At 34.8% G+C, this 115,343-nt stretch carries 120 protein-coding genes, 7 pseudogenes and 1 riboswitch (2 of these 128 cut by a window edge); of the genes and pseudogenes, 46 read left to right on the top strand and 81 right to left on the bottom strand.

Features of this window, described 5'->3' with window-relative positions:
- Together ecsB and ecsA are read right to left on the bottom strand one after the other, a co-directional pair.
- Positions 1 to 273 carry the 5' end (the start) of an ABC transporter permease EcsB gene (ecsB, locus tag VF726_RS22155; RefSeq protein WP_440172152.1) on the bottom strand. The gene continues 939 nt to the left of window position 1, outside the view, so only the first 273 of its 1,212 coding nucleotides appear in the window; it begins with the start codon at positions 271 to 273; the stop codon falls past the left edge of the window.
- The gene (gene ecsA / locus VF726_RS22160; protein ID WP_001292603.1) at positions 266 to 1,009 is read right to left on the bottom strand and encodes an ABC transporter ATP-binding protein EcsA; all 744 of its coding nucleotides are present in this window, start codon (positions 1,007 to 1,009) and stop codon (positions 266 to 268) included. The genes ecsB and ecsA overlap by 8 nt, the downstream gene beginning before the upstream one ends.
- A gap of 559 nt (positions 1,010 to 1,568) precedes the next feature.
- Here ecsA and VF726_RS22165 point away from each other — a divergent pair.
- The 3 genes from VF726_RS22165 to VF726_RS22175 all read left to right on the top strand — a co-directional run bounded on the left by VF726_RS22165 (position 1,569) and on the right by VF726_RS22175 (position 3,407).
- Positions 1,569 to 2,003, top strand: a complete 435-nt coding sequence (locus tag VF726_RS22165) for an HIT family protein (protein ID WP_001016840.1) — start codon at positions 1,569 to 1,571, stop codon at positions 2,001 to 2,003.
- Between the two features lie 185 nt (positions 2,004 to 2,188).
- Positions 2,189 to 2,551, top strand: coding sequence for a YtxH domain-containing protein (locus VF726_RS22170; protein WP_440172155.1), 363 nt, complete (start codon positions 2,189 to 2,191; stop codon positions 2,549 to 2,551).
- A gap of 298 nt (positions 2,552 to 2,849) precedes the next feature.
- On the top strand, positions 2,850 to 3,407 hold the full coding sequence (locus VF726_RS22175) for an HTH-type transcriptional regulator Hpr (protein WP_000834923.1): 558 nt from the start codon (positions 2,850 to 2,852) through the stop codon (positions 3,405 to 3,407).
- A 5-nt stretch (positions 3,408 to 3,412) separates the two neighbouring features.
- Here the strand turns inward: VF726_RS22175 and VF726_RS22180 are convergent, their stop codons facing one another.
- Positions 3,413 to 3,748, bottom strand: a complete 336-nt coding sequence (locus tag VF726_RS22180; RefSeq protein WP_000383646.1) for a DUF1878 family protein — start codon at positions 3,746 to 3,748, stop codon at positions 3,413 to 3,415.
- Between the two features lie 118 nt (positions 3,749 to 3,866).
- On the opposite strand from VF726_RS22180, the gene VF726_RS22185 reads away from it, so the two are divergent.
- The 4 genes from VF726_RS22185 to VF726_RS22200 all read left to right on the top strand — a co-directional run bounded on the left by VF726_RS22185 (position 3,867) and on the right by VF726_RS22200 (position 8,895).
- Positions 3,867 to 4,061, top strand: coding sequence for a hypothetical protein (locus VF726_RS22185; protein WP_000172690.1), 195 nt, complete (start codon positions 3,867 to 3,869; stop codon positions 4,059 to 4,061).
- A gap of 424 nt (positions 4,062 to 4,485) precedes the next feature.
- Positions 4,486 to 5,349: a peptidylprolyl isomerase PrsA gene (gene prsA, locus VF726_RS22190; RefSeq protein WP_440172161.1), complete on the top strand. Its 864-nt coding sequence runs from the start codon at positions 4,486 to 4,488 to the stop codon at positions 5,347 to 5,349.
- Positions 5,350 to 5,914: 565 nt separating this feature from the next.
- Complete coding sequence (helD, locus tag VF726_RS22195; RefSeq protein WP_440172163.1) at positions 5,915 to 8,245, top strand: RNA polymerase recycling motor HelD; 2,331 nt, start codon at positions 5,915 to 5,917, stop codon at positions 8,243 to 8,245.
- Positions 8,246 to 8,331: 86 nt separating this feature from the next.
- On the top strand, positions 8,332 to 8,895 hold the full coding sequence (locus tag VF726_RS22200; RefSeq protein WP_440172166.1) for a hypothetical protein: 564 nt from the start codon (positions 8,332 to 8,334) through the stop codon (positions 8,893 to 8,895).
- Between the two features lie 168 nt (positions 8,896 to 9,063).
- Here the strand turns inward: VF726_RS22200 and VF726_RS22205 are convergent, their stop codons facing one another.
- From VF726_RS22205 to VF726_RS22215, 3 genes are all read right to left on the bottom strand, one after another.
- Positions 9,064 to 10,512 (bottom strand): MDR family MFS transporter, encoded by a 1,449-nt coding sequence (locus VF726_RS22205; protein ID WP_440172169.1) that lies wholly within the window; start codon positions 10,510 to 10,512, stop codon positions 9,064 to 9,066.
- Between the two features lie 22 nt (positions 10,513 to 10,534).
- Positions 10,535 to 11,926 (bottom strand): MFS transporter, encoded by a 1,392-nt coding sequence (locus tag VF726_RS22210; RefSeq protein ID WP_440172172.1) that lies wholly within the window; start codon positions 11,924 to 11,926, stop codon positions 10,535 to 10,537.
- A 161-nt stretch (positions 11,927 to 12,087) separates the two neighbouring features.
- Complete coding sequence (locus VF726_RS22215) at positions 12,088 to 12,453, bottom strand: DoxX family protein (protein WP_440172174.1); 366 nt, start codon at positions 12,451 to 12,453, stop codon at positions 12,088 to 12,090.
- Between the two features lie 271 nt (positions 12,454 to 12,724).
- Here VF726_RS22215 and VF726_RS22220 point away from each other — a divergent pair, with 271 nt between their 5' ends.
- A complete protein-coding gene (locus VF726_RS22220; protein WP_395592145.1) occupies positions 12,725 to 13,210 on the top strand; it encodes a MarR family winged helix-turn-helix transcriptional regulator in 486 nt (161 codons plus the stop codon).
- Positions 13,211 to 13,276: 66 nt separating this feature from the next.
- Here the strand turns inward: VF726_RS22220 and VF726_RS22225 are convergent, their stop codons facing one another.
- The 17 genes and pseudogenes from VF726_RS22225 to VF726_RS22305 form a co-directional block, all read right to left on the bottom strand.
- Positions 13,277 to 14,536, bottom strand: coding sequence for an FtsW/RodA/SpoVE family cell cycle protein (locus tag VF726_RS22225; protein WP_440172177.1), 1,260 nt, complete (start codon positions 14,534 to 14,536; stop codon positions 13,277 to 13,279).
- Between the two features lie 6 nt (positions 14,537 to 14,542).
- On the bottom strand, positions 14,543 to 14,950 hold the full coding sequence (locus VF726_RS22230; RefSeq protein WP_440172180.1) for a PadR family transcriptional regulator: 408 nt from the start codon (positions 14,948 to 14,950) through the stop codon (positions 14,543 to 14,545).
- 4 nt (positions 14,951 to 14,954) lie between these two features.
- A complete protein-coding gene (locus VF726_RS22235) occupies positions 14,955 to 15,488 on the bottom strand; it encodes a sigma-70 family RNA polymerase sigma factor (protein ID WP_440172182.1) in 534 nt (177 codons plus the stop codon).
- A 254-nt stretch (positions 15,489 to 15,742) separates the two neighbouring features.
- Positions 15,743 to 16,153, bottom strand: coding sequence for a DUF2283 domain-containing protein (locus VF726_RS22240; RefSeq protein WP_440172184.1), 411 nt, complete (start codon positions 16,151 to 16,153; stop codon positions 15,743 to 15,745).
- A gap of 158 nt (positions 16,154 to 16,311) precedes the next feature.
- The gene (gene glpD / locus VF726_RS22245) at positions 16,312 to 17,994 is read right to left on the bottom strand and encodes an aerobic glycerol-3-phosphate dehydrogenase (RefSeq protein ID WP_440172186.1); all 1,683 of its coding nucleotides are present in this window, start codon (positions 17,992 to 17,994) and stop codon (positions 16,312 to 16,314) included.
- Between the two features lie 133 nt (positions 17,995 to 18,127).
- A complete protein-coding gene (gene glpK / locus VF726_RS22250) occupies positions 18,128 to 19,618 on the bottom strand; it encodes a glycerol kinase GlpK (protein WP_440172188.1) in 1,491 nt (496 codons plus the stop codon).
- A 12-nt stretch (positions 19,619 to 19,630) separates the two neighbouring features.
- Positions 19,631 to 20,452 (bottom strand): glycerol uptake facilitator protein GlpF, encoded by an 822-nt coding sequence (glpF, locus tag VF726_RS22255; protein WP_060629826.1) that lies wholly within the window; start codon positions 20,450 to 20,452, stop codon positions 19,631 to 19,633.
- Between the two features lie 228 nt (positions 20,453 to 20,680).
- Positions 20,681 to 21,241 carry a glycerol uptake operon antiterminator GlpP gene (gene glpP / locus VF726_RS22260; RefSeq protein WP_061686224.1) on the bottom strand — a complete coding sequence of 187 codons (561 nt, stop codon included), beginning with the start codon at positions 21,239 to 21,241 and terminating at the stop codon, positions 20,681 to 20,683.
- Between the two features lie 84 nt (positions 21,242 to 21,325).
- Entirely contained in the window at positions 21,326 to 21,778 is a 453-nt protein-coding gene (locus VF726_RS22265) for a helix-turn-helix domain-containing protein (protein ID WP_440172191.1), read from the bottom strand.
- Positions 21,779 to 22,060: 282 nt separating this feature from the next.
- Positions 22,061 to 23,133, bottom strand: a pseudogene (locus VF726_RS22270) (DUF3994 domain-containing protein).
- A gap of 28 nt (positions 23,134 to 23,161) precedes the next feature.
- On the bottom strand, positions 23,162 to 23,818 hold the full coding sequence (locus tag VF726_RS22275; protein WP_440172193.1) for a DUF7018 domain-containing (lipo)protein: 657 nt from the start codon (positions 23,816 to 23,818) through the stop codon (positions 23,162 to 23,164).
- Between the two features lie 292 nt (positions 23,819 to 24,110).
- A complete protein-coding gene (locus VF726_RS22280) occupies positions 24,111 to 24,962 on the bottom strand; it encodes a DUF2935 domain-containing protein (RefSeq protein WP_087985653.1) in 852 nt (283 codons plus the stop codon).
- Positions 24,963 to 25,134: 172 nt separating this feature from the next.
- Positions 25,135 to 25,335 (bottom strand): sporulation YhaL family protein, encoded by a 201-nt coding sequence (locus VF726_RS22285; protein WP_000449230.1) that lies wholly within the window; start codon positions 25,333 to 25,335, stop codon positions 25,135 to 25,137.
- 215 nt (positions 25,336 to 25,550) lie between these two features.
- Entirely contained in the window at positions 25,551 to 26,423 is an 873-nt protein-coding gene (locus VF726_RS22290) for an alpha/beta fold hydrolase (protein WP_440172196.1), read from the bottom strand.
- Positions 26,424 to 26,637: 214 nt separating this feature from the next.
- The gene (locus VF726_RS22295) at positions 26,638 to 27,165 is read right to left on the bottom strand and encodes a DUF2199 domain-containing protein (protein ID WP_440172199.1); all 528 of its coding nucleotides are present in this window, start codon (positions 27,163 to 27,165) and stop codon (positions 26,638 to 26,640) included.
- 121 nt (positions 27,166 to 27,286) lie between these two features.
- Positions 27,287 to 28,264: a ring-cleaving dioxygenase gene (locus tag VF726_RS22300; protein WP_098423498.1), complete on the bottom strand. Its 978-nt coding sequence runs from the start codon at positions 28,262 to 28,264 to the stop codon at positions 27,287 to 27,289.
- Positions 28,265 to 28,323: 59 nt separating this feature from the next.
- Positions 28,324 to 29,268 (bottom strand): ring-cleaving dioxygenase, encoded by a 945-nt coding sequence (locus VF726_RS22305; protein ID WP_440172202.1) that lies wholly within the window; start codon positions 29,266 to 29,268, stop codon positions 28,324 to 28,326.
- 610 nt (positions 29,269 to 29,878) lie between these two features.
- Here VF726_RS22305 and VF726_RS22310 point away from each other — a divergent pair.
- Positions 29,879 to 30,058, top strand: a complete 180-nt coding sequence (locus VF726_RS22310) for a DUF4177 domain-containing protein (protein WP_000272495.1) — start codon at positions 29,879 to 29,881, stop codon at positions 30,056 to 30,058.
- A 501-nt stretch (positions 30,059 to 30,559) separates the two neighbouring features.
- Here VF726_RS22310 and VF726_RS22315 read toward each other — a convergent pair.
- From VF726_RS22315 to VF726_RS22340, 6 genes and pseudogenes are all read right to left on the bottom strand, one after another.
- A complete protein-coding gene (locus VF726_RS22315; protein WP_440172205.1) occupies positions 30,560 to 31,987 on the bottom strand; it encodes a serine hydrolase domain-containing protein in 1,428 nt (475 codons plus the stop codon).
- 292 nt (positions 31,988 to 32,279) lie between these two features.
- On the bottom strand, positions 32,280 to 33,224 hold the full coding sequence (gene yhaM, locus VF726_RS22320; protein ID WP_440172208.1) for a 3'-5' exoribonuclease YhaM: 945 nt from the start codon (positions 33,222 to 33,224) through the stop codon (positions 32,280 to 32,282).
- Positions 33,225 to 33,265: 41 nt separating this feature from the next.
- Positions 33,266 to 35,593, bottom strand: a pseudogene (locus tag VF726_RS22325) (DNA double-strand break repair Rad50 ATPase); the annotation flags it as partial.
- Positions 35,594 to 35,736: 143 nt separating this feature from the next.
- Positions 35,737 to 36,868 (bottom strand): annotated as a pseudogene (locus VF726_RS22330) (RNA-guided endonuclease InsQ/TnpB family protein).
- 641 nt (positions 36,869 to 37,509) lie between these two features.
- Positions 37,510 to 38,106, bottom strand: a pseudogene (locus tag VF726_RS22335) (AAA family ATPase); the annotation flags it as partial.
- Positions 38,103 to 39,344, bottom strand: coding sequence for a metallophosphoesterase family protein (locus VF726_RS22340; protein WP_440172525.1), 1,242 nt, complete (start codon positions 39,342 to 39,344; stop codon positions 38,103 to 38,105). The pseudogene VF726_RS22335 and the gene VF726_RS22340, both read right to left, overlap by 4 nt.
- Before the next feature lie 294 nt (positions 39,345 to 39,638).
- Between VF726_RS22340 and VF726_RS22345 the strand changes: the two genes are divergently transcribed.
- A complete protein-coding gene (locus VF726_RS22345; RefSeq protein WP_000539551.1) occupies positions 39,639 to 39,824 on the top strand; it encodes a YhzD family protein in 186 nt (61 codons plus the stop codon).
- Positions 39,825 to 39,850: 26 nt separating this feature from the next.
- Here VF726_RS22345 and VF726_RS22350 read toward each other — a convergent pair whose 3' ends face one another.
- On the bottom strand, positions 39,851 to 40,213 hold the full coding sequence (locus VF726_RS22350) for a hypothetical protein (RefSeq protein WP_000582799.1): 363 nt from the start codon (positions 40,211 to 40,213) through the stop codon (positions 39,851 to 39,853).
- 154 nt (positions 40,214 to 40,367) lie between these two features.
- Between VF726_RS22350 and VF726_RS22355 the strand changes: the two genes are divergently transcribed.
- The 3 genes from VF726_RS22355 (at position 40,368) to VF726_RS22365 (ending at position 42,053) form a co-directional block, all read left to right on the top strand.
- The gene (locus VF726_RS22355; protein ID WP_000273536.1) at positions 40,368 to 40,508 is read left to right on the top strand and encodes a YflJ family protein; all 141 of its coding nucleotides are present in this window, start codon (positions 40,368 to 40,370) and stop codon (positions 40,506 to 40,508) included.
- A gap of 129 nt (positions 40,509 to 40,637) precedes the next feature.
- Positions 40,638 to 41,630, top strand: coding sequence for a zinc-dependent alcohol dehydrogenase family protein (locus tag VF726_RS22360; protein ID WP_440172213.1), 993 nt, complete (start codon positions 40,638 to 40,640; stop codon positions 41,628 to 41,630).
- A gap of 117 nt (positions 41,631 to 41,747) precedes the next feature.
- Entirely contained in the window at positions 41,748 to 42,053 is a 306-nt protein-coding gene (locus VF726_RS22365; RefSeq protein ID WP_193655563.1) for a hypothetical protein, read from the top strand.
- Between the two features lie 742 nt (positions 42,054 to 42,795).
- On the opposite strand, the gene VF726_RS22370 is transcribed toward VF726_RS22365, so the two are convergent.
- The 4 genes from VF726_RS22370 to VF726_RS22385 all read right to left on the bottom strand — a co-directional run bounded on the left by VF726_RS22370 (position 42,796) and on the right by VF726_RS22385 (position 44,312).
- Complete coding sequence (locus VF726_RS22370) at positions 42,796 to 43,107, bottom strand: YbjQ family protein (protein ID WP_000637511.1); 312 nt, start codon at positions 43,105 to 43,107, stop codon at positions 42,796 to 42,798.
- Positions 43,108 to 43,249: 142 nt separating this feature from the next.
- Positions 43,250 to 43,531, bottom strand: coding sequence for a DUF4028 family protein (locus VF726_RS22375; RefSeq protein WP_440172217.1), 282 nt, complete (start codon positions 43,529 to 43,531; stop codon positions 43,250 to 43,252).
- 73 nt (positions 43,532 to 43,604) lie between these two features.
- Positions 43,605 to 44,135, bottom strand: a complete 531-nt coding sequence (locus tag VF726_RS22380; RefSeq protein ID WP_440172219.1) for a general stress protein — start codon at positions 44,133 to 44,135, stop codon at positions 43,605 to 43,607.
- A 39-nt stretch (positions 44,136 to 44,174) separates the two neighbouring features.
- Positions 44,175 to 44,312 (bottom strand): hypothetical protein, encoded by a 138-nt coding sequence (locus VF726_RS22385; protein WP_000359813.1) that lies wholly within the window; start codon positions 44,310 to 44,312, stop codon positions 44,175 to 44,177.
- Positions 44,313 to 44,520: 208 nt separating this feature from the next.
- Between VF726_RS22385 and VF726_RS22390 the strand changes: the two genes are divergently transcribed.
- The 3 genes from VF726_RS22390 to VF726_RS22400 all read left to right on the top strand — a co-directional run bounded on the left by VF726_RS22390 (position 44,521) and on the right by VF726_RS22400 (position 48,541).
- The gene (locus tag VF726_RS22390) at positions 44,521 to 44,772 is read left to right on the top strand and encodes a hypothetical protein (protein ID WP_440172221.1); all 252 of its coding nucleotides are present in this window, start codon (positions 44,521 to 44,523) and stop codon (positions 44,770 to 44,772) included.
- Between the two features lie 204 nt (positions 44,773 to 44,976).
- Entirely contained in the window at positions 44,977 to 47,667 is a 2,691-nt protein-coding gene (locus tag VF726_RS22395) for an ATP-binding protein (protein ID WP_440172223.1), read from the top strand.
- A 16-nt stretch (positions 47,668 to 47,683) separates the two neighbouring features.
- Positions 47,684 to 48,541 carry a CheR family methyltransferase gene (locus tag VF726_RS22400; RefSeq protein ID WP_440172225.1) on the top strand — a complete coding sequence of 286 codons (858 nt, stop codon included), beginning with the start codon at positions 47,684 to 47,686 and terminating at the stop codon, positions 48,539 to 48,541.
- A gap of 38 nt (positions 48,542 to 48,579) precedes the next feature.
- Here the strand turns inward: VF726_RS22400 and VF726_RS22405 are convergent, their stop codons facing one another.
- From VF726_RS22405 to VF726_RS22425, 5 genes are all read right to left on the bottom strand, one after another.
- Positions 48,580 to 49,722 carry a SpoIIE family protein phosphatase gene (locus tag VF726_RS22405; RefSeq protein WP_440172227.1) on the bottom strand — a complete coding sequence of 381 codons (1,143 nt, stop codon included), beginning with the start codon at positions 49,720 to 49,722 and terminating at the stop codon, positions 48,580 to 48,582.
- Between the two features lie 175 nt (positions 49,723 to 49,897).
- Positions 49,898 to 50,338, bottom strand: coding sequence for a ferritin-like domain-containing protein (locus VF726_RS22410; protein WP_060629808.1), 441 nt, complete (start codon positions 50,336 to 50,338; stop codon positions 49,898 to 49,900).
- Positions 50,339 to 50,407: 69 nt separating this feature from the next.
- Positions 50,408 to 51,184: an RNA polymerase sigma factor SigB gene (gene sigB, locus VF726_RS22415; protein ID WP_440172229.1), complete on the bottom strand. Its 777-nt coding sequence runs from the start codon at positions 51,182 to 51,184 to the stop codon at positions 50,408 to 50,410.
- Positions 51,147 to 51,629, bottom strand: a complete 483-nt coding sequence (gene rsbW, locus VF726_RS22420; RefSeq protein WP_000970576.1) for an anti-sigma B factor RsbW — start codon at positions 51,627 to 51,629, stop codon at positions 51,147 to 51,149. Before rsbW ends, sigB begins: the two co-directional genes overlap by 38 nt.
- 6 nt (positions 51,630 to 51,635) lie before the next feature.
- The gene (locus VF726_RS22425; protein ID WP_440172232.1) at positions 51,636 to 51,974 is read right to left on the bottom strand and encodes an STAS domain-containing protein; all 339 of its coding nucleotides are present in this window, start codon (positions 51,972 to 51,974) and stop codon (positions 51,636 to 51,638) included.
- A gap of 350 nt (positions 51,975 to 52,324) precedes the next feature.
- On the opposite strand from VF726_RS22425, the gene VF726_RS22430 reads away from it, so the two are divergent.
- Positions 52,325 to 52,525, top strand: a complete 201-nt coding sequence (locus tag VF726_RS22430) for a methyltransferase (RefSeq protein ID WP_440172234.1) — start codon at positions 52,325 to 52,327, stop codon at positions 52,523 to 52,525.
- Between the two features lie 181 nt (positions 52,526 to 52,706).
- Here the strand turns inward: VF726_RS22430 and VF726_RS22435 are convergent, their stop codons facing one another.
- The 3 genes from VF726_RS22435 to VF726_RS22445 form a co-directional block, all read right to left on the bottom strand.
- Positions 52,707 to 52,958, bottom strand: a complete 252-nt coding sequence (locus VF726_RS22435; RefSeq protein WP_000522902.1) for a GlsB/YeaQ/YmgE family stress response membrane protein — start codon at positions 52,956 to 52,958, stop codon at positions 52,707 to 52,709.
- A gap of 74 nt (positions 52,959 to 53,032) precedes the next feature.
- A complete protein-coding gene (locus tag VF726_RS22440) occupies positions 53,033 to 53,233 on the bottom strand; it encodes a CsbD family protein (RefSeq protein ID WP_016089046.1) in 201 nt (66 codons plus the stop codon).
- 50 nt (positions 53,234 to 53,283) lie between these two features.
- Positions 53,284 to 53,673, bottom strand: coding sequence for a general stress protein (locus tag VF726_RS22445; protein WP_440172237.1), 390 nt, complete (start codon positions 53,671 to 53,673; stop codon positions 53,284 to 53,286).
- Between the two features lie 212 nt (positions 53,674 to 53,885).
- Between VF726_RS22445 and VF726_RS22450 the strand changes: the two genes are divergently transcribed.
- Positions 53,886 to 54,347 carry a hypothetical protein gene (locus tag VF726_RS22450; RefSeq protein ID WP_440172240.1) on the top strand — a complete coding sequence of 154 codons (462 nt, stop codon included), beginning with the start codon at positions 53,886 to 53,888 and terminating at the stop codon, positions 54,345 to 54,347.
- Positions 54,348 to 54,590: 243 nt separating this feature from the next.
- Complete coding sequence (locus tag VF726_RS22455) at positions 54,591 to 54,830, top strand: DUF2798 domain-containing protein (RefSeq protein ID WP_440172243.1); 240 nt, start codon at positions 54,591 to 54,593, stop codon at positions 54,828 to 54,830.
- Positions 54,831 to 55,094: 264 nt separating this feature from the next.
- On the opposite strand, the gene VF726_RS22460 is transcribed toward VF726_RS22455, so the two are convergent.
- Positions 55,095 to 56,003 carry an alpha/beta fold hydrolase gene (locus tag VF726_RS22460; protein WP_440172245.1) on the bottom strand — a complete coding sequence of 303 codons (909 nt, stop codon included), beginning with the start codon at positions 56,001 to 56,003 and terminating at the stop codon, positions 55,095 to 55,097.
- A 359-nt stretch (positions 56,004 to 56,362) separates the two neighbouring features.
- Between VF726_RS22460 and VF726_RS22465 the strand changes: the two genes are divergently transcribed.
- Together VF726_RS22465 and VF726_RS22470 are read left to right on the top strand one after the other, a co-directional pair.
- Entirely contained in the window at positions 56,363 to 56,893 is a 531-nt protein-coding gene (locus tag VF726_RS22465) for an RNA polymerase sigma factor SigX (protein ID WP_088114766.1), read from the top strand.
- Positions 56,894 to 56,896: 3 nt separating this feature from the next.
- Positions 56,897 to 57,874, top strand: a complete 978-nt coding sequence (locus VF726_RS22470) for a DUF4179 domain-containing protein (RefSeq protein WP_440172247.1) — start codon at positions 56,897 to 56,899, stop codon at positions 57,872 to 57,874.
- Positions 57,875 to 58,246: 372 nt separating this feature from the next.
- Here the strand turns inward: VF726_RS22470 and VF726_RS22475 are convergent, their stop codons facing one another.
- The 4 genes from VF726_RS22475 to VF726_RS22490 all read right to left on the bottom strand — a co-directional run bounded on the left by VF726_RS22475 (position 58,247) and on the right by VF726_RS22490 (position 61,623).
- Positions 58,247 to 58,417 (bottom strand): hypothetical protein, encoded by a 171-nt coding sequence (locus tag VF726_RS22475; protein ID WP_440172249.1) that lies wholly within the window; start codon positions 58,415 to 58,417, stop codon positions 58,247 to 58,249.
- Positions 58,418 to 58,808: 391 nt separating this feature from the next.
- Positions 58,809 to 59,420, bottom strand: coding sequence for a DUF2812 domain-containing protein (locus VF726_RS22480; protein ID WP_440172251.1), 612 nt, complete (start codon positions 59,418 to 59,420; stop codon positions 58,809 to 58,811).
- Between the two features lie 13 nt (positions 59,421 to 59,433).
- Positions 59,434 to 59,748: a PadR family transcriptional regulator gene (locus VF726_RS22485; protein WP_001078063.1), complete on the bottom strand. Its 315-nt coding sequence runs from the start codon at positions 59,746 to 59,748 to the stop codon at positions 59,434 to 59,436.
- Positions 59,749 to 59,886: 138 nt separating this feature from the next.
- A complete protein-coding gene (locus VF726_RS22490; RefSeq protein ID WP_440172253.1) occupies positions 59,887 to 61,623 on the bottom strand; it encodes an S-layer homology domain-containing protein in 1,737 nt (578 codons plus the stop codon).
- A gap of 785 nt (positions 61,624 to 62,408) precedes the next feature.
- On the opposite strand from VF726_RS22490, the gene VF726_RS22495 reads away from it, so the two are divergent.
- Both VF726_RS22495 and VF726_RS22500 read left to right on the top strand, forming a co-directional pair.
- Positions 62,409 to 62,963 (top strand): hypothetical protein, encoded by a 555-nt coding sequence (locus VF726_RS22495; RefSeq protein WP_048551433.1) that lies wholly within the window; start codon positions 62,409 to 62,411, stop codon positions 62,961 to 62,963.
- 3 nt (positions 62,964 to 62,966) lie between these two features.
- Entirely contained in the window at positions 62,967 to 63,302 is a 336-nt protein-coding gene (locus VF726_RS22500; RefSeq protein ID WP_048551436.1) for a DUF3969 family protein, read from the top strand.
- A 286-nt stretch (positions 63,303 to 63,588) separates the two neighbouring features.
- Here VF726_RS22500 and VF726_RS22505 read toward each other — a convergent pair.
- From VF726_RS22505 to VF726_RS22515, 3 genes and pseudogenes are all read right to left on the bottom strand, one after another.
- A pseudogene (locus VF726_RS22505) lies at positions 63,589 to 63,879 on the bottom strand (DAK2 domain-containing protein); the annotation flags it as partial.
- A 61-nt stretch (positions 63,880 to 63,940) separates the two neighbouring features.
- Complete coding sequence (locus VF726_RS22510) at positions 63,941 to 64,897, bottom strand: ATP-grasp domain-containing protein (RefSeq protein WP_440172255.1); 957 nt, start codon at positions 64,895 to 64,897, stop codon at positions 63,941 to 63,943.
- Positions 64,890 to 65,948, bottom strand: a complete 1,059-nt coding sequence (locus VF726_RS22515; protein WP_440172257.1) for an LLM class flavin-dependent oxidoreductase — start codon at positions 65,946 to 65,948, stop codon at positions 64,890 to 64,892. Before VF726_RS22515 ends, VF726_RS22510 begins: the two co-directional genes overlap by 8 nt.
- Positions 65,949 to 66,030: 82 nt before the next feature.
- Positions 66,031 to 66,137: riboswitch (SAM riboswitch) on the bottom strand.
- Between the two features lie 267 nt (positions 66,138 to 66,404).
- On the opposite strand from VF726_RS22515, the gene VF726_RS22520 reads away from it, so the two are divergent.
- Complete coding sequence (locus VF726_RS22520) at positions 66,405 to 66,482, top strand: YjcZ family sporulation protein (protein WP_440172527.1); 78 nt, start codon at positions 66,405 to 66,407, stop codon at positions 66,480 to 66,482.
- Positions 66,483 to 66,536: 54 nt separating this feature from the next.
- On the opposite strand, the gene VF726_RS22525 is transcribed toward VF726_RS22520, so the two are convergent.
- Entirely contained in the window at positions 66,537 to 66,818 is a 282-nt protein-coding gene (locus VF726_RS22525; protein WP_048551443.1) for a hypothetical protein, read from the bottom strand.
- A gap of 289 nt (positions 66,819 to 67,107) precedes the next feature.
- Complete coding sequence (locus VF726_RS22530; RefSeq protein WP_144649924.1) at positions 67,108 to 67,497, bottom strand: hypothetical protein; 390 nt, start codon at positions 67,495 to 67,497, stop codon at positions 67,108 to 67,110.
- Between the two features lie 292 nt (positions 67,498 to 67,789).
- On the opposite strand from VF726_RS22530, the gene VF726_RS22535 reads away from it, so the two are divergent.
- The gene (locus tag VF726_RS22535) at positions 67,790 to 68,341 is read left to right on the top strand and encodes a DUF4352 domain-containing protein (protein ID WP_440172261.1); all 552 of its coding nucleotides are present in this window, start codon (positions 67,790 to 67,792) and stop codon (positions 68,339 to 68,341) included.
- A gap of 196 nt (positions 68,342 to 68,537) precedes the next feature.
- Here VF726_RS22535 and VF726_RS22540 read toward each other — a convergent pair whose 3' ends face one another.
- From VF726_RS22540 to VF726_RS22550, 3 genes are all read right to left on the bottom strand, one after another.
- Complete coding sequence (locus VF726_RS22540) at positions 68,538 to 68,888, bottom strand: SH3 domain-containing protein (RefSeq protein WP_000946187.1); 351 nt, start codon at positions 68,886 to 68,888, stop codon at positions 68,538 to 68,540.
- 183 nt (positions 68,889 to 69,071) lie between these two features.
- Positions 69,072 to 69,284 carry a DAK2 domain-containing protein gene (locus VF726_RS22545; protein WP_440172263.1) on the bottom strand — a complete coding sequence of 71 codons (213 nt, stop codon included), beginning with the start codon at positions 69,282 to 69,284 and terminating at the stop codon, positions 69,072 to 69,074.
- Between the two features lie 179 nt (positions 69,285 to 69,463).
- The gene (locus VF726_RS22550) at positions 69,464 to 69,976 is read right to left on the bottom strand and encodes an RrF2 family transcriptional regulator (RefSeq protein WP_440172265.1); all 513 of its coding nucleotides are present in this window, start codon (positions 69,974 to 69,976) and stop codon (positions 69,464 to 69,466) included.
- Positions 69,977 to 70,338: 362 nt separating this feature from the next.
- On the opposite strand from VF726_RS22550, the gene VF726_RS22555 reads away from it, so the two are divergent.
- Positions 70,339 to 70,980, top strand: a complete 642-nt coding sequence (locus VF726_RS22555; protein ID WP_440172268.1) for an FMN-dependent NADH-azoreductase — start codon at positions 70,339 to 70,341, stop codon at positions 70,978 to 70,980.
- Between the two features lie 73 nt (positions 70,981 to 71,053).
- Here the strand turns inward: VF726_RS22555 and dhaK are convergent, their stop codons facing one another.
- The gene (gene dhaK / locus VF726_RS22560) at positions 71,054 to 72,805 is read right to left on the bottom strand and encodes a dihydroxyacetone kinase subunit DhaK (protein ID WP_440172270.1); all 1,752 of its coding nucleotides are present in this window, start codon (positions 72,803 to 72,805) and stop codon (positions 71,054 to 71,056) included.
- A gap of 178 nt (positions 72,806 to 72,983) precedes the next feature.
- On the opposite strand from dhaK, the gene dhaS reads away from it, so the two are divergent.
- Positions 72,984 to 73,550 carry a dihydroxyacetone kinase transcriptional activator DhaS gene (gene dhaS, locus VF726_RS22565; protein ID WP_000204220.1) on the top strand — a complete coding sequence of 189 codons (567 nt, stop codon included), beginning with the start codon at positions 72,984 to 72,986 and terminating at the stop codon, positions 73,548 to 73,550.
- Positions 73,551 to 73,569: 19 nt separating this feature from the next.
- Positions 73,570 to 74,568 (top strand): DhaKLM operon coactivator DhaQ, encoded by a 999-nt coding sequence (gene dhaQ / locus VF726_RS22570; RefSeq protein ID WP_440172273.1) that lies wholly within the window; start codon positions 73,570 to 73,572, stop codon positions 74,566 to 74,568.
- Positions 74,569 to 74,778: 210 nt separating this feature from the next.
- Here the strand turns inward: dhaQ and VF726_RS22575 are convergent, their stop codons facing one another.
- Entirely contained in the window at positions 74,779 to 75,525 is a 747-nt protein-coding gene (locus tag VF726_RS22575) for a YiiX/YebB-like N1pC/P60 family cysteine hydrolase (protein WP_440172275.1), read from the bottom strand.
- A 102-nt stretch (positions 75,526 to 75,627) separates the two neighbouring features.
- Here VF726_RS22575 and VF726_RS22580 point away from each other — a divergent pair, with 102 nt between their 5' ends.
- Entirely contained in the window at positions 75,628 to 75,975 is a 348-nt protein-coding gene (locus tag VF726_RS22580) for a DUF3139 domain-containing protein (RefSeq protein WP_440172278.1), read from the top strand.
- Positions 75,976 to 76,086: 111 nt separating this feature from the next.
- On the opposite strand, the gene VF726_RS22585 is transcribed toward VF726_RS22580, so the two are convergent.
- On the bottom strand, positions 76,087 to 76,317 hold the full coding sequence (locus VF726_RS22585; RefSeq protein ID WP_440172535.1) for a hypothetical protein: 231 nt from the start codon (positions 76,315 to 76,317) through the stop codon (positions 76,087 to 76,089).
- A gap of 106 nt (positions 76,318 to 76,423) precedes the next feature.
- Here VF726_RS22585 and VF726_RS22590 point away from each other — a divergent pair, with 106 nt between their 5' ends.
- Positions 76,424 to 76,864 carry a hypothetical protein gene (locus tag VF726_RS22590; protein ID WP_440172280.1) on the top strand — a complete coding sequence of 147 codons (441 nt, stop codon included), beginning with the start codon at positions 76,424 to 76,426 and terminating at the stop codon, positions 76,862 to 76,864.
- 161 nt (positions 76,865 to 77,025) lie between these two features.
- Here the strand turns inward: VF726_RS22590 and VF726_RS22595 are convergent, their stop codons facing one another.
- Positions 77,026 to 77,661, bottom strand: a complete 636-nt coding sequence (locus VF726_RS22595; RefSeq protein ID WP_440172282.1) for a hypothetical protein — start codon at positions 77,659 to 77,661, stop codon at positions 77,026 to 77,028.
- Between the two features lie 140 nt (positions 77,662 to 77,801).
- Positions 77,802 to 78,452: a VanZ family protein gene (locus VF726_RS22600; protein ID WP_440172285.1), complete on the bottom strand. Its 651-nt coding sequence runs from the start codon at positions 78,450 to 78,452 to the stop codon at positions 77,802 to 77,804.
- A gap of 292 nt (positions 78,453 to 78,744) precedes the next feature.
- Here VF726_RS22600 and VF726_RS22605 point away from each other — a divergent pair, with 292 nt between their 5' ends.
- The 3 genes and pseudogenes from VF726_RS22605 (at position 78,745) to VF726_RS22615 (ending at position 80,504) form a co-directional block, all read left to right on the top strand.
- Positions 78,745 to 79,185 (top strand): hypothetical protein, encoded by a 441-nt coding sequence (locus VF726_RS22605; protein WP_440172287.1) that lies wholly within the window; start codon positions 78,745 to 78,747, stop codon positions 79,183 to 79,185.
- A gap of 39 nt (positions 79,186 to 79,224) precedes the next feature.
- A pseudogene (locus VF726_RS22610) lies at positions 79,225 to 79,557 on the top strand (dihydroxyacetone kinase subunit DhaK); the annotation flags it as partial.
- A 512-nt stretch (positions 79,558 to 80,069) separates the two neighbouring features.
- Positions 80,070 to 80,504 carry a hypothetical protein gene (locus VF726_RS22615; protein ID WP_440172289.1) on the top strand — a complete coding sequence of 145 codons (435 nt, stop codon included), beginning with the start codon at positions 80,070 to 80,072 and terminating at the stop codon, positions 80,502 to 80,504.
- A gap of 143 nt (positions 80,505 to 80,647) precedes the next feature.
- On the opposite strand, the gene VF726_RS22620 is transcribed toward VF726_RS22615, so the two are convergent.
- The 6 genes from VF726_RS22620 to licT all read right to left on the bottom strand — a co-directional run bounded on the left by VF726_RS22620 (position 80,648) and on the right by licT (position 86,649).
- Positions 80,648 to 81,019 (bottom strand): ATP synthase subunit I, encoded by a 372-nt coding sequence (locus VF726_RS22620; RefSeq protein ID WP_440172291.1) that lies wholly within the window; start codon positions 81,017 to 81,019, stop codon positions 80,648 to 80,650.
- 22 nt (positions 81,020 to 81,041) lie between these two features.
- Complete coding sequence (gene pssA, locus VF726_RS22625) at positions 81,042 to 81,626, bottom strand: CDP-diacylglycerol--serine O-phosphatidyltransferase (RefSeq protein WP_440172293.1); 585 nt, start codon at positions 81,624 to 81,626, stop codon at positions 81,042 to 81,044.
- Positions 81,619 to 82,077 carry a MarR family winged helix-turn-helix transcriptional regulator gene (locus VF726_RS22630; RefSeq protein ID WP_098296770.1) on the bottom strand — a complete coding sequence of 153 codons (459 nt, stop codon included), beginning with the start codon at positions 82,075 to 82,077 and terminating at the stop codon, positions 81,619 to 81,621. The genes pssA and VF726_RS22630 overlap by 8 nt, the downstream gene beginning before the upstream one ends.
- A gap of 156 nt (positions 82,078 to 82,233) precedes the next feature.
- Complete coding sequence (locus tag VF726_RS22635) at positions 82,234 to 83,673, bottom strand: 6-phospho-beta-glucosidase (protein WP_440172295.1); 1,440 nt, start codon at positions 83,671 to 83,673, stop codon at positions 82,234 to 82,236.
- A gap of 95 nt (positions 83,674 to 83,768) precedes the next feature.
- The gene (locus VF726_RS22640; protein WP_440172297.1) at positions 83,769 to 85,661 is read right to left on the bottom strand and encodes a beta-glucoside-specific PTS transporter subunit IIABC; all 1,893 of its coding nucleotides are present in this window, start codon (positions 85,659 to 85,661) and stop codon (positions 83,769 to 83,771) included.
- A 139-nt stretch (positions 85,662 to 85,800) separates the two neighbouring features.
- A complete protein-coding gene (gene licT, locus VF726_RS22645; protein ID WP_440172299.1) occupies positions 85,801 to 86,649 on the bottom strand; it encodes a BglG family transcription antiterminator LicT in 849 nt (282 codons plus the stop codon).
- 565 nt (positions 86,650 to 87,214) lie between these two features.
- On the opposite strand from licT, the gene VF726_RS22650 reads away from it, so the two are divergent.
- Positions 87,215 to 87,481, top strand: coding sequence for a YmzC family protein (locus VF726_RS22650; protein ID WP_440172301.1), 267 nt, complete (start codon positions 87,215 to 87,217; stop codon positions 87,479 to 87,481).
- A gap of 152 nt (positions 87,482 to 87,633) precedes the next feature.
- Entirely contained in the window at positions 87,634 to 87,744 is a 111-nt protein-coding gene (locus VF726_RS22655) for a YjcZ family sporulation protein (RefSeq protein ID WP_000505679.1), read from the top strand.
- Positions 87,745 to 87,863: 119 nt separating this feature from the next.
- Here the strand turns inward: VF726_RS22655 and VF726_RS22660 are convergent, their stop codons facing one another.
- From VF726_RS22660 to VF726_RS22670, 3 genes are all read right to left on the bottom strand, one after another.
- A complete protein-coding gene (locus VF726_RS22660; RefSeq protein ID WP_440172303.1) occupies positions 87,864 to 88,418 on the bottom strand; it encodes an HPP family protein in 555 nt (184 codons plus the stop codon).
- 116 nt (positions 88,419 to 88,534) lie between these two features.
- On the bottom strand, positions 88,535 to 89,119 hold the full coding sequence (locus tag VF726_RS22665; protein WP_440172305.1) for a CGNR zinc finger domain-containing protein: 585 nt from the start codon (positions 89,117 to 89,119) through the stop codon (positions 88,535 to 88,537).
- A gap of 625 nt (positions 89,120 to 89,744) precedes the next feature.
- Entirely contained in the window at positions 89,745 to 89,990 is a 246-nt protein-coding gene (locus VF726_RS22670; RefSeq protein WP_440172307.1) for a hypothetical protein, read from the bottom strand.
- 199 nt (positions 89,991 to 90,189) lie between these two features.
- Here VF726_RS22670 and VF726_RS22675 point away from each other — a divergent pair, with 199 nt between their 5' ends.
- The 4 genes from VF726_RS22675 to VF726_RS22690 all read left to right on the top strand — a co-directional run bounded on the left by VF726_RS22675 (position 90,190) and on the right by VF726_RS22690 (position 91,820).
- Positions 90,190 to 90,315 (top strand): YjcZ family sporulation protein, encoded by a 126-nt coding sequence (locus VF726_RS22675; protein ID WP_000540385.1) that lies wholly within the window; start codon positions 90,190 to 90,192, stop codon positions 90,313 to 90,315.
- Between the two features lie 164 nt (positions 90,316 to 90,479).
- Entirely contained in the window at positions 90,480 to 90,821 is a 342-nt protein-coding gene (locus VF726_RS22680) for a PadR family transcriptional regulator (protein ID WP_138322393.1), read from the top strand.
- Positions 90,814 to 91,296, top strand: a complete 483-nt coding sequence (locus VF726_RS22685) for a hypothetical protein (protein WP_440172312.1) — start codon at positions 90,814 to 90,816, stop codon at positions 91,294 to 91,296. The genes VF726_RS22680 and VF726_RS22685 overlap by 8 nt, the downstream gene beginning before the upstream one ends.
- Positions 91,293 to 91,820: a permease gene (locus tag VF726_RS22690; RefSeq protein ID WP_440172313.1), complete on the top strand. Its 528-nt coding sequence runs from the start codon at positions 91,293 to 91,295 to the stop codon at positions 91,818 to 91,820. The genes VF726_RS22685 and VF726_RS22690 overlap by 4 nt, the downstream gene beginning before the upstream one ends.
- A 42-nt stretch (positions 91,821 to 91,862) precedes the next feature.
- Here the strand turns inward: VF726_RS22690 and VF726_RS22695 are convergent, their stop codons facing one another.
- Complete coding sequence (locus VF726_RS22695; protein WP_440172315.1) at positions 91,863 to 93,338, bottom strand: MDR family MFS transporter; 1,476 nt, start codon at positions 93,336 to 93,338, stop codon at positions 91,863 to 91,865.
- 142 nt (positions 93,339 to 93,480) lie between these two features.
- Here VF726_RS22695 and VF726_RS22700 point away from each other — a divergent pair, with 142 nt between their 5' ends.
- Complete coding sequence (locus VF726_RS22700; protein WP_440172317.1) at positions 93,481 to 94,056, top strand: TetR/AcrR family transcriptional regulator; 576 nt, start codon at positions 93,481 to 93,483, stop codon at positions 94,054 to 94,056.
- Between the two features lie 114 nt (positions 94,057 to 94,170).
- Positions 94,171 to 94,325 (top strand): annotated as a pseudogene (locus VF726_RS22705) (EamA/RhaT family transporter); the annotation flags it as partial.
- A 186-nt stretch (positions 94,326 to 94,511) separates the two neighbouring features.
- Here VF726_RS22705 and VF726_RS22710 read toward each other — a convergent pair.
- Entirely contained in the window at positions 94,512 to 95,279 is a 768-nt protein-coding gene (locus VF726_RS22710) for a TSUP family transporter (protein WP_440172319.1), read from the bottom strand.
- A 109-nt stretch (positions 95,280 to 95,388) separates the two neighbouring features.
- On the opposite strand from VF726_RS22710, the gene VF726_RS22715 reads away from it, so the two are divergent.
- The 3 genes from VF726_RS22715 to VF726_RS22725 all read left to right on the top strand — a co-directional run bounded on the left by VF726_RS22715 (position 95,389) and on the right by VF726_RS22725 (position 97,301).
- Positions 95,389 to 96,174: a TrmB family transcriptional regulator gene (locus VF726_RS22715; protein WP_440172321.1), complete on the top strand. Its 786-nt coding sequence runs from the start codon at positions 95,389 to 95,391 to the stop codon at positions 96,172 to 96,174.
- 249 nt (positions 96,175 to 96,423) lie between these two features.
- Positions 96,424 to 96,954 (top strand): deaminase domain-containing protein, encoded by a 531-nt coding sequence (locus VF726_RS22720; RefSeq protein WP_440172529.1) that lies wholly within the window; start codon positions 96,424 to 96,426, stop codon positions 96,952 to 96,954.
- Positions 96,955 to 96,977: 23 nt separating this feature from the next.
- Positions 96,978 to 97,301, top strand: a complete 324-nt coding sequence (locus VF726_RS22725; protein WP_440172323.1) for a hypothetical protein — start codon at positions 96,978 to 96,980, stop codon at positions 97,299 to 97,301.
- A 40-nt stretch (positions 97,302 to 97,341) separates the two neighbouring features.
- Here the strand turns inward: VF726_RS22725 and VF726_RS22730 are convergent, their stop codons facing one another.
- From VF726_RS22730 to VF726_RS22770, 9 genes are all read right to left on the bottom strand, one after another.
- Positions 97,342 to 97,686 carry a DUF4064 domain-containing protein gene (locus VF726_RS22730; protein ID WP_440172325.1) on the bottom strand — a complete coding sequence of 115 codons (345 nt, stop codon included), beginning with the start codon at positions 97,684 to 97,686 and terminating at the stop codon, positions 97,342 to 97,344.
- A gap of 21 nt (positions 97,687 to 97,707) precedes the next feature.
- Positions 97,708 to 98,124 carry a DUF3862 domain-containing protein gene (locus VF726_RS22735; RefSeq protein WP_000914235.1) on the bottom strand — a complete coding sequence of 139 codons (417 nt, stop codon included), beginning with the start codon at positions 98,122 to 98,124 and terminating at the stop codon, positions 97,708 to 97,710.
- 140 nt (positions 98,125 to 98,264) lie between these two features.
- Positions 98,265 to 99,587 carry a replicative DNA helicase gene (dnaB, locus tag VF726_RS22740; RefSeq protein WP_440172328.1) on the bottom strand — a complete coding sequence of 441 codons (1,323 nt, stop codon included), beginning with the start codon at positions 99,585 to 99,587 and terminating at the stop codon, positions 98,265 to 98,267.
- Entirely contained in the window at positions 99,584 to 100,447 is an 864-nt protein-coding gene (locus VF726_RS22745) for a DnaD domain-containing protein (RefSeq protein WP_440172331.1), read from the bottom strand. The genes dnaB and VF726_RS22745 overlap by 4 nt, the downstream gene beginning before the upstream one ends.
- Before the next feature lie 193 nt (positions 100,448 to 100,640).
- The gene (locus VF726_RS22750) at positions 100,641 to 100,967 is read right to left on the bottom strand and encodes a nucleoside triphosphate pyrophosphohydrolase (protein WP_440172333.1); all 327 of its coding nucleotides are present in this window, start codon (positions 100,965 to 100,967) and stop codon (positions 100,641 to 100,643) included.
- A 402-nt stretch (positions 100,968 to 101,369) separates the two neighbouring features.
- The gene (locus VF726_RS22755) at positions 101,370 to 103,346 is read right to left on the bottom strand and encodes a DUF262 domain-containing protein (RefSeq protein WP_440172335.1); all 1,977 of its coding nucleotides are present in this window, start codon (positions 103,344 to 103,346) and stop codon (positions 101,370 to 101,372) included.
- Positions 103,347 to 103,659: 313 nt separating this feature from the next.
- On the bottom strand, positions 103,660 to 105,381 hold the full coding sequence (locus VF726_RS22760; protein WP_440172337.1) for a hypothetical protein: 1,722 nt from the start codon (positions 105,379 to 105,381) through the stop codon (positions 103,660 to 103,662).
- A 428-nt stretch (positions 105,382 to 105,809) separates the two neighbouring features.
- Positions 105,810 to 107,687 (bottom strand): DUF262 domain-containing protein, encoded by a 1,878-nt coding sequence (locus VF726_RS22765; RefSeq protein ID WP_440172339.1) that lies wholly within the window; start codon positions 107,685 to 107,687, stop codon positions 105,810 to 105,812.
- A gap of 251 nt (positions 107,688 to 107,938) precedes the next feature.
- Positions 107,939 to 109,525 (bottom strand): EVE domain-containing protein, encoded by a 1,587-nt coding sequence (locus VF726_RS22770; RefSeq protein WP_440172341.1) that lies wholly within the window; start codon positions 109,523 to 109,525, stop codon positions 107,939 to 107,941.
- A 246-nt stretch (positions 109,526 to 109,771) separates the two neighbouring features.
- On the opposite strand from VF726_RS22770, the gene VF726_RS22775 reads away from it, so the two are divergent.
- Together VF726_RS22775 and VF726_RS22780 are read left to right on the top strand one after the other, a co-directional pair.
- The gene (locus tag VF726_RS22775) at positions 109,772 to 111,505 is read left to right on the top strand and encodes a hypothetical protein (RefSeq protein WP_440172343.1); all 1,734 of its coding nucleotides are present in this window, start codon (positions 109,772 to 109,774) and stop codon (positions 111,503 to 111,505) included.
- 287 nt (positions 111,506 to 111,792) lie between these two features.
- The gene (locus VF726_RS22780; protein WP_440172345.1) at positions 111,793 to 113,079 is read left to right on the top strand and encodes a DNA cytosine methyltransferase; all 1,287 of its coding nucleotides are present in this window, start codon (positions 111,793 to 111,795) and stop codon (positions 113,077 to 113,079) included.
- Between the two features lie 1,121 nt (positions 113,080 to 114,200).
- Here the strand turns inward: VF726_RS22780 and VF726_RS22785 are convergent.
- On the bottom strand, positions 114,201 to 115,343 hold the 3' end of the coding sequence (locus VF726_RS22785; RefSeq protein WP_440172347.1) for a DEAD/DEAH box helicase. 2,073 nt of this gene lie beyond the right edge of the window; 1,143 of the gene's 3,216 nt are visible here — the last part of the coding sequence; its start codon lies beyond the right edge, outside the window; it ends in the stop codon at positions 114,201 to 114,203.

The raw sequence follows: 115,343 nt of genomic DNA on the forward strand, positions 1-115,343 counted from the left end.
TTCAACTGGCAGTAAGTACACGAGGTCTGCTTCTTTCAATAACGTTTGAATCGATCCAGCCGTTAAAACGAGTCCAATTAATACTGCCATCACGAGTGCAGTTTGGAACGAAGGTGTTAACGTTTGTAACCATTGCTGGTAATAATACGCTCCTGCGCCGATGATGAATACGAAAATAAATTTTAAATGATCATTAAATACGTATTTACTATATGTACGAACTTCTTTTAGAAAGTGACGAAATCGTTCTTTCCATAATGCTGTGCTATTCATAATCTTCTTCCTTCGTTAATGCAATATAAATATCGTCTAGCGTTGCACCTGGCATATTAAACTGTGATTGCAGTTCAGATAATGTTCCCTTCGCTCTTACCTCACCTTGATGCAGAATAATGAATGAATCACAATAACGCTCTGCTGTCGCTAAAATATGTGTACTCATTAAAATACCTGCACCGCTCTTTTTCATTTGATCCATCATTTGAAGGAGTGATTGAATTGCTAACGGATCAAGCCCAACGAAAGGTTCGTCCACAATGTAAAGAGATGGCTCCACTAAAAACGCACTCATAATCATTACCTTTTGTTTCATCCCTTTTGAGAAATGAGACGGAAACCATTTTAAACGATTTTTCATACGAAATTCTTGTAATAGTTGTCCTACGCGTTCTTCATATTGTTTTTCATCTACACCGTACGCCATCGCTGTTAACTTCAAATGTTCTTCTAGCGTTAGCTCATCATATAATACTGGTGTTTCTGGGATGAACGAAAAACTAGAACGGTACGCTGTCATGTCGTCACGAATTGTTTTCCCATTAATTGTGACAGTTCCTTTTTTCGGTTCCATTAAACCGATAATATGTTTAATCGTCGTACTTTTACCCGCTCCATTTAAACCGATTAAGCCGACAAGTTCGCCTTTATTAACAGAGAACGAAACATCTTTTAGTACAGGTCGTTTCGTATATCCTCCTGTAACATTTTCTACACGCAATAACTCGCTCATACGACACCACTTTCTTCATTAGTATTCATTCTATATTCATCTTACCAAAAATAGCGCTGTACTACATAGTATCGATGCCTTCAAAAAAAATTTAAATTTGTTCGCATATATTTTTACGAAAGCGGACATCATAATTAGTGAAGAAGGAACACATTGAAAAAGCAACCACCAATTGATGAGTACAACAACATAGTGAAGTCATCATGAAATGGGGTGTCCATGTTGGACAAAGAAATTTACACATAACCAGATCATTTGTTTCATTTTAGAAACGGGGTGTCTCCGAAAGAGCATATACTGTTTTAAAAAATAAACAATTTCCCTTTATAAAGATTGCAATTCATTTCACTTGAAAATGGGGTGTCTACGGCAGAAACTTTAGCCGATTTACCGTGCATTTCTTAAATAAATGAGGTGTCTGCGAAACGTAAATTACGATAATGCTTTTTCAATCCCTCTTCAGAAAACAGGAAGCTGAGTCAGCTTCCTGTTTTTCGTGTTTGTTCTCTTATGTAATTATGGTAAAATACGGCTAAGGATATTCGAAAGGATGAGATCAATGAATCATACAGCGGACAATTGTATTTTTTGTAAAATTATTGACGGGCAAATCCCTTGCTCAAAAGTTTACGAAGATGAACATGTGCTTGCATTTTTAGATATTAGTCAAGTAACAAAAGGACATACTCTTGTTATTCCAAAAGTTCACAAACAAGACATTTTTGCGTTAACGCCAGAAATCGCATCACACATTTTTTCTGTCGTTCCAAAAATCGCAAATGCGATTAAAGCAGAGTTTAATCCAGTTGGCTTTAACCTACTTAACAATAACGGTGAAAAAGCTGGACAAACTGTGTTCCACTTCCACCTTCATTTAATTCCACGCTACGGTGAAAACGATGGTTTCGGTGCTGTTTGGAAATCACATCAAAATGAATACACAATGGAAAATTTACAAAACATCGCAAGTACAATTGCAAATAGTGTGAAATAGTGACACTATAATAAGAAGTAATACATAACAAGCCACTTTCCTAAAGTGATTAAATATTGCACGGCTTGTTTCTTCACTCAAGATGCCAGGGACTGTGCACTGCACACTTTTCTTTCCCTTGTCTTAAAGATATGCATATTTTTTCACATCATGAATACGAACAAAAAATAAGGAGGTTTCCTTTTATGTCAAAAGCTAAATCCTTTATTACAGGTGTCATTTGCGGCGGAGCAGTTGCTGGACTAGCTGTTCTTTTCTCTACTCCTTCTTCAGGTAAAACTATGCGTGGTAAGCTGAAAGAAAAAGGAACTGATATTAAAAAGACTTTAGCTGATATTACAGCTGATACAAAATTATTAAAACGTCAAATCGTTGAAACTGCTTCAGAAGGTAAAGAAGTGTTTCAAGAATTAAAAGACGATATGCAAGATACGCTTTCAAACTGGAAGCAAGACATTTCTCAAAACAAACGACACATTGAACAAGAGATTTTGGATATTCAAAAATCAATTGAGAAACTACAAGAAGCTGTTCCGGAAAAAGCGTAAACAAATTCCTGCTTAGTTTTTTGCATATAACAAATATTTTTTATATAAATTGACCTTAACACGGCATATCACACAGATATGCCGTGTTTTTATGCATTTACAATATATGTTATCACTTAACATGTATGGACAACGCATGTCTTCGCGACTCATAAAACGCTTCCATAGTTATGCATGATTTGTATAGAATGTCATTTTTCCAAAAAATTTTCACAATTCTCACAAAAAGACTTTATTAATTTTTATTTTACTGGCATAATAGATAGTAATGAAAAAGAATGTTAAAGTGGGTGAGTAAATGAAAAGTGGAGAAAAAGATTACTCGGTAAAAGAAGCGATGATTTTCAGCCAACGCATTGCTCAATTATCGAAAGCGTTATGGAAATGTGTAGAGAAAGATTGGCAACAGTGGATCAAGCCTTACGATTTAAACATTAATGAGCATCACATTCTATCAATCGCTTATCATTTAAAAGGGGCTTCTATTTCTGAGATTGCTAAGTTTGGAGTTATGCACGTATCAACGGCGTTTAACTTCTCGAAAAAGCTGGAAGAACGCGGCTATCTTGTATTCTCGAAAAAAGAAGATGATAAACGAAATACGTACATTGAAATTACAGACAAAGGGGAAGAATTACTACTTCGCTTAATGGAGGAGTATAATCCCGAAAATAATTCCGTGTTTAATGGGGCTCTTGCACTTCGTAATTTTTACGGGAAATTCCCAGAAAATATCGAACTGATTGCAATCCTGCGTAATATTTACGGACAAGAATTTATCGATATTTTTGAGAAATCATTAGAAGATATTGATGAGAACTTTATGGAATCCGATCAGAAGTTAGTTAAGAAGTAATCTATTTATTTTTTCGCAATCATGCTTAGGAATTCATTCATAAGCGGCTTAAATAAACCTTGTTTTGCTAGCGCTTCCGCAGTTTCGTGTACTTCGAGCTGATGTGGAAGCGCTTTTTCAAATTGATCTAACAGCGCATCGAACAGAAGAAGCCCTTCTGCTTTCTCCACTACATATTGCTCGTTCAGTATTTCACAAAGATGTAGTATACGTTCAATATCTTTTTTACGAGCTTTTTTCTTTATGATTAAAGAATAAAATGGACACTTTTCTTCATCAATCATTTTAAATAGTAGGTCTACGTAGTATTCAGCTTGTTCTAATCTTCTAACAACGTCCATTTTCTCCCTCTCTTTCTAACACAAAGTCTTCTATTTCTGAATTTTATAACACGAACAAAATATCGTATGATACAATATATAAAGTATATGTATTTTAGCCAAAAGGAGGTCTCGCCTCATGACACTTATAACAGTTGTTTTTGTCGCATTCGCACTTCTTGTTATATTTTACACGAATTTCATGACACATACACTGTGTGAACGAAAACAAATAGCTGCGAGCCGCCAACCCGGTGTCTTTCGGGTTATTAATGTATGTATAACAATTTTATTAATTTCTAGTTATATAGAAATTATATTTCATGGAAAGTGAGGAAGGAAACCCCCTTCCTCACTTTTTTCCTCTATAAGCAAATTATACCTACTATAACCAATAAAATAAACAGTACAAGCAATAAAATAAGTTGAGAATTCATCCCCATCCCCTCCTCTATTCTGTATATGCGGCATATGCCCAATATGGCACACGTTCAAAATCTGACACGATATGGTTAATTTTTCTTTATCAATATGAAATCGAGTCGAAATATGATATATTAAATTTTGTACATATTGCTTATACTATGAAATAAATGACACGCATCTTAACTTTATCCTAAAGCCTCGGTAAGCCCTGTTAAGCGCGCTTTACCAACGTAAAAAGCAAAAGTATCAGTGAGACTTAATCGGGCTCTGATGAACTAAAATTCATTAGGTAGGATAAATTAAAAATACATAATAGTAGGAGTGTTTATCGAATGAAGAAAGCTATGCTTGCCTTAGCCGCAACAAGTGTAATCGCATTATCAGCATGTGGAACATCATCATCAGACAAAATTGTTACATCTAAAGCTGGTGACATTACAAAAGACGAGTTCTACGAGCAAATGAAGACACAAGCTGGTAAACAAGTACTAAACAACATGGTTATGGAAAAAGTACTTATTAAAAACTACAAAGTTGAAGACAAAGAAGTAGACAAAAAGTTCGATGAAATGAAAAAACAATACGGTGATCAATTCGATACACTATTAAAACAACAAGGCATTAAAGAAGAAACGTTAAAAACTGGTGTGCGTGCTCAATTAGCGCAAGAAAAAGCTATCGAGAAAACAATCACTGATAAAGAATTAAAAGATAACTACAAGCCTGAAATTAAAGCAAGCCACATTCTTGTAAAAGATGAAGCGACTGCTAAAAAGGTGAAAGAAGAACTTGGACAAGGTAAATCTTTCGAAGAGTTAGCGAAACAATACTCTGAAGATACTGGTTCAAAAGAAAAAGGTGGCGACTTAGGATTCTTCGGAGCTGGTAAAATGGTTAAAGAATTCGAAGATGCTGCTTATAAACTGAAAAAAGATGAAGTAAGCGAGCCTGTGAAATCACAATTCGGTTACCACATCATTAAAGTAACAGACATTAAAGAACCAGAAAAATCTTTCGAACAATCTAAAGATGACATCAAAAAAGAAATCGTTGCGAAGAAATCACAAGACGGCGAATTCATGAACGATCTTATGATGAAAGAAATCAAAAAAGCTGACGTAAAAGTTGACGATAAAGATTTAAAAGATCTTTTCAAAGAGCAAAAAGCTGATGAAAAGAAAGACGAAAAGAAATAATGAAGTGAATAAAAAGCTTGGGCTTAGCCCGAGCTTTTTTGTATGCCCTCTTTTTGCGGTACATTACGTCTAGATTCGGTAAATGAAATTATATGATTGGTCCTCCGAATAAATTAACCGGGGTTCTAAATTATATCAGCGGTTTTTCAATTATATCGATCGCAACTCTAATTATATCGGCGATTTTTAAAATATATCGACCGCAACTCCAATTATAACAGCGATTTTTAAAATATATCGACCGCAACTCCAATTATAACAGCGATTTTTAAAATATATCGACCGCAACTCCAATTATATCAGCGATTTTCATAATATATCGACTAACCGACAGAAACTGACAATAACTGCACCCCCTCTTAAAACACAAAAAAACCTCGATCCACGCCATGCGGAACCAAGGTTTATCTTATTATCATTGATTAAATGAAAAAACTATGTTAAATTAGTACAGAAACACGTTTCAAAAAAAATACAAAGAACGTATTTATCCGTATCTTAATTGTACACCAAAACATATCTTCAGTCAACCTCTATTTTTCACTTTTAAAGGAGTGCTTACCGTATGAACAAAAAACTTGATTTAGAGCAAAAACGATTGGATACCGTAATCGAAACGATTACGCAGCAAATTGATAAACTGGAAAACGAAACTGGCAGACGCCGGGTAGAAGTAATCAATATTCGTAAACACTTTTGGGATGATGTGAAAGTGAACACGGATACTTTTGATGATTATCTTGAAACAGTTATCAACTTAAGACAACAAGCTCAGTCATTAGCTGTCACACAAATTACCCATAAGCACACCTTTAATCGACTTGCCGCATTAAGACGTATGCATAAAGCACCTTACTTCGGAAGAATTGATTTCAAAGAAGAAGGAGAATCTGCTGCGGAACAAATTTATATTGGCGTTGCTACACTTACTGATGCTAGCGGAGAAAACTTTCTTATATATGACTGGCGCGCACCCATTTCGAGTGTGTACTACGATTATCCACCAGGGCCAGCTGAATACAGTACACCAGGCGGCGTAATTCACGGTAACGTGGAGAAAAAATTACAATACATTATTCAAAATGGCGAGATTGATTCTATGTTCGATACGAGCCTTACAATTGGCGATGAAATCTTGCAACAAGCGCTCGGAAAAGGTACGAACAAACATATGCAAAGTATCGTTGCTACGATTCAGCGCGAGCAAAATGAAATTATTCGTCACGATGAAGGCCGACTCCTTATCGTACAAGGAGCTGCTGGTAGTGGTAAAACGTCAGCTGCCCTGCAACGAATCGCCTACTTACTATATAAATATCGCGAATGGCTAAAAGCGGATCAAATTATTCTCTTCTCCCCTAACTCTATGTTCAACAGCTACGTTTCTAACGTACTACCTGAACTCGGTGAAGAAAATATGCAGCAAGTTACATTCCAAGAATATTTAAACCATAGATTAAGTAAATCATTTGACGTGGAAGACCCTTATGAACAATTAGAATATATGTTAACTGAAACGAATAACCCTATCTATAAAACGAGAAATGCGAGCATTCGCTTTAAAGCATCTACTCAATTTTTCGAGATGATTAGAACGTACAGACAATCTCTTGAATCATCAGGCATGCTATTTAGAGGAATGAAATTTAGAGGAAAACTGATTGTCTCTGCGAAAGAAATTACAGAGCAGTTTTACAATACCGATTCCTCCCTCCGCTTTCATAATCGAATTGAAAAGTTAACAGATTGGCTTAATAAACAAATAGATGCAATCGAAAAAACAGAACTGAAAAAACCTTGGGTAGAAGAGGAAATTGAATTACTTAGTAAAGATGAATACCAAAAGGCTTATAAATATTTACAGAAAAAAGGCGAGTTTGACGACAACTCCTTTCAAGATTTTGAGAAAGAAACAAGAGTACTTGGGCGTATGATTGTCCGTAAAAAATTGAAGCCGCTTCGTAAAGGCGTTCAAACATTGCGTTTCATCAACTTCACAGGCATATATAAACAACTTTTCACAGATGCATCATGGGTTGCTGGGGAAAAACCGAAAGAGTGGGATGACATTTGCTCATTAACAGTAAACATGCTCGATGAAGGAAAGCTATATTATGAGGATGCGACTCCATTTTTACTTTTAAAAGAGTTAATTGAAGGCTTCCAAACGAATAGATCGATTAAACACGTACTCGTAGACGAAGCGCAAGATTATTCGCCGTTTCAGTTCGAATTTTTAAAACGTCTCTTCCCTGCTGCAAGAATGACTGTACTTGGAGACTTTAACCAAGCGATATTTGCCCATGCGAGTGAAGCAGTGAACTTCAATACACTTACTAGCTTATACGGACCAGACGAAACAAACGGCATCAACTTAACTCGTAGCTATCGCTCAACAAAACCGATTATTGAATTTACACGTGCTCTCGTACCGGAAGGAAAGAACATTCACGCCTTTGAACGTGATGGTGAGAAACCTACAGTGACAAAAGTATCGAATGACAGCGAACTGCACGAACGTATTACTGCCAAAATTGCTGCACTACAAAAAGAGCAGCACAATACGATCGCAATTATATGTAAATCTGCAGCTGAAAGCGCCGCTGCCTACGAGGCACTTCGTCATATCGAGAATATTAAACTCGTGAAAAGTAACTCAGCCGAGTATGAGCAAGGCATTGTCGTAATCCCTGCTTACTTAGCGAAAGGTATCGAATTTGACGCTGTTATTATTTACAATGCGTCTAAAGATGTATACAAAGATGAGAGCGTTCGTAGATTGTTCTATACTGCTTGTACGCGCGCGATGCATGAGTTGCAACTTTATAGCGTTGGCGAGATTAGTCCTTTTATACTTGGGGCTAATTCGGAAAGTTTTGAGCTTATTACACCTTGATACTAATCAAGGTGTTTCTTTTTTATGCAGGATTTACACCTTAAAAGTAGAATATATCATTTTAGAAAAAGCTAAGGAGTGAAAAGATGAACCATTACTTTATCGCTATTTATGACGGCCTGTTTCCTACCGACAAATTACATAACATTTTACAATCTAATCCTACTTTTACTGACCTAAACGTCCGCCCTCTCGAAATCTCATCACCAAGACCTTTCACATTATTAGTTGGCGCAGAACACGATGCACTTACAACTGGACTTACAGACAAATACCACTTATTCACGAAAGAGTTGCAAACACTTGAGCAGCAAGAAAAGTACTACTATGTATACGATTATAAAATTAGAAAGACCATCGAGAATCCTACCCAAAAATGCTTTCCATTAGCACAAATCAATATAAGTGTTACGAAATTCCATCAGATGATTCAAAAAGTAAAAGACTTAAAACGACCTGTATTTGCAGGTTATAACATCGTCTCTCATGATTCAAGTTTACTTACGATTGATGTGCTCCTTTCTTCACCTTTCTTGGATCCTAACACTTCTGAAAAAGACGCGGAAGAATATGATTATTTACAGCAGCTAGCTGAATCAATCTCTCGTTCTGAATTATGTACATCTATTAAAGCGAGTTCACTTATTTAAACATAAAATGAAACTTTATCGCTAAGTTAGAGCTGTTCCATTATAAATTTAAAAAGGTGTGCTATCCGAAAAATACTATTTTAATAAGACGGAACCCAAATCAAATTACTATGTAGGAACAAAATAATAAAGAGGGTAGCCCTCGGCATACCCTCTTTACTTCGTCCCTTAACTTTCTGAAGTCTGCGAGCGTTTTATAAACAAAGCTACAACGACTGCAAGTAACGCCAAACCAAATCCAATCGTAAAAGCATTATGCACGCCCGAAACCATCGCTTCCGTCAATTGAGCTGGGTCAGTTGGATTTGAAGATGCATCCAAATATTTCTTTTGTCCGGAAGTCATAACGCTAATAAAGAAAGCAACTCCTACCGCACCCGCTACTTGTGATAGAGTATTTAAAATTGCTGTTCCGTGAGGATAAAATCGCTTCGGAAGTTGGTTCAAACCGTTCGTTTGCGCTGGCATCATAATCATTGAAATAGATACCATCATAGTGACATGTAATAGGATGAAAGTTATTTTAGACGTATCTGCCGTTACTTGTGTAAAGAACCACATCACACCTGCTAATAATATCGTACCAGGAATAATAAGCGCTCTTGGACCAAATTTGTCAAAGAGCTTCCCTGAAATTGGAGAAAGCAGACCATTCAATAAGCTACCTGGAAGCATGATAAGACCAGTTGCATAGACAGTTAAGCCTAAAGCACCTTGGAATAGAAATAGTAGTAACGTCATTGTTGAGAACATCGTCATCATCATAATCGTCAATAAAATTGTCGTTAGCGTAAACATCGGATATTTAAATGCACTAAGATCTAGTAATGGCTCTTTCAATTTCAATTGACGTAATACGAAGAATAGAATTGCTACAAGACCAATTAGGATTATGCCATATACTTGGAAACTATCCCAACCTTCACCTGAGCTACTAAATCCATAAACAATCCCGCCAAATCCAATTGTAGATAAAAGAATAGATAATACATCTACCTTTGGTTTAGTAGGCTCTGAGACATTTTTTAAATAAATAAACGCGAAAACGATAGAAAAAATTGCGAATGGAAGAACGATATAAAATAGCCATCTCCAGTTCCATGTTTCCAAAATGATACCTGAAAGTGTCGGTCCAATAGCAGGAGCGAACATGATCACAAGCCCAATACTCCCCATTGCCGCTCCTCTCTTTTCAGGAGGATATAGAAGGAGAATCGTATTCATTAATACGGGCATCATTAATCCCGTACCTGCCGCTTGTAACAAGCGACCCACCAATAGTATAGAAAATCCAGGTGCAATTGCACTTACAAATGTACCGAAAGTAAAGACTACCATCGCACCTATGAATACTTGTCTTGTTGTAAACCATTGTACTAATAAAGCAGAAGCTGGAATTAGTACAGCAACTACAAGCATGTACCCTGTTGAAAGCCATTGAAGAGTTGATGGTGTTACATTCAACTCAATCATCAATTGCGGAAAAGCAACGTTCAATAATGTTTCATTCAAAATGGTAAAAAACGCCCCAATGATCATCGATATTAAAATTGGGAGTCTTTTCACATTGTCAAAATCCTTTGACTGCGAAGAAACAGATGCAGTTTGAGCATTCATACATAAACCTCCTCGTATTCTTTTATAAACTTTTATTACCTTTGCTAGTCATATTTAACGTAGAAGCACCCATACCAAATTGAAAACGATACAGCACAACTACAAGTAGGATCAACAATGACATCACGCCGAAGATATTACTATACATATTTGCAGCTTCATTTGCAACAAAAGGATTGAGTTGTAGCGAAGTAGAACCATTATCAAGCAATTTCCCTACTACACTCATAGCCATCGCGCCAGATATGAAATTAATCATCGACAGTAAACCCATTCCAACACCTGTCTCTCCCTTTGACAATGTTTGCGAAATTGTATTAGACATTGAAATCTGCATAAAGGTCTGTCCTACATTTCCGAAAATTAAAATCAAGGCAATGATAAACGCTGAGACCCCGATGAAAGTAGATAATAATGAGAAAGCAAGAAATATGAATATCGAGGCAATAAAAACGAGTGCAAAGTTGCCCCGAGTATCAGCTAACCTTCCTCCTTTTCTTCCCATAATTGCCGAGGCAATCGCAGCTGGAACTAAAACAAAACCAATATTCGAAGGAGTCAATCCATTTACTGCCGATAGAAATTGCGGCGTCATAAATGTCATACTAAAACTCATCGCTGTCGTCATAAAAGCAAGGAGTAACCCAATCGAAAAATGCTTATTTTTAAACAGAGTCGGTTTAAGAAAAGGTTCTTTAGCTTTTTTAATCCGCAGAATGAAGAATGCTAACATAACAAATCCCCCAAGGAATAACAGCACTTGCATCTGCGTAATGGCAAGCAAGAAGAACGCGACTGATATAGCTAATAGCCCTCCGCCAAGAACATCAATACGACCCGCCTTCCCTTTTGCATTGTCTAAATACTTTCTAAAGAAAGGTAGCGTCAGAAGCGGTAGTAAAGAAAGAACAAACATGAGCCTCCAGCTTCCAAAACTCGTGATTAATCCTGCTGCAACGGGGCCTAAAGCATTACCAAGCGCTAAACCAACTGCTGAAGTTCCAAGTGCACGCCCCCTTTTCTCTGGTGCAAAGTACCTGACTGGAATGATCATCGCCGTCGCTGGAAGAACAGAAGCTCCCGCTGCTTGAATGACACGCCCAAAAATAATAACCCAATACTCAGTAGCAAGTAAACCAAGCAAGGAACCTAAAGCGAAAATAAGTAGTCCATACGTTAACAAATCTTTTAGCCGATATTTATCCGCCAGTTTTCCCATCACGATGGAACCAACAGCGTAAACAACCATATAACTAGTCATAATCCAACTAACCTCTGACGGAACAAGGTTGAATTCTTTCCCTATCTCAGGAAGAGCTACATTAAACATCGTACCGTTCATAACCGAGAATATTAGCGTAACGACTAAAACTCCTAGCAATTTATCCGCGTTTTGTGATGATTTATCTACCATCGTGTAGACCTCCTTCTCTTTTTCCGGTAATCTATTCAGATTTAAATGAGTATCAACATAATGAATATCCTCACTAATTTATTATAATGAGGATATCCTTTTTACCGTACGTGCTCAGTTTCTACTTCTCTTCAATCGAACCTACTAATCTACAATTTACTCTACAGAAGTTCTGTTACTGCTGAAGAATGAACGAACGCAAGAATTAACGCTACAATCATAAGTACTGCTGCCGGCATCATTTTACCAACTGAATCTTTAACACGAATATGGAACAATACAGCTCCTAACATAATACAAGCAATCCATAGTGCCGCTAAAACGAGTATTACCTCATTCCAAAAACCAAAAATCAGTCCTACCACTCCTGCTAAAGCGATCCAACCTGTCGCAATTCTGAACCATTGAGGTAAACCTAAATGAGTGAAAGCCTCTACTTGCATCTTTGCTCCCGCAATTTTACTCACACTCGAAAAGAAAAATGCAAAAATTAATAAACATTGAAGTACTAGTGCTACAATAGTCATGTACAATCCTCCTTTATATGTGTTTTTAAAGTATTGCTATTGAATCATGAAACGACTTACATAAATACACCTCGCTCTATTATCGTTTTCTATAGACCCCTGCATCAGTTATAATAGTAATTATCCCGATATTACACATTATGAGCATATGATATAATGAGGTTACTCACTAACTATTTATAATATAGAGAGGATACTCACTAATAATATACAATATATTTATGAAACGTGCAAAAATGAACTACAAAATAATGAGGAGGTCATCCCATTCATGAAATCAAATTATCCAGCTGCAATAGATATCATCCATATATTAATGCAATCGACCAACTATGTTCAAAGAGAATTTCAATCTCAATTGTCAGCTCTTGACACACCTTATCATCTAACAGGGCCAAGGCTACGCGTTCTATCTACCGTTTCTGAAAATGGCCCCATTCGAATGAATGCATTAGCTGCTAAATTAGGCGTCAAAGCACGTACAGTTACCGATTTTGTCGATGCACTCGAACAAGACAAGCTCCTAATTCGTATACCAGATCCAACTGATCGCCGAGCTACATTAATTCAACTTACTGAACGCGCGCAATCTAATATGGAGCAGGCGCTCGCATTCCAAGACAAGGTCGCAAACGATATTTTGCAAAATCTCACATTAGAGCAGCGTGAGCAGTTTTTTGAACTTCTATTACAATTAATAAAAGATAAGCAAATTCCTGATTCATGCGGAGAAGTTGAAAACGGAAAAACTTGCTAGGTGTACTCATGCAAAAAATAAAACCACCTAAGTCCTAAAGAATATAGGGAACGGGTGGTTTGTTTTTTAAGCTGACTTTCTCATTGGAATATCTTTACGCCTGTATACACTTAGTACGATTCCCATTAAAAGTGCATGAAATAAAGTTGGTGTTAATCCATAACTAATAAAAGGTAGTGATATAGCAGTAATCGGTAATAAACCTAAAACCATACCAACGTTATAAAGGAATTGAACTACGAAAAGGGTCATTCCCCCAATGAGAAGCAATTTACCATACCGGTCATTTACCTTATAAGATATAACCATTATCCTTACTACAAAAAGAGAAAGAATTAAGACAAGAATCAACGCTAGCACATATCCATAATAGTAAGTCAAACTCGCAAATACAAAATCAGTATGGGCAGCAGGGATTGGCTTTATATTTTCAGATGCGCCTAACCAGCCTGTTGACGAAATTACCTCTTTTAAACGTATATATATAAATCCTGCTCCACCTGCATCTTTTTCTGGATTTAAATACCCTAAAATTCTATCCAAGTGATATCCCGAGGACCAGGAAAAGGATACACTGATAATACATAAGCAAATTGGTACAACTGTAATAATCCATGCCGTTTTCTTTCCTAGCTTACTCCACCAAAGCATCATGAATACCATCGTGATATAGATAAAAATTGGTGAAAGAGTTGATACAGTTAAAAATAAATACAAAGAAAATAAATATAACATCAGAAGGTGCCTAACCTTTAGCCTACTGTTATTGAAAAAAGAAGCCCATGCTAACAGAAAAAATGGTACAGCCATTAAACATTCCATTGCAATTGGACCAATATTTATTAACGGTTCTCCATTCATTGAAGCGTTTGAAAAACTCCTTATCATTAACAGGATGAGTACTCCGATCGTATAAAACACCCACCCCATTCTCTCTAATTTCCGATAGTCAATCAGCATCATCCCCAAAGCCGTTACAACACCAAGAATAACAAATACCACTTTATTCATTAGTAAATCATTCGTATGCCCAAGAGCTACTATTGGCAAAAATCCTAATCCCATCGCAGCCACTAATAAACCAATTAAGAACCAATCAACCTTTGGCTTATGTAGTTTGTTAAGCTCTTGCCCAAGTTTGATCGGACTTCCCATTTGTTCAACAGCCTTATCTTCAGCAATTTCCTCACTTAACCCTTTTTCTATCCACATATTCTTCGCCTGTTTTAAGTGAAAGTCTAGTTCCGTTGCTACCAAGTCCTTCGCTTCTTTTGATTTAATATGGTTCGTAACTTCTTTTAAAAACTGCTCCCCTTTTTTGTTCAATTTTTTTCACTCCTGTACTAATCCTTTTAATATAATTCGTGCCTTCGTAGCATTCTTATCTGCCTTTCGTAGCATCTTGTTTCCTTTATCATTTAATTGATAATATTTAGCTCCCGCGTGGTCCCAGCTAGATTGGATAAAGCGATTCTGTTCTAGACGATGTAATAAAGTGTATAGAGACCCTTCATCACCTTCAAATTTTTGAATCCCTCTCCCACGCAGTAACTGAATCAATTCATAACCTGTTTTTTCATTCATAAGAAGTTGCAACACTGCTAAAAGGATATCCTCTTCCTTTTCGGACGATTGATTGATTTTTTCACGTACCCGCTTCCGGTGCTGATCAGAAAAACTCAAATGTTTAAACGTTGTATTCTCCATTGATTTTCGCAGGCCTTTTAATCGATCTTCCATTTGATTATTCCTCCAATCCTTTCTTCAAAAGCTCCTTCGCTTTTTTCAGTCTCGTTTTTATCGTATTTTCCTTCACTTCTATTACCGTAGCAATCTCTTTAATTGATAGCTCTTCATAATAAAATAGATAAATGACTTCTCGGTATTTTATCGGTAAACTCATGACTGCAGAAGCCAGTTCACGATCCTCTGCATTTTGAATGACAGTTTGTTCCACACTTTCTTTTTGACTCTCCATATACGTAAAGTCATCCTCTGTAACGATAACTTTTTTGTTATACCAACTTTTTAAATAGTCCTTACAATGATTAATCGCGATTCTCCACAGCCACGTTTTCACATTCGAATTCCCTTTATATGTATGAAGAGATTTATAGCATTTCACAAATATATCCTGCGTTAAATCCTCCGCAACCTCTTTATTATTCACATATGAATACACAAGCTGTAAGACTTCTTGTCCATACTTGTTCATTATTTCGTCGATAAGGTCCTCCTTATCTTCTATTTCAAACACTTCTATCGTTAATTCATCCACATAATTTCCTCCTTCCCATATATTAGACGATGCACTGTATGGAAAAGTTTTATAAATTTATAAAAAATAAGGACGGCAATAACGCTTTTTATAAAACACTGCCGCAGCAACTTACATATAATAAACCGAATAGTCGTTACAATACATTCACCTAAAGAGCGTCTTTCTCCCACGGCGCTCTTTAATTTTGAAATCCTCCTTCAAGAACCGCTAAATAAAAAAAGAACCCATTTAACCTGGGGTCCCCCTTCTGCCTAATACTCACTTAAAGAGTCTAATATGTCATAACCATACAAAGATGGATTCATAATATCAAAACCAATAAATTCTTCATACTGATTATCTGCAAAATAAAATACAACATGATGAAATACTACTTTTTGCAAAGGATTGTCTTGAGAAACCCGAAATGAGTATATGCATTCCTTATCGTTTGAAGTTTTCTTTTTATATATTTTACTCCTATTTGTTAATCCTTTTAATTTACTTGCATTTTCTCCAAAAAACTCAATCCCCACTATGCGATCAAATTGATCTATATCTACATTCAGTTTTGGATTTTCTTCCAATTCTTCAGTCGATTCAATCTCAATTTCTGAAGTAAATGGAATTACATACAGATATGCCATCTGGCTTTCGGGATCATACGTAATTATATTTTTCATGTTACACCTCATATTGGTATCTTATTTTTTTATTACATTTATCTCGATAACCTAAATATTAGGTTTTTAGGTTATAAAATACAAGTGTAGCATTTAAAATTCTATACATAACGTACAAAAAAACCACCTAAAGGCTCTCCTTCAGGTGGTTTTCTGTTTTATGCTAACGCAGCTGCCTGCTCTTGTTGATCTACAGGAATAACAGCGTCTGTTAATGCTTTTTCTAGTTCTGCTGTGTATTTCATTTGCTCTTCTTTGCTCCAGCCTAGTTTCGCAGCCATGTAGTTGATTACTGCTTCTTTCCACTCGTATACCCAGTGGATGTTGAAGAATACAGCGCCTCTGCGGCGTACGAAGAAGTCAACTGGTTTTGCTGTCATTTCGTAATCCATTGCGTATACAAGCGGGATTAGAACGTCAAGCGGCATGTTGTATTCTTTCGCTTCGTCTTTATGTTTTTTCGCTAAATCGAATAGTACGTCTACGTTAGAACCGTAGAATTTCGCGAATTCTTCTGCTTGTGCTGTCGTTAAACCGTATTTCGTACCTTCGCCTGCTTTTTTCGCAACGAATGCTGGGAATCCTTGTGAACCACTTACATGTCCACCAGAGATTGGCATATGTTTCGTGTCGCTCTTCGCATATGCACTATGACCTTCTTTTTGTAGTAAGTTCGTTACATAGTCTACTACCATTTCAGCCATTTTGCGGTATCCTGTTAATTTACCACCTGCGATTGTAATTAAACCAGATTCAGAAGTCCAAATTTCGTCTTTACGAGAAATTTCAGATGCACTCTTACCTTCTTCGTAAATTAACGGACGAACACCAGCCCAGCTTGATTCTACATCTTTTTCTGTAATTTTCACGCTTGGGAACATATAGTTAATCGCATTAATGATGTATGTGCGATCTTCTGTTGTCATTTGTGGTACAGCTGCGTCTTTATCGTAGAACGTATCTGTTGTACCTACATAAGTTTTTCCGCCGCGAGGAATCGCGAACACCATACGTTTATCTGGTGTATCGAAGTAAATCGCTTGGCCTAATGGGAAACGTTTTTGGTCAATTACTAAGTGAACACCTTTAGATAACTGAAGTACTTTTCCTTTTTTCGAGTTATCTTTTTCACGAAGTGTATCTACCCAAGGACCAGCTGCATTTACAATTTTCTTACCGTACACTTCATATACTTCACCGTCTAGTAAATCGATTACACGTACACCACATACTTTTCCATCTTTATATAAGAAACCGTCTACTTTTGCGTAGTTAACAGCTTTTGCACCGTGTTCAATTGCTTCTTTCATTACTTCAATTGTAAGACGCGCATCGTCTGTACGATATTCTACGTAGTAACCGCCGCCTTTTAATCCTTCTTTTTTTACAAGAGGCTCTTTGTTTAATGTTTCTTCACGGTTAAACATTTTTCTGCGCTCGCTTCGTTTTACGCCTGCTAAGAAGTCGTATACACGAAGACCAATTGATGTACTAAATGATCCGAACGTACCGCCTGTATGGAACGGAAGTAACATCCACTCTGGTGTTGTTACATGGGGACCGTTCTCATATACGATCGCACGCTCTTTACCCACCTCTGCTACCATTTTCACTTCAAGTTGTTTTAAATAACGTAGACCACCGTGTACAAGTTTCGTTGAACGACTTGATGTACCTGCTGCAAAGTCCTGCATTTCAAACACAATTGTTGATAACCCGCGTGTTGCTCCATCTAATGCAATACCAGAACCAGTAATACCTCCACCAATTACGATCACATCTAACTCTTGTTTATTTACTCCGTTTAATACGTCTTTACGTTGTTTACTTGAAAATTTCATGGTAATTCCTCCCTTTGATAACGAAAAAAGAGACCACAAACTCCGCTATAGATTTCGCCTCTATAGCGCGTTGTGGTCTCTCCAAATCTCCTACCGAATTATTAACTTGTCACCATTATAACACTGTTTATGATTATTTGAAAGCTTTTGTTGCTTCAATTGCTTTTTTCCATCCAGCATATAGCTCTTCGCTTGTTTCCGCTTCCATCGTTGGTTCAAAGCGTTTGTCCATATGCCACTGTTCTTTAATTTCATCTTGGTTTTTCCAATAGCCAACCGCAAGACCAGCTAAATATGCTGCCCCTAAAGCAGTCGTTTCATTGATCACTGGACGCTCTACAGGAACATCTAAAATATCACTTTGGAACTTCATTAAGAAGTTATTTTTAACTGCTCCGCCATCAACGCGTAATGTTTTTAGTTCAATACCTGAATCTGCTTCCATTGCGCATAATACGTCTTTCGTTTGGTACGCTAAAGATTCTAGCGTTGCACGGATGAAATGCTCTTTCGTCGTACCGCGCGTTACACCAAACATAGCGCCGCGTACTTCACTATCCCAATACGGTGTGCCTAAACCTACGAATGCTGGTACAACGTATACACCTTCAGTTGATGCAACGCGTGATGCGTACACTTCACTCTCACTTGCATCTTTAAACATGCGCATTCCGTCACGTAACCACTGAATTGCAGAACCTGCTACGAAAATACTTCCTTCTAATGCATAGTTTACTTTACCATCTATTCCCCATGCAATTGTTGTTAATAGGCCATGCTCAGAAGCTACCGCTTTTTCACCTGTGTTCATTAACATGAAGCAACCAGTTCCGTAAGTATTTTTCGCCATACCTTCACCGAAGCAAGCTTGTCCAAATAATGCCGCTTGTTGGTCACCAGCTACACCTGCAATCGGTACATTTTGACCGAAGAAGTGATAGTCAATTGTTTCTCCATAAATTTCAGATGATGGACGTACTTCTGGAAGCATGCTCTTTGGCACTGTTAACATATCTAGAAGCTCATCATCCCACTGTAAGTCGTGAATGTTAAACATTAATGTGCGTGATGCATTTGAGTAATCTGTTACGTGCGCTTTACCGCCAGATAATTTCCATACAAGCCACGTATCAATTGTTCCGAATAATAGATCGCCATTTTCTGCTTTTTCTCTTGCACCTTCAACGTTATCTAAAATCCATTTTACTTTCGTACCAGAGAAGTATGCGTCGATTAAAAGACCTGTTTTTTCGCGAACCGTTTCGCTATATCCTTTTTCTTTTAACTCATCACAAATTTCAACTGTTTGACGAGATTGCCATACGATTGCGTTGTAAATTGGTTTTCCAGTCGTTTTATCCCAAACAACTGCTGTTTCACGTTGGTTCGTAATACCGATACCAGCGATTTGTTCTGGTTTTACATCTGCTTCGCTTAAGCAAGTTGCGATAACTGCTAAAATAGATCCCCAAATTTCTTGTGCATTATGCTCTACCCAACCTGGCTTTGGAAAATGTTGTGTAAACTCTTTTTGAGCTGAATGAACAATTTCACCTTTTTTATTGAAAAGAATTGCGCGTGAGCTAGTTGTTCCTTGGTCTAAAGAAAGAATATATTTTTTCATATCGGTTTCCCCCTATGCTACTTTTCTACTATTTGTATTGCTTTCACTTTTTTTACTTGTCATATAAGAGATTGCTAGTACAATCACAGTTGCAATAATCACATAAATAAGTGCTGCATTTTGTTTTCCTTCAAATACAACTTGATGGAATAATCCTGCAAGTGATCCACCTAAAATTGGACCAACTACTGGAATCCATGCATACTTCCAGTTTGAACCGCCTTTTCCTGCAATCGGAAGGAAGAAGTGTGCGATACGCGGACCTAAATCACGAGCCGGGTTAATCGCGTATCCTGTTGTTCCACCTAATGATAAACCAATACTTACGATTAAGAAACCTACGATAAATGGATTTAAACCATCTGCAAATTTATTTGCTCCAATTGCTAATATACCAAATACTAAAACGAATGTTCCAATCATTTCACTTAAAAGGTTTGTAAATGTGTTCGGAATTGCTGGACCTGTTGCAAATACACCTAACTTTGTTCCTGGATCTTCTGTTTCTTTCCAGTGTGGTAAGTAATGTAAATATACAAGAACTGCCCCGATAATTGCCCCAATCATTTGTGCTGCGATATAACCTGGTACGTCACTCCATGGGAACGCTCCCTTAAACGCTAGTCCTATCGTTAAAGCCGGATTCAAATGTGCCCCACTAATTGATCCAACCGCATACGCTGCAACCGCTACCGCTAAGCCCCAGCCCATTGTAATAACAATCCAACCAGAATCTTTCGCAAACGATTTCTTTAAACTTACACCAGCACAAACGCCGCCACCAAGTAAGATTAACAACGCAGTCCCTACTAACTCTCCTAAAAATGCTGACATAGTATCCCTCCACAATCAATTTAAACGCTTCCAAATGTGATAGAGGTAAAATGAATGGCCATTCGTTTTTGTCAAAAGAAAAAGACCCACAGCTTTGCACGCTTCTATATAAGTTTATATAGAAACAATGAAATGTGGATCTCTACTTTTCTCCGTCACGTTTATTAACTTGTCTATAATGTTAACCTCTCATGAAAGCGGTGTCAACAGAATTTTTTCACATTTTCGTCACTTTTTTTGGTAATGTTTCCATAGTTCGCGTTTTGATGTCGTAATTGCTGTCGCACCAGCATGTAACGCTTTCTCCACATCATCAACTGTACGAATAAAACCACCCGCCAAAATCGGTACACCAGTGCGCTCTTTCACTTCAGCGATAATGTCCGTCATTGCCCCTGGAAGCACCTCAATATAATCCGGCTTCGTCTTTTCTAACAGATTGCAACTCTTCTCCATTGCACTAGAGTCGATTAAAAAGATACGCTGAATTGCCACAACGCCCTTTTGCTTCGCCTTCATAATGACGCTCGCCTTTGTTGAAAGTAACCCGTACGGTCTAAACTCTTGGCATAAATACTCCGTCGCATGCCCATCACTCTGCAAACCATGAATTAAATCCACATGTAAAAACACCTTTTTACAATATTGCTTCGCAAGTGATATAACACTCCTCAATTGACCGACATGAATATCCAAAATAACGATATACTCATACGAACTATGTAACAACTTCTCCAAATCTTTAATTTGCCTCACTGCCGGCAAAATCTTCTGTTCATGAAATTCCATTCTAAATGTCCCCTTCTTTATGTCATCCTATCCTTTATAGTACACAATTTAAGTGAAAAGAACAGCTAGTGTAGGGGATTTCTTTCACTCTCTATATATTTTTTTCAACTTATCAGAAGCTGTTCCACATATAACCATTAATATGAGCGGTAAAAAATTCATTACATATGGTGCATCTGCTATAATTGTAATATTTGCTCCAGCAAACTTATTTAGTAGCCACACAACAATTTTTGTAATAAATAAAAATACTCCCATCATGAATAGACTATCGAAAAACACCTTCCATTTTGGATATGCCAATTGCTTACTATCTTCGATTACTTTCTGCGTCAACTCTTCATCGCTCCTTAACAACTCATCAATCGTAATACCGAACAGATCGCTTAAATGAATAATAATTTCAATGCTCGGATAGTTCTTTCCCGTCTCCCACTTCGAAACAGACTGCCTACTTACATGAATTTTTTCAGCCAAATCATGTTGCGACCAATTTCGTTTTTCTCGTTCTTGTTTTAATCGTTCACTAAAAATCATACTGTGTTTATCACCTCTCTACGTCTAGTATGGGCAAATAACTGGTGAAGAGTAAAGCGAGTTGTCGTTGCATAGCCTGTGCAACTTGTGCGTTACAGGTTGTAATTGCGCTATGTATTGTGTCAATTCCATATACTTTTCTTCTATAATAATTTCCCGAACAATAATACAAAGAACGGATACACCACTATTATGGATAGCGCCAGGGAAATTAATGAAGAAATACAATTAGAACGAACAAAAAACCCTGTAAAATTTCTTACAGAGTTTTTTGCCAAGTATTTATTGTTTTGCATAACGAATACGAACATTATCGTCCATATGATAAATTTGTAATGGTTTCCATCATAGTTTTGTAATTTATACATCATACTATCATTTGTTAACTTTACTTCTTGACCGTCTTTAACTGCTTTGGTTACTTTTAAGGATAGCTGGAATGACGGAACATCTACCGCATATGTTCCTGTTAGGTAGTTATCTTTATTCGGATAAGAACCATTCGCATAGGACTCAAATGTTTTATCACCTTTTAGTACTAACGTAGTTTTTACGCCACTACCGTAATCAATACCCCAATTCCCAATAATCTCAGTACCATCTTTGATGTTCTTCTCCATGTTTCCATAATTAATTCCCAACTCTTCACTTGTACCAACTGTACCTACAAATACTCCCGTTTTAGCTTGGCTTTTATCTGTTTGAGCCTGACTACCAGTAGTTGGGTTTGTCGGTGTAGGACTACTTGTTGTACTAGTTGATTTTTCTGTGGCTGTATCACCTTTTATTTCGGATCTTAACTTATCGAATGTAGGTTTCCAAATACGTTTTGCTTCCTCTAGTTTTGTATTTGCTTTATTTAAGATTTCCTTATCAGTCTCTAAGCTGAAGCCTTTCTCGTTGAATAACTTCTCTATTTCACTGAATGTTTCTCTTAGTTTACCTGTCGCTCTTTCAATCTCTTTTTGGTCTTCTTTATGTTTTGGCGGTGCGTAAATCTTCTCTATCTTATCAAATACTTTATAGATGTCTTTAATACTATCTAATACCTCAGCTTTTGATTTATTTCCATTTCTCAAATCCCTTACAGAAGCATCATAGTAATCAAATCGTCTTAACATATCCTGTTCAATGTCTAATAAATACTGTGCATAATCTTCATCTAAAACTCGAACCTTTTGAACATCTTTACTTTCTTCTTTCGAATTAGTTGATTTTTCTTTCGTTTCAGCAGCCTTAGATTTACTTGTTTCTTCTGTCTTTTCCTCTTTATTTGCCGAATCTTTTACTGTAACACAACCACTTAATAATATGGCAACTGGAACTGCAGCAGCTATTAGTTTTTTTACTTTCATACCTCATACCCCTTTAAGTCATTTGTTCTTAGTTGGTTTTACTACCGATACTCTTCGCTGCTTCTTCAAACAGTTTTGAACCTTCTTGTGCTTTACTTAATGATTGATGCATTTTACTCTCATCTTCTTGGTCTAATGCATCAAAGAGAAGTTGGAAACAATCCGCATACAGTTCCATTGATTGCTTTATCTTCGCTTGTTCTCCCTGTAATTCAGGAGGCGCTTGTAAATTCTTCAGTTTCTTCGTTGTTGCCTTTGCTCCACCTAAACTCAGTTGTACTTCACTTTTCTTTTGTTTGTATGATTTTACGTCTGAATCTGCTATTCCTTCAATTAATTTCATTGTATCTTCAATTTGAGTAGCACTGTTTATGATATCTGCCTTGTACCTTTCAACATCTGAACCCGTTACCTTACCAGTTGAAGAATTAGAAGCAGTTGAATTATTACCTTGTTGACTACTTGATGAACTACTATTTGTACCTTCACCTTTCGCTACAGATAAGCTATCCTCTTTCTTGCTATCAGTTGACTTACTCTCTTTGTCAGCAGACTTACTCTCTTTCTCTACCTTTTGCGTTTCTTCTTTCTTTGGTTCAGCTTTCTTACCATCAGTTTCAATTGTAATACAACCGCTCAATAACATAACTGGTAACGCTAAACTTACTAATTTCTTTGCTTTCATGATTACTAATACCCCTTTATTTGTAAAATGTAGTGCAAACAAGTTAACATACTTAACTAAGAAATTCCCCCCGAATAATTTCTTAGCATCTACTATCCATAGATTTCCTGTATATTCATAATCTTTCCATATATCATTTTACAGAGAATTACATATTTGGTCAAAGAGATTTATGTAATCTTTAAAGAGACATTTACTAAAAGAAAAGGAATTTTAATCACAAAGAAAAGAAGCTAACAATAAATTGTTAACTTCTCAGCTGAAAATAAAATATTATCTTTCCTGATCTTTTCTAATATCTAGGTTGTGATTGAATATTTGTAAGGTGAACATCATACATATCAATGATCTCAAGAAATCTATCAGCTTCACGGAAAACATGGTCTGCTAATAACGGATGAATGATACTCTTTATTTTACATTGCTCAATTAAATCACGTGCTGTTTTCTTAAAATCCCGAAGAGATGCAACCGACACACGATTTTGATCTAAAAATTGATCTAAAAGAGGGACTGTTTGGGATTGTGGTTTCATAGATTCTAAGTCAATTGCTTGATACATCAGTTCATCAAAATCATTGCTGAAATTCCTTGCTGTATCTACAAGCTTTCGTTCCGATGGATCAAGAAGATGACCAATAAATTTAGCATGGTCTGCCATAATCCTTAGAAAGAAAACATTTTCTTTAATAATAGCATCAGGAAGAGCATCTAATTTACCTTCATTTAATTGTATTAAACGTTTTCTAAAATAATCAGCTTCCCTACTCGTATGGTCAACTAACAGCGGAAAGTTATTTTGTCCTGGCAATTTACATGTGAGAATCAATCCTAAAATTTTTCGTTTAAACCCCCAAATATTAGTTGCGGCTTGTTGTACTTCTGCATTAAATCTTTTTATTTGCTCAGGATCTGTTTCATTTGTATAGGAATGCGCTATTTGTTCAATATGTTCAAACAATCGATAAAATTGATTCGCCTCTTCAATTAGTTGCGTATCCTCGCATCTAAATCCAAGGCGAAGAAAAAAAGAATGCTCTTTCATGATTCTAGACCAGAAACGAATTTCATTTAATGAACGCTCAACAAACATTACAGATGTAACACCTGTATCAGGATGTAATGATGTTTCATCCCTATGCATTGTTAATCCCCCCCAGTAAATAACACGCTAGTTCCATTCTTATGAGTAGAAATATATATAAATACCATCAATAAAAGTTCATGATGAATTTCGTATACATGCTCCCCAAAAAGAAAAAAGGCTACCACCTAGATGTAAACTCTTACTAGTTGGTAGCTATTCAAAATTTCTATTAAAGCAACACCGAATCCTTATCACTACTCTGATTACGTTTCTCGCGCTCTTCTTCTAAACGCTTCATATACACTTCGCCTTCTTTTTCAATAAACTCATTATCCATCTCTTGCTCTTTTTTCGAAGTATATAAAACCATGTAGCCACTTAATACGATCCCAACGATTACAAGATACACCCACCATGGTAAAGTTTCCACTGTACTTCATTCCTTTCCTTAGACAAGCCTTATTAGTTTCACTGTATGAGGAAAGAAGTGGATTTATGCTTAAAATTTATCCCGCTTTAATGGGCAGTAAGACCCCCACCTCAAAATTCAGCGAAGCAAAGAAGTTAGGCGTGGGATCAACTGCCCATAAAAGTCCGATTGGTTCAACTAATAATCAGTGAACCCCCACTGATTAAAGTTTCACTTTATTGCGGATTCTTCGCGAAGAACGCTTGTACATATTCCATAAATTCGACTGGTTCCTGGCGAAACGGTGCGTGGTACCCTTTTTCAATGATATGGAACGTACTATTCGCAAATAGCTCATGATACAGTTCACCATTTTTCCAAGGAACGCTCTTATCGTGTCGTCCCCATATAATTAAAGTCGGAACCTTAATTTTATCGGCTTCCATCGTGATGCGGCGCTCTCTCATTTTCGTAAGCTGATCATAATGCTCTTTATCGTCGCGACTATTTTTTACCGCATTTTTATTGTAATCTGCAATCTCTGTTACAGTTTGTAAGTCTGTCGATAATGGCGGCACTTCATAACTTTCTTTTTGCTGGAAAGACTCTATTCCTGTAGAATCTGCTAACACGAGATGCGTGACTGCATCCGGATATAAATACGCTAAATTTAGAGACATCTCTCCGCCCATCGAATGACCAAGTACTGCGAATTGATTGTATCCGAGTTTCTTCATTAGTTTATAATATAAATTCACCTGCGCAGGAAACGAATACTGAAAATCAACCGGCTTCGAAGAACGTCCAAACCCTAAAATATCAACTGCTATAATTGTGTGGTCCTTTACAAGTTCCGGATAAATATCACTAAATCCATCAGATGAACCACCAAACCCGTGAAGCATAAGTAAAGGTGGTTTCCCCTCGCCAATTTGCTTAAAATAAATCGTCTGCCCATCAATCTGTGCCATACTCTCTTTCGTATGCAGCTTCATCATAACAGTATCTTTCACTTCTCCAACCTTCGCAATCGGCTTATCAACAAAGTTACATACGATAAGCAAAACGAGCACAATACCGCTAACTAAATAAAACTTAAACCGTTTCAACATTCCCGTCTCCTTTCTCTTGTTGCTATTTAAAGTTTTTACATTTTTTGGTTGTTTTATGATTAATTTTAATTGTAACTACAACAGTTACAATTATATTAAAAAAATATTACTCACTGCCATTAGTAATAGTTGTTTTGTAACCATTATAGTTACGAACGAAAAGTAAGTCAATTATTTTATTCCATATAATAAAAAAAGCGCTGAACAAATATCAGCACTCTTCCTCATCATCCTCGTTATTTACACACAGTTGTTCCGCTATTTCTTGTACCCGTTCCATCGTTATTCCTTCTCTAAACTCCACTGCTAGAGGATGGTCTGTCGGCTCCAGTTCAATATAAGGACGAATGCCATCCGCTCTCGGATGAACCATCGTTTTTAAACTGACTGTTTCCAGCTCATATGGTAAATCCGTCGAAAGCCAACCAAACATCGGCTCTAATAATTGTTGTTTATCCCAGAATTCATTCACCTTATCAAAATTCGCTTCACTTAATGAAACCCATACACCCCATATGAAATGCTCATCTGTACCAATGATAGGAATTTCAATACTCCCTCGAATGAAGAAATGTTCGCCATCCATCACGCATAAATCATCGTTCATTTCAAATCTATCTTCTCGCTCTTCAGGTTCGGCATCATAATAATAAACAGGAGCTGATGATCCATAGCTCGTTGGAATTTCTTCATGATATGTATCGCAGCATCTACAAGTATACCCACTAATTTTCGTCATTCTATTCCTCCATCAGTTTTACATACATTTTAGCAGAATACTTATAAAGCGAAAATAAAAAAAGCAAGCAATTCTAGCGATTCGCTAAAACTACTTGCTCTCCTACTTACTATCTCTATTGTTACTCTTTAATAAATTCCTTCGTGCTTCTCACTGTATCAATTGGACGAACTAATTTTTCAATTTCTTCACGTTTTGGCTCTAAGAACGGAGGTAATGATAATTTTTCGCCAAGTGTTTCGTATGGCTCATCTCCCATAAATCCTGGGCCGTCTGTTGCGAATTCAAATAAAATTTGTGGTGCAACTCTTGCGTATAATGACTCGAAGAAGTGACGGTCTACATAACCAGATGAAGGAAGCCCTACGCTACTGATTCTCTCGATCCATTCTTCTAATACAGCGCGATCTTCTACGCGGAATGCAGCATGATGCACTGTACCAAAACCTTGTCTTGCTTCTGGAAGAACCGTATTATGTTCTACGATGACAGATGCACCGTTTCCACCTTCGTTCACTTCAAATAAATAGAATTCTCCTTCTTGCGCAATCTCTTTAAATAATAGAACTTTCTCTAACACTTCTTTGAAGAAGCTAAAGTTCGCAATGCGGATAAATACAGGTCCTAAACCAGTAATTGCATATTCTAATGGAACTGGACCGTTTTGCCACGGTGTACCTGATTCTATCCCGTTATCTAATTCATCAGAGATTAATTGATAGTGTTGGTCATCAAAGTCAACGAAAGAAAGAGTTTTCTTACCAAATTGCTCTTTAATTCCTGTATGTTCCACTTCCAGACGGTCAAAGCGTTTTACCCAATACGCTAATGCTGCATCAGTTGGAACACGGAATGAAGTTTTTGAAATTTCATTTGTACCGTGTACTCCTTTTGGAATACCTGGGAAGTCAAAGAATGTCATATCTGTTCCTGCACTACCTTTATCATCTGCAAAGAATAAATGGTAAGTTTGAATGTCATCTTGGTTTACTGTTTTTTTAACTAAACGCATTCCTAAAACGTGAGTGAAAAACTCATAGTTCTTTTCTGCACTACTTGTAATTGCTGTAACGTGGTGAATTCCTTTTAATTGATTCATTTTATATTCCTCCAATGGTTTTAAATTTTATTTTATTTTATCTTTTCTCTTCTCTTCTATTACTTCTCTTCAATAGGTGCTAAATTCGCTTCAATCTCTGCACGCTGATCTTCTAGGAACGGTGGTAAATCAAGTTTTTCTCCTAAATGTTCCACATCTCCATCAACTGTAAATCCTGGTCCATCTGTCGCAATTTCAAATAGGATTCCGTTTGATTCGCGGAAATATAAGCTTTTAAAATAGAAACGGTCGATGATTCCTGAAGACTGGAAGCCTCTTTTTATTACCTGTTCTTCCCAATAAGCAAGCTCTGCATCATTTTTCACACGAATTGCTAAATGGTGAATGCTACCGCGGCCCGGTTTTTCAGTAGGACCATCTAAATATTTCACAACGATTTCTCCAAAAGCCTCGCCTTTAATGGATTGAAAAATCGCTTCCTCTTCGCTGCGGCTAACCTCTGTATAACCAAACATCTCTGTAAGTGTACTCGCCATTTTATCAAGTCTACGAACTGTCATTTCCACAGAACCCATTCCTTGAATTTGATGCTCTGCAGGAACTTCTGATTTCTCCCAAGTTTCCCAGTGCTCCACTTTTTCTCCGTTTGAAACGAGTAGTACTAAGCGAAGACCTTCAGCATCCTCAAATTGCAAAGCAGAACGATTTGCATATGTTGTCATTTCACTATGTTTCACACCAAATTTCTCAAATCGTTCTTTCCAGTAATGCAAGCTTTCCTCTGAAGGAACGAGTAATCCAATTCGAGTGATCGCATTCGTACCGCGGTACGTTTTCCCTACTAAAGGCATTTCAAAAAATGATAATTCTGTACCCGGACTTCCTGTTTTATCTCCGTAAAATAAGTGATACATAGACGGATCATCTTGGTTTACTGTCATTTTCACACGGCGTAAACCAAGCACGTTTTTATAAAAATGGTTATTCTCACTTCCGTTTTTTGTAACCATTGAAATGTGATGGTGCCCTTTAATTTCATACATTGATAATTCCTCCGTTTCATTTTACTAGTCAAGTGATACCTAAAAAATAATATGCTTCTTAGCTTTTTAATTTATTCTCATTATGTTTTTGTAAATTCATCTTAGTTTTTACTGAATACGTTACTTTTTTTAATCGAAAGCAACTGAGTGTATGTTTTCCATATGACTCAATCGCTTTCGTTACTATCACTTTACAACTCAAGTGATTAAAAAGCAAGAGATTTATCTCAAATTCGAGATATTTTTTTATTGCATAAAATTTCGGACTAAAAACACAAGAAATTTTTGGTTTGGAGACATTATAAAATTCATAAGTTGATGGATGTAGGATATCGCCAGCATTAAAAAAACACGCTAAGAGTATGCAAGGTTTTATACAGTTTTTCAGCTAATCCAGTAACAAACAGAAATCTTAAAATCCCCTTCAGGATAGGAATGTATAGATCCATAGAACGTAAAAAGGAGGTTCACTTGTGAGAACAGGGTTCCTCCTTGTCCTTGCTACCGATAATGTTACGTTATATTAACTGAATGCGAATACCATATACATCTAAAAATCATAACAAATCGATTCTTCGAAATGGTACAATTAGGAAAAGGGGGAAAGGATATGTACGATTACAAATTCGTGAAAGTCGAAGTTAATAACTGGAAAGGGGAACCTAAAGAAGATTATAAGCGTATTATTGCCGAACATGCTGAAGACGGTTGGAAATTTGTTCAAATCTTTGCACCATCAATCGCAGGATACGCGCAATATTTTGAGATTATCTTCGAACGAATCAAATAACCCCTTTCGAGAACGAGAGGGATTTACTTTGAATAACATACAAAAAGAACTGAAATATTTGAGAATCTAATTGTTCTAAATTTAACTTATAAGACAAATAAGCTAATATTAATAAACTTCCAATAACGAGAATTATATAAATAAGCTGCCCATATGGACAGCTTATTGTATTTTTTCTGAAATGCTGGCGTTACTCAACTAAAAAGTTGATACGCTCCCATTCTAGTGGCAAGATATGTTTTATTTGTTCTTCGTTACACCCATGCGTACTTCTTAACTATTTTATTTCATTTTTAATAAAGTGAAACTTTAATCAGTGGGGGTTTTCTTCATCCCCCACTGATTATTAGCCCTCACCAATCGGACGTTTACGGACAGCCCGACTCCCACCTAACTTCTTTGCTTTCGCTGAATTTGGAGATGTGGTCTTACTGCTCATTAAAGCGGGATAAATCGAAATTTAATTACTTAACATTATGCTTATCTTGGGAGCTAGGTATTTTATCGGTGAGTGTATACAAACCATGTAATGCTTGCTGTTAATAATGTTGACGAAATCAAAGCTGTAAGAACACTATATGTTTGCCAAATAAGTATTGTTGACCAATCGAAAGCACAGCACAGTATACCCAGGGCAATCGTAGCGGTCAGGAAAATAACTGTTACGGTTATTCTCTTTTTTGTCATTGGCTGCTGATTATTCGTTTTCCTTCTGCGTAATCCTAAGAGAAATAGCAAAACGGCCAATAGGCAAAGAATAATTGTGATAGACGACAAAATGATATCCAAAAGCTGTGTGCCACTTATTTCATATGACTGAGTTAGATTGCCTTCTAATATATCTTTAACTTTTAGTACCATATTTATATTTGTATTTGTGCCGTTGCTCAGCAAGGAGACGGCTGTTCGTTCATTTAGCAGTATGACTACTTCGGTTCTGAAATTTGGATTGCCCCCAGTGTGTTCTATAATCGTTTGTTCGGCGTTTACGGACCAGCCTGCCGCATAATACATACCGTTGACAGCCGAAACAGACATATCACCCCTATGTGATTTTTCGATAACCGTGTGAAATATTTCGGGTATGTCCTGCACGATACCCATCTGTATGCCCATCCAACGCGCCATATCTTTTGTATTAGAAATGATGTAGCCTGCGGGTTTATTCCCAGCATAATCCGGGGCTTTAAATGGAGTTGTCATAAAAAAGGAAGAACGGTAGCCCTGTGCCAACTGTCCAGTGGCTTGAGCATCTTCTTTATAAACATACGTCTGGTGAAGACCTAACGGCTGAAATACCTGCTCCTTCATAAAGTCTTCATAGCTTTGTCGCGACACAATCTCAATAACCAAACCCAATACGTCATAATTAACGGTTCCATAGTTATACTGTTCACCGGGAGGGAACGCCAATTCAGCATCCACGAGCATTTCCACAGTCTTTTGCAACATATCCGGTGTATTGCCTTGTGGAATATTTTGAAGATGCCTAATATTTGTTAGACCACTGGTATGGTGAAGAAAGTTATTTAGTGTAAGACTTTGCATATCAACAGGTTTCCCTTGATACTTTAATGTAAACCAAGGTAAATATTTTTGGACAGGGTCAGTCATTGAGAGCAGCCCTTGCTCTTCCAATAGCATAATACCAATACCGGTAAAGGCTTTACTGACCGAGGCTAACTCATAGAGTGTATTTTCACTTGCAGACAACCCCTTTTCACGGTCTGCATACCCTGAAGAAAAGTAGAACACTTCATCATCAGCAAGTATCGAGATTGACATTCCCGGCACACCTGATATACGACAGGCATCATCTAGCAACGCTTGTATTGCCGCAGATTGCGAATCTGACAACGCATAACTTTGTGTTGCGAATCCTGAGAATAATATAAATATCGTTAATACAAAAACAATAATCTTTTTCATAAACTCTCCTTTTGGGAAAATTATAAGAGAATAATATAAATAACCTCCTTTTACAACTACGAAACTAAATTTTAATTTATCTTTCTATTCACCTATATAATATCAAATAATTGCGAATAGTTACATTTGAACGAACAGATGGATGTAATTTGAAACAACTTTAAAGAGCCTTACTACGTAGAATGTAGTAAGGCTCTTAGCTTTTAATAATCAAAATTCAATAACTTTATTATCATTATACAATAGCCCCACTAAGCTTTTAACACTTAATGAGGCCATTTGATTCACATTATTAATTATGGAATGTCGGTTTATAGAACGAACGATTATCAAGTGCAAAGACACGCTCTGTGTATTCGCCTGGTTTCGTGCGTCCTAATGCACGGTCCATCATGTTCATTTTTGCATCTAAGTTATCGATGTAGTGCAGAATTTCTGCTTCTTTTACTAATGGAGGTTTTGGGCTACCCCATTCTGCTTTTCCGTGGTGAGACAGAACGATGTGTTGAAGAATTAATACTTCTTCTGCATCAATTTTCAGCTCGTCTGCTGCTTTACCAATTTCGTTCACCATAATAGAAATGTGGCCTAATAAATTTCCTTCTAACGTATACGTTGTAGAAATTGGGCCAGATAGTTCGATTACTTTACCAAGGTCATGTAAAATAACGCCCGCATATAGTAAGTCTTTATCTAATGATGGGTATAGATTTGAAATAGCTTTCGCTAAATCAAGCATCGATACGACGTGATAAGCTAGTCCAGATACGAACTCGTGATGATTCTTTGTCGCTGCTGGATAGTCTAAAAATTCGTTTTGATGCTTATTTAATAAATGTCTCGTTAGACGTTGAATGTTTGGGTTTCTCATTTCGAATATGTATTGCGTAATTTTCTCTACCATATCTTCTTTTTTCACTGGTGCTTTTTCTACGAAGTCTGAGATATCCGTTACTTCATTTTCATTCGCAACTCGAATTTGTTTCACACGTAATTGAATACGTCCTTTGTAGTTTAGAATGTCACCAGCTACTTTGACGATTGTTTCCGCTACATATTGTTTCTCAACTTCTGGTGATACGTCCCATAGCTTCGCTTCAATATCTCCACTTGGATCTTGTAAGATTACTGTTAAAAACGGCTTTCCATTGCTTGCTAGACCTTTTGTCGCTGTTTTAATTAACAAGAAAACATCGACTTGTTCACCAACTTCATATTCTGCAATTTTCTTTTTCATTCGAATTCCTCCACCATATCAGTTACTTTTAGTATAGCACACTACAACTCATTTTCTTTACGCTTACGCACTAATTTTATAATCTGTTTTTCTGTAAAATACGTTAGTAAATGCGCATGACATGTAAAGAAGATGACTTGTCTATCTTGCGCAATTTCCTTTATGAGTTCAATTGTGCGATTCGTCCTTACCGCATCAAAATGCACGAAACTATCATCAATAATAAATGGATAATCATGCTCAAATGTTTTCGCTAACGCAAATCTCAGCGATAAATATAACTGTTCCGCTGTCGCTTGGCTTAGTTCATGACTGTAAAAACGCATACCGTCGTTACGCTCAACGATAAACGGCTCTGCCTCTGACGGGGAAAAGATTTTACTATATCGTCCGCCTGTTAAATAAACGAAATACTCTTCTGATTTTTGTAAAATACGAGGAAGATGTACTTCGTGATAATATTGCTTCGTTTTCGTTAACACTGTTTTTGCCGCCGCATACGCAGCCCACTTCTTCACTTGTTCACGCACTTGCGCTTTTTTCATTTCCCACTCATGCAGTAAATCGCCGTACGTACTACCTTCTTCTAAATTCGCAATTTCCATACGATGTTTCGCAATACGCTCTGTCAGTTCTTTTTCCTTTGTAAGACAGTTTTGCGCAGTTGTCATTTCTTGCTTTAATTTCTCATCATAGCCGTCAGCTTCATAATGTTCAGCTAATGATAAACTCGTTAAACGCTGTTCTAATAGATCAATTTGCGGTAATAAACGCCCGACTTGCTTCTCAGCATCTTCACGTTTTTCCGCCAGTTTACCTGCTTCTAAAAACATCTCTTCATCTGTAGCATGTGCGATATGCCATAAACTATCTCGTTCTACTAACAGTTGTTTTACTTGCTCTTGCATGAACGCATATTCTTCTTGCCATTCAGCAAGCTTCTCTTTTAGCTGCTTACAAGTTTGGCGCTTTTCTTTCTCATTTTGCATACGGCTTTGCGCCTCGTGCAGCTTACTATACTCCGCACTACCGATAACAGTTTCTAGTTTATGTTCAAATTGCGAAATCATTTCATATAATGAAGATTTGCGAGCGCCTTGTTTCTCTAACTCACGATATAATTGCTGCATTTTTTCCGTGCGCTCAAACGCCGGCAATATGTGCGCATACGTATAAAATTCAGGGAACATATAGCGCATTTTATACACATTTACTTGTTCGCTCATGCGGAACGTTTCTCGCTCCCATTCCTCATACGATGAAACGACTTTATCATACGCTCGCTCCATTTGCTGCAATTTATATGACTCACGCTCAAATAGCTTCCGAATCTCTTCATCTTTTTCTAGCTCATAGCGCACAGACATCGCTTCTTCACTTTGTCTCCCGCCAGCACTTTGCTGAAGAGTAAGAAGCTCTTCTTGTAGCCCACTTGACGGATCTTTATATAAAACAAGGGCAAGAACAATCGCTACAAAAATAATGACACTAATAAATAACAGCGGGCGGTTGTCTATAAATAAGCTTGTAAATAAAACGACTGTGTTAATAAGAAGTAACAGAAGACAAATTCTTTGCCACTGTTTTTTCTTTTGCATAGCCGCGCCCGCTTTTTCCTCATACTTGCGCTTCATTCTCTCTGCGCCCATACCGATAAACGCCGCATCTTGGAACGACTTCTCTTTCTCAGCTAACGCATTTCGCTCTTCATCCGCTAACATTTGTTGCTTAATCTGCCTTATATTTTCTTCTTGTTCTTCTAACTGCTCCTGCGCTACTTTAAAACGATCATCAAGCTGTGCTTTTTGCGTTTCTAATTCACGCGCCTTTTGCACTGCTTGCGTAATTAACTCTTTCGTTGCCAAACTCATATCAAACGAAAGAACTGTTTCTTTTTCAAAAGTAGCACCGATTTGTTGCTCTAGTTCTGTCAGTTCTTCTTTTATATTCGTAATAATCCCTGTCAGATCACGCATTTCTTGTCGTGCATTTTCGTAAGACATATGCTGCATACGAAGTTCTTCTACATAACTTTCTTTTTGTAAAAACTCTTCATCTACTTGAATCGATTCCATTTCCGATTGCACATTCTCAATTTTTTTATGGAGTGAATCCACTTGCAACTGAAGCGGCTCCATTTTCGCCTTAATCGCTTCATAACGCGCCATTCCGTTTACCGGAAACTGCCCGCTCTCGTTTTCTAACACTTTCTCGTGCGCACGCTTTTCAATAACGAGAGGCTCTAGCGCTGCTAATATTTCATAATCTTGCTTTCGTTTTTCTGCACTCTCTTTTTCTGCGCGAACAGAAGCAAGCTTCTCTTCACTTTCTTTTAACTGTTCGACCTGTTTTTCATACGTGCCAATTTTCCGATACGATAAACTTAACTAAATCTATACAATTCAATCAAATTTACACAAGTTAGTGCTTCAAAGTGTTCTCGCAGCCCCGAAGGGACGAGGGGTATAACACTCCACACGAGGCAGTATCGTTACCTCCTATTATCAAGCATTTATTTTACCCATCTTGATAAATTTATCGAAGCATTCAAATCCCTATCGTGATGGCTATTGCATGGAACACAACGCCACTCACGTATTTTTAAACTCCACTGTCCTTCTGGTTGAACGGAATGGTCGTATTTCACGCCGCAACATGAGCAAATCTTGCTTGAGGCGAACCATTTATCAGCTTTTACATACGCAATGCCATACTTCTCGCACTTGTATGATAAACATTGAAAGAAGAAGTTTAATTTTTGAAATAAAAATGCTTTCGATAGTTTTTTGTTTTTTAACAGGTTTGAGATAGATAAGTCTTCCACAACAATCCTCATTGGTTTGGTTTTCACCAATTTAGCTGTTGCTTGATGGATATGGTTATTTCGGATATTCTTAATTTTCCTAGATAACCGCAGGTGCTCAGCTTTCGCTTTTTCATATCCGGCAGATTGAGTTTTTACACCTTTTTTAAATCTCCTAGACATATCTCTTTGCGCTGACTTTTTCCTTTTCAAAAGTTTTTTAACCTTGGCATCTTTGTTTATATTTCGTTCTTTCGTACCATTAGAAGCTACAAACAGCTCTTTTAAACCAACATCCACACCAATCGACTCATTTCGTTAGTTCTTGTGATTCAAAGGATTCTTGGAATCCTACACTAATCCACCAGTGACGACCATCAAAGGTAACTCTTGGATTGAATGGTTTTTTGTTTCTTGGTAGTTGTTGGCTTGTTTTCACTTCTCCAATAGACTGAATATGAACGACTTTCTTTCCTATAATCAGTCTTTCATAATTGGCATAAAATCCTTGGATTAAATCTTTTTTTGATTTATAAGAAGTGTGATACCCATTTTTGTACTTTTTGAACGAATGTTTTCTCGCCTTATCAAAATCTTTTGAAGCCTGTTTGGGAACTTGTGCGTTGATGTCATTTAACCACTCATATCTCTTTCGCTTCTTGATCTTTGTAAATCGTTTCTGTAAAGCTAACTGTGAAACAGATTTTCCAAATAGCTTATAGTATCTATCACTCATTCTTTTACAATAGTTATAAGCGAATCTTGCAGCACCGGCATGGTTTCTAAGCACTTGTTCTTGTTCAGGCGTTGGAATCAGTCTAACTTTCTTCGCCAATATCATTAGAATGTAACTCCTTTAATGAAAGATTTGTTCTTCTGAATAGTAGCGTGTTCCACCAGCATTCTCCTGAGAGCACTCGGATGCAAACCTGTTAATTCTGATACTTGACTAACTCGTGAAAATTTCATTATTATTCTTACCTCATTGAAACCGCCATAGCACATACATTCTATATATTCAATGAGGTTTGATAGATTTAATTAAATGTATCTCGTTCAACTAAGGGCGCAATTCCTTAGCCAGTTCTCTTATGAACTTCTCATGTTTTCACATGAGCGCAGACTATATGTTTATCTCTTTAGAGATAGAGGATTTTTCCACCACCATAGGCTTGTGATGTACTCTCGTCAGTTATACGAGATAGTCGTTGAACGTTCATCTTATCACTTTTGACTTAGATGATTCGAGGCGGAAGACCCATTGTTCTAGTGTTTAGGATTTAACCTTGCACCATCTGATTGATTTTTTCTGCTTTCGCGACATTCACGCTCGCCATTTCTAGCCACGTTGTAGTTCAATCAGCTTTAGGGATTGCCCGCAGTTAACCCTCACTACTAGCCAATCACTTGACTAGCAGGGCTTACTGATATATTTAATTAACTTTGGTTATAATTGGTTAAATAAATTGTAACAGTTAGTTACCCTTGCCACTCTTTCATCTTCTCTTCAAGCTTCTTCATTTCTTGCAGTGACACGTTAATTTCAGGTTTACGCCCGCTCGGCTTAAAGCGCTGATCCATTTCTTTTTCTAACTTTTTATCTAGCAATAATAATGCATCACTTCCGACTGCGCTTGCTGAAAATAAATAATTGCCGATATCTGCTTCCCCTAGCTGATGAATGTTTTGAAGACCGTGCATATCAAATGAAAAGACAGATTCAAATAAACTTTCATTCATCCCGCTTAATATGTCGTGTAAAATTTCTTCGCCGCCCGTTTTCCCGTCTTCAAAATAAACGGTCACCTCGCCTGCTGCCGTCTTTGGTAACCGTTCAATTTTCAAACGACCGTACTTCTCTGTTTCCACAGTCATCGCACCGCCATACTTGCCGCCTTCTTTCGGCTCATAACGTCGCTGTCCTCTCGTCGGAAAACCAAATAAAATACTTTTCATAAATGAGCGAATTGTCGATTTCCCCGCTTCATTTTCACCGTATAAAACAGTCAGCATTGACAGATCCATTTCCACATTTTCTAATTTTCCGTACCCATAAATATGGAGTTTTTCGATTCTCATTTCTTATCCCTCTCTTGCTGGAATAATTGCTCTAAAATAATATTTTCCGCTTCCTTTTGAATCTCTTTCTTCTCTTCTTCAGTAAAAGATTCAATACTATTACGCGCTACAGGAGATGTCCAAATCGTGCGCAACACGCCGTCCATATTAGTGAAAGCTTCTAACTCTTTTAGCACACTACCGACGAAATGATTTTCTTCTTTCAAACGCTCGATTTCCGCAAACGAAACCGTCTCATTTTTCCACTTCATCGCATATACAAAATCTTTTCGCTCTTCTCCAGCTGCTAAAATATGAAAAATCTCTTCTACGCGCTTTTCATCACGTAAATATGGAGATAGTGATCCCTGTCCTGTAAATATGACAGTTAAAAGCGTCCCTTCTTCTTCTCTTCGGAACTCATTCATCGCACTTGATATCACAGTCATAAGTTCATCGACAGTTTCAAGTCCATCAATACTCACTTCCATCTCATCCCACACAACATCTGCCGTATGGAAAAATGAACATTGAGACACTTGTTTCGTAAGTTCAATCAGGTATGCACCCTTTTCCCCTGTTTCCTTACGATGACGTCCTTGTATATTCCCTGGATAAATCATGTATGGCTCTTCTGATAAAATTTCACGTTTATGTATATGGCCAAGAGCCCAATAATCAAACTGCTTTTCTTTTAGTTCACGAATTTGAAACGGTGCATAGCGATTATGCTCTGCATCTCCTTCCACACTTCCGTGAAGCATGCCAATATGAAAAGGCGCATCACTCATTTTCGTATACTGCGCTGTCATATTATCCGTTACCGCTTGCTGCAAATAACTAAACCCGTAAATAGAAGCTACTAGCTCACCATTTTTATAAAACGATTTCTCTTCTACATAAGGCTCTGTAAACACATGAACATTTTCCGGAAACTCAATTGCTGCCCAGCTTCCGCCTAAATGATCGTGGTTACCGTGAATAATAAAAACAGGGATATCGTACTGCGACAGTCTCTCCATTTGCTCGCGCACAAACACTTGCGCTCTCAAACTTCTCGTCTCCGCATCATACAAATCCCCAGCTAGCAATACGAAATCAACGCGCTCTTGAATCGCTTTATCAACAATACGTTCGAACGATTCAAACGTACTCTGCTTCATTCTCTCCCAAACAGACTGCGGTACATTCATCTCCATCCCTTTAAACGGACTATCCAAATGCAAATCAGCCGCATGTATAAACTTCACTTGTTTCACAAATAACGATCCTTTCCTTTTCCGTACTTTACTACGAATAGTAAATCTAGTGCTCATAAAACTTCCACTTTACCCCGTATTAACGGGCAGTAGACAAAGAAGCTAATCTGAAAGTTAACTGCCCATAAATACCCGATTGGTGAAAGCTAATAATCGTCGAGGATGAAAAGACTCCCCGACGATTAAAGTTTCACTTTATTTTACCACGCAATGTCATATATTTCTTTGCATATTCTAGTGATTTATGCCAAAATAGTTATAAGATTCTGATTTTTATTATTGGAGGGAATTTTCATGGGAGTATACGTTCTAACAGTCTTTGAAAAAGATGGTTCAAAAGCATTGGACGAATCATTCGAGGCGGCAACTGAAAAAGAAGCGAAAGCAAAAGGTGAATCTATTTTACAAGAAAAAGGATTGTATGAAAAAACGCATCGCTGCACATCTTCTGCAGGTAAGCTCGTTTTATTCCAGCGCTAAAAAAAGAAGCGTCATCCGCTTCTTTTTCACTCTACTATATCTTCGTCACACCACGTAAACACCACATCTAGAATACGATTACCGATACGTACGCGCTTATTCCATTTTCCTGTTTGGATCTGATGTTGCAATTCTGCTTTCATCTTTTCCGTCCAGTCGTGAATCGTTTCACTACCGTCGTACGGATATACGCTTGGAAACTCTTTCTGCAGTAGATGCAAGCTCTCTGCATCAAAATGAAAATGGAAGAAGTAGTTTGCTGTAAGCGATGGTTCTTGCAATCGTAAAAAATGATCATCAACTTGCTTTCTATTTCTATAGAAAGTAAAGATATTCACTTTACCGCTCGTAATTTGGTCAATTTGAATTTCGTGCTTCTCTATAATCACGTCTTGTCCACCTCGTTATATACTACCTTTAGTATATATGTCTTTTGCAACAAAGTTAACCATTTTCGCGCGAAATTCATTTCCTTCATTATATTACCTGTACCTCCATATGCAATCAGAACAAATAAAAACAAAGTTGAAGGGGAGCGATTATATGTATTTCGGAAGCAAAGGTTGGTATGTAAAAGAACTTAAAAAATTAGGTATTCGTACTTATGAAGGTAAAAAACTAGAATCGTATCGTACGCATGTGTTATCTAGTTTACTTGAGAGAATGAAGAAAGCTTCGGCTTAATTGATGTAGGAAGCAACTACGGTTGCTTCCTTTTTATTTTGCACATATCCCCTCCTACATGTAAATGAAACAAGCAATTGAACTACAGGTGTTATAATAAATCCAACTACACTAAGGGGGAACATTACTTTGCACGGAAAACACATTCAATTTCACAAGTTTGGTAACCCAAAAGATGTATTACAAGTTGAATATAAAAATATAGAACCATTAAAAGAGAATGAAGTTTTCGTTCGTATGTTAGTTAGGCCAATTAATCCATCTGACTTAATTCCCATAACCGGAGCGTACGCTCATAGAATCCCTTTACCTAACATACCTGGTTATGAAGGTGTTGGTATTGTAGAAGATGTAGGCGCGGGCGTTACGAGGGAGCTTATCGGTAAACGTGTTTTACCGTTACGCGGAGAAGGTACTTGGCAGGAGTATGTGAAGACATCAGCTGATTTTGTAGTCCCTATTCCGGATTCCATTGATAATTTTACAGCGGCACAAATGTATATTAATCCTCTTACGGCGTGGGTTACTTGTACAGAAACGTTGAACTTACAGAGTAATGACGTTTTATTAGTGAATGCTTGCGGATCCGCTATTGGACATCTTTTTGCGCAGTTATCACAAATTTTGAATTTCCGATTAATTGCTGTTACAAGAAATAATAAACATACAGAAGAATTACTGCGCCTTGGTGCTGCATATGTAATTGATACTTCCACTACCTCGCTTTATGAAACTGTTATGGAGTTAACAAACGGGCTCGGTGCGGATGCTGCAATTGATTCTATCGGGGGACCGGATGGAAATGAATTAGCTTTCTCCCTACGTCCAAACGGGCACTTTTTAACGATCGGTCTTCTATCAGGTGTACAAGTTAACTGGGCAGAGATTGTCACGAAAGCAAAAGTGCACGCGAACATATTTCATTTACGACATTGGAATAAAGAAGTATCACCATATAAATGGCAAGAAACGTTTCGTCACTTAATTCGCTTAGTTGAAAATAAGCAATTACGTTTTATGAAAGTACATTCTACGTATGATTTAGCGGATGTGAAAACGGCGGTTGATATTGTGCAGTCTGCTGAGAGAACGAAAGGAAAAGTGTTTTTGACGAGTTATTAACTACAATTGAAAGAGTCTTTTTGATTGGCCTTTTAAATAGACTAGGTAGTACGTTTAGGAATACCTAATTGTAAGTATCTGGTATAATTAGGTTAAACGGTGAAAGGAGACTCTAACATGTGGTTACTTACGGCAATTGCGCCTGTTGTAATAATTGGAGGAATTGTATTATATGTAATAAAACGAATGGAACGTAAATATAACGAAGGAACATTAGGTAAGAAAAAATCAAAAGAAGCTCAAAATTTATTAGATAGTTTAATACCTATAGGAATGCTTGTTGGCTGTATAATTGGTTTGATTTTCGGCATGTTTTTCCCAGACTTCTCCCTGCTTTCAGTTAGTTTAGGAGCTGGAATAGGTTATTTATTTGGTTATTTCGCCTATGAAATTTATAGTAAGACAGGAAACAATTTTTCCTAATCCAAAAAGAATAAGCAGGACAGTACATAGTAGTGATATAAAATATATACTGTCCTTTATTTTTGCATCAACACTATCACCTTACCTTCCACATCCTATACACCTTTTTGATTGATTTTCCTCTCCTCCCTCTTTTGTATATTCGCTTTTTTGTTTTCATTGGATCTATACCCATAGTAAAGTAGCGCACATGTAATAACTGAACCTACGATATAGCCTAAAAAACATCCTAACCAAAACATAATGTACTCGCCTCCATTCATTATAAATTTTATGTAATATAACGCTTTACATGCTCAATCATTTATTTCTATAAACTATACACTCTCTAAACCTATTCATACCATTATTTCTCTCCTTACCTCAAATAACAATTTTATTATTTGTCACAATGTTAACACCTTCGTTAAACATATATAAAGATTGCTGTATTTTTTACTTTTCTCTTTGAAAACAATATATACTACATTTGAGATAAGCAAGTGTGTCAGTTTATTTCCAAATTCCCATACAATACCCCTCACGAAATGCTAGGCGCAATCCTAGCATTTTTTACAATAATGTTTTGCTCATTTTACAAATATGTACAGTATAGTTTTTTCAACTTATAGCTCGCCGCCATTATCTTATTTTTTCCCACTTATAACACTCCATCAGCTCTTCTTCATGTTAATTTTAGTCATGAAACAAAAAAATCCCCTCAAAGCATAAACTTCAAGGGGTGAGCCTGTTTTTCATTTACTTATATACGTACAGCTGTACCACTTACAGCAACCATTAACATTCCATCACGAACAACTTCATAATCTACGTCGACGCCAACGATAGCGTTCGCACCTTTTTGTTTTGCAAGTTCTTTCATTTCATCCATTGCGATATCACGAGCTTCTTTTAACTTGCTTTCGTAAGAACCAGCACGACCACCGACAACATCACGAACAGAAGCGAATAAATCGCGGACAATATTTGCACCCATAATAGCTTCACCATTTACAATATCGATATACTCAATAATTTCTTTACCTTGAATTCCAGACGTTGTTGTTACAATCATGACTGACACGCTCCTAATAAGTTGTAGTTTTAATTAGCTTTCTTATGTCTTTATTATGACATGGAATAAGTAACGAATCTATTGAATTACCTTACAGGAATGTGACAGTTTTGTAAGAATAAACCGCGCATTATGTTTCATTTTAATAAAGCGCTTTAACATTAGGATACATAAACGATTCCCTATTTTCTTTCCAGTCGCGTTCTACTTCTTTAAAAGTTGGTCTTCCTAATTCTTCATTGTTTTTCTGTTTGCGAAACCATTTCTTCACATACTTCTCTCCATTTTTATTTTGGACTGTGCAAAGGAAGCTATTACTACTATCCTTTAATATTTTTACAATCACAAATAGACACCACTTTCCTTTTAAATAATAGAATAGAACTTGATCTTTTACTATAAGCCCTTCCTCTCTTATAGTCATACGACTCCTCGGCCGCGCCAAAGTTGTAAGATCAAAAAACGATATTCACTATATTTAATATACGAAGTACATATTATTTATAGAAATCAGAGTTATACGCATTGTGCTTATCAAATATTTTATAAATTTCTAACTTATCATCTAATGTTGCATCTACTAAAATTAATATATTTCCATCGTGAATGTATTCTTCATATTTCTTAGCATGTTCCTCAGGAATGCCTAATCCGATAAATGCTCCTATTAAACTTCCAGCTCCTCCGCCAATACCGGCTCCCCCAATAGCTGCTGCGATAGGTCCCGCTGCTACGATTGGACCCATTCCAGATACGGCAAGTACACCAAGACCTGTTAATAAACCACCGAGTCCGCCTGCTACTCCTCCTGCTACGAGTCCTGTCGCTGAAAAGATATCCGCTTTATGTGCAGTTTCATGATTCACTTTTTCACCCGATTTTTCTTCCAGATGTTCAATTTCCTTTTGATCCTTCGCAATAGCTGAAATGTTATCAGCTGCATATCCTTTATCTTTTAATTCATTAATGACGAGTGCTGCATCATCAATTGTTCTAAAAACACCTACTATTTTTCTATCCACATTCATAACTAGCAACCTCCTAAAGTTTTATATCATCTATCTTTATTACTCTTCGTTTTTATATACACTAATTTTTTTATTCACATAACCATTTACGAAAAACGCCAATAATAAAAGAATTACAAGAGAACTACTTAACAAGTAAATGAAATCAAATGTAATGTCCGTTATCATTTTATCCATATGTAACAGTCTCCTTTTTATTTAAAGTAAAAGTATAAAACCTTACAATTCATCTTCGTTCAATCTCGTTATAGTACATGTATACCCTTTCCAACTCTTTCTAAACGTAAAAAACTATAATTATATTTTTTAAATTTTATATGTTTAACATTTTTTAAAACGGGTATGTTTATATTGTTATGCTTACTATATGGAAAGGAATATTTCGATGAATGCAATTCACTCTACTACTATTTTTTATAATGAAACACCTACAATAACGCAGATTCATCATTTTTATGCTTTAATGACAACATTTCAAACGAATGTATTTATAAGTAAACACGGAACACTTACTTCTATTAAAAACTTAAGCACATTAGTATCCTTTTTCCTTACTATCAAAAAAAGAGAACTTGTATTATTTATCTTTGAAGGAATAGATGCAAAAAAAGCTTTAAGAACACTCTTTCCTGCTTAAAAGTTTTATGATCCCCCTATTCCCTCGATTGTTACTTTTCATATATAGTTTTATATTTCAAAATGATTTCCTCTATGAAAAACGAACCCCCTAATACAATAGGGGGATTTCTAGTTTGGCCTTACGAAAACTGATATAATATATATTACGTTTTCATTCTTTACAATCGAAAACTTTTAATAATCTTGAAGGTAGGAATTTTTAATGGACTCGAAAGCAAAATTTAGTATTCGTTACAAAATTATGGCTGGTTATTTAGTTATCATTTTGTTCTTACTTATTTCTTTCATTATGTTAAACAATGAGATTTCCAATTTACAAAAATCTCGTAATTTTATTATTGATCACGATTTTAAAGTTCTTAATTTAACGAATCAAGTGGAGAAAGATTTACTAACAATTGAAAATAAAGCGAAAGGATTTATCACTTCTAATGATGCAAGTTACGTTCAATCCCTTAACGCTGCGGAAAAGGATTACGAAAAACATTATCAAGATCTTCTTGCTCTATTAGAGGATAACCCCTCTCAGCAAGAAAAATTAAAACAGATTAATGAAAACATTATTAATTGGATTAATAAAGAGATTCATCCACTAGTTACAAATAGCAATAGTAATAACGTACAAGCAATCGACACGACTCAAATTCAGTCATTACAATCGCAGCTAACGAACTTCCGTAGTGTAGAGGAACAACTAACGAAAAAAAGAGCTGCACAATTAGATACTGAAAATAATAAATTAGAGATTTGGTTATACAGCTTATTGTTCTTACTTTCTTGTATTTCTATTATCATTTCACTTTATATTTCGAATTCCATTACAAAAACGATTAAAAATGTAATTCAAGCTATTAAATCCATTTCTTCGAAAGAAAAAATTACGGAAAGAATTCATGTAAACACCCATGATGAAATAAAAGATCTTGCGCATACAACGAACCATCTACTAGACGAAATATCGAAAAGAGAGTGGCTACAAACCGAGCTTGCAGAGTTAATTTTAATGTATCAAGGTGTATCTTCTATTGAGATGCTAGGTAACAAAATTTTGAGTGGCATTATACAAAAAACGCAAACTTCTTGCGGTGCATTTTATGTACGTGAAGAAATTGAAGAAACTGTCTACTATGTAAAGAAAGCTTCTTTCGCAGATCAAAGTTCTGATGTTGGAAAACAATCCATTAAAATGGGTGAAGGTTTCATTGGACAGTCTGCTTTAGAAAAGAAAAGCTTTATTCTCAGGGACATACCTGGAGAGTTTCGTTACGTTACTACTGGATTGTTAGAAATACGCCCTCAAAACCTATTAGTCATCCCTATCTTATTTGAGGATGAAGTAATCGCGGTCATGGAGTTAGTAAGTGTAACTGAGATTTCAGACTTACATCAAGATTTAATTCAACAAACCGTTGATAACCTTGGTTTAACAATCCATAGTATTATGGGACGTATGCGAATTCAAACCCTTTTACATGAATCACAAGCAATGACAGAAGAGCTGCAAGTTCAATCAGAAGAATTGCAAACGCAAGCGGAAGAACTACAAATGCAAGCCGAAGAATTACGAACAACGAATGAACAATTAGAGTCTAGAACGGAAGATGCGGAGCAGAAGACAACTGACTTACAAATCGCTAAATCAGAATTAGAAGAAAAAGCAAGTGAGTTATTACGTAGCTCAAAATACAAATCAGAATTTCTAGCAAATATGTCACATGAATTACGCACACCGTTAAATAGTATTTTACTATTATCTGAAATGTTAAAAGAAAATCATGATAATCATTTATCCGATGATGAAATTGAATTAGCAACCGTTATTCATTCATCAGGGAAAGATTTACTTACTTTAATTAATGACATACTAGATTTATCGAAAGTAGAAGCCGGGAAACTAGATGTGATTTTTGAAGCAACAAATATAAGTGACATGGCAGCAAGTATGCATCAAAACTTTTTACATATAGCTGCACAAAAAAATGTTAAATTTACGATTGAAGACAGTGATACGATTCCTGATCTGTTTTATACAGATGCAAAGCGGATTGAACAAATTATTAAAAACTTATTATCCAATGCATTTAAATTCACGGAAAAAGGATCTGTCTCTTTACATTTCGATTCAATAGAAGCAACTAATTTGAGTCATGATATGCAGTCTATAAGTAATGATTGGATGACAATTTCGGTAAAAGATACTGGTATTGGTATCGCTAAAGAACAGCATCAGCTTATTTTCGAAGCCTTCCAACAGGCAGACGGCGCAACGATTCGGAAATATGGTGGTACAGGCTTAGGATTATCTATTTGTAAAGAGTTTGCTAGATTGTTAGGTGGTTGGATTACGTTAGAGAGCAATGTAGGAGAAGGCAGTACTTTCACCGTATATATCCCTAACCTTCCAAATGGATTAACTGATATGCAAGTATCCAACTTAGAAGTCGCAGCAACGGTAGATGAAGTTATCCCTGCTGAAGTTGTTGAGGAAACTATCGTTCTTCCAGAAACAAATAACGTCTTCCAAGAGAAAACCATTTTAATTGTCGATGATGATCATCGAAATATATTTGCATTACAAAATGCATTAAAAAAACAACATGCCAACATCATTACTGCACAAAACGGCATAGAGTGTTTAGAAATACTAAAAAACAATACAAATATCGACCTTATCTTAATGGATATTATGATGCCAAATATGGACGGTTATGAAACGATGGAACATATCCGAATGAACTTAGGGTTACATGAAATACCTATTATCGCATTAACTGCTAAAGCAATGCCAAATGATAAAGAAAAATGTTTATCTGCTGGCGCTTCAGATTATATAAGTAAACCATTAAATTTACATCAACTCTATTCCGTAATGAGTGTATGGTTAATAAAATAAGTGAGGTTTAGTTTCAGTGGAAAATAAGTATTATAATTTTGATCCATCTGTAGATACGGATAAGCGCACAAACTTAGAAATTGAATTACTATTGGAAGCGGTATTTAAACTATCAGGATTTGATTTTCGTCAATATGCTCGCACATCTATTTATAGAAGAATTTGTAATCGAATGCAGCTCTCTAATACCCCTACCATTTCAAAATTAATTGAAAAGGTAATTCATGAGGAAGGTTTTTTAGAACAGGTATTAAATGATTTCTCCATTAATGTAACTGAAATGTTCCGTAACCCTAGCTTTTTTAAAGCGCTAAGAGAGCATGTCATTCCTGAATTAAAAAAGCATCCTGAAATTAGAATTTGGCATGCTGGATGCGCAACTGGTGAAGAAGTATTATCCATGTCCATCTTACTTCATGAAGAAGGATTAAGTGAAAAAGCTGTTATTTACGCAACAGATATGAATACAAATGTGTTAGAGAAAGCAAAACAGGGTATCCTCCCGTTAAATAAAATGCAAACTTATACGAAAAACTATTTACAAGCTGGCGGTACACAAGCATTTTCTAACTATTATTCAACAGATAATCGTTTTGCTTATTTTAATCCGTCCCTTTTACAAAACATTATTTTTGCGCAACATAATTTAGTAACTGATCAATCTTTTAATGAATTTCATATTATACTGTGCCGTAACGTTTTAATTTACTTTACGAGTAAACTTCAAAACCAAGTACAGCAACTATTTTATGAAAGTTTAGGTCACAACGGATTCCTATGTTTAGGAAATAAAGAAACTCTACGTTTTTCAAATATAATGCCGCATTATATTCAATTTAATCCGAACGAACAAATCTATCAAAAAATACAATAAAAGCGTATGAAATCCTCTGTTTGGATTTCATACGCTTTTTATTTCGCATTCGTTTGTATCATAATGAGGCACATATCATCTGATTGTGCTTTCTTCTGTTCTTCCTTATAAAACCCTTCTATCTCTTCTTCTAAATCTCCCCATTTTCTTTCTGTAAAAGCACGTAATTTCTCTTCAGACTCAAATTCGTCATTTGCAATTGCTTCAAGAACACCATCTGTAAACAATACGATTTGAGCGTTTTTCTCAAAAGGTATAACTGTCTTTTCAACTTTTATTTCATCAAAAAATCCTACTGCACAACTTCCTCGATCTAGTGCAACTACATTCTTTTCATCAACTAAAACGTATCCAGCAGGATGTCCTGCATTTACATATTCAATTGTTCTCTTTTCTGTATCAACTACTAAGTATATCGCTGTAAAATAATATGGAATATTGTCATTTTCATTATGTAAAAGAGTCATATATTTATTTAAGTCTTTAATGACAAGTTCTGGATCAATTAAACATTTAATCGTTTCACGCAATACAGACGAAATAAACATACAAACTAATGAAGCAGATATACCATGTCCCATCACATCTAATAATATAATACCGTAGCGGTTTTCATCGATTTTATACCAATAATACATATCTCCAGCTAGTTTGAATGAAGGTAAGTAACTTGCTTCAATTTTTATATGCTCTTCTCTTAATGGGCTACTTAATAAGTTTCTTTGTACTTGTGTAGCTAAATCTAATTCATTACGAAGATTTTCTTCTTGTTCTTTATGCCAATTTAATTCGGATTTCAAGCGTAATGCTACACGCATACGCGCTAACAATTCAACTTTATTTATCGGTTTCGTAATATAATCCATTGCCCCCATATCAAGCGCTTCAGCTAATTTATTCGCATCTTCTAAAGCTGTTACAAAAATAATAGGAATATCTTTAAACTTCTCTTCTTTTTGTAATCGCCTACAAACTTCAAGTCCATCAATTTCAGGCATCATAATATCTAATAGTATTAAATCTATTTCATTATGCCTGGAAGAATCTTTTCCAAAATGGATATATTCGAAAAGCTCTTGTGCAGAATTCAGCGATACAAGGTCCTGATATCCGGCCTGTTTTAAAATTTTTTCAATTACAAAGATGTTAACCGGATTATCATCGACAATTAAAATGGACACAAGTTATTTCCCCTTTTCTTATTTAAAATGTAAATCTATTATCATTTTCTATTTTTCTAGTATTGCATACTCAGATTCAAAATGAAAATTTCGTACTCAAACATATTTTTTATATAGCAAAAGAACAAACCCCCAGAAATGAGAGTTTGTTCTTTCACTCTATAATTTTCCACTTTTAATTTAGCACCATTGCTTTGTCATTTAAAAGACGATCCAATTCTTCCATATGATTTGTTTCATCTGCAATCATATCTTCTAACTTTACAACTAACTCTGTCATATTTAATTTCGCTGCCTGTTCTTTTCTCGTTTCATAACGCTTAATTGTTTCATATTCTGATTGTCTAGCGTATTCTAACATTTCTCTAACATCTTCTACTTGTTTCACTCGTAAAGGGATTGTAGTAGGTGTACCACCTAGCGTCTTAATTTTCTCCGCTAAATATAGGGCATGTCCTTGTTCATCACTAATTTCAGATTCAAAGAAAGGTTTTAACACTTGTCTATATATACCAGAAACCGTAGCTGCATTATGGTTATACATAATAATTGCCGAGTATTCTCCTGCTAAATCTTCATTCAATCCTTCGATTAGTTCTTTCACATCGTGTGACATTTTTGTATCTCCTCCTATACTTAATAAGTACCCCTTTTCTCATGTTTTAAACATCATTATTTAAATTTTTTATGTATCTAAAAATGCGGCTTGTTTCAATTTACTTATTGCTTGTCTTTTAATACGAGAAACGTGCATTTGTGAAATACCTAACCGTTCCCCTGTATCTTTTTGATTTAAATTTTCTCCAAATATATAATGAATAACACTCTTTTCCGTATCATTTAATACGTTAAAAATATCCTTTAAAACGAGACGCCTTTCTGTCTCTTCATATCCTTGTTCTACTTCACCTACAGATTCAATTCTCGCTACCGAACTGCCATCAGATGCATTTTCAACTACATCATCTAAGGAAGATACGCGATAATTATTTTTCGCATCCATAATTTCTAGTACTTCCTCTTCGGACAGTCCTAAATGATCCGCAATCTCGATAATTTTCGGTGAACGTTGCAAATGATCTGTTAGCTCCTCTATCGCAAGTTTAATCTTCCCGCCTAAATCTTTAATTCGCCTTGGAACATGGATACCCCAAGTTTTATCACGTAAATACTTCTTTATTTCCCCTACTATCGTAGGTATTGCGAACGGCTCAAAAGCATTCCCTATCGAATAATCATATCTTCTTATTGCGCCTAAGAGCCCTAACATCCCTACTTGTATAATATCCTCATGCATCGGTCCACCTTTTGAATAACGATATGCAATGGAAGATACGAGATTTTTGTAGTGATTAACTAATCTTTCTTGCGCTTCATCACATTGGGTTTGTTGGAAGTCTGCAATTAGTTTAATAACGTCTTCTTTAGTAAGATTCGTAGGTTGAGATTGGATTTCCATCATTCTCCACCTGCTCTCTTTGTATATATTTTGTCATTAAAACTGTCATGCCCTCATCATGCATGATTTGTATATCATCCATTAACGTATTGATTAAATATAAACCTAAACCATTTTCCGGCAAATGTTCTACTGGTTTACTAATATCATACGGACCAACTTTCCTTTTTAAGTTATTAAAATCAAAGCTAACCCCATTATCAGCAACCATAATTTCTAATCGATTTTCATATAGCCCAAAGACAATTGCAATTTCTCCAACGTCTTCTTTGTATGCATGTTGTACAATATTTGTACATGCTTCACTAATCGCAATTTTCATATCTTCTATATCGTCATAAGCAAAGCCCATTCGATTCGCAACACCAGCCATTGTTAAACGAATAATAGCCACATATTCTGCCTTTGCAGGAATTTTCATTTCTATCTTTTCAAATCTCTCCATCATCCCTAGTCACCTTCTTTCTACTTTTTCAAAATCGGAATTCAAATTTAATATTTCTGTTAACCCTGTAATATCAAATAATCTTTTTAACCTTTTAGATACACCAATAAACTCTAGTTTTCCATCATTTTTCTTAATCGCTTTTAATAAAGCTATAAATACGCCTAAACCTGTACTATCCATATACTCTACCTCAGTAAAATCTACTACAATATAAACCTCTTTCTCGCTTGCAATAGGCATTACCTTATTTTTTAAATCTGATGCCGTATACGCATCAATTTCACCATTAAGTTGCACCGTATAACCTAAATCATTTTGCAAAATATTTACTGCCAAATTCATCATTTCCGCCCCCTTATCTCAAACTACTACTATGTTAATTACCCATAAAAATTAATTTTAAACATATTTTTTTATTTTTATTATAAATAAAGTGAAACTTTAATCAGTAGGGGTTTTGTTCATCCCCCACTGATTATTAGCCTTCACCAATCGGACTTTTACGGACAGTTGATCCCCCACCTAACTTCTTTGCTTCCGCTGAATTTTGAGGTGGGGGTCTTACTGCCCGTTAAAGCGGGATAAATTTTCTACACCTTTCTCAGCTTAACACTTAAAAAATATTATCAAATGTTTAAACTTTATAAATTTGTGTATGTATTATGTATAAACATTATTTTTAGGGGGATCTATCTATGGAAGAGCACAGCTTTAAAAAAGGAGATTTCGTTCAATTTTCTTATCGACACGACCATGCTACAAAATTAATTGGTTCCATTATTAACATACTAACGAATACAATTGTAGTGGATATAGGTAATAGCGAGGACTTATATCATATAGAACCAAGGCAGGTCGTAAGAATAAATAATTGTAAAAAAGTAACGATGGTTTAATACATAATAGAAATTGTAATTTGAATGAGTGGGGGTTCTTCATCCTCCACTCATTCCTATGCAGATTACATAAAAAAAGCATCCAAATTAGCTTAATTGGATGCTTTTTTATGTATATTTATCAGTTCATTCACTTTATAGCTATATATAATAAACTTAAGATTACTATTCATTATCATACTTACGCCTTCCGTAGCATTCTAGAAAAGAATGTAACGATTAAAATAAAGACGATTGCACCTAATAAAGCTGGAAGAATAAAGATGCCTCCCCATTCAGGACCCCAATGACCAAATAATGCACTACCTACCCAAGATCCGATTAATCCGGCAATCACATTACCAACTATACCTAAAGGAAAGTCTTTTCCCGTAATCATTCCAGCTAATGCACCAATAAGTCCACCTACAATACACGTAATAATAAGTCCCACAATTAGACCTCCTATATATTTTTATATTGGGTTTATCAAGCTTTGGTATGTAACCAAAGCTTGATAAACATGTATTATTCTTTATGATCCAACTCATCACTTATCTTTTGTTTCACTTTTCCGACTTTTTCTTTTATCGTTCCCTTCGTCTTCTCCCACTTCCCTTCATTTTTCAACTCTCTATCTTCTGTAACTTCACCAATTCCTTCTTTTACTTGCCCCTTTTTCTTTTCAACTTTACCCGTAATTTGTTCTTTTAGCCCGCTCTCACTCATATTTCCAATCTCCTTTTCGTAATAGATTTATAGATATAAAGGATACAAATTTAAATAGAATACATGCATCTTCTTTCTTGTAACCATTCACCAACTCTTTCTAAATCTTTAACGAATAACAAGATCTTCCCTTCATCTAGCTTTTCTTCGTAGAAGTTCGCTTCTTCCTCATTAAGCCCTAACTCCTGCATTTTATTTCTTAACTGATCTCCCGTTTTTTGAAAGACGTTAATAATACTTGTCCCAAGTCCCTCCTCTTTTATTCCAATTGTATTCACGTCTGCATTATCTGCGATTCTATCTGTCCTTTCTTTCTCATGTGTTAATACGTAAATATCTTTTTGGTCTATCCCTTTCTTCACTAGATCATTCACCGCATTCATGACCTCTTTCTCCGTAATAAATTCATATACAAAAGGTTTACTATACTTCGTTTCCATCTTTACCTTCCTCCTCTAAAATGAATTATTTGTTATATTATATGTAGTACACCCATTTTCGAAATGTTAAACATAAAATATGAAAAAAGTTATGTGAATTTTGATTTTAATAGAGAATAAACAACATAATTTACCACTTTAAAACATTTCCTCTTACAATAACCACCTAAATTAACAGAAAATTGTTATAATTAAAAGTGAGGAGGGATATCATGAAAAAAATCATATCTATATGCGCTCTAACCGCTCTATCTTTCACTTTAATAGGCTGTGCAAGCACCTCAGCTACAGACAAAGCTCCACAAGCTAAGCAAGAACATACACAAAATACCTTTCAATTAAACTCCGCAAATATTACAGACATTGAAATACTTAGCACAATAAATAACAACATTTCAAAATCTCAAACAGACAACGAAGAAATGATAAATTCTATCATTTCAGCAGTTCAAAAAGGCACTCCTAAAACAATTACACTTGATCAAAAAAAGCGAGAATCTGCGCATTCTACTATTACCGTTACATATAAAGATGACGCAAAAGAAGAGTTTCTTGTGTGGGTTGATAATAAGGAACAAATTACGATTGTTAAAGATGAGAAGAAAGATAAGGTTGAAGCTGTGACAGTGAATATTAAAGATGCGAAAATGATGAAAGATTTTTTTAAAATGTAAAAAGGATCTCCTTTAAGGGGATCCTTTCTCTCTTCATACAGCCTATTGAATTCTGCTCCTTATCATCCAAAGCAGAAATATTAATGATATATTATGAAGACGTTTATTTACTCTATAGTTATATACCTATTGTTGCTATTGCAGAAAAGTACAACAAGCTGGACAACCTAGATTTCAAACTGTAAGATTAGATGTTGGTAAAATTAAAGACAGCAAAGCATATATAGAAAATAGGTGTTAATTTTGAAAATCAATAAAAAATTTGAACCAATGATTTTTAATCTCTTTATGATTTTAGGTATATCTAGTATTATCTCTTTCGTCATGGTTTCAATGAACGTTGGGTATACAGCTTTATTTCTCAAATCATGGCTGAAAACATGGGGAATTGCTTTCGTGCTTGCATTTTTAGCTTCTAAATTACTACCCTTTGTAGTGAAAAGGATAATGAAAATATTCATATTTGTTGAGAAGGATGCTTAAAAATAAAGTGATGCACTACTCTAGTTCCTTTAAATGAAAAGAGATAATCATCACAAAGATTAACCTAGTAAAATATTTTAATTCGAAGAAAGGTACTTGCAAAGTTATCTTTTCCTTATATGTTAAAAAAGCTCGCCTATTTCCGTAGGCGGGCTTTATCTTTATTACACAATAAGAAAGTATACTCTCTTTTCCTCTGAAATTTTATGTAATTGTACATATTCATGAAAATAGATAAAGTTGTTATTACAACATATTTTCCACTTAGTTATCAGTAGAATGTTTTTCTATAAAATCAAGGATCCTCGCATTCACTTCGTTAGAGAACTCACCATTAATTGCGTGAGATGCATTTTTCCAGTTCACTATATCTATATCTTTAACGTATTTTTTCCCAGTTTCAACTGCTTTTACTGAATTATGCATTGTACTTTTTTCAGCCATTAAGGCAAGCACTGGAACATTGATATTTTTTAAATCTTCTTTACTAAATAAATCAGGTGCTGGCGTTTTCAATTTATAATTACGCATACCCGACTCGATTAATTTAGCAATAGGTTCATCGTCATTTATTTCTGCTCCCCCAGAAACATAACTTAACATCTTTTCTCTTATAAACTTAGGCACAATAGGAACGGAAGCTGGAATAGATGCTAGAATCATCTTTATGGATATTTGCGCAAATACAAAGACTGGGTCCAGTAAACTAGCCGTAGCAATATGCTCAGGGTTATATCTAGCCAAGTTCATTGCTGTCCAACCTCCAATGGAGACACCGACGATATGCACTTTTTCTAAACCTAATCCTTCAATTACTTCATTTAACCATTCTGCTTGTTGTTTTTGGTTTTCAATCACCTTCGTTTGCACACTCATCCCAGGTTCACCGAGTAAATCGATTGTGTAAGCAGGCCTTTTCTCCCTTACCCCTTCTAAATTCGGTACCCACATTGGAGTAGATGCACCACGTCCATGGAGTAAAAGCATTGGTTCCTTATGTTTATTTTCCTCTTTAGTAAAGTAATACGTACGAATTATGCCATATGTAGTTTTTATATCTTTCGTATCGTTAGGTGCTGGAAGAAGTGCCATTGATTCATCGTAGGCAATTTGAAAATCTTTTTTTCCTTTTTCAGATGTAAAATGACCAATCTTATTACCCTCTCTCTTCATTTGAATCCCTCCTTTCTACAAATATATGGATGAACTTTATCTATATACTCATGGTAGTAATCCATTGAAAATTTATCTTCTTTCAAGCAAAACTCTCATTTAGCAAAAAGAAAATTGTACGTTTAGATACAATTTGGCAACAAACTAACTGTTTTCTTGTACGCTAATAGACAACTACTGCAAGAGTTATAGTTTTTATGTTTTTATTTCCCTTTTTTGCATGTATCTTTTAATCAGATCAATACTTTTTAGTACATCATAAAAAAGATAAAAAAATAACTAGAAAAACTGTCACAAAATCCGTTTTTCTGGTTTCTCTATAATACAGGTATCAAATTGAAAGTGAGGTTTAAACTAATATGTTAACCATAGAAAACGAAGAAAGTCATGCTTCTAATATGACCTTTGAATATTTATTTAAGCAGTACTATGCTTATGCTGTGAAACAGATTATATGGATTGTTAAAGATCAATCTATCGCTGAAGAGTTAGCACAAGAAGTATTTTTACAATTATATCGTAGCGATTGGAAAGGAATTGAAAACATACCTGGATGGTTGATTAAATCTTCTACTTATGTTGCTTATAACCATTTTCGCTCTGAAAAAAGGCAGCAAGCGAAGATTGATAAAGAAATACAATACCATGAAGTACAAAATGTTTCATCATTAGACGATGATTGGATAAGAAAAGAAGAAATTACAAAGGTCCAAACGATACTAAATAAAATGAATGATCGCGAACGAACCCTTTTACTAATGAAATTCTCTGGTTTTCAATATAAAGAAATTGCAGAAATACTTCAAATTGAAATATCTTCTATTGGAACATTATTGGTCCGAGCCAAAATGAAATTTCGTAAGATTTATAAACAAATGGAGGAGGCATAACAAATGAAATGTTATGATATCGGATTTATTCAAACATATATTGATGGCGAACTTTCTCATGATATAAGAAAAGAATTCACAAAGCACCTAGATACATGTGAAACATGCCAAGATTTATTAGTAGAAATCAGCAAATTAAATCAATGGGAAAACGTAATGCTAGATGAAGAATGTGCAATCTCACCACAAGAAATCAAAATTGATATAGAACAAGCATGGAAAACATTTGAAAGTCGTTCCAAGTTAGACAATGTTTCTAATATAAAACAGAAAAAACCACAAAAGAAGGGGATGTTTACAAACATGAGTAAAAAATCAAAACGTTTTATGTATACAGCAGTAGCTGCAGCAGCACTTTTCACAACAGCAATGATTCCACAAGTACAAGTAGCGGCTACAAATGTTGCTTCATATTTTTCTGATGCAATTACAAATGATAAAGTTGTAAATGAAGGAATAAAAGATGAAAATGGTATCACACAAGATATGATGAAGAATGGTAAATATATTCCTATTGATGAAAAAATTACAGATCAAGGTATTACCGTACATCTCAAAGAATTATTTATCGCAGATTCACGTATATCAGTTCATTATAGAATGGAAAAAGCTGATGGAAGTTTAGTACCATTTGAATTTAATACATCAGGATTAGATCTCGAAAGTGATGGTAAAGTGAATGGGCAGCAAGAGGAAAACCCTGAGATTAAAAATGATGGGAGGCTATCATTTATCCATGATGCAGATGATCGTCTTCCTTTTGAACTTATAGCAGCAGGTAAAAAATTAGATAAAATAGGCATTCGTGATAATGATAGACCCGAAGGTGTTTCTACATTTGTTATAACTACTGAAAAAAAAGACGTTTTTAAACAGCCTCTTACTTTAGACGTAAATATAACTAGAATTGGAAAAGTAATTGGATCTTGGAAAGCTCAAATTCCAATTGATACTTCACATTTGAAAAAGAATACGAATTAACATGAAAAAAAGAATAGAACAATATGTATCTAATTCTCAGTTTATATGTTTTCTTGTTTTCGTGACATTTATTTCTTATATAGTTTTTACTCTATCTTTTATTTATGATTTAAGTGGATAACCTTAAATTAATCATTTAAGATCATTACAAGAAAAAGCTCCCCAAAAACAACCGATTTCTTAACGTATAAGAAATCGGTTATTTTGTATCTAAAAAACGTTTTAAAGTGCAATTTCCTAAAAAAGAAAAGACACCCTAAGGTGCCTTCCTCCGACTTGAACCATCTTAATTTTAATAATATGTATTGGACTCCCATCCAATTATTATTTTACCATGTTAAGTTGTTTTTGTTTATTGAGAAATACAATAATTTACTTGTGCTGGTTGTCTGTATGAGGTCTTTTTGTAGTCCATGCAGCGATTAACAAAAGAACAATAGCCGCGATAACACCTAAAAGTCCTTGCTTGAGCCACATAGATAATGCGGCATTTGAGCCAAAAGCTAGAAACATAAGCATGACTGTGTATTTATTAAATCTCATGATAAGCAATCTCCTAATGGGACTACGCATAGGTAGAAAAGTAAATATATATACTTCTCTCCCCATCTTAATGTTACTTGATCAGTACTTGTTTTCATTATATATACAAAGAAATGAAACCGGCTATAACAACCAATGGCAGGATTACTGCGAGTTTATTTTTTAGAGGGACACGTTTGTCTGGGACACCGGGGTGGATAACAAATGCAAGTAAAACAATTGCTCCAATAATACCTAAAATTGTCTGAATGATCATCATCCTCCTAAGGAATATTATTATCAAAATTATATCACATTCAAACGCTCACAAAGTAAATATCTTACAATTAAACCCGGATGTCGAAATCCAAAAAAGCCCCTCAAAGCATCAGCTTTAAGGGGATTCATCCTATCATCTTCTCTCTTCATACAATCGATTTGCTTTATACGAACAAACTAAATACATAACAATTGCAGTAGGGATAAACAACCATGCAAAGCCTCTCATCAATGCTAATGGTGTTTCAAATAAGAATGACCATAGAAATGATACACCTTGCTTATCCCATAGTCCTGGCGTAAAATATAGTTCTTTCGGATTTGCAAGTGCTCCTAAATGAATCGTGTCATTAAACATAAATAGGATTAATATCGGAATAGAGCACATAGCTAATTCTAAAAATGTTTTAGATAGACGCTTATACTTCCCCGCTCGTGACATTTGATCTGAAAAAATGTCATCTTCGCTTTCCTCATTTACCTTTTTAAAATAGTACGTACCTGACCACCGATTACCTGCTATATGCTCCCAGCCGCTATCTTCAAATAGTGTGCAGTAATTCATAAATTCACTTTTTCTACTAAATACTCTATGGTCTATTCTAATCGTCGCATCTTCCGGCTCTGTATATCTAAATGTATAACCAAATGTAGTGCTTTCTAGTTGATAACCTTTCCAAGCCATCTCTTCTAACCATTTTTCCTCTTTCTCAAAGTCTAAAAAGAATTTCAATCTCCACATCATCGTTTCCCCCTAACTATACGTGTAATAAACTCTTTGTAACCGCAATAATGTGCTGCATTCTCATAAAGTCTAAGTGCAATACTTCTTTCCCGCGTTCCGTAATGACATACACTTTTCTTCGTTTATCTTCACTTTTTACCGATTCAATTAACCCTTGTTTTAATAAATTTTCAACCGCACCATACAATGTACCCGCTGCGATTTTCACTTGATGATTACTCAGTTCCTCCACCTTTTGCATAATTAAATATCCATGAGCTGGCTCTAATAACGCTAAAAGAACGTAATACGTTGTTTCCGTTAATGGTAAATTTTTATCTCTATTCATAAAGACCTCCAATGTAACGATAACTATATAGCTAAACTATATAGTTAAACTGTATAGTTTTATTTTATACAGTTGGACTGTATATGTCAAATTAAGTTAAAAAAATAACCTAGATCCCATAGGATCTAGGTTATTTTTTTACATAAACGTAATCGTCACTAAAGAATATCCTTCTTTCGCATTATACGGCTCCGCTTTATAAGAAACACGGTTTGCCCCTTGCGGATAACCGATTTCTCCAATTACTTTTTTCACATCTTGCAATGCACCATCCATTGATTGTTTATAAAGAATTTCAATCTTTGGCAACTTTTCGTTATAACGCTGCTGCATTTTATTTTTGAATTCATTATAGTTATTTGCAATGTATTCATTTCCTAAATAATTTAACTTTGTATCTTTTAAAATCTGTTGGTATGCAGCTGTTTTAGCATTACCCCCTGCGATTTTACTTGTCAATGTATCATAATAATTTGTTGTAGCTTGCGGATAGTCACTTCTATTCCATTCATGATTTCTTGCAATTTGCTCATCAGATAAGTTGAAATAAGAATACGTTGTGCGGCCTTGTTCATCTGGCACAGGATCGTCGAATGTTGTATCAAGGTGATACCATTTGTTTTCGATTTTCACTAAATTCCAAGCATGAGGCTGACCGTCTCCAGTTCCTACTACAAAATGATTCTCAACTCCAGCTTCTTTTAATAATTGATAGGTTAATAGTGCGTAACCTTGGCAAACCGCAGAACGATTTACGAGTGCTTCATATGCGGTGTAAGCTTTATAAGACGTATCATAAGAAACGTGTTTTACGACATAATCATGAATCGCCTTCACTTTTTCGTGATCATCCATTCCAACTTGCGTAATCGAAGAAACGATTGCCTTCGCTTGCTTCATTACATATTCCGTTTGTTCTTTCGTTTCACGGTATGTAATCTTTAACGTAAACGTATAATTTCCAGGTGATCCAGAAAGTCCATATGAAACATTCGATCTATTATAATTCGTATACTCATTTTTACTTGCCACTTCTTTATAGGCATTAAAAAGTGTATTCATCACTTCTTTTGTATTACTATTTTTCGTTTTATACGAAAGTGTAATATTCGTCTCATACGCATTAATACGCTTTTGCACCTCATCTTTGAATGCTGCTAATAATGCCGCATCCCCTGTATCTTGCACCGCAACCGCAGGCTTTTTATATTGCAAAGCATTATATAAAAACTGTGCATACTGTTCACGCGTTACCGTTTTAGCAGGTTCAAATTTCCCGTCGCCTGTACCAGATGCAATCCCGTTTGACTGCACTGCACTAATCGCCCCTTCTGCCCAAAAACCATTCGGAACATCATTAAATGTATGCTTTTGCTTAGCCGAAACTTGAAAAGCATTTTTAATAATTTGCGCCATTTCTGCACGGCTAACAAAATCTTTCGGCCTAAAACCTCCGTTTGCATCACCTTTAAAAATCCCTAATTTCGTTAACGTTAAAACCTCTTCAGGAAACAATGTTGCACCTGAGCGAATATCTCGATACGGATTGTTTAAAGTTGATCCATCTTGTAATACGTAACGAGCACCATCATTACTAAACGTACCACCTTGCTTATTTGGTACCAGCGCACGATAAATTAAAGCTGCAACTTGCTCTCTCGTCGCAACATCACCGAAACCAAATTTCCCATTTCCATAGCCTGAAATAATATTTTTACCCGCCAAATCTTTAATTGCCGGATACGACCAATGCGATGTAGGCACATCAGAAAAAATACCCGCCTCAGCAGCTCTCACATCACTGCCATTTGTAGACAATAAAGCACCACCAATAAGTGTTAATGATGTAATTGATTTTAATAGTTTTGTGTACATAATTCCTTCTCCCAATTCGTTCTCTATTTATGTTTTTTTGTCGAAAAATCTAAAATAATATGACAAAACATATTATACTATTAAAACTTTTTGAAGGATATATTAAGTTTTGAAATATGCAAAAACTCATATTGTTATAGGAATTCATAGTGATATTATGTTGTTTTACTTGGGAATATATAAATAAAAGAGAAATACAACATACAAACAGCCCAAGTTCATCGTGCAAAACTTTCTGCGTTTAATCTAGGAAGCATTGTATTTTCTATAGTTGGAATTATTGTACATATTTGTTACTACTTTAAATACTTTTTATAGAGGTTTATCAGTTCTTTTGTAAATTTTAAAAATGCAGTAACAACTTAAATTCATAGGACAACCCATTCAAACGAAAACCACTATTCGGATTAAAGGTTCTGGTGCAAATAAAGGATACATTCCAAAAAACAATGAGGATTCTACCGGAATCGTTCTTTATGCTGTTAATCCAAATAATTGATGAATGAATTGTTTTTGATTTTGAACAGACTGATCACACACCCTTTTGTAGAGTAATAGTATCAGTATGTCCAAGATTTACAGATTCATTGCACAAGTGTTATATTTTTTGCACCAGAACCGAATAAAATGTACAATAAATGCAACACCTTACATTTATTAACAAAGTTTACAATTAGGTTGATAAATTTTAAAATTAGCTTAAAAAAACACTTTTTCTATTTATTTGGATTTTCATCTATGTGATAGTGAATGAGTACATAATAAAGGTGAAAGGGTGTTTTTCTTTGAACAAATTTTTCAAGAAGTTGGCTGTAGTATTATCGTTCTCTATGCTATTAACAGCAGTTAGTCCTGGGTATTCAGCTTTTGCGAACACTGAAAGTGATGATCTGAACTCTGAACGATTGTTAACAGAGGACGAGTTTTTGTATGACGTTGGTTTTGAAGATGTAACGATTGATGAGTTTGCTGGAGATAATATGCCGGATTATGTGGATGATTCTGTAGAAGAACCTCATTTGAGAGTATATTATGCAGCGCCTGTTGTGGTTTGGATTGTTGTAGCTGGAATTAGGGTTTCTAGAATAGTCTATAAAGCTATTAAGTATGCTCCTAAATATCCATCAGGATTTAAAGCTGTGCAAAATGGAACAAAAAATGTAAATGTAAACAATACAAAATTATTAAGTGAATTGAGACAAATTGAATCAGGAACTTGGAAAAAAGTATATAAAGATGGTTATGACAAAAATGGTAAAAAGATTTCAATTCACTATTTCCAAAGTAAATCAGGTAAAGTGTTTGATGTAAAAGTTAAAAGTGGATGGAGTGTAAAATAATACATGTATGATTTACGTGTAGAATCGAAAGATATTCAACAGTTTGAGAAAATGATATTAATAAATATATTGGGTGTTCTAAATGCATTAGAAGAACAGTTGATAACGATTGAAGAAGCGGAGAAAATAATATTTACTCCCTATACAATAGATTTATTAAGATCAAAAAAAGTTTCTGAGGAAGTACTTCATGTTATTTATTTAGGAACTGAGCTAGAAGATATTTATAGTTTGATGCCTAATGAATTAAAAGATACTTTGTTAGAGATAAAACAGTTGGTATTAAAATTATTGCAGGAAAAGCAAGAATTTAAAATTTTAGATAAGGCATTAAGATAATTTAAAAGACATGGAAAACAATTGTTTTCCATGTCTTTTTTGGTTCTGGTGCAAATAAAGGATACATTCAAAAAAACAATGAGAAATCCTACCGGAATCTTTCTTTACACTGTTAACCCAAATAATTAATGAATGAATTGTTTTTGATTTTGAACATACTGATCACACACCCTTTTGTAGAGTAATAGTATATCCAAGATTTACAGATTCATTGCACAAGTGTTATATTTTTTGCACCAGAACCGAAAATCCCTTCTACCTTAAGATAGAAGGGATTTTCTCATTTCTACTTCAAACTACCCGCAATCTCCGTAAAGATAACTCCAAGTGCATGCGCACCTGCATCTGGATAGCCTAAGCTTCTTTCACCAACTGTACCGGCGCGGCCCATGCGAGCTACGATTTCTTTCGTGTACTCTGCGCCTTTAACAGCTGCTTCTGCTCCTTTTTCAAAGGCAGTTTTCATATCTTCTTCGTTTGAAGCGCTAGTTAACCAAGAGTCTACACATGGAGCAAGTGCATCAACAAGCGTTTTATCACCAACTACTGCTCCTCTACCGAATGATCTTTCACCTATAAAATCTGCTATCTCTTCTTTTTTTCTATATTTGCACCAGAACCTTATTTTTTAATCAACACTATTTAACTGACTCTACTTGTTTCTCTAATTCTCTTCCAAGAAATTTAGCAAGCTCAAGCATACCAAATTGATTAGCTACAGACTCTGCATCAGAATTATAGTTTGTGTTTGTATTAATATCATACGTATAAATTATTCCATCCAAACTGCGAATAAATTCAATACCAGCAACAGTAATTTCATTTTCTTTCAAAAATTCTTTGTACTGTTCAATGATCGGCTCGTGGAAGTCCGGTATAATTTCAAATTTTGTTGACGCTTCTTTCTTACTCTCTTCTCCTACTGGGCAGAAAGCATCTTGAATCGAGCATGCATCCGCTGGACAAAGCTCGAATCCTTCTGATGTATCTACTTTAACTGCATATACAAACTGACCGCCTACAAATTCACAACGTGTAATATATGGTTCTGGCGCTTCAATATATTGCTGGATTAAAGTAATTCCATCAATAGGTTCTTCAAACGCCGGACTATCCATATATTGTTCTAAAGCATCGATGGAATGAAATAGTTGAACACCGAGGCCTTTACCTGCACGGTTATGCTTTGTAATGAACGGCACTTCCCCTAACTCCCTAGCAGCTTTTACTATATGATCACGGCCAACAGCACCAATTGTTTTTGGCACTTGTATACCAAAATTTCTTAATGCTGCATATTGATTCAATTTACTTACTTCAAGACGTAATGCACGAGACCCATTAAATACTGTTCGCCCGTATCCTTCTAACCAAGCAAGAACTCCTTCCGTCAACTCAGGTGCATATCTATGACCTCTCGTATGTGAAGAAGCACTCATGCGGCTATAAAAAACACCTTGGGGAGGTTCTTGTTCTAACGTAATTGTTCCTTCATTTAAAAACCATTCCTCATACGGTAACTCCAGTTCTTCCAACCTTTTCACTAAATGATCCGTCCATTCCTTATTCTCATGTAATATGTAAATTTTACTCATTTGTAATCAATTCCTTTCTTTTTGCTTCAACTAATGGCATCACTTTTTCAGAAAATCGTTTCATCTCTTCAAGCTGTGGCGAAAATTGTAAAAGTAATAACGTAACACCCACTTTTTCAAAGGCGAGTATCCTTTCTGCAATTTGTTCTGGTGTTCCAATTAAATTAGGACGTAATCCACGATTAGATACGGAATAATCATTCAGCTTCACTTGCTGTTCCAAATGCGATTTACTAATAAAATCTTGGTAACCCGCATAACCTAAAGCATCATCTTTCACATCCGTTATGCGTCTCCATTCTTCTAATGCCTCTTCTTCTGTATCACGACAAATGACGTAAGCCGCGAGCCCGAATGACTGCAATGGCTTCTCTGTAACTTTCTTTCTACGATTCTTCATATCTTCTATTTTCACTGATACTTCTTCCACTGTTCCTCCATGCATGACATATGCATCCGCATGGTTTACAATTACTTCTTTTCCTCGCTCACTCTCACCACCTGCATAGATCTTAATTCCTTGTTTCTGTACAGGTTTTGGACTTAAATGTGTATGATGAAGCTCATAAAAATTCCCTTTATACGAAAACACTTCTTCTTTCCAAAGCTCTTTCAAAACTGTTACAAATTCCTCTGTGCGATCATATCTTTCATCATGTGCGGTAAATACTCCGCCGTACTGTCTCGCTTCTTCTTCCCACCACGCTGAAACTACATTCAATGTAAAACGACCATTACTTAATTGATCGATATTCGCTGCCATTTTCGCTGTAACCGCTGGATTGTGGAAGCCAGGTCTTACAGCTGTCATAATCTCTAATTTATCCGTTACTGCTGCAAGTGCTGCCGCAGTTGTCCACGCTTCTAAACTTGGTGCTGAAACACCTTTTATATCATTTAAATTTAATTCCGCAATAAGAGTTGTTGAAAAACCTAATTGTTCTGCCGCTTGTGCTGTTTGTTTTGCATACTCAAACGTAGGCGGCATAGATTCATCCTCTACATTTCGAAGCCATCCCCCAAAAATCGGTAACCAAAAACCATACTCCACTACATACTCCCCCTTCATCTCTTAGCCATAAAAAAGACTACTCTTATTCAAATAAGAGTAGCCTTCTTGACTAATTGAACCGCTCTTATCTTTCAGGTGTTTTTTCACCTGCAGGATTTGGCACCTTTCGTCTCACACGAGGTTGCCGAAGTTTCATAGGGCCCGTCCCTCCACTTCTCAACATAAGAATTGTTTGATTTTTATTTATTATAATCATCAGAATAATAAAAATCAATCATTTAATACTCATTTTTCCTATAAGCATTAAATGATATATAAGAAATCATATTTTTATAGAGGTTCATAGGGATATTATCTTGTTTTACTTCCGAATATATAAAGGGGTATATTGTATCATGTCGAAAACATCATTTATAACTAAGTTGCTTTGCTTCTATTGTAGAGATGATAGAGAATATACAAACATAAATATCAACTTACAGAAGTTTTAGTAATATGAAAAATAAAAGAACCTCAATATTAGTTGTATTATTTATTCTATTAATCATTATCGGATGCAGTTGTTTCTGCTAAAAAACTATTAGAAAAGGTACCTATATATAGGTACCTTTTCTTCATATGTATTTATTAAGATTTGTATTTTTTGACTGTACAAGGAATAGTTACAATGTATAAATCTATAGCATAGATTGTAACCCAAATACCTTTACCTTCAGCCGCTAACTTTTCATTCAATTGTGATAAATGCTCTGAAACTTTTCTTTTACCCCACTTTCTAGGAAACCATTGAAAAACCTTAGGAACATTATGTTTTTTGTTATACCATACATTCAATCTCCAAAAAATCAAGAAAAACGAGACAATCACTACAATACAAAAAATATCAAAATATGAAATCCCTAAAATCATATAATATATTCTCCATTTCCATATAAATTAAACATAAATAAATCTATATATATAATATTAAATATTAAAACCCATTTATTGATGCTATAACAGGCTCACTCGATGATTGTTATATTTTTTCATGGTTTTTAAGCAATATAATACCTTCTTAACACCAAGTGTACAAGTAAAAGAAGACATCTTAATCGATGTCTTCTTTTCTTATACAATAACAACACAATAAAATTAAGTTGATTCAAGCTGCAGGATACTACCTTGATATGATAATAAAGAATACATCATCACATTGTCAGCAAGCAAAAGTGTATTCTGCATTTCTGAAAACAGTAGATGGCAGATTGTGACCTGCTGAATCTGCTAAGAAAGAATATACAAGAACATCCTTAACATCGTCTTTATTTCCACTAATGATGACATCAAGAAAATCTTCTATGTGGAATTCTGGCGTAAACAACACAATCTTAGTTGTTCTGTTTGGTTCTAAAGAAACAAAAGTACGAGAAATTTCAACTAATTCATTTTGAGTTGGAAAAGAAGTGTTTGGACTTCTCTTAACAGTTACCGTTACATTACTAGTATGGCAGCGTGAATCATTGTTTAACATAATGTTGAGAGCAGTTGGAATAATCCCATTTTCAGAAACTGGAACTCGAAACACTCCAGTAGATTTATGAGCCATATAATCACATCCTTTCAAAATAAAATATATTTACAATATATTAGATGCAAGAAACGTTCATTTTGATAGGGACAAATTATATGATTAATATATCTATAATAACCCTTGGTATTACTAAGACAATGATTTAAAAGATTAACAAATATCGTGAGAACCAATCGAATGTATATGAAAAGAAAAAAGAATAAGGCGCCTAAAAGATTCCCTATTTTGAGCCAATAATGAGACATTATGTTAATCTTATATGTATAGTTGCACAAAATTGAGAAACTTAAGGAGACAGATCAATTTTATGAGAAAATCATTCATATTACTTACTTTCATTCTAGTATTAGTCAGTGTTACGGCTGCTTGCACACAAGATAAAAAAGATAGTGCCGTTGAAAATAGTCCAATAGAAGAACCAACCGCAAAAAATGAAAATGAAGAATTAATAAATTTTGAAGAAAAAGAAGATATGAGCCGCTTGGAACAAGGTATTTTATTAGTTGGTGAGAGTGTTAAGGGAGGCTATTACTTGAGCGCTGTTCATAGTGCATATTTAAATGATAGCAACGATTCCGTCGTTGTTAATGTCTCTGTAAAAAATGTACGAGGTCAAACGATTGGACTATCAGAATTAAAATATAACTTAAAAGATGAAAAAGACGGAAAAACTTATGAAGGAAAGGTGCTTGACCAAAACCCTTCTAATATACAAGTTAAACCAAATGAAACGGTAGAATTAAAAATAGCTTTTGAAGTACCAAGTACCGCAGATGAATATATGTTTTATATTGAAAGCTCTTTAGATCCTCTAGGAGCACACTGGAAAATCGATAAGCTGCAATCACAAAAAAACTAAGTCTCAAATAAGCAAAAAGCAATGAAAAAATTTGATATAGATACAAATGAATAATATATAAACATAAAACCATCGATTTAATGAATCGTTGGTTTTTTTTTCAAAAAATGCTCCATTAAAAACTAGGAGACAAAAAAACTAATCCCTAAAAGAGATTAGTTCAATAAATCCAGAGTTATTATTATATTACATAGTTTTATGAGCAAACGTTATATAATGTTGTGTGGGATACATAACCTGTCATCCCTTTATAAGTAACTTTTAACCACTGTTTAGAATTACTATAATGCCCTTGAACATACTCACCTGTTACCCATGTGCCAGTAATTTTCTGACCACTAGTAAATGTATGTAAGACAGGTGATCCCACAGTGTAACCACTGCGCATCTTTGCACCATATGTACCTACCGTACCTCCCTTTGCACAAGCTGCTACTACTGTTTCATTTTCAGTAGTATTCGTAGCCGCGAAAGCAGAGCCGTTAAATGTAAATAAAGTAAACATAAAAGCTGTTAATAAAGTACAAATAGATAAGCGACGTAACAAAATAAATTCCCCCTTTTTTTATAATTTATTTCTTCACAAATGATTATCTTAAATATTCTAACTATTTTCAATATATTAATGTTGAGAAATATTAGTTGTATTTTTGAAATAAGATTTTATCAAAAATATTAACAAACTCATATTTTACAGAGAGAGCCCCAAAAGAAGACTTCTACATATCAACTATAAAAAAACTCCACCATGAGGCAGAGGGACTTTCAAACTACCCGCAATCTCCGTAAAGATAACTCCAAGCGCATGTGCACCTGCATTTGGATAGCCTAAGCTTCTTTCACAAACTGTACCAGCGCGGCCCATGCGAGCTACGATTTCCTTCGTATACTCTGCTCCTTTTTCAAAGGCAATTTTCACTATGTTTAAAATATATGAACACATAAATTCATTTACGTTTTACGAAAATAAAATTGTATTGTTTAGAATTTCAATGTTAATCAATTTGAAACTTTATGAGTTAATTAAATTTGATATTTAAAGAAGGAATTTGTGATGAAGTATTCACATGATGGAATTAATGTCAAAAAACAAAAAAACTCTAACTAATTCGTCATGGCGATTTAGTTAGAGTTTTTTTGTTTGAAGTATTCACGAGTATCTACCCTTATCTTTTCAGGTAAAACAATATCAAGTTCTTTATCTAACCATGCAAGAGTCTTTTTACGAAGAAACTCACGCATGTGTTCTTCCGCTTCAAGCATTACTAAGTTAATTGTACAAGAAGAATTGCTAGGTTCACAAGAATTGCAAGCCTCGGCCTCATCTCGATATAGTAGACCATTCTGTACAATATTTTTACATTGAAAAATAGGTTTTGGACCTTCGACAGCTTCTATTACATCCCAAAAAGAAATATCTTCTGGAGACTTAGCTAACCTATACCCGCCCTTTACACCTGGGACAGAACTTACAATGCCAGCTTTAGATAATTTACCGAAAACTTTTGAGAGAAATGTTTCAGAAAGCCCTTGGAACTCTGCCAAATCTTTAATTCCAACACTTTCCTTGGAAGGAGTGTTAATTAAATAAACTAGGCAATGCAAGGCATATTCAACCCCAACACTATACTGCATATACAAATCACCTGCTTTTTATTTTAAGGGTTATCAAATTGTATCTTAGGACCATTTAGAATTTTAGTCAAATAAAGTGAAACTTTAATCAGTGGGGGTTTTCTTCATCCCCCACTGATTATTAGTTGAACCAATCGGACTTTTATGGGCAGTTGATCCCCTACCTAACTTCTTTGCTTTCGCTGAATTTTGAGGTGGAGGTCTTACTGCCCATTAAAGCGGGATAAAAAAAGGCTCGTTTAGAATAGTATGTATTTCATTTGACAAAAATAATGTCAGAGTTTATATTAAAGACCAAGTTAATCGACGATTAACTTGGTCGACAATTAAAGCGTAAAAACTTTTAAAAAGGGGAAATACAAATGAACAAAACACTTATCATAAACGCACATCCGAAAGTGGATGATACATCATCAGTCAGCATTAAGGTTTTTAACCATTTTTTAGAATCTTATACAGAATTAATTCCTAATAATGAAACGATTGAACAAATTAATTTATACGATGATGTAGTACCAATGATAGATAAAACTGTTTTAAGCGCATGGGAAAAGCAAGGAAATGGCCAACAGTTAACTGATGAAGAGCAAAAAGTAACAGAGCGTATGTCTGAAATTTTACAACAATTTAAAAGTGCAAATACGTATGTTATCGTATTACCTTTGCATAATTTTAATATTCCATCAAAGCTAAAAGACTATATGGACAATATTATGATTGCACGCGAAACATTTAAATATACTGAAACGGGATCAGTGGGACTACTTAAAGATGGAAGAAGAATGCTTGTTATACAAGCAAGTGGAGGAATCTATACAAATGATGATTGGTATACAGACGTGGAATACTCTCATAAATATTTAAAAGCCATGTTTAATTTCCTTGGTATTGAAGATTATCAAATCGTTCGTGCACAAGGAACAGCAGTACTAGATCCAAATGAAGTATTACAAAATGCGTATAAAGAAGTTGAAGAGGCGGCTTCTAGATTGGCTAACAAATAAATTTTTCACTGGAAGCATGATGGTTATAAATAAAGATCCCCTCCACCATAAGGCAGAGGGGATTTTCTCATTCCTATTTCAAACTACCCGCAATCTCCGTAAAGATAACCCCAAGTGCATGTGCACCTGCATCAGGGTATCCTAAGCTTCTTTCACCAACTGTACCGGCGCGGCCCATGCGAGCTACGATTTCTTTCGTATACTCTGCGCCTTTAACTGCTGCTTCTGCACCTTTTTCAAAGGCAGTTTTCATATCTTCTTCGTTTGAAGCGCTGTCTAACCAAGAGTCTACACATGGAGCAAGTGCGTCAACAAGTGTTTTGTCACCGACTACCGCTCCTCTACCGAACGATCTTTCACCGATAGATTGTATGCCTTGCAGTGCTGCTTGCAACATTTCAGCAAATTCTTTCACTGTTAACTCACGCTTCTCGCCTGCTGCTTTACTGGCTGCGCGGAACGCCCCGCCCCAAATTGGACCAGATGCGCCGCCGCAATGTTCCATAATAATCATGGAACAACCGTCAAGGAATGATCCGATCGTTACGTTCTCTTGTTCTACAATCGAATGCCACTCACGTTTTAGTTGCTTAAATCCTTTTGCCACACTCATTCCGAAGTCTCCATCACCAGCATGTGTATCTAATTCACAGAACGGTACTTCATTTTTAATAATAACGTCGCTCATTTTATCAACGAGATAAATCATGTTGTTTAATGTAATAACATTATCTTTTATAACAGCGTGCTCTTCCGCTGTTTCTATTTCAAAGGAAACTTCCTTCTCTTCTGTCTCTTCAAGCACATTCACGTACTCGACACTTTCAACCGGTCCATCTACTTTAAACGCTGGTGTATTACATTCTTTAGATAGTAATGTTTTTAGCTCATCATCTAATTTCATTACTGTTAAAGACATACCAGCCATATCGATACTTGTCATATAATTACCAACGAATACTCTATTAATTGTAATGTTTCTAGCAGCTAATTCTCGCGTCACTGCGTTGTTAAATAAGTAAAGTTCTTGCAGTGGTGTTCCGCCAAAACCGTTAACTAGAAGCGCAATTTCTGCGCCATCTTTTACTCCTAAATCTTTTACAAGATCATTTGTCATACGGTTTGCTAGTTCATCTGCTGACAACATTTTTTCACGTTTAATTCCTGGTTCGCCGTGAATACCTACGCCGTATTCCATTTCATCTTCCGCAAGTGTGAAAGTAGGTGATCCGCTCGCTGGAACTGTACAAGACGTTAATGCTAAACCGATTGTGCGCACGTTAGCCGCTGCTTTTTCCGCGACAGCTTTCACCGCTCCTAAATCCATACCTGCTTCCGCTGCTGCGCCGGCAATTTTATGAACTAAAATAACGCCCGCAACGCCGCGGCGTCCTACTGTATATAGACTATCTTCTACCGCAATATCATCGTCTACTTTTACGTAGTCGACTTCAATTCCATCTTCTGTCGCTAAATGCGCACCGTTTTTGAAATTCATAATATCGCCGCTGTAATTTTTAATAATTAATAACGTACCTTTTTTACTAGCTGTCTCTTTAATTGCTTGATATACCTGAATTTGTGAAGGAGAAGCGAACACATCTCCGCACACTGCCGCATCTAACATTCCTTTTCCGACTAATCCTGCATGCGCTGGCTCATGACCACTACCGCCGCCGCTAATTAACGTTACTTTATTTTCGTTCATTTCTTTCTTCTTAATCACTTTATATTTTTTCAAAAGCTCAAGCTCTGGATGAGCCATAACCATTCCGTTGCACATTTCCATTACTAATGTTTCTGGTTTGTTTATAATCTTTTTCATTGTAGTTCTCCCTCAATTCCTTTAATATATTGTGATATATTTGAAATCTTCTTCTTACTACTCATGGTAAAATGAAAGCGTTTTATAGTAAACGGACAAAATGGACAATCTGTCTAAAGACACCGCTCTCATTTATGGGTAGGATTTTCATATTACTAACATTCTAGGGATGATTCAGATGACCTCTTCTATAATTTCTAAAAAGATAATCGCGAATTCATTGAAGTATTTAATGGAAACAGAGTCGTTTCATAAAATATCAGTGAGCGATATTATGTTACACTGTCAAATGCGTAGGCAAACTTTTTATTATCATTTTAAAGATAAATTTGAACTATTAAGCTGGATTTATAGAGAAGAAACGAAAGAAAATATTATCGACTTTCTCGACTATGAAACGTGGGAAAATATTTTTGATTTATTATTTGATTACTTTTATGAAAATCAAAAATTTTACCGAAATGCTTTTAAAGTCATTGAACAAAACTCGTTTAATCACTATTTATTTGAACATACGAAAAACTTATATATGAAGATTATTGATGAATTATCTGTGAGCTGTGGATTCAGCCTTTCTGATGAGACAAAAAATACGATTGCCTCTTTTTATAGTCACGGCTTCGTTGGAACGATAAAAGATTGGATTGAAAGCAAATGCGAAGTAGATCCGTCCATTATGTCTTCTCTCATGAAAAATATGATAAACAATCAATTACTACTATTACTGGAGCAATCTGCAAAGTAATTAAAGGGTGGCAAAAGCAATGAAAAAGATTATGAATGATGTACAACATATCGTTCAAGATATGATGCATGGCTTTTATTTTGAACATAACGACAAAGTAAATTACGACGAAACAAATAACATCATTTATGTAAAAGATATCGAAAAACTGAAGCAAGGCGTTGTCATTATAAGCGGCGGTGGTAGCGGACATGAACCTGCTGATATCGGCTATGTAGGAAAAGGAATGCTTACGGCGGCAGTAAACGGAAGCATCTTCACTCCGCCTACAGTGGAACAAATTATTGCGGCTACTCGCCACATGCCAAAAGATAAAAGTATTCTATTCATCATTAAAAACTTTAAAGATGATGTAGCGAACTTTTTAGCGGCGACGCAAATTGTCCAAGAAGAAGGAAGACAAATTGACCACATCATCGTAAATGACGACGTTTCAATTGAAGATGATGCTTCTTTTAATAAAAGAAGGCGCGGCGTTGCTGGCACTGTTTTCGTTCAAAAAATACTTGGTGCGGCGGCTCTTGCAGGTCATTCTTTAGAAGAACTAACAGCACTCGGCCGTTCTATCACTGAAAACTTACACACATTAGGAGTCGCTCTTTCACCTGCAAACGATCCAGTGAAAGGAAAGGCTTCATTTTCATTAAACGACGATGAAGTATATTACGGCGTTGGTATCCACGGCGAAAATGGGTACCGTAAAGAGGCACTATCCTCTTCTGAAATATTAGCGATCGAACTAATGAACAAACTAAAAAGCATTTACCGCTGGAGAAAAGGTGACAACTTCGCTATTCTCATTAATGGATTAGGTGCAACTCCATTAATGGAACAATACATTTTTGCAAATGACATTCGCCGTTTATGTGAACTGGAAGGCTTACATATTACATTTGTAAAAGTCGGTACACTGTTAACTTCTTTAGATGTGAAGGGCGTTTCGCTTAGTTTGCTTAAGGTAGAGGATTTGGATTGGGTGAAGTGGTTGAAAGAAAATACGGAAACTGCTAGTTGGTAATACAAATAAAAATAGGATGGCTTCAATGGGCCATCCTATTCTGTACGTATAATTATTGAGGTGCAGCATCTCTAAACTTAATTTTTCATATATTAATATTTTCAAATAATAAGAAATTCAAGATAAAATCCATTTTTCATCTTCTAATTTCTCTTTCGTGTATTTAATACACACTTTAATCTAAAATTCAATTTATATTACTATAAAGTTTTATATAGCCTTAGGCTGATAAGATAAATTAAATTGAGTTGTTAGTCCATAAGGATGCAGTATTGCAAAGGTAGGATTTTTTAGAACTGGCGCAGAACCTGTTCCAAACCAGTATGCTTGCCATACAAGCTTTGAGCAATACATCTCATTTTGTGTGTATTTAGCAGTATTGATTTGATATTTCGCTTTCCCTTTCCAATTATTATAATAATTAGAAGCCCAGCTCCCAGCATTTCTTGCAACTGTACTATTTGGAACACGGAATGCATTAGTTCCTTTATTATGCTTTAAGAAATTCCCGACACTTTCTTTTTTCACTCCACTTTGAATCATATGAATGATTTGACCATCAGATCCAATAATACCCGCATGCCCATGTACCCATGAAACCATTCCACCTCCAGGTTTGCTAGAAATAAAGATATCACCTGGTCTATAACTTGCCGCAGCTGCCATCACATTTGTATCTTCTACTGGAACTTCTTCTAAGTTATCAAGTATACCTAATTCTTCTAAATTATCTAATATACCTAATTCTTCCGATTCTTGAGGTGCTTCGAATAATTTTTGAGCTAACTCATATGTAACGTCCTCACCCAAAATACCTTCTTTTTGTAGCTCTTTGTACCTATCTACTGTTAAAAATTCCAAATTACCACTTTGTTCTTCTGCATGTGCAAAAGTACTAATAGACATTAATGACAATACAATAGATAATGAAACTATCAATTTGATAAACTTACCCATAATGTACATAACCTCCCTTTTTTGTTATAATATTACAAAATAAATATATACTATTTTAATAACTTATGAAAGGATTTTTTTATGAAGAGGAGAAAAAAAATAATGTTATCCATAGCGATTCTGTTATCATGTTCAATTTTTGCATTTGTATATTTTGTAATTTTTGGTCCTCCAATTAATGAGAAGCAATTATTGAATAGAGTAGAAACATATTTAATTGAGCAAGGTGATAAAAAGGAAGATATCAAATCAATGAAAATACAATATCATTGGACAACGAATTATTATGTAGAGGTTACTTATAAAGACGAACCCAATGCTATATATATGTATACGTATGCTATGGATTATAGCATTAATAAGAAAACCGTCCATTGGCACAATCATAAATTAATTGATGGTTCAGATGAAAGAAACTATCAATTTAAACATTTGTATAAAGAAGATTAAAGAAAATCTATTATTTTCTAGATTTTTTGGTTTTTAACAAAAAAAGTAGCCCCAATCTGTTCATGAAAGGTTGGAGCTACTTTAAGTTAGATTTTAAAATTTTATACTCACCTATTCGTCCACATCCCTCATACTGTCATACCCACCCATAATTTCAGCAGCAAATGTCCACATGAAATCATGGTATTCAATTTCATACATAATAATCGCGCCGAGTATTGCGACTGCAAATCGATTCATCATGCCAAGCATCGGTTCTTTTTCTTTCTTTACAACGCTACCTCCCCGGCACACTACATCTATCATTCTAAATACGAAATATAAATATAGAAAAAATTCCACATAGACCCAATAATAGTTAAAATATTATAATGAAATTACCCTACACAGTTCCTTTTATCAGGGGACGTGGTGAAATAAAAATCAGTGATGCGTGGGTGAATAAATAATGTTAAAAAATCTAGAAAATCTTATCACTTCGGCCGCTTTCGAAGAAGCTGAAAAATTATTTAAAAACAATAACTTCGAGCAATTTTCAGAAGAAATACTATATGTTACTTATGAAAATAGTAGTATTACCAAATATAGTTTTATAAATTATTTATTAATGAAAAAAGAATCAAGTGATTTACATGATCTTTCATTTGATTTACTAGTAAATCCTTTATGTCATATAGAAGGAGCATATTATTCTGCTTTATATCATGCTAAAAAATCCGTGGAGTTAACAAAAGAAGAAAATGTGGATAGTTTATTACAATTACTATTTCTTCATTCCGTACCAGATAAATTAATTTCTGATACAAAGGCAATTGAAATTTGCAATAAAATTTTAGAATTAGATGCTTCTAATGAAATTGCTAAAGAAACTATTAAGGAATTATGTTAAATAAGGGATTGCCATATGGCAATCCCTTATTTTTTTCATACAACACAAAAACTATCGAAATAGCTACTTTCCTTACTTTTAAAAACACCGATTGCGTCGGTCTTAGCGAAGATAACAGGTAGCATCAAAGCGGTTCCCGTACTGGATTGCTTTCATTTCATTCATTTTCTTACATCAATAATCAGCTCATCTGTAATCTGCTCAAGATGGAAAAATCCTTTTATATAATGGATATGAGACCATTTTTCTTCTCCACCAATAATAAATAATTCTTGCGCATCATACATAAATGAAAAGCTTGGATAGAAACTGTCAGCCTTTATTTCAATCTCACCAGCGCTATTACTGATAATCTTACAGTCTGCTGAATAGCTTAATAACGTATAGAGAGAATCTTGTGCTGATTGAAAGAAATACTTCATAAGTGTAGTTATATCATCACTACCAGTAATGCACACTTTAAAAAAGTTCGTATCCCTTTTCTTATTAGTAAAAACTAGCTCAAAATGAAGTTTATTCTCTTCTAAAAACCCTTGAATAAAGTCCCTACATAAATAAGTTTCAAATAACATATACATAGGAAATTTGTTATGTGCACCTATCAATTCTTTAATAATTTCTTCAAATCCTGTATGCTGATTCCAATTCGTTCCCACTCCTATCATAATAGGACGATTTAAATAGATAGGATACGGTGATAACCCTTCATCTTTTAACATATACACTCGCTTTTCATCTGTATGAAGAGCTGGCTTAGACTCTTTTAGTACGTATTGAGATAATTGAACATGTAACACATTTACACCTACCTATCATGTAATACATAAACTGCATCTATTAAGTTAGAAAAAGCGATGAGTTATTCACATTTTACCGTGTTTAAGCGTGGAAAACGAGAATCATTTTATAAACGAAATCGTACAAGGGCATAATCACCTCACTGAATGATTAAAGGTCTTCCAAATAAAGCTGGATGATAAATTAACATCGCACCTACAAATGAACATACTATACAAAAAACAGCCTCGTATTTTATGACTAAAGGAGATTTCGTATCAAGCTTTTTCCCCTCTCTTTTCAACATCATTTTAAATAATGCTGTATATAATACTTTATATATTACATACCCAATAATTGCCCCGAAGGTATTCGTAAATAAATCATCAATATCCGTAATTCTATTATTTAATAATTGATTTAACTCAATTGCCAATGAAAAAAAGAATCCCGCGCATACGGTGTTTTTCATTTTTCTAAAATGCGGCCAAATAGCCGGCAATAAAAAACCGAACGGCATAAACAGTACAATGTTTAAAAGATACGTCGTACTACCTGCCGTATCAAATAGAGTCAAATTGATTTGATTTACACGAATCCACGTTTCATATCTACTTATATCCCATACAGTCGCGATCTGCGTCACCTTATACACTAACGAAAGGTAGAACAGAAAAACATATACCCATAGAAAATGCCGAATAGATATAGTTCTTTTCGCTTTAAAATAACATCCAATTTGAAATACAATACAAAACATAATTGTAAAAAAATAAGTATACAAATAACTCATTAAAACTTCTGTATGCATGTGGAATCCCCTAACTTTACATTTTCATCTATGACTTTGTTGTTTATCCCGCATTAACGGGCAGTAAGACCCCCCACTGATTAAAGTTTCACTTTATAGGATAGAAAAAACTTTTAAAATAAAAAGTGGGGTAAATATAAAATTTTTCTTAAATCTTCACATGCAACCCTTGTAGTATTTTCATCTATGCAGTATATATAATCATGTGAAAGTCTAACAAGAGGCAAACAATTAACATGAATGAAAAGGTACTTAGTGAACTAAGAATTCGTGATGCGTAGGTGAATACATAATGTTAAAAAAGCTAGAAGATCTAATCACTTCGGCCGCTTTCGAAGAGGCTGAAAAATTATTTAAAAACAACAATTTTGAGGACTTCTCAGAAGAAATGCTATATGTTACTTATAAAAATAGTAGTATTAGCAACTATAGTTTTATCAATTATTTATTAACGAAAAAAGAATCAAGTGATTTACATGACCTTGCATTTGATTTACTAGTAAATCCTTTATGTCATATAGAAGGAGCGTATCATTCTGCTTTGTATCATGCTACAAGATCAGTGGAATTAACAAACGAAGAAAATGTGGATAGTTTATTACAATTACTCTTTTTGCATTCCGTACCAGACAAATTAATTTCTGATAAACAAGCAATTACAATTTGTAATAAAATTTTAGCTTTAGATGCTTCTAATAAAATTGCTAAAGAAACTATTAAGGGATTATGTTAATTAGGGGATTGCTAAATAGCTACTTCCCTTTCTTTTAAAAACGACGATGAAGTATTTTATGGCGTCGGCATCCACGGTGAAAAAGGTTACCGTAAAAAAGCACTTTCCTCTTCTGAAATATTAGCAATCGAACTAATGAATAAACTAAAAAGCATGTATCACTGGAGAAAAGGTGACAACTTAGCCATCCTCATTAACGCGCTCGGCACAACGCCATTAATGGAACAATACATTTTCGCAAACCACATTCGCCGTTTATGTGAGCTTGAAGGATCACAAGTTACATTCGTAAAAGTTGGTACCCTTCTAACTTCTTTAGATATGAAAGATGTTTCGCTCAATTTGCTTAAGGTAGAGGATTTGGAGTGGGTAATTAGTGATAAAACAATTATTGGATATCAAAGTTTAAATGGTATTACCCATCAATTACAAAAAATAAACAATGAGCACTTATATGTAGAATCAAAGACTCTTTTACAACTTACAATTAAAGAAGATCATTTGCAAAATAAAAAGTATGGATCAATATCTACTGACTTAATAAACAACATTGAAAAACTAATAACACTACCCTCTCAAGAAAGTATTAAAATTTTAACTGCTCATGATTTTGATATAAAATCTGCAGAAGAATTCATACAAGACCTAAAAACAACAAAAAATATATATAGCGTAATAAAACTTGAAACAAAAGATAATAAAGAAATCACTTCTGATAATGGCTTCTTTATTATTGAAACCAAAGGAAAACAATGGTTGTTTTCTCAAGATGAACAAAATGATGGAACATTATCATTAACGAATCTCAATGATATCCTGTTTGAGCAAAAAATAAATCAATTACTTAACAATCGTTGAAATTAAATTGGAGCTGATTTTTATTCATGAATAGACAAAATTCTTCTCATAACAAAGATGATTCCTCAAATAAAATTGCTGCTTTTATTGCAACGCTAGGAGCTCTATTAGTAAGTGTAGAAGTTTTATCTAATTTTTTTATAATTTTTTGGTTAATGATAATAGCAGTAACAAATTTAATAGTTATATTTTATCTTCAAATTAGTGTTTTTAGTTTAGTAACAACAATCCTTTTTGTAATCTTTTACTTTATATACAAAAAGTTATTTGCACATTCTAAATTTGTAGAAACCTTTTCAAAATATAATATGATTATTACAATAATTTCTTTATTAATTTTAAATATGTTATACATATCAAAAAAAATGTTTAACGGTGCATTAATTACACCTGTAGTAATAATTATTACATGGTTAATTTACAAATTTATGTTTAAAAAAATAAAAAATAAGAAGAGCTAGTTTTATAGAACATACTCAAAATAGAGCACTTGCTTTCATTTTTTATATTTTTGGGGAATTGTAGTGATTTTATTGTAAGTGTTAATAACCCCCGCCTCAAGAGCTTGAGGCGGGGGTTAATTTCTAATTTAAAATGTACTAATCTATTCCTTCTCATCCCTCATACTGTAATACCCCAAATTAATAATAACCAAGAAATACCCACCCATAATTCCAGCAGCAAATGTCCACATGTACTCACGATGTTCAATTTCATACATTATAATCGCGCCGAGTATTGCGGCTGCAAACCGATTCATCATGCCAAGCATCGGTGCTTTTTCTTTTTTTACAATGCTATTTCCGAACTTTTCGATACGCCTTCCTAAAATCCAGGCGCAGTACATACTAACTAACAGGCCGATGCTTATCCCTACAAACTGGGCTCGAAAAGGTGTCAACAACCATCCTAATAACATCACGCCTAGCAAACAATATATTTGTATGTTGAATGATCTTAATGCCATACGAATCATGTTATGCTCCTTATCTTTCCTATTAATCCCATCTTTCGGACTTCAAGCTTTCCGATATATCTTTTTTAAAATGGGGGAATTTAATTTTGCTTACCATTAAATAAGCGAGTACGCATGTACCAAATGCCACGGAAACTGGATTATTTAGGAGGCATAAAATGAGGAGACACATTGCTGCAAATGGAATCGGCATTCCGATAAAGGTCGGGAGTTTGCTTTGTTGTGTATTAAATCTCGCAAGCCGCAGCATTCCGCAAATACTGTAAGCGAGCGCACATATCATCCCGATAGATTGCAAATCTTTTAACGCGACACTATAAGCAAGAATAGACGGTGCCACGCCAAAGGTAACTAAATCTGCAAATGAGTCTAACTCTCCGCCAATTTCCGAAACAGAACCGAGTTTCCGAGCGACCATGCCATCAAATAGATCAAATACCATACCTGTAATAATGAACATGACTGCACCATACATATCTTGAAAGAAAACAGAATAAATGGCCAATATCCCACAAATAAAATTCGCTATCGTCATCATATTTGGTATGTAACTCATCACACGCTTCTCCTCCTTTCTACTCATTGCTTCATCTAAGTTCTTACTCATTACAATCAAGATCCTTCTGCTTTTCTTCCAATATCACCTTATTTATTCTCGTTAACGTATCCGTCATTTGTTCTAAAGCATTTATATCGATTTTAGAAAAGTATTTCTCAATTAATACATCATCTAACTTAGACAACTGCTCCATATACTTACTACCGTTTGGACCAAGTGTAAGGAAATACTCCCTTTTATTATTAGGATTTACTTGTTTTGAAATCATCTTCTGCTTTTCCAATTTCGATAAAACTTGGCTCACAGCACTTTTCGATATATTAAAAGTAGTCGCAATGTGATTTGCTGTCGTGTTTTCATTTAAATGAATATGAAATAACATACTCTCTTGCTGTCCTGTAAGACCGTACTCATCTTTCAACTCCTGGAATAGTAAAATGTAAAATTCATTATAGGCTCTGTTCATTTCATTAATTATTTCTTTATACGTTCTAGTCATAGCACTCTTCCTCCATGCTTTTATTTCGCTTTTAATAGTTAAGTTCACTTAACTTAACTATATTATACCGTTATGTTTGTGTAAAGGGAAATCAATTTCCATACTTTATTCACAGCGAAAAAAGAAGACATCCATTAAGATGTCTCCTTTTCATAATTAAGATTCCAAGCTCTCACCATTCGTCGCAATTACTTCCTTATACCAATCAAAGCTTTTCTTCTTCGATCTTTTTAATGAACCTTTTCCTTCATTATCTTTATCAACGTATATATATCCGTAACGTTTTTTCATTTCTCCAGTAGAAGCACTTACAAGGTCAATTGGGCCCCAGCTTGTATATCCGATAATGTCTACTCCATCTTGGATTGCTTCGGACATTTCAATCATATGTTTTTGTAAGTAATCAATACGGTATTCATCATTCACTTCGTCTTCACCATTTAATTGATCGATTGCACCAAGACCATTTTCAACAACAAATAAAGGTTTTTGATAACGATCGTACAGTTGGTTCGCTGTAATACGGAAGCCTTTCGGATCAATCGTCCATCCCCACTCTGATTTTTCAAGGTATGGATTTTCAACAGAACCGAATACATTCCCGCTCGTTATGCTTTTTAATACTTCTGGATCTGTGCTTGTTGCTCGGCTTGAATAGTAGCTAAAGCCAATATAATCAACTGTATGCTCTTTTAAAATTGCTTTGTCTTCTTTTTCCATTTCAATTGTTACGTCGTTATCTGTAAAGAAACGCTTTGCGTATCCAGGATATGCTCCTCTTGCTTGTACATCAATGAAGAAGAATGATTCACGGTCTTGTTCCATCGCGCGCTGGATGTCATCTGGATTACATGTGTATGGATACGTCGCACCAGCCGCAAGCATACAACCGATTTTTGCATCTGGAATGATTTCATGACACGCTTTTACAGCTAACGCACTTGCAACAAGTTGGTGATGCGCTGCTTGATATTGAATTTGTTTTTTATTATCCCCTTCTTTAAATGCTAGGCCTGCTCCCATGAAAGGTAAATGTAAAAGCATATTAATTTCATTAAACGTCATCCAATATTTCACTTTGTCTTTATATCTATTAAAAATCGTATTTGCGTACGTCTCGAAGAAGTTTACAAGTTTTCTACTTCTCCAGCTTCCATACTTCTCTACTAAATGAACAGGCACATCAAAGTGAGCCATCGTAACGACTGGTTCAATACCGTGCTTCAACAGTTCGTCAAATACGTTATCATAAAACTGTAATCCTGCTTCATTTGGTTTTTCATCTTCACCACTTGGGAAAATACGCGTCCACGCAATCGATACGCGTAACGCTTTAAATCCCATTTCTGCAAAAAGAGCGATATCTTCTTTATAACGATGGTAAAAATCAATCGCTTCGTGTGACGGGTAAAATTCTCCTTCTACCGGTGTAAAGGAATGAATATTTCCTTTCATAATATCCCAACGGTTTTCACCAGTTGGTAATAAATCAACCGTCGTTAATCCTTTTCCGTCTTCTACATATGCTCCTTCAACTTGATTGGCTGCAGTTGCTCCACCCCATAAAAACCCTTTTGGAAAATTAACTTTAGACATATAGAAAAACTCCTTTATATAAGAATGAACGAGGAAAGATATTGTAAGTTTTAAAGAATACCTTTCTTCGTTTGAACCTGTATGAAATGTAACTACTATTTAACTCCTAACTTTAGTAAGGAATCTCCTGCTTGAATCTTTTCTACTTCTGTTTTTTTAATACTATATTTATCATAATTTGTAACAACAACTGGTGTTGTCACAATATAACCCGCCTTTTGAATTCCAGCTATATTAAACTCAATAAGTAACTGACCTTTTTCTACTCTCGCTCCTTGTTCAATGTGAGAAGAGAAAAATTCGCCATTTAATTTCACAGTATCCATCCCAATATGGATTAAAATTTCAGCACCTGAATCCGCCGTAATTCCTACTGCATGATTCGTCGGGAACAGCGCAGCAATCGTACCTGAAACTGGTGAAAACAACTTTCCTTCTGAAGGCTCAATCGCAACTCCTTCACCTAACGCACCTGATGCAAATGCAGCATCGTCAATATTTTGAAGCGGCATAACAGCGCCATGGAAAGGGCTAAAGATTACTTCATCATCGTTTGATGCAGCGATTTTATCAATTGTTTCAGTTGTTTCTGTAGATGTTTGTTTTTTCGTAAAACCAAATAAGTAAGTTAGAACAAAACCTACTATTAAAGAAACAACTATCGAAATAATTGCTCCCCAAAATCCAGCTGTAATCCCATCTTTCGGACTAATAAATGTCGGAAGCGTAAATATACCAAGTCCACCTGTCATATAAACTTGTGTACCAAATACGCCAAGTATTGCGCCGCCAATTCCCCCAGCGATACAGCTCATAATAAACGGCTTTTTAAGAGGAAGTGTAATCCCATAAATTGCCGGCTCTGTAACGCCGAAAATACCTGAAATAAAAGCTGGAATACTAAGCGTTTTTAATTTCTTGTCTTTCGTTTTCATCCAAACACCAAGCACAGCACCAATTTGAGCAAATGAAGCGGCAAATATAAGCGCTAGTATCGGATCCACACCGTTTACTGCTAAATTGTTATAGCCAATCGGAACGACGCCCCAATGAAGACCAAATATAACAAGTACTTGCCAGAAAGCACCGAGTAAAGCACCCGCTACTAATGGGCTTGCATGATAAACCCAAAGCGTCGCCTGCCCTAAAAACTGCCCTGCCCATGTCGCAATTGGGCCAATAACGAGAAATGTAACTGGTACAACGATTAGTAACGTTAAGAATGGTAATACAAATGTTTTCACAACATCCGGAATAACCTTCTTTAAAGACTTTTCTACCGTCGCTCCAAAATAAGAAGCGAGTATAATTGGAATAACAGATGATGCATAGTTCATTAAAATGACTGGTATTCCTAAAAAAGTAATATGAATGGGTGATTCAAACATCGTTCCTGCAAATAATGTATATAATGGCTCACTTGCTTTTAAACCGGCTAAAGCTGGATAAACTAAAGCGCCCCCAATTGCCATACCAATGAACGGCGAACCTCCGAATTTCTTACTTGCTGTATATCCTAAGAAAATCGGGAAGAAATAAAATAAAGATTCGCCAACTGCATTTAATATTTGATACGTTCCTGATTGTGTACTTAACAAGCCTAACGCTACAAATAGTGCATTAAATCCTTTAATCATCCCTGTTGCAGCTAGTACTCCTAAAATTGGAGTGAAAATGCTAGAAAGAATATCTATAAGACTACTCTTTTTCTTCTCACTCGCATCTTCTTCCTCTGTTTCTTGAAAGCCACCAGCAACAATAACCGCTTTATATACGTCGGATACATGGTTACCAATTACAACTTGATATTGCCCGCCGCTTTTCATAACAGTCACAACATCTTCCATATTTTTCAGTACTTCTGTATTCGCTTTCCCCTCATCTTTTAACTGAAATCGTAAACGAGTGATACAATGTACAACGCTATTTATGTTTTCTCTTCCCCCAACATGTTTCAGTATGTCTTTTGCCAATTGTTCATACTTCATAGTAATTTCCCCTCCCTACAATCATCCCATTTTTATAAAAGAAAAAACCTAAACTAACCATAACGGCGCGATACATACGAATCACTCCATTACAAGTCAATTTAGGTTTTGCCTGCCAAACAGTAACAATCCCGTTTATTCAATTACATAATTCATTGCGTTTCGTTACACGATGAATGTGCAACGTCAAGTACACTTTTTCATCTTTTGAAAGATGACTATTATGTACTTTTTGCAAGTATGCTTCAATTTTTTCTGTACAACAATATGACTCTTCATACTTACTTTTCACTTGCTCGTATAAAAAATCATCCTCTGCCGAATGCAATTCCTTCTGCATTAAACGCTGGGCAAAGTATCGTAAATGCGTTACGAACCGACTATAATTAAATGAATTTTCATCTAAGTTCATTTTATAGTGGTACTTTACAACATTTAAAATATCTTGGACGATTTTCGTCATCGCCACCGTTTGCTGCATCGCCGGCTCTCCTTGCTGCGCATTAACGAAATGTAGTGCAATTGATCCTGCTTCATCTTCAGAAAGTCTAAGCCCAGTCTCTTCTTCAATTATGTTCAAAGCTTGTAGACCAATTTCAAATTCTTTCTGATAGAACCTCTTAATCTCCCAAAGCAAAGTATTTTTGAGATCCATTCCTTCTTTATGCCGAGTTAAGGCAAAACTTAAGTGATCCGTTAATGTGAGATAAATATAATCACTTAAAGCCCCCGGCAAAACTGTCTTAGCAAACTGAATAATTCTCTCGGTAATCTCTAAATTTTCTACAGGAATTTCAGTTAGCAACCTAGCAAGTTTCTCTGATAATTCTTTTGTTTCTAGCACAAAGGTCTTTTCTATCTTAGATTCATCAATCGCATCGCCTACTTTTTTCTGAAACCCCAAACCTCTGCCCATCAGTACAACTTCTGTCTCATTATCCTTCATCGTACAAACAACATTGTTATTTAAGATTTTATGGATTTTCATATTGTTCCGCCTTCTTTTCCTACTAATATTACAAAAGGGTAATAAAAAAACCTAAACTGATTCCAAAAGCCACACTACACCCGTAGCCTCTAGATCAATTTAGGTTTTGCCTGCCGAACAGTAACAATCCTTTTACTTATTAACTTACCTTTATTATACACAAAGAGTAAGCGGTTGCAATGATAAAATTTTGAATATTTTTTTACAAAGAAAAATACTAACTGTTAATGAGCTGTTGCTTACATTCATTACAAGACTAGTTATATACATCATTATATTTTACAATTACTGTAGGTAACTTACATATTTCACCACATGTATCACTCTGAATAATCAAACATAAACATTGATAAAATTCCATATAGACCCATTAATGGTTAAAATGTTATAATAGAACTACCCTACATAGTTACTCATATTCATACTGAGGAACTAGCGTCTTATTAAGCAATGCGCATAAATTAGATAAAAAAGACACTTTTTACAGTGTCTTTTTTATTTATATTCTCATAGGAAGTATCTCTTTTGTACACAAAATCTATCAAATGAAAAAGGAGACTATCATATGGAGCATCCTCTAGCAAGAGAACTACGTAACATACGTGTATGCCTTATTATCTTGGTCATTGTCATTGCATTTTGGGATCGTGAGAAAACTGTGGAAATCACTGATCATGGTAGCGATCCTATCTTAAACACGAGCAATATGACCCAAGTTGGCGATAATACATTTGCCTATACAGACGGATCTAATCAAATTAAAATATTTAAATTCAACCCAGATACAAATGAAATAAAGCTAATAAAAGAGTTTTATGCTAACGAATATTAATTACATACATGGGACAGAAGGCACCTCAAGGTGTCCTTTTTTATTTTCAAAAGGACCTGCTCACATTCATGCGCCAAACATAAAGTAAATGGAATCCGTTAAAAAACATGAGTGACCCTTTGTTTTCCCCTCTTATTAAAGGAGGAACTATTATGGGATTTGGTGGTAGTTGCGGCGGAGGCTGCGGTTTTGCTGGAGGATTTGCATTATTGGTTGTGTTATTCATTTTATTAATCATCGTTGGAGCTGCTTGCTTCTGCTAAACAAACTATTGGAAAAGACACTCTTATATGGGTGTCTTTTCTTTGTAAACTAAAAAGTATATGAAATGAAAACATAGTAAAAACGGGATACTTACTCAAATTGTTTTCCCCTTTACAAACTATATCCAAAAAGTTGGATAGCTCCTTTTACTACTCATATTATTAATAAATAAAGCAATAACTACAATAACAAGAGAACCAACTAAAACTGGTGTTACCAAATAACTCCAACTGTATGCCCCTAAAATAACGATAATTGGATCGGCCCCTGCCGGAGGATGTGTTGTTCTCGTTAACATCATAACAGCTATTGCCATCCCCACTGCTAAAGCAATTGTCCAATATTCATTCCCAAACAAATGATATATTGATAGTCCAATGAAAGTTGAAATCAAATGTCCTCCAATAATATTACGCGGCTGAGATAGCGGTGCATTCCAAACTCCAAACGCTAATACACAACTCGCTCCAAATGGAGCCATTAGTAATTCTGTAGACGTTATACTCGTTAAATATGTTAAGGTGAGAATTGTTAAAAATCCCCCTAATAGTCCTGTCAAAGAGTCCTTTATATTTACTTGTAATGGACTTCTTCCTTTTCCTTTCATTTTTGCGAAATATCGTACGCTTATTGGTGGAGTCTCTTTCTGCTTAGCTGCTGTTATATTACTCATCATTTTCCTCCTTTATTTACCATTCATTATAACTCGAATAAACTAACCTGTAAATATCATTTTAAATGGTTAGTTTTAATTTACAAAAAAAGAATCAACTCATATAAGTTGATTCCCTAAACCTCTTCACATTTTCGATCCTGGAATTTTGCTACCTTTTTCCGGTTCCCACATATTTTCATAGAACACCATTTTCGTTTTCCGCTTTTATCTATAAATAATAAAACACAGTCGGGGTTTGAACACCTTTTAAGAGAAATAAGCTTATTTTCTACTATTAAAGTTAAAGCATCAAATGCAATTAACGATGCAAGTACATCCTCAATTTCCCCCACCGGGATAGGCACTAGCCGCTGTTCAATTACTTTATATGTAAATGGTGCCTTCTCAATTTGTTTTTCTAAATACGTAATAAAATCATTAGAAATTTCGTGCTGATCAGCAATTGCCTCAAACTGTTTTCTCAATACTTCTCTCGCCTCTAATATGCTAGATGTAACTTGATCCATTCGCTCTTGAATTCCAATAAGTGTTTTTTCATTCCAAAACGGCAGATTAACCTTTATTACATGTAGCCATTCTAATACATCTTCATCCGTTATTAATAAATCATAACGTTGTCCACGCCTAACTAGCTCTGTATTCACTAAATCTAATGAGAGATTTCCAGATATAAGCGGGAATTGTTTTGTTTCCTGCATGTACTCATCACCTACTCTTTAAATAATCATATTCCAAATTCATACAGAAGTACAACTTTTTTATAAAATACACAGTATGAAGATCCAAGCCTTTAGCCATAATTACGACTAAAGGCTTTTTTCTATATAACTAAAAAGGAGCTGACTGTATGGAACATAATAAAAATGGAATGCTTGCTTTAATCGTTTTATTTGTAGGACTCGCATTTTTTGTTTTCGGTATGGTTTATCATTTGTGGGGGACGGTTTAAAAGTAAGTAGTAATTCATTTAGATGCACCAGAAATCATTTGCCTAATTATGAAACCCCTTATACTGCTTCAGGGGTTTCCGCTTTAAAACAATTATAAAAAAAGGCCCCATTACTGGGGCGCTCAAAAAATAATATAAGTAAATGAATTAAAACAAATAACAGACAACTAAAATATATAACATTAAAATTTTATAATCTATATATATGCAATATTACATGTAAAATTTCATTATTACATGCTATACTAAAAAAGGAGTCGACAATCGTTATTTTCTTCTTATTTTTAAAGCAATATGGATATATCTTCTTAACTTCATTTGGATTGTACAAGCAAAAGAAGACATCTTAATTGATGTCTTCTTTTCTTATATTTTTATGAATTCTTTTGCGAAGATGCTCTCCAAGCACGAAAAGATGTTGGGCGTCCAGAATGAGCTCTTTGCTTTGCAGCAGCAACAGCTGGTTTTTCTTCAATAGTCATTGGTTTTTCTTCCACAATCGCTGATTTTTCTTCAAGAGTATTCACAGCTGTTTGTATTTTTTCCAACTGCTCTTTTAAGGCTTGCTGTTCAATCTTTAAATCCGTAAGTAATCGTAAAATCATTTCAGAATTGGCCATAAAGATCCTCCTTCCCCCAATACACAGAATAAAATACAATATGTCATCCGCATAATACCGGTGACAAAAATAAGGTCGTCAACTCTTTTAAAATCTAAGCACCTTTTATTTTTTAAAAGGACCTGCTCAAGATTATCTGTAAAAACATAAAGTGAATTAAATCCATTAATTAATGGTCTTTATGGAAGGAGGAGTTAATATGGGCTATGGCGGTACTTGTGGTGGAGGCTGCGGTTTCGGCGGCGGATTCGCTTTACTAGTTGTACTATTTATTTTATTAATCATCGTAGGAGCTAGTTGTTGGGGCGGCGGATTCGGCTGCTAATAAGAGGCACTCTTGAGAGTGTCTTTTTTTATGTTCTTTGATGTACAGCCCCTTCGCATTCGCACATTTTAAAATTGACATAACACATCATGCACCATATACTGTTAAAAACAGTATACTGTCATTAACAGTATAAATCTTAATTCATTCTAGGAGGAAAATCCATGAAACATACAGGAAGACATACAGGTGCATTTCTTTTATTATTTCTAGCTGAGGGAGATAACTATGGCGGGCAATTATTGCAAAAGTGCGAGGAAGAACTTCCCGTCAATCCAATCGATAGCGCCATTTTATATCGTACGCTAAAAAAGTTAGAAAACGAAGGTGCAATCGAATCTTACGTAAGTACAGATTATCAAGACAAACCGAGAAAGATGTACAAAATTACGCCTGCTGGAAAGGAACAATTGGCAGAATTTCAAATGGACATTGAAGAAAAAATGAAGAACTTATCCTTTTTCATAGACAAATATAAAGACTTAAAGGAATCCAATCATGATTAACGGCGTGATCCTTTACACTTTAGCCATTATTCTTACGGGGATTTCTTTTATGAAAGACCGCAATAAAACGAAAGATGCTCTAATGAAGTCGTGGAAAATGTTTCGCAATCTTCTACCTGCGATGCTTTCCATTATGCTTTTCATTGGCTTATCGCTTTCTATATTAACGCCGTCTTTCATCTCTTCTATTATTGGGGAGCAATCTGGATTTCTCGGCATTGTTTATTCAGCGATACTCGGCTCCGTTGCACTTATACCCAGCTTCGTCGTATTCCCACTTGGTAATACGTTAGTACAACACGGCGCAGGCCTTCCTCAAGTTGCGGCACTTATGTCTACACTCATGTCAGTAGGGCTTACAACATTACCGATGGAACAAAAGATATTCGGGCGAAGCTTTGCTTACGCACGTAATGCATCTGCATTACTCATGTCCCTTCTATTCTCCTATATCATTTGGGTGGTGATGGTATGAAGGAACTAAAAAGATATCGCTTCTTTTTCATTTTACTACTGGGACTCTTTGCTTTAACCTTTATAAATCAACCTTTAGGATGGAGCGCATTACAATTAACAGGGAATAGCATTTTAGATATGTTGTTTCTCCTTCCCCCTGTTCTACTATTTGTAGGATTACTTGATCAATGGGTGAAGAAAGAAACGCTCATGAAATATATGGGCAAAAATTCCGGCATATACGGAATCTTATTCTCTCTCTTATTAGGAGGCATTGCAGCTGGCCCTCTTTACGTCGCCTTCCCAATTGCAGCACTACTCCTAAAGAAAGGCGCAAGCATTCGATACATCGTATTTTTCTTAGGCGTTTGGACAACTGCGAAATTGCCGATTCTCGTGTATGAATTCTCTTCATTTGGAGCTACTTTTACACTCATTCATATTTGTTTTGGCTTAGTGTTCTTCTATGTAATGGGGATTATTTTTGAGCGGTTTTATGATCAGGGGCAGTTGCTACGGTATGATGTTACGAAAGAAATGTAAAAAGACATCTTTATCTCTTAAAGATGTCTTTTTATTTGAACCTTAATTCTCGTTCTGTAAAACCCTCGCTGCCGTTACTCCCTCTTTCTCTTCTTTTAAAAACAGCGATACGATAAATGCAACAATGATAAAGACTAACCCTAGTGTAAACGCACCTTGGAATCCTGACGTTAAACCGTTTAACTTCTCTACTGGGTCCATTGGATTTGCGGAGCTTTCCATATAGCTAGCTGTTCCTGAAGACATTTTCGAAATAAAGATAGCTGTACCAATTGCACCAGCTACTTGTTGCAACGTACTAAACAGTGCTGTTCCGTGCGGATATAAATCTGGTGTTAATTGATTTAAGCCATATGTTTGTGCTGTCATGACAAACATGAGTCCAACCATTAATACGCTATGCATAACGATAATTTGTACCATTGATGTGTCAGGAGTAATGCCTTTAAATAAGAACATTGCAATCCCTACTAACACAATGCCGGGAACGATAATAACTTTCGGACTAAATTTATCAAATAGTTTACCTGCAATTGGTCCCATGATGGCGCTAATAACACTTCCCGGAAGCATGATGATTCCTGATTTAAAGGCTGTAACGAGTAATACTGTTTGCAGGAACATCGGTAATAAAGTCATCGTTGAAAATAACGACATCATCACAATGACTATTAATCCAACTGATAATGTAAACATCGGAACTTTAAATGCGCGTAATTCTAAAATTGGATTCTCAATTTTTAATTGTCGAACGGCAAAAATACATAATGAGATAAGCCCAACAAGTAAAGTGCCATACACTTTCGCATCAGACCATCCTAAATCACCCGATGCACTAAAGCTATACACAAGCCCGCCAAATCCTAATGTCGATAAAACGATAGATAGATAATCTACTTTTGGTCTTGTTAACTCTGAAACATTTTGAATGTACTTCATACCAATCATAATTGAAATGATCACGATTGGAATAACAATATAGAATAACCAGCGCCAATTTAGTGAGTCAACAATTACTCCAGATAATGTAGGGCCAATTGCTGGAGCTGCCATCATCACAAGTGCGATTAATCCCATTGTAGCACCCCGTTTTTCAGGCGGACAAATGATTAAAATCGTATTCATTAATAACGGTGTAATTAATCCCGTCGCTACAGCTTGGACGATACGGCCAACTAATAAAACGGAAAATGTCGGTGCGAATCCCGCAATTAATGTACCGACTAAAAACGTTACCATTGCGATCAAAAACATTTGTCTCGTTGTGAGCCATTGCTGGAGTAACGCTGTAATCGGAACTAAAACCCCAACTACTAACATGTAAGCTGTAGAAAGCCATTGAATCGTTGAAGCTGTTACACCAAACTCTTTCATTAATACTGTTAACGCATTACCAAGCAACGTTTCATTTAATAATGCAACCATTGCCCCTAAAAGTAACGCAATTAAAATGGGGGTATGTTTCATATTAGAAGTATCAACTTTGCCACTTGTAGGGCTGTTAGTTGTCATATTCATTTGCAGATTCTCCTCCTGTTTCTTACTAAAAAAACTTTAAATACACCGGAACACATGTAATATAATATACATATGTAGATTAAAAAGGGAGAATCAATTTTCAGCCACTGTATATTTAATCTACAAAAAAGGAGAATTGTAGATGAACGATAGTGAAAACCAACTTGATTTACGTATTAGACGTACACATAAATTACTATGGGATTCCTTATTTGAATTAATGACGCAATCAAAACAGAAATATAGTACGATCACGATTAACCAAATATGTGACCGCGCAATGGTACACCGAACAACCTTTTATAAACACTTTGAAGATAAAGACGCTTTATTAACATTTGGATTTAAACGATACAGCAAGATGATTGCGGGAATACCGGTTTCAGATCGATTAAGTAAACCATTTCAAGTAATGGAACAATTTCTACATCATGAAGAAATCGGTAAAATATTAGAGACACAAATGTCTGATGAACAATTTATTAGCCGGACACAGTATTTAAGTCACGAAACGAGAAAACAAGAAATAGAAGCGTTACATCAACTTTGCAAAAACCATACGATGCCAAATGATTTAATCATTGAATTTTATTCAGGGGCAATCACCTCATTAAGCGCATGGTGGTTTAAAAATGAAAGAAGCGTTTCTGCGGCTGAAATGGATAGGTATCTCCACCAACTTATTAACCGGGATATGTTTCAGTTTGGAGAGGAATAACTTCCCCATCAAAAAAACGCCTATATGAAATAGGCGTTTTTTTGTACATACTATTACTCCCCAATCCTCTTCAAATCCGAACTTTCAATAATCGAATGAGCATATCCATCTCTTTCAACTCGCACACATACAGGCCTTATCTTTTCATCAGAACCTGTATTTTCCGCAAGTTTGCTTTCGTTTTCACTGTTAAAGCACTCACAGGAAAAGAATACTTAGGGGCGATGCTTATATTGTTGCGGGTTGTTTATAAGAAGAATGTAGAATAGGTATTTCATAAAGATTGATAAACATACCCCAGAAAAATATGAGTTTATATTATATTCATTCTCTTCACTTAGATTTTCTTTTAAATGAGACTTTTTTAAGGAAATTCCCCTGGTTTCTTCTTATACTATGTAGTCTTCATATTTAACCTTTTCTACGTTCTTTGAAGAAAAGATATCCAAAATTACTTACTGCACATAGTCATACAGATTTTTCGCTAACAGTAAACAAGTTACCGTAATGAAAAGAGCACGAACATACCCGCTTCCTTTTTTTATAGCAAATTTGGAGCCAACAATCCCTCCAGCAATTTGAGCAATCCCCATTATAAAACCATACGCATAGTTTACTTGTCCTACATACATAAACATTAACAATGCACCAACGTTACTTCCTAAATTAAGAAACTTCGCAGTACCTGCTGCTTTTAAAAAATCATACCCAATAAATAAAAGAGAAAACATTAAAAATGAACCTGTGCCAGGACCTAGAAATCCATCATAAAAACCAATAGTAAAAACAAAAAAAGTAAAAATAATGACGTGTCGACCAGACAATTTCTTATGAGTGGAAATACTACCCCAATCCTTTTTGAATATCGTATAAATAGCGACCACACCAAGCATAATCAGCATCAATGGCTTCAGTACTTCTGGATTCATTAAATGAACGGTCCATGCCCCTATTACGGAACCTATGAAAGTGAGTGGAACTAATTTAAACGCCGATTTCAAATCAAGATTACCAGAACGATAAAACACAATATTACTAGTTGCACACCCCATTGTCGACGCTAGTTTATTCGTAGCTACTGCACTTGCTGGATTCAATCCTGTAAATAATAAAGCGGGTAAGGCGATCAATCCACCACCACCTACAACTGAATCAATAAATGCAGCTAAAAATCCAAAAGCAATCAAAATAATTAATACGGATGGGTCTAAATAAAAGTCCAAACTATTAACCTCCCCCTTTAGTCACTATCGTAATAGTAACTATCAATTTGCTAAATGTAAAGAGTTATTGTAACGTTGAAATATAAAAGCAAACATCGGAGGACAAAAAGTGGACTACATAGTACAACAGCTTAAAAAAATCGGTTTTAATGAATATGAAGCTAAATCTTATGTATCTCTTGTTAAACAGGGGCCTGTCACAGCCTATCAAGTGAGTAAAGATTCAGGTGTCCCAAGAGCACGAATTTATGAGATTTTAAGTAACCTTGTAGAAAAAGGAATTGTCATGAAGGAAGAAATAAATGACACCACCCGCTATTCACCTCTACCCGTTGAAATCTTTTTACAGAAGGCTCAATCAGAATGGCAGTCTACTTATGAAGGAATCAGTGATTCATTAAAAAAACTCGAAACTTCCGAGGAAAAAACGGATAATCGAGTGATTACTTTAAAAGACAACAAAACAATCATTAGCTATTGTCAGGCATTAATAAAAAAAGCAGAACACCGTATTGTCATTTCAATGTGGGATGAGATGTATGAAGCGTTAAAAGAGGAACTATGTGAGGTAGCTGATAAAGTTTCAGTACAAGGTATTACCCTACATGTTGAAAATCCAATTAAAAATCTAGAAGCCCATCGTATCACACCCTATACAGAAACCTTGTCTACAGAACATTGGTTTATTTTATCGATAGATTCTAAAGAGATGATTTATGGGCCATCAATTGAAGAGCGTAATATTGCTTTTTATACAGATGACCCCGTTCATATATACCTATTAGAGGATTATGTATGGCATGATGTTTTAGTGAATCGACTTGTCCGACGCAGCCAAGATGATTTGCAGCAATGGATTACTGCAGAGAGACGATCTTTCTTTATGGGGAAATAAGAAACATATTTAAAGAATCAAATAATAAAGCATAAGTTAATGAAATGGAACACTTATGCTTTATTTTATTTACACAGTGATACTCAAGTCTTTTTGGCTATTTCTAAACATTATTCAGATTTGATTATTTTTATTTAATTCTAAATTACAAGAAATATAATACCCACTTTCTTTAAACTCGATTATAATTATATAGGTAAATATATTGAAGTACGTACTAAGGATAGAAGGAAAGTGGGTATCATATTGGTGAATAAAATTTTTTATCTTTTAGATCCAAAAGGTGTCGAGTTAAAAAAGCACTCCATAGATTTCCGCTATAATATTCAAACAACATTATCTTCTATCCATAACTTAAGAAAAACAGAGAGAAAAATCTATAATAAAGGCAATGTTGCAGTAGCCCAATTTATTTTCAATGACTTTATCCAAACATTATACTCCCACAGTCAAATTGACTACCCTACAGATCCTTATTTACACTATGCAAAAGAAGATAATTTATTTGCATCATCATGCGCTATTTTACGTAAAGACAAAATATTTACCACCTTGGAACTTAGCTCTAAAGACTCCTTACTTCCATATAATAGATGTGTGGATACAGAAGCGAAACTTTTGGAACAAATACGTTTTCTTGCAGATACTTTTAAGCCAGCTGAAGGAATTGTAAATTTATTTACTGAGCTGTATCCTTGTACAAGCTGTAAAAATGTTATAGATCAATTCGAAAAGAGATATAATGGAAATATAACATTGAACGTATTCCATGAAAAATAACATACAAGGTGGTGTTCCAAATAATGAATGAAAATGAAAACAAGTATATAGAATTAGTTGAATTCACCAACATACTATTCCATAAATTCCATGAAGTTCAGGGCGCCAAATTACGAGATACTTTCGGCAGAATCCTTCAAGAATTACGAGAAGATACAAATGCAGATCCACTTGCGAAATTCGTTGTATATAACCGTTTATATGAACTAGCAATAGATAAAACAAACTTTGAATTAGTAAAAGTTTTAACAGAAGAATTAGCACTACTTCAAACCGAACTTCAAAGAGTTCCACCAGTTAATAAACATTTACAAGAACAAATCAAAAAATTTGCGTATTTAACCTAATAAAATAGCCGACTCTAGTCGGCTATTTTATTACATGAATCTATGCAGACACTACCACTTTCTCTTTACGAAAGATTCCCATTAACCCACCGATTAATAGCAGAACTGCAGGTAAAATATAAATGAAAGAAATACAAATAAATCCTCCAATTGCAGCGATTGTCATCATAGCCCCGCCAACTTTTGCTTTGCTTTTTACCATAACTGATCCAACGATACCTAAAATTGATAATGCGACCGCTGCCCAACCTAAACCAATTACGTTACTCGCTCCTTCTGCCTCCATAGCTGAAGCAACTCCACCAATAAATAAAGCAATAAATGCACATAAAATACCGAAAATACCACCAATAAGTCCTAATACAAATTCTGTTGTACGTTTCATTTTAAATCTCCTATCCTTTCTTTATTTCATTCCCATTTGTGCTTTACTCGTAGCAAGTTTTTGTCCATCTTTTTCAGTAAAGGTAACATTAAAATTCGCTCCAAGATCGCCATTAACATTTTTTGTCCAACTAGCAATAATCATTTTAATATCCCCAGCTTGGGACTCCGCTTTATTATCCGGTTCTCCAAACTTCGCGACCACATCTTCGTATTTCTCCCCACCTGCTCCAGTTAAAGAATCACCTACCTTAATTGCTTCTACATCAGCTGCTGTAATTTTCTTCTTACTTTCTTTATTTTCTTTATTCTCTTTCTTCGCTTCTTGCTTCGGCTCTTCTTTTTTCTCATTAGAAGCTTCCTTAGTAGAATCACCACATGCAACTAAACTTAAAGCTACAGCACTACCTAAAACCAATATCCCTAGCTTCTTTAACATTTTAATAGCCTCCTATTAATCATAATGTAAGATTACCAAGCCCATCTTAGCAAAGAAAACATCCAGAATTTGTCACATTATGTCGTGACGTATAAAAAAAGAGCAATGCTGAGCATTACTCCATTAACCGCTTATCTTATCTATTCCACATCCGCATCATCCAAACGAATATAAGCTACCTTCCCCTCCACAAACCGCCCAAACTCCTTCAAAAATCGCAGCTTAAAACTCCCCACAGGCCCATTCCGATGCTTCGCCACATGAATCTCCGTCATCTCTTTCTGCACCGTTTCCTTATCATAATAATCCTCACGATACATAAGCATAATGACATCCGCATCTTGCTCAATTTGTCCCGTCTCTCTTAAATCAGATAAAAGAGGACGCTTATCTTGCCGTGCTTCTACCGAACGAGATAATTGCGACAACGCCACTACACAAACATTTAATTCACGTGCTAATACCTTAAGCTTACGCGAAATTTCACTAATCTCCTGAAATCGATTGCCCTTATGCTTCGGATCGCCCGTAATAAGCTGCAAGTAATCTACAATGACTAAAACCTTCTTATCACCATGCTTCCTCTTTAACTTACGAGTTTGCATCCAAATATCTTGCACCGAAATGCCTGCGTTATCGTAAATCTCAAATGGTAATTCCCCGATTTCCGCAAACGCCTTACTTACCTTTTCCCAGTCCTCTATCGCAAAACGATGTTTCGGATTTTTCAGCCTCCCTCCTGACACTTCCCCTACGCAAGACGCCATTCTCTTCAGCAATTGCTTACTACTCATCTCTAACGAAAACAATCCAACCGCCGCTCCGGACTTCGCCGCATGCAGTCCAACATTTAACGCAAACGCAGTCTTCCCCATAGAAGGACGCGCACCAAGAACGACAAAATCACCTTCCTGCAATCCGCACGTCATTTTATTTAGCGATGTATAACCAGTCTCAATCCCCGTAATCTCTTTCGCATCTTGATGCAGCTCTTCATATAAATCAACTAACGCATCCTTCAAATCAAACTCACATACACAGTCCTTTTCCTCTAACTCACAAAGTGCCGTAATCGTCTCACCAATAATTTTTTCATTCTTCTCCGCAATAAGACGCTCTCCCATCTTGTGCCCGAGAACACCCGCCTGATACATTTTCCAGGCACCTCGAACAAGCCCCTCATAATAAAAGAAGTTGGCAGTTGTAGGCACACCATCCATTAACCCTATAAAATACTCCATTCCCCCGATCCCCTCTAAAAACTTCGGATCTACCCTAGAAATGAACGTCACAAGATCAATCGGTTGCCCCTCTTCTTCCATTTTCCGCATTAGCTGAAATATAGACTTGTGCACTGACAGAGAAAAATACTGCTCCGTCAAACGGCATTCCTTAATAAGCTCTCCATCAAGTAATAGAGAACCTAACACCGTCTTTTCCGCCTCCACATTTTGAATACTCATGGACGCCACCCGCGCTCCGCTAAAAAGCGCTGCAACTCTTCCTCAGACGGCGCATTCTTCTCCCACTCCTCACACCTCGCAAAAAACTCCTCCGTCTCCCCCGTACTAACAGACGAATCCTTCTTCCTAAAGCTCGCCGTATCCGCCTCAGCCTCAGAAACTTTCGTAAATCCTTTCCCGTGCCAACCACGCAAAATCCCCTTCACATAAGCAACCGTCCTCTTATTATTCTCAAACGCAATTTGAAGAGCCTTCAGCACAAGCTCCTCTGACAAATCCTCCATCCACGCACTCAGTTCCTCTACCGTATGCGGAGACAAACTACCAAAATGCTGCTCATAAAAGGAAAACACACGACTCCCCGTTTCTTCCTCTATAACCTCTTCTTCCGCCTCCGTCTCCTCACAAACTGGCTCAACATCATCCACAGCCAAATCACTCGGCATACCGAAATGCGCTAAAAGCATCGGAACATTCAGCTCCTCCTCTACACACTTCTGAAGAAACATATGTACAAACTCCTTATTCTTCACACCCTTAAGCTCACGAAGCACACACTTCTCCACATTCGTATTCGTCACAGGATTATAACGAAGCCAATTTAAAACGAATAACTCCCGAGTATCCGCATCATAAAGAATCTTCCCATAATCAACAAACCGCTGCACAAGCTTATCAACAGTCTCCCTGTTATAACCCGTCTCCATCTCAGCTAACCGCTTCGGAAAAGGAAAAATCCCACACTGCGTCGTCTTCGAACAAGTCAACAAATACACATAAAAATACCGCTCCTCCGGCGTCAAATCCAAAACAAAATCATCCTGCCAAAAATTCACCTGCACAGTACGATACACCGCCATCCCAATTCCTCCCGTCTCCGTTCAAAAGTGAAAACCTCTTCATAATATATATGGGAGGACGGCCGGGTTTTTGGCGTGTTATTTCAAAATTTTTTTCGACTCCTACTACGGTGTTTGTTGGTGTTTTTGTTTTGTTATGTTTTTTCTTAGTGATTTATTACTTGGTAGGGGCTTGTAAGGGGCTTATAAGGGGCTAGTTATCGGTTACTTCGATTAAAAAGACTCGATCTGAGAAGGTGCCTCTTTCTTCTGCTTTCTTTTTTCGGATGTTGTTGATTTCTTCTAGTGTTGTGCTTTTGTGTTCGGCTAGGGCATTAATTAGTTCTAGTAGGTCGGATAGTTCTTCGAGTTTATGTTCTTTTGTGTCTGCTTCTAGATATTCGGTTAGTTCTTCTTGTGTTTTCTTGCAGATTTCTTTTATGTATTCGTCTTCGGGTAGGATTCTTGTTGTTGGTGTTTTTCCGTTGGATTTTATTATTTGTGGGATTTTGTTTCGGGTTATTTTGTTGTATGTTGGCATGTCGGTTTCCTCCTTTAAGTTTTTAAATAAGCATTTCTTTAATCTCAAAGACGGTAGTTTTTTCCATTCTAAAGAACTTGATTTCTAACACTGTGATTACAATCCACACTGATGAACCTAACGTATAATAATTGTTTAAGTAATTAACGAGGCTCACTTCTCTATTACTTCCACTATCTCTCCAAAACTTATTCCGGTTGATAATCTTTTCACCTAAATAAATTCTTTTTTCAAGCTACTCACTTTTCTATCCATCTTGATATTATTAAAATACTAAACTTTTGCTCCAGAAGCTTAATTTGCAAAGAAATTATCTTCCTGTTTACGAATTGACAACTTTATGATTATAAAAATGTTAGTTTCAATAGTTCTGAAACTAACATTTTATCAATATCTATTAATTTATTTTTTAATATTATTAAAGCTATAAAATTTTTCTTTAAGCTTTTTAAACCTTTTCTCAAGAAATATATTGTATTCCTTGTTTGTTAAAGAAGAGACAAAGGATAAATCAGATTCTTTAATTAAAAACTCTTCTTGGACTTCTTGTTTTTTCTTAGAGATAAAGTTAGATAATTCCTGTTGAGATTTAATTGAACTTAATTCTGGATGTACCTTGCAATATCGTATGAAATTTTTATCCTTAGTATTTGTAAAATCAGTTATTCCTTTTAAATCATCTGTAATCTTATTAATATACTCAAATATAGTTAGATCTTGCTTTTTAATATTTACTTTACTTTCCAATAAACCAAAGTTAGAAATCGCATTGATAGGAGCATCTTGCATCTTCTTTGATGAAATAGCGTTCTGTATTTTATTTACTGGTACGATATGTTCAATGTGATCCTGAATTGGACTCATGTGCCTATAAATTGTATGTGTGTGTGTGTGAATATAATTCAGGAACAACATTTGAGCTTTTGTAATACTTTTTCTTTGACTTGTCGACTCTTTAAGTTGTGATTGGAACCATTCCTGTAATTTTAGATCCCAGTCTTGTTGTGTCAACTCCTGATCATATGTATTTCCCTTCAGAATATTATTTACCCTAGTGTCTCCAGATCCCCTCCAAGCATCATCTATAATATCATAAAGATAATGAAGCATTATATTACTTAGTAGGTTTCCTTTTATTGAGTCCCATTCTTTATTTATAATAAGATTATCTTCATACTTGCTTCTAAACACTTTAGAAATAATTGCAACAATATGCATTTCAGTATGATACACTTCATGTTTATCATGTTTTTTATTCGTCTTTATCTCAATAAAAGGTCTTAGTATACATCTTACTTCTCTAATCGAGTCTAATAAAGCAACTTCAAATTGTACCAGATCTACCTTCTTTAGTAATAAAGGAATTTTATCTATCTCCTTAACATTCCCTCCTAAACACGCTGCAATTAAATTAAATCCGATAGATTCTGAGACATCTGATTTACTTGAACTCGAAAACAAAGACTTATACTCTTCTTCCGAAGCAAGTAATTTCCCTAAACCAAACACGTACTCAAAATAATTAAATTTACTTGAATGAAAATCCTTTTCATTACCACTATAACCTTCAACTAAAAATTCTTTTTCAGTTAAAGCATCATATCTAGCCTTTATTTTATCTCTTATTTTTTTATTCTTGATCTCTATTTCGCCATATTTTTCATCTTCCCAAATAGCTGCAAAGATCTGATATTTATTTAGTTGGGTACCTTGTTTATTTATTCTTTTGAAAATTTCTGGTAAATTATTCACATCCCCTCTAAATATTAAAATTGGCAACTTTAAATTATTTATATCAGCTTCTTTTTTTATTTCTTCAATAAAAGGTATAATTTCATTTTTAAATTTTCTAACCTGCTTTTTGTCTAGATCAAGATGCCATTCATCATCAATGTCTGAAGCAAGATCACCACCACTAAAATGATTGGATTCTTCTAAACCTTCCTTCTTACTCACCCATTTATGTAAGTAATTTCTCAATTCTTCTTTATCTATTTTATTATTAGTATATTCTTCAATTTTTAGCATAATTGTATCAATTAAGTCTTCACTTATATCTTCTTTAAGAAAGAAAATAGTTGGTTTACTAGAATATTCGTTTAACGCGTGTGTTCTTTGTAATCCATCAACTAATAAATACTTTTTCGGTTCATCAGATTGGACAGATGTTTTTTCAAATAATAACAATGAGCCAATTGGATACCCCTTTTTTAAAGAATCGATAAATAAATCCTTTTGATATTTCGACCATACTAAATTCCTTTGAAACGTAGGTAATTTTATTAGTGCATTTTTCATTTTACCTTCGCTAATAGAATCTAAAACTTCTCCAACATCCCATCTTTCTACATCAGTTTGATTTCTTCTTTCTAATTTCAAAATAAGCCCCCCATAAAATTTATTTTAAATCTAATTACCACTATTATATTCTATTATTTTGATAATAACATTTATAAAAAATAATACATTAGATAAATTCAACTTACTTTTCTTTTCCCATTTTAAGCAATTAATTCTTCTAGCTAAACTTTTGATATTCAATATCTTTCCTTATATCACACCCTGTAGCAATCGGAATATCTAATCTTTATATCTCCTACTAACATTAGTCTATAAATTGTATTAACCTTCATCGCCCAAAACTATTAACTATTTAAAATATCACTGATTTTTAGATATACACTTGACTATACTAAGTCCATTGTGACTCTACTAGCTTTAATGTATTATAGCTAGTAACATGATTTTGAATAAACCTTATAACCTTGGCTATATCTTCTTCCGTAATTTCACTTAATGTGTCTCTCACTAAAACAACCAAAACTCTAAAGAGCATATCCATCTTCCCACCATTTATTGCTTCTTCAATTGCTTTTCTTTTTAACTGTTCTATTCCTTCTCCTAATTCCTCTTTATTCTCTACCTTTTCTATTCTTAATTTTGAACAAATATAATGATAGTCTAATTGGGGACATATTTTCACAAGATATAGAATTGCATCGTATACCTTTAAATAATCCAACCATTCAATATAAATCTTTTTTTCAAAAGAGTACCTTAGTTGAATGCTCTCAATAATATTTAACAGCTGATATGCAGAAACCTCTTTGTTAATATCGTAATATTTATCATTACTTGTAAATATTATTTGACTCATTTCAGTATTATTTTTTCTTTTCCTAAAAATAGTGCTTCGCGAAGGTGCAAAATACCTTTCAACTGTTGGTATCAATTTTTCTACTAGCCATTTATAAGTTTTTTGTACACTCCAAAGCGCCTCTCCAGAAATGCTCATATAATCCCAAACCAACCAGACCTTATCATTAGAATTGTACCAGCTATAACCATCATTATTATCTGCTATCGGATAAATAAAACAACGATATTCTCCCTCGTTTTTATCATATACCTTGATCATACTTCCTTGTGTATCAAAGATGTGCCAATTACTATCACCTTTTGCATAATCATGTTTCTGAATGAATAACATGATTTTTTTAAAAAAACTCAATGAAATGCAAATCAATTTATAATTATTCAACTCATTTAGCACTGGATAAAATTTATTCGATTCAATTTCATTTTCTATATCTTTCATTGCTTCAATGTAGTTTTCCATAAAGATATCAATAGCCCTTATTAAATTATTGAGCTCTTCTAATTCTAAATTGAATACACATCCACCCATAGTAATACGGTATGTTTCCAATTTCTGATTTGAATTCCCTTCCAATATATAAGACCTCATTGAATAACATAAAGGAGTTTTATATCCTCTATACAAGCTCTTTAATATCTCTTGGTGTGAAAGACTTATATTCACTTGACGCAAATAAAAACTATTAAACGTAAATAAACAGCTACCTTCTCTCTCTTCCAATCTAGGTAAATGCCCGGTTATACTAACACTATGTGAATTGACCTCAATACTTTTATTGAATTCGCTTTCGAATTTTATTACTTCACTCCCAAAATCTACTTGATAACCATTTATTTGATCCATATACTCTTCTGATGTTATTTCTTTATGTTGAATTGCTTCTCTAATCGCCTCAATACCCAAAGCATATTTTTTCTCTTCATGAAATTTTGATATTTCTCTCTCAACCAACTTTTTAATTTTTCTTGCTTTCATTAAATTTAAAGTTACTTGTTCAGTGGGAAGTTCTTGATTACTTTTTTCTCTATTCCACGCTCGTAACACCGGTCTCAAATTTTCTAACCCATTCACATCAAACCCCTCTGACAAATCATATATTCCTATCTTCCTTTTATCTTTAAAAGTATCCACTGAAATAATGTGATCAACTTCCATATCAGTAATATTTTCAATTAAATTTTTTGTAATTTGACAACGTCGATTATAGGCTATCCAAAGTGCATAACGAACAGCAGGTTCATTTTTTAGAGACATAATTCATCAAACTCCTTTTGAATTAATAAAAAATTTCTTTATGGCATTTTAAAATATAGCAAAAAAACCGTATTATTTATATCGCATGAAAAAACTGATATTCTGTATATGCCCCAAAGAAAAAGAACCTCCCCCATACTACAAGTACAATAAGAGGTTCCTCTATCTTCAAATAATACTATCCATTCACTTTCCATAATAAGGTTCTCGAATTCTTCATAAAGAATTTTTCATGGCTGTCCATGTGGTCAATAACAAAGTTTATGAATGACTTTTCGAAAACACTTTTAAAATTATCTTTTGTATTGTTTTTTTCTTTTAGTTGAATGTCTTCATTGTTTAGCATATTTTCCTTTATACGGAAAACATGCTCTTGTAAAAGCTACACCTTCAATACTTAACAGTGTAGATCATATGCTTCCCTATTATTAAAGACTCGATTGCAACTCATGCACCTTAATATTTTGATTTACTAAATCATAAATTAAATCAGCAATTTTAGAGGAGCGATCTTTAATCGCATCTTTATCAAAATGTCCTTTTTTATTCGGAGCATACTTCGTTTCCTTTTCATTTACTAGAGTAACAAACTTTGTATTTCTCCCACCCTTTGTTGTTGAAAGCAAATCCTTAGCAATGCTTTGAGTGACTATAAAATCTTGATCTGAATATAATTTAATCTTATCCTCAAATTTTTTATTTCCCACACTCGCGTTTTCATTATTAAACAATAGCGTTAAATTTCCGATAAGGTTTTTATGGTTTTTAAAATCCTCTACTGAAAGAAAACCTGCATCAGAAATATCCTTATCAAAATTTACCTCTCTTGATAAAATATGCTCAACTGTAATTCTTTGTTTTTTTGGAGTCATAACGACCTTACTATTATTATGAAAATATAATTCAATAAACTTTAAAATTACAGACGCCTTGTTAGATAAAGCTCCATTTGCATTTTCAAGTTGTTTCAATGGTAATATTTGTTTAATATCTGTCGACTTACTTAAAATGATTTTTTTCGCTTCGACACCAAGGTCTTGATAAGCAATGTCGATCTCCTTTCCTTGTTCAAGTCCTGAATAATACTTTTGTAAAATCGCTGGAAGAATACTTTCAATAAAATTCATTTGTGTAAATGTAAATAAAACAGAAGCTCCAAGCCTTACACCAAGGTCTAATACTTGCTCCTTCGTTTTTTGATCTGCTTGATAAAAAGGAATTAACAATGAATGTAATTGCTTGATATTAAAAAGTTTAAATATAATAAACATATTATAATCATTTAAAAAAGCTTCGTACTTTCCTTCTTCTATTTCAGAATATATTTTAGAAACATACTTCAAATCCTTTACTAAATCAAATATTTCATTACCATTAAGATTCTTCTTTTCAAAATAATCGTATACACGATCTTTTTTTATATTTTCTGCATACTTCCCAATAATATAATGCTTTAAAAAGGTTGAGGAAGATATTTTCTTTTTAGGACTTAATTGGAGGTTAGAAATAAATTCATTCCAGTCATTATTAAACTCCTCTACGTCACCTTGTTTATTTGTACCTTTAGATATAATTTTAAGGAATAAGTTTTTCACTAAATCTAGTGGCTCTAAACTTCTTCCTCTATCATTAAGAACCTCGAATAGTTGAAATGCTTTATTATAACTAGTTGATACCGTTACAATAAAATAGATTCGACTTTTAAAATAAGAAATAAAGTTTTTTAACTGCTCATCATCTAACTCTTCTAAATAATCTTTAGCTGTTGTATACACTTCCTCAATTTTCGAATCTGATTCTAGCTTCACTTCATATTCTTTGTTATAAAGTATATTTTTATAGACCTTACCAAAATTTAGTGCCGGATCATGGATTAATTTACAATCCTTGATTTCATCGTCATTATCTAAAATTGCATAAGATTGAACAATATCATTTAATTTCATCTGCCATTTTTTAATTTCTTTTATATTTTGTGAAGTAGCTATTTTAGCTTCAACAATCTCTTCTAATGATTTACAAATCAATGTAGTTGTTGTAAGACGTTGCTGTCCATCAACTACAAGATAACGGTCAGTGTCTCTTGGTTTTATTAAAACTATATTCCCCAATAAATATCCTTCTAAGTCATCTTCACTTAACATAAAACCATCAGTATCTTCTGAGAGATCTTCTAATAGTTGTTGCACTTCTTCTTTTCCCCATACAAAATCCCTTTGAAAATCAGGTATCAAAAACTTATACGAGTCATCTGATAAAAAAGATTTAATATTTAATAGTTCTGAACTAATGCCATTTTTAATCATAATTATGTCCTCCAAATCGCTAGGGATCCCCCTAAAAAAACTCATTAATGTATGTAACTGCCAATCTTAATTATATTCTATCTCTAGATTCAAGGAAGCCCCCTTTTAGACCTAACCCCAACCATATTAATTTTAGGCTTTCCATTTTTATATTTCCTTATCAAAGAAAAAATAGTTGACTACTAACCACCTCACATATCCCTTTAAACATCATTTTATTAATATAAGTATCACTACAATACTATCAAACACTATTTGTTTAATAGAGCTTTAAGTTCTTCAATAGTCAATACCTTATCTTTCCTTCTATGTACCATTCGATGACAGTTTGCACACAAGGGAACTAAATCTGTTTCTGGATCAATTACAACTGCTTCTTCAAGAGTACTCAACGGTTTAACATGATGAATTTCTATAAAATCTTTTCCACGTTCCCCATATACTTCTTCAAAATTGAATCCACAAGCATAACAATCCAAACCATGTATCTCAATGGCTTTTGTTCTATTTTTAATATTACGTTCGTATTTATTCACATAATATGACCTCTTAGTTCCTTCAACCCTTCCCCCTTCTTCTATCTCTTGAGATTCAATATCAGATATTACATTCTCATACAATTGAATTGATTGCTCCCTTCCTTGTAATAAACGCACAATATCCGAGTATTCTTCTCCGCCACTCTTAAATATTTCTATCACTTCACCTAATGACTTCCCTGAAAAAAGCCCCCTATAGTTGGCTCTTAAACCCAAATAATAAAGTATATTTGCTGAATCACGTCCATTAGTATTTCCTTTACGTTCAAGTATATTAATATCCATCCAACGATGTTTTTCATTATTAATTAGATGTTCATATATAACTTGTCCTTTCAGTTCATCTGAATAATAGTTATACTCCCTAACTCTACCATTTGAATCTAGTGGTGGTAAGGTATAGTCCCCTCCTCTGTCCCTCTCATTTTCTATAGCTATTTGCGCAAAGCTTACTTCAATCTGTTCACGTTCTGATTCCAAAATATTTACCGAAAAGTCTTTTCTTGTCCTACCATTTAACTTTTGTTGTACAAACTTTTTCAATAATTCATTATTCGTTGTAACAAAACCTAGCTTTCTTAACTCTTTTTCGGTGACTCTTCCATCAAGTCCAGCTATAGCATACTTATCAACATAAATATGCCCTTTCATCTCTTGATAGCCAATAAATTTACTCGGTGCTAAAAGCCCTTCGTTATGTAAATAGTACCACTGTTGAAATGACTTTAATTCTTTCTCTAGTTCTTCCATCTCAGTGAGATCTTTTTCGAATTGCTTCATATTCTCTTTAACTTGCTCTAACGATTCAATAAGAGGAAACCTTGTTGATATATCATCATTATTAACAGGGTATCTGTTATACCACATTTGCTTTAAATAACTCTTATGTTTTTCTTCTACAAGATAATTAGTATTTTGTTTTAATCGCAATATCTTTAAATCGTTTAACTTAGTATGGTTTATTAACTCCATTCTATTTATACCTTTTTTCACATCCACTTCTAGTACTTTAAGCTTAACAGCTTGTTTTAATTTATCACCCAGTTCTTCATACAAATGAGCAGCGGGTTCTCCATCATTTTTATAAATTTCCGGCAGCGTAATTACTACCGCTCGTGCTATAATACCCCCAGTTCCCTTACTTCCCCCATCTGAACGCCAAATAAATACCTCATCGTTTATTTGAACATGCTTAACTAAACTCTCTTGCCTAATAGACCACCAAATCATTTCATTTCCTAATACATAATCGTCTACATTAAAACGTTTCGGATTACCTTGGAATATCCAGGTATTCATATACTATCTCTCCCCCTATAATAAACCCTAGCTAAAGAATTCTTCTTCATTTACTAAACTAAACAATAGAAAAAACAATCCTATATCCTTCAAATTCTAGACTCATAGCAATTTTATTTGTAAAATATGTATATTAATAACATTATATATTATAACTTTCAATTGAAGAAATATGAGTTACATTATTTGTTCCTATCTACTTAAAAGTAATTCTAGAGCACTCACATAACCAAAAGGATGTGTACAATGAAAAAGAAGCCAATCCCAAAAACTATAGGAGACAACCACGTAAAATCAGTACAACAAGCTTTATTAGACTCATTAAACTCCTTATCTATCAATAATTATTCTCAGACAGCAAAGGAAACAGTTACTTTTATCCAAGGTTTATATCCAAATATTGATTCAGTCACTTCAAAGTTCGATGATCCACATCCGGATCGTACTAATGATCTTACGCTATATTTAAAAGATGGATCCACCATATATATAAATTTATTCTACATAAAAAAAGGCGGGAAAATTCAACCCAAAAATCCTGGAGCAAAAAGCTTCTTAACAAAATACTTTTTATCCGAAGACATGCAGAATATTTTTAATAAAAAACTTGAAAAATACTACTTAGGATTCTTAAAAGAAATAGTTGAACACAATGAGGGTACACACTATATCACGGATAAAAAGGAACTAAAAAAACTGGTTGAAGACTATTTCCCAAAATTCACAAATGACATTAATGAATACAGAAGACGCTTTCTCTTTAACTTACGTGAAACATGTTTCTCTATACTTCAAAAGTTTCACACCCAAGCGAATATAGGTTTTTCCCATGCATTTAACTTCTTTTTTATGGTTGATGAGGTCAATATTATTACCCGATATGGCAAAAATGAGGATGACATTCAAGTTGAAAATTTCTGTCCACCACAGCCTACTTTTGACGATATTGAGTTATATAAAATAGGCAAGGATTCAGTCGGTATTAAATTTGGTGAAGTAGCACTAACTTTACGTTTCAAATTCGAAAGTAGCCCAACATCATCTATAAAACTTGCGACTAGTTATCATGAGTTTCCAGAAGAAGAAGATATAAAAAATAGCAACAATGAAACTATTAACAAAATGAAACGACTAATAACTAAACATGAGTATATCAAGACACAAAATAGCAGTAATGCGATAGGAAAATGTCACGAAGCCTTTTCATACTATTATTTTTTGAAGGAGTTCCCTGATATCGTCCAAGTAGATCCAAATACATGTCTTGAATTAATTAGTACATACTATTCTGATTTAAAACCAGAAACACTAAAAAAATTATTTGATTCAACTTCTACAATTGTACCGGCTATAACAAAGAAATTACGCCAAAAATATAACGACTATACTATAGAAAGCATCGAATTAATTCCAGATGCCTATATCGGTGATAGGCTTGATACCGGTGATCTTCAACTAATCCTAAAAATTAACAATGCTATCATTGTTGAAAATATTTCTCTAAAAGCCCTATCTCAAAAAAATAGCAAGATTACTACAAAAAACCCTGGTATTGGGACAATTTTAGGACCTACATATTTTAATGCAGGAAGTATGGAATCTATTGTAAATGAAGTGAAATCCACATTTACAATTGGAGGTTTAAATCATAGAGAGAGTCAAGAAAAGCTCTCTTATGAACTAGGAAGACAATTAGAAAAAGCCACCCAAGAACAACTTCGAATAGGCGCTGGAAATTTATTAGGAAAAGCAATGATGGCTATTACAATTTATAAAGCAGGTGTTAGTTTTTGCAAAGAGCATTCAGAAATTGATAGTGAGGTACACGTTAAAATCAATTCGCCTTCTACCATTCAAAACACCTTGTTATGGAATGATGGACAAGAAACAATTAACTTACGTATAAAATTCAGTAAAGGACACCATTACGGTTGGTCTTCTGTTAAATTAACTTCCGAATACCAATTAAACATTAAGTAGGTAAAAATTATTAAAACGCTAAATAAGTAAGACTTAAAAGTACACTTACATATCCAAGGCATTCTATGGCAAAAATATGATCATAATATTTTTACCATAGAATACACCTTTGAAATACAAACAATCATTAAATATTCTTTATCAATTTTATAAAATCCATTCCTAAATTTCACAACATTGATATTATATTACACCCTGCCCTACGGAAATATTACATAATAATCTGCATACTGGCCTTTTCCGGCTTAAAGTGTTAAAATAAACAAGTAATTATCGGAGGTGCTTGTATGAAAATCGAAGAACGAGGTAGGGCAAAATACCGTCCGTTAAAAGATTATGATATTGAACAAGTAAAAAATTTACTAATAGAGAAAATCCAAAAAGAGCAAGAAAATACGCAAGGATTACCAGAAGAAGATACGGAAGCAAATATAAATTTCGACGCTAATAAACTTAATCTTGTAAGTTTATTTTCAGGCTGCGGTGGTCTAGATCTCGGTGCTGAATTATCTGGCTTAGATGCAACGATAGGTAATACCCAAACCAATAACATATTATCTTCTCGTGAATCTTTTGATAGAGACAGAAACCAAAGTGTATTTCATACAATTTATTCTGTTGATATGTTTAAAGAAGCAAATCAAACATATAGATTAAATTTTCCACAAACAGTCATTCAGAACCAAAAAGATATTCGCAAAATTAAAACTTTCCCAAAATGCGATATCGTATTGGGTGGTTTTCCATGCCCAGGGTTCAGTGAAGCCGGTCCAAGACTAATTGACGATGAAAGAAACTTTCTATATATCCATTTCATTCGATGTCTGCTCCAAACAAAACCAGCCTTCTTTATTGCTGAGAATGTTAAAGGCATGTTAACCCTAGGGAAAGGTGAAGTCATTAAACAAATTATTCAAGACTTCGAATCCGCTGGCTATAATGTTAAGTTTCAGCTCGTCAATTCACGAGATTATGGTGTCCCGCAACTTAGAGAACGAGTATTCATTGTGGGCGTAAGAAAAGGACTTGATTTCGAATATAACTTCCCTGAGCCAACACATGGTATTGGAAAAGATAAAAAATCCTATGTAACGTTAAAAGACGCTATCGGTGATTTAGAATCCAATCCCGGATCGTACTATGAAGGAAGCTTTTCATCCATATATCTGTCTCGAAATCGAAAAAAACAGTGGAACGAACAAAGTTTTACTATACAAGCTTCTGGAAGACAGGCTCCTTTGCACCCTAGCGGTGAACCTATGCAAAAGATTGGAACGGATAAATGGGAATTACCAGGCGATGAAGGGTCACACAGAAGACTGTCTGTGAAGGAAATTGCACGCATACAAACATTCCCCGACTGGTTTGTATTTTCTGATGGTAACAATTCATCCATTAGTGAGAATGGAAAGTTAGACAAGATATATAAACAAATTGGGAATGCTGTACCTGTTGAACTCGCGAGAGTAATTGCACGCCCTATTGCTGAATGGAGCTTGAACAACATGGAAAAAATAAATAACAATAGATTAAACTCACAGCAATTGGAACTATTCGAGACACTTAATATATAGATGTACCCTGTACTATATATTATAAAAATGCCCTGATATTCACTTAATACCTCTTTAATATTATTGCATATGTATTAAGCTTGTTTAAACTTAATACATATGCAATAATTAAATATTAATTCTTTCTACAAATTTTACTTTTTTATTTTTAAAAAATAATATCCCTATGCCTTTTCACTTTCATAATCCCACTTTCAAACAACATAAAATCCATCATATTTCAATATTTTAGAAATAACCAATTTTTTCTAAACCCCTCCCATTTCTTCATCGTCCATTCCACTTAATAAATAACTATCTAACTAATGATACTATCCTTATTCTCCCTATTAGAACAGGCAAATATAATGTATTCCCTTGATATATTTGATAAAAATGCGGATTTCTACATGTTCTCGATTTCAGTGTAGATAGAACTAAAAAAATCCTTATTCACCACCTTCACTCCATATAAAAGTAATTACAAACCCAGTTAATATTTTATTAATTATTTGTGATGCAGCAAACAATATTTTTTTCATAATCATATATAGCGGTTATAGCAACCACAAAAACACAAAGGAAACCTGCTTAGGCAAATTTCAAGAGCATTAAATACCTTTATATCAACTTTCAGTATACAAAACATATTGCCAATATCTTTAACAGATGCACAAAAAAATCTCTAAATAGTATAGGATTTTAAAGAATATACTTTAACGGTTCGTTCAATATTACAATGGCACAACAGTACACTATCCATCCGTAAGAAAAAGTTTTGAAATATATTCTTAATCACAGACAATTGACAAACAGTCCCCCAACGTGAACACTATAGGTAACTCGAAGCGGAATGTATTGAAGGATTACAACCTAAGCGGAATAATCAGCGTGGATAAATTAAATAATTTTCTAGATATAAAAGGTTCTAGACATTAAACTAAGATAGTAATTCTTTTCATTCTATCGAATTATAACTAACTCAAAACATTTCCAAAACAAAAAGCTAATTCCCTATTGAAGCATACTTTATCTTCTACAGGCATTAGCTTTATTCAAAATCTCACTTGTTTAAAATCCAATTCAACTACAGGTATAAATCAACTAACTATAAATTCCTTCAGTGAACAAAAGTACACATTTTAAATTTCACTAAATCTCTTCCTAGAAACAACCGTATTCATTGTCATCGCTTCCACAACAGCCCCATCTTTCACTACATAAACATATACCTTTTCTAATATGTCATTCAGATCCTCAACATAAAAATCGCTAGGAGCATACTGTTCGTTTTCTGTAAGAATAATATAGCGCTCTTCTCCATTAAACCTTTCACTATAATAATCTACCAAACCTAGATTATTAAACATTTTTATATTTAAACGGCCATTTTCTCTTTCATAACTCATTACAGCTTCATAATAATCTTTTGCTACTACTCTATCACATACGCCATTTGGTATTAATTTCATTGATATGATTTTCTTTGGAGGCTTCATAGAAATATTTTTTTGGCGATAAATTATATTTAAGCGTTCTTCTTTTTTTATATCCAAATCAATGAGTTGCGCATTCATTTGATTTATTAGAGCACTATTCCGATTATCAAGGTTTTCCTGCTGATATACCTCTAGTCTTTCTAGCGTTTCACGATATTGTTGATTAAATGTCTTCTCCAGAAATGTTACTAGTTTATTTAACTGTTTTTCTCTCTTTGTTAAAATGTTATCTCGGACTATGATAGATTGCTTCATTACTTCACTCATACACTGACTAGTAGAATCTATTTCTATATAAAATTCATTATTGATAAAATCATTAGCAAAGATCCAACCTTGATCCAACGTAATAAATTCCCCATTTTCTCGTCTTGCAAGATGAATATAATGATTTTCTAATTCTTCCCCTGTACCATCCACAATACTTACATGATATATTTCCACATATAGGTTTTCGGGAACATGAGCTGTCACAGTATAACAATGCCATGTCCGGCCTTCCACTTCTTTTTTCATCAATTCCAAGGTTGCATTAAATAACGGATGACTTTCAGTTATCATCGGTAAGTCAGCCTCTTCAAAATCTATTGAATTTGTAAAGCGATAGCTGTCTCCTTGATAATCTTGTAACTCTGGAATGTAATCTCGTATAAATTTTGGTAAACGCTCAATACGCATGACTTTTCCATCTTGCGATTTAAAAATACGAACACGTTTTTTTTCTAAAACATATGTTGCTAAATCTGTAAATGTACGTTTTGGTATCATTTGAACAGTTAAGTCATT

The organism is Bacillus sp. Brlt_9, assembly GCF_051948935.1.
In the GTDB taxonomy this organism is placed as follows: Bacteria; Bacillota; Bacilli; order Bacillales; family Bacillaceae_G; genus Bacillus_A.

Bases quoted from the DNA above. Each gene is read 5' to 3' on its own strand.
- ecsA (WP_001292603.1), bottom strand. From the start codon at position 1,009: ATGAGCGAGTTATTGCGTGTAGAAAATGTTACAGGAGGATATACGAAA.
- VF726_RS22165 (WP_001016840.1), top strand. From the start codon at position 1,569: ATGAATCATACAGCGGACAATTGTATTTTTTGTAAAATTATTGACGGG.
- VF726_RS22170 (WP_440172155.1), top strand. From the start codon at position 2,189: ATGTCAAAAGCTAAATCCTTTATTACAGGTGTCATTTGCGGCGGAGCA.
- VF726_RS22175 (WP_000834923.1), top strand. From the start codon at position 2,850: ATGAAAAGTGGAGAAAAAGATTACTCGGTAAAAGAAGCGATGATTTTC.
- VF726_RS22180 (WP_000383646.1), bottom strand. From the start codon at position 3,748: ATGGACGTTGTTAGAAGATTAGAACAAGCTGAATACTACGTAGACCTA.
- VF726_RS22185 (WP_000172690.1), top strand. From the start codon at position 3,867: ATGACACTTATAACAGTTGTTTTTGTCGCATTCGCACTTCTTGTTATA.
- prsA (WP_440172161.1), top strand. From the start codon at position 4,486: ATGAAGAAAGCTATGCTTGCCTTAGCCGCAACAAGTGTAATCGCATTA.
- helD (WP_440172163.1), top strand. From the start codon at position 5,915: ATGAACAAAAAACTTGATTTAGAGCAAAAACGATTGGATACCGTAATC.
- VF726_RS22200 (WP_440172166.1), top strand. From the start codon at position 8,332: ATGAACCATTACTTTATCGCTATTTATGACGGCCTGTTTCCTACCGAC.
- VF726_RS22205 (WP_440172169.1), bottom strand. From the start codon at position 10,512: ATGAATGCTCAAACTGCATCTGTTTCTTCGCAGTCAAAGGATTTTGAC.
- VF726_RS22210 (WP_440172172.1), bottom strand. From the start codon at position 11,926: ATGGTAGATAAATCATCACAAAACGCGGATAAATTGCTAGGAGTTTTA.
- VF726_RS22215 (WP_440172174.1), bottom strand. From the start codon at position 12,453: ATGACTATTGTAGCACTAGTACTTCAATGTTTATTAATTTTTGCATTT.
- VF726_RS22220 (WP_395592145.1), top strand. From the start codon at position 12,725: ATGAAATCAAATTATCCAGCTGCAATAGATATCATCCATATATTAATG.
- VF726_RS22230 (WP_440172180.1), bottom strand. From the start codon at position 14,950: ATGGAAGATCGATTAAAAGGCCTGCGAAAATCAATGGAGAATACAACG.
- VF726_RS22240 (WP_440172184.1), bottom strand. From the start codon at position 16,153: ATGAAAAATATAATTACGTATGATCCCGAAAGCCAGATGGCATATCTG.
- glpD (WP_440172186.1), bottom strand. From the start codon at position 17,994: ATGAAATTTTCAAGTAAACAACGTAAAGACGTATTAAACGGAGTAAAT.
- glpK (WP_440172188.1), bottom strand. From the start codon at position 19,618: ATGAAAAAATATATTCTTTCTTTAGACCAAGGAACAACTAGCTCACGC.
- glpF (WP_060629826.1), bottom strand. From the start codon at position 20,452: ATGTCAGCATTTTTAGGAGAGTTAGTAGGGACTGCGTTGTTAATCTTA.
- glpP (WP_061686224.1), bottom strand. From the start codon at position 21,241: ATGGAATTTCATGAACAGAAGATTTTGCCGGCAGTGAGGCAAATTAAA.
- VF726_RS22265 (WP_440172191.1), bottom strand. From the start codon at position 21,778: ATGATTTTTAGTGAACGATTAAAACAAGAACGAGAAAAACGAAATTGG.
- VF726_RS22275 (WP_440172193.1), bottom strand. From the start codon at position 23,818: ATGAAAGCAAAGAAATTAGTAAGTTTAGCGTTACCAGTTATGTTATTG.
- VF726_RS22280 (WP_087985653.1), bottom strand. From the start codon at position 24,962: ATGCATAGGGATGAAACATCATTACATCCTGATACAGGTGTTACATCT.
- VF726_RS22295 (WP_440172199.1), bottom strand. From the start codon at position 27,165: ATGACGAAAATTAGTGGGTATACTTGTAGATGCTGCGATACATATCAT.
- VF726_RS22300 (WP_098423498.1), bottom strand. From the start codon at position 28,264: ATGAATCAATTAAAAGGAATTCACCACGTTACAGCAATTACAAGTAGT.
- VF726_RS22305 (WP_440172202.1), bottom strand. From the start codon at position 29,268: ATGTATGAAATTAAAGGGCACCATCACATTTCAATGGTTACAAAAAAC.
- VF726_RS22310 (WP_000272495.1), top strand. From the start codon at position 29,879: ATGTACGATTACAAATTCGTGAAAGTCGAAGTTAATAACTGGAAAGGG.
- VF726_RS22315 (WP_440172205.1), bottom strand. From the start codon at position 31,987: ATGAAAAAGATTATTGTTTTTGTATTAACGATATTTATATTATTCTCA.
- yhaM (WP_440172208.1), bottom strand. From the start codon at position 33,224: ATGAAAAAGAAAATTGCAGAATATGAAGTTGGTGAACAAGTCGATGTT.
- VF726_RS22345 (WP_000539551.1), top strand. From the start codon at position 39,639: ATGGGAGTATACGTTCTAACAGTCTTTGAAAAAGATGGTTCAAAAGCA.
- VF726_RS22355 (WP_000273536.1), top strand. From the start codon at position 40,368: ATGTATTTCGGAAGCAAAGGTTGGTATGTAAAAGAACTTAAAAAATTA.
- VF726_RS22365 (WP_193655563.1), top strand. From the start codon at position 41,748: ATGTGGTTACTTACGGCAATTGCGCCTGTTGTAATAATTGGAGGAATT.
- VF726_RS22370 (WP_000637511.1), bottom strand. From the start codon at position 43,107: ATGATTGTAACAACAACGTCTGGAATTCAAGGTAAAGAAATTATTGAG.
- VF726_RS22375 (WP_440172217.1), bottom strand. From the start codon at position 43,531: ATGACTATAAGAGAGGAAGGGCTTATAGTAAAAGATCAAGTTCTATTC.
- VF726_RS22380 (WP_440172219.1), bottom strand. From the start codon at position 44,135: ATGAATGTGGATAGAAAAATAGTAGGTGTTTTTAGAACAATTGATGAT.
- VF726_RS22385 (WP_000359813.1), bottom strand. From the start codon at position 44,312: ATGGATAAAATGATAACGGACATTACATTTGATTTCATTTACTTGTTA.
- VF726_RS22390 (WP_440172221.1), top strand. From the start codon at position 44,521: ATGAATGCAATTCACTCTACTACTATTTTTTATAATGAAACACCTACA.
- VF726_RS22395 (WP_440172223.1), top strand. From the start codon at position 44,977: ATGGACTCGAAAGCAAAATTTAGTATTCGTTACAAAATTATGGCTGGT.
- VF726_RS22410 (WP_060629808.1), bottom strand. From the start codon at position 50,338: ATGTCACACGATGTGAAAGAACTAATCGAAGGATTGAATGAAGATTTA.
- sigB (WP_440172229.1), bottom strand. From the start codon at position 51,184: ATGATGGAAATCCAATCTCAACCTACGAATCTTACTAAAGAAGACGTT.
- rsbW (WP_000970576.1), bottom strand. From the start codon at position 51,629: ATGATGGAGAGATTTGAAAAGATAGAAATGAAAATTCCTGCAAAGGCA.
- VF726_RS22425 (WP_440172232.1), bottom strand. From the start codon at position 51,974: ATGATGAATTTGGCAGTAAATATTTTGCAAAATGATTTAGGTTATACG.
- VF726_RS22430 (WP_440172234.1), top strand. From the start codon at position 52,325: ATGGAAGAGCACAGCTTTAAAAAAGGAGATTTCGTTCAATTTTCTTAT.
- VF726_RS22440 (WP_016089046.1), bottom strand. From the start codon at position 53,233: ATGAGTGAGAGCGGGCTAAAAGAACAAATTACGGGTAAAGTTGAAAAG.
- VF726_RS22445 (WP_440172237.1), bottom strand. From the start codon at position 53,673: ATGGAAACGAAGTATAGTAAACCTTTTGTATATGAATTTATTACGGAG.
- VF726_RS22450 (WP_440172240.1), top strand. From the start codon at position 53,886: ATGAAAAAAATCATATCTATATGCGCTCTAACCGCTCTATCTTTCACT.
- VF726_RS22460 (WP_440172245.1), bottom strand. From the start codon at position 56,003: ATGAAGAGAGAGGGTAATAAGATTGGTCATTTTACATCTGAAAAAGGA.
- VF726_RS22465 (WP_088114766.1), top strand. From the start codon at position 56,363: ATGTTAACCATAGAAAACGAAGAAAGTCATGCTTCTAATATGACCTTT.
- VF726_RS22470 (WP_440172247.1), top strand. From the start codon at position 56,897: ATGAAATGTTATGATATCGGATTTATTCAAACATATATTGATGGCGAA.
- VF726_RS22475 (WP_440172249.1), bottom strand. From the start codon at position 58,417: ATGAGATTTAATAAATACACAGTCATGCTTATGTTTCTAGCTTTTGGC.
- VF726_RS22480 (WP_440172251.1), bottom strand. From the start codon at position 59,420: ATGATGTGGAGATTGAAATTCTTTTTAGACTTTGAGAAAGAGGAAAAA.
- VF726_RS22485 (WP_001078063.1), bottom strand. From the start codon at position 59,748: ATGAATAGAGATAAAAATTTACCATTAACGGAAACAACGTATTACGTT.
- VF726_RS22490 (WP_440172253.1), bottom strand. From the start codon at position 61,623: ATGTACACAAAACTATTAAAATCAATTACATCATTAACACTTATTGGT.
- VF726_RS22500 (WP_048551436.1), top strand. From the start codon at position 62,967: ATGTATGATTTACGTGTAGAATCGAAAGATATTCAACAGTTTGAGAAA.
- VF726_RS22510 (WP_440172255.1), bottom strand. From the start codon at position 64,897: ATGAGTAAAATTTACATATTACATGAGAATAAGGAATGGACGGATCAT.
- VF726_RS22520 (WP_440172527.1), top strand. From the start codon at position 66,405: ATGAAAAATAAAAGAACCTCAATATTAGTTGTATTATTTATTCTATTA.
- VF726_RS22525 (WP_048551443.1), bottom strand. From the start codon at position 66,818: ATGATTTTAGGGATTTCATATTTTGATATTTTTTGTATTGTAGTGATT.
- VF726_RS22530 (WP_144649924.1), bottom strand. From the start codon at position 67,497: ATGGCTCATAAATCTACTGGAGTGTTTCGAGTTCCAGTTTCTGAAAAT.
- VF726_RS22535 (WP_440172261.1), top strand. From the start codon at position 67,790: ATGAGAAAATCATTCATATTACTTACTTTCATTCTAGTATTAGTCAGT.
- VF726_RS22545 (WP_440172263.1), bottom strand. From the start codon at position 69,284: ATGTGTTCATATATTTTAAACATAGTGAAAATTGCCTTTGAAAAAGGA.
- VF726_RS22550 (WP_440172265.1), bottom strand. From the start codon at position 69,976: ATGCAGTATAGTGTTGGGGTTGAATATGCCTTGCATTGCCTAGTTTAT.
- VF726_RS22555 (WP_440172268.1), top strand. From the start codon at position 70,339: ATGAACAAAACACTTATCATAAACGCACATCCGAAAGTGGATGATACA.
- dhaK (WP_440172270.1), bottom strand. From the start codon at position 72,805: ATGAAAAAGATTATAAACAAACCAGAAACATTAGTAATGGAAATGTGC.
- dhaS (WP_000204220.1), top strand. From the start codon at position 72,984: ATGACCTCTTCTATAATTTCTAAAAAGATAATCGCGAATTCATTGAAG.
- dhaQ (WP_440172273.1), top strand. From the start codon at position 73,570: ATGAAAAAGATTATGAATGATGTACAACATATCGTTCAAGATATGATG.
- VF726_RS22575 (WP_440172275.1), bottom strand. From the start codon at position 75,525: ATGGGTAAGTTTATCAAATTGATAGTTTCATTATCTATTGTATTGTCA.
- VF726_RS22580 (WP_440172278.1), top strand. From the start codon at position 75,628: ATGTTATCCATAGCGATTCTGTTATCATGTTCAATTTTTGCATTTGTA.
- VF726_RS22590 (WP_440172280.1), top strand. From the start codon at position 76,424: ATGTTAAAAAATCTAGAAAATCTTATCACTTCGGCCGCTTTCGAAGAA.
- VF726_RS22600 (WP_440172285.1), bottom strand. From the start codon at position 78,452: ATGCATACAGAAGTTTTAATGAGTTATTTGTATACTTATTTTTTTACA.
- VF726_RS22605 (WP_440172287.1), top strand. From the start codon at position 78,745: ATGTTAAAAAAGCTAGAAGATCTAATCACTTCGGCCGCTTTCGAAGAG.
- VF726_RS22615 (WP_440172289.1), top strand. From the start codon at position 80,070: ATGAATAGACAAAATTCTTCTCATAACAAAGATGATTCCTCAAATAAA.
- VF726_RS22620 (WP_440172291.1), bottom strand. From the start codon at position 81,019: ATGATTCGTATGGCATTAAGATCATTCAACATACAAATATATTGTTTG.
- pssA (WP_440172293.1), bottom strand. From the start codon at position 81,626: ATGAGTAAGAACTTAGATGAAGCAATGAGTAGAAAGGAGGAGAAGCGT.
- VF726_RS22630 (WP_098296770.1), bottom strand. From the start codon at position 82,077: ATGACTAGAACGTATAAAGAAATAATTAATGAAATGAACAGAGCCTAT.
- VF726_RS22635 (WP_440172295.1), bottom strand. From the start codon at position 83,673: ATGTCTAAAGTTAATTTTCCAAAAGGGTTTTTATGGGGTGGAGCAACT.
- VF726_RS22640 (WP_440172297.1), bottom strand. From the start codon at position 85,661: ATGAAGTATGAACAATTGGCAAAAGACATACTGAAACATGTTGGGGGA.
- licT (WP_440172299.1), bottom strand. From the start codon at position 86,649: ATGAAAATCCATAAAATCTTAAATAACAATGTTGTTTGTACGATGAAG.
- VF726_RS22650 (WP_440172301.1), top strand. From the start codon at position 87,215: ATGGAGCATCCTCTAGCAAGAGAACTACGTAACATACGTGTATGCCTT.
- VF726_RS22655 (WP_000505679.1), top strand. From the start codon at position 87,634: ATGGGATTTGGTGGTAGTTGCGGCGGAGGCTGCGGTTTTGCTGGAGGA.
- VF726_RS22660 (WP_440172303.1), bottom strand. From the start codon at position 88,418: ATGAGTAATATAACAGCAGCTAAGCAGAAAGAGACTCCACCAATAAGC.
- VF726_RS22665 (WP_440172305.1), bottom strand. From the start codon at position 89,119: ATGCAGGAAACAAAACAATTCCCGCTTATATCTGGAAATCTCTCATTA.
- VF726_RS22670 (WP_440172307.1), bottom strand. From the start codon at position 89,990: ATGGCCAATTCTGAAATGATTTTACGATTACTTACGGATTTAAAGATT.
- VF726_RS22675 (WP_000540385.1), top strand. From the start codon at position 90,190: ATGGGCTATGGCGGTACTTGTGGTGGAGGCTGCGGTTTCGGCGGCGGA.
- VF726_RS22680 (WP_138322393.1), top strand. From the start codon at position 90,480: ATGAAACATACAGGAAGACATACAGGTGCATTTCTTTTATTATTTCTA.
- VF726_RS22685 (WP_440172312.1), top strand. From the start codon at position 90,814: ATGATTAACGGCGTGATCCTTTACACTTTAGCCATTATTCTTACGGGG.
- VF726_RS22690 (WP_440172313.1), top strand. From the start codon at position 91,293: ATGAAGGAACTAAAAAGATATCGCTTCTTTTTCATTTTACTACTGGGA.
- VF726_RS22695 (WP_440172315.1), bottom strand. From the start codon at position 93,338: ATGAATATGACAACTAACAGCCCTACAAGTGGCAAAGTTGATACTTCT.
- VF726_RS22700 (WP_440172317.1), top strand. From the start codon at position 93,481: ATGAACGATAGTGAAAACCAACTTGATTTACGTATTAGACGTACACAT.
- VF726_RS22725 (WP_440172323.1), top strand. From the start codon at position 96,978: ATGAATGAAAATGAAAACAAGTATATAGAATTAGTTGAATTCACCAAC.
- VF726_RS22730 (WP_440172325.1), bottom strand. From the start codon at position 97,686: ATGAAACGTACAACAGAATTTGTATTAGGACTTATTGGTGGTATTTTC.
- VF726_RS22735 (WP_000914235.1), bottom strand. From the start codon at position 98,124: ATGTTAAAGAAGCTAGGGATATTGGTTTTAGGTAGTGCTGTAGCTTTA.
- dnaB (WP_440172328.1), bottom strand. From the start codon at position 99,587: ATGAGTATTCAAAATGTGGAGGCGGAAAAGACGGTGTTAGGTTCTCTA.
- VF726_RS22745 (WP_440172331.1), bottom strand. From the start codon at position 100,447: ATGGCGGTGTATCGTACTGTGCAGGTGAATTTTTGGCAGGATGATTTT.
- VF726_RS22750 (WP_440172333.1), bottom strand. From the start codon at position 100,967: ATGCCAACATACAACAAAATAACCCGAAACAAAATCCCACAAATAATA.
- VF726_RS22760 (WP_440172337.1), bottom strand. From the start codon at position 105,381: ATGTCTCTAAAAAATGAACCTGCTGTTCGTTATGCACTTTGGATAGCC.
- VF726_RS22765 (WP_440172339.1), bottom strand. From the start codon at position 107,687: ATGATTAAAAATGGCATTAGTTCAGAACTATTAAATATTAAATCTTTT.
- VF726_RS22770 (WP_440172341.1), bottom strand. From the start codon at position 109,525: ATGAATACCTGGATATTCCAAGGTAATCCGAAACGTTTTAATGTAGAC.
- VF726_RS22775 (WP_440172343.1), top strand. From the start codon at position 109,772: ATGAAAAAGAAGCCAATCCCAAAAACTATAGGAGACAACCACGTAAAA.
- VF726_RS22780 (WP_440172345.1), top strand. From the start codon at position 111,793: ATGAAAATCGAAGAACGAGGTAGGGCAAAATACCGTCCGTTAAAAGAT.